Below are 103,829 nucleotides of genomic sequence, written 5' to 3'. Positions count from 1 at the left end.
TCGCCCTTGTTAAAGGAACCTCAAACCATTGGTGTGTTTGTCAAGAGCGATTGCGGGTACCTCCACTACAAAAAAGAGAGAAGAAAAAAACTTCAGGTCACTTTTTCATAGAAGTTTTGACACTACCAAGGAAAACAAGTAACCTATGGTGTCTTACAGGTAGTGTCAGCAACCGCGGATGAATTCGATGAGTTTGAGGTGGAATTTATTTGTTTACTTGCGAGTGCGGCAGGTTGTTCCTTGGAAAATGCCTATCTTTATCAACAATCAAGGCAGGAAATCGCTAATTTGCAATTCATCAACGAAACTTCGCATTGCTTAAATTCTAACTTGCGATTAGTTGATACAATGACATATATGTCAGAAAAAATCATTTCATCCATTGATGCACAAGAAGTTGGATTTTTCTTATTCACAAACAAACATGCTAAGGTAAAAATACTCCCAGGTTCAACTCCTTACTTTTACACACCACAAGCCAAATTTTATATTGATTATTTAAAGGGAAAAATTGAAAGAGAAAAAAATCCTTTATTTATTGGAGATTTCAACCTCCAAACCATAAAAAATACACCAAGATTTCATTCGATTCTTGCAGTGCCAATGATTCATAGCGAAAAATTAAAAGGTTTTTCCATTGTAATGCATCAAAAGCCCTATTTCTTTTCTTTTGATACATTTAAACTCCTTCAGTCTCTTATTCATCATTCATCGCTTGCACTAACCAATTCCATGCTCAGAGAAGAGTTGGAGCATATGATTATTACCGATCATCTAACAAAGCTCTATTCACGTAAATTTTTAGATGAGAGGATTCAGGGGTCAATGAAAGAGTCCGGAGAAGGTACTTTTATCCTGCTCGATATTGACAATTTTAAAGAAATAAATGATACATATGGCCATCAGGTGGGAGATCAAGTTCTAGTACAGGTTGCAAAATTGATAAAAAACAATATTCGTGGAGAAGATATCGGTGCCCGCTGGGGTGGGGAAGAGTTGGCTCTTTATCTTCCGGAAGTTCCATTAGACAAAGGAGCGGCTGTAGCTGAAAGATTAGTAAAAAAAATTGCTGAATCCTCTGAGCCGCATATTACGGTGTCTTGTGGTGTTTCTTATTGGAATAAGGAACAGGTTGATGCCTACAGTTACCTATTTAAAAGGGCAGATGAAGCACTGTATATTGCAAAGGGGACAGGAAAGAACAAGGTTGTCATTCAAAAGCAAAGTATTAGAGTTTGTTAGGAGAGGGCACTCATATGAAGAGTGCCCTAACGATATTTATCAAACTGACATATTATAAATTAACAAAATGCAAACGTTTTCAAACAGGAGGAATCAAAAATGGAGAAAAAGAAATCACGGTTTGAAACGGAAGTTATTCATTCAGGCTACAAGGCGGATGAACATCAAGACAGTTTAGTTCCCCCTTTATATCAAACATCCACCTTCATTTTTGCAAACGCCGAACAAGGGGAAAGAAGGTTTGCTGGTCAGGAAGAGGGATTTATTTATTCACGCTTGGGAAATCCAACCGTGAAAATATTGGAAGACAGGATAGCCGTTCTTGAACAAGGTGAAGCGGGCTTAGCGTTTTCGTCTGGAATGGCAGCCGTCAGTGCCGTGTTAGTGGCCTTAACAAAGACGGGGGATCATATTCTTTGTTCACAAGGAGTATATGGTTGTACCTTTGGTTTGTTAGAGCTATTAAAAGAGAAATATGGTATCGACCACCACTTTTCTTTAATGAACTCGGCGGATTTATTAGAACAAGAACTCCGTCCAAACACCGCATGTATCTATATTGAAACGCCGATAAATCCTACCATGAAGTTGGTAGATTTAGAATTAGTGGCGAGGGTGGCCAATGAAAAAGGGATTCCTGTTGTGGTGGATAACACATTTTGTTCCCCCTATATTCAAACTCCTCTTACACTTGGGTGCGATGTTGTCATTCATAGTGCAACCAAATATATCTGCGGACATGGAGATGTCATTGCGGGGCTTGTCGTTGGAAAGAAGGAGTTTATTAGACAAGTATCAAAGACGACTCAAAAAGACATTGGTGGGATTATCTCCCCTTTTGATGCTTGGCTTTTATTAAGAGGGATGAAAACACTGCCACTGCGCATGGACCGCCACTGTGAAAATGCCAGGAAATTGTTTCGATTTTTGAAAGACCATCCGAAAATCGAAACAGTTTATTTTCCTGGCGATCCAGAGCATCAAGATTTTTCAATTGCAAAAAATCAAATGAAACAACCAGGCGGGCTTATTTCTTTTACAATCAAGGGAACAAAGGAAACAGCACAACAGTTGATGAATCAACTCCAATTAATAAAAATTGCTGTTAGTCTCGGTGATGCTGAGTCATTAATCCAACATCCTGCGACGATGACCCATGCAGTTGTACCAGAGGAAGAACGAAAAAAAATGGGCTTTGATGATACCTTGCTGCGGCTATCTGTTGGCCTAGAAGCATGGGAGGATCTTCAAGAAGACCTCGAACAAGCGCTGGATAAGATATAATAGAAAGAGCATAAAAGTAAATAGGCGGAGAATTTCCGGTTAAATGCATAACGAAGCTCGTTTCGGGGTAAATAAGGGAAGTTTTTCCGCTTATGCAAGGCAAAATCTCTCATTTTCACGTTTTTCGAGTCAATAGGCGGAATTTCTCCGCCTATTTTGGTTATTTTTAATGATAATTTCTAAATAAGCGGAATTTTTCCGGTTATTTATTAGCTCGAGTGCTTAACCTGAAAGAAACCTTGATGAATAAAGAAAAAGACGTATGGCCATTCATACGTCAATTCTTTTGTCTTTTAATAATAAAGCACCCGAAAACGCACCCCTTTAGGAAACTTCCTCTGTGCTCTTTCTATATATGTTCAACCAGAATAGCGACAAACTCTTCTAGTTTTTGTTGATCTAACTCATCAAAGCGATTCTTTTCTGGGGAATCAATATCAAGAACACCAAGTAGCTCTCCATCCTTTATCAACGGAACGACAATTTCTGATTGGGACGCAGCATCACAGGCAATGTGGCCTGGAAACAGATGAACGTCAGCAACTAGAACCGTTTCCTGTTTTAAGGCAGCCGTTCCACAAACCCCTTTACCAACCGGAATTCGGACACACGCAGGAAGACCCTGGAATGGCCCCAGGACAAGCTGTCGGTTTTTATCCATTAAATAAAATCCAACCCAATTAACTCGATCAAGAAATTGATTCAACACGGCACTTGCATTGCTAAGATTGGCGATTTGATTGTCCTCATCATGAATGAGAGCATGCAACTGTTTTATGACAAGATTATAATTTTCTTCGCGGCTCCCTGAATACATTTCGACGTTAAACATGAAATTTCCCCTTTGTTTCAACAATTTAATATAAGTATTTTATCAAATTTACAGGAATATAAGCAGACTTTGTCGATATTTTTATAAAGGAATCTGTCGTGTAACAAAGAATTTTTAAGTAAGGGGATTATCGGGTATTCCAGAAAGGGGCCACTATTATGAAGAAAAATGCTAAAGAAGCAATAGTAAAGGCTGCTATCACATTGTTTACGTCCAATGGTTTCACAGGAACGTCCATAAGGGATATCGCCCGTCTTGCTAACGTAAATACGGCAACCATTGCCTACCATTTTGAAAACAAACCAGGTCTATTAGAATATTGCTTTACGCATTTTTTTGAACAATATATTAGTAAGATGGAAGAAGCCTATGCATCCATTGAAAGGGGAGCAAAGGAATGTTTAAAACGAATTGTCGCGGATTTATTACACTATCAATGTGAAAATAGTAAATTGGCTAGTTTGGTTTACCGAGAAATGTCGATGGACTCACAAATAGTAAGAGAAATCATGTCTACTTATTTACTTAAAGAAAAATACTATTTTCAATTAATCTTTGAGAGAGGTTTTGAATGGAATGAGTTTCGTCCTCATTCGATTCCCTATTTAATTATTCAATTAAAAGGATTACTTATGATGCCATTTATGAACACCCATTACATGAGGGAAGTGTTATATGTTTTTCCTAATGAACCATTTTTTGAACAGAAATATTTAAAAGATATAAATTTATGGATTGATAAAACATTATGTTCGGATGTGCCAAGGAAATTAGGGGCAGTCGTAAAATAGCGGCAATCGCTATTTTTTTTTATTTTACAAAAAAAATGAAATTAATAGTCAAAAAATGTCGTTTACATGGTATCATAATAGCATTGAACAGAACATTATTAGATTCATTTAAAATAGATGTACGATAACTGCATTTGGAAAGAATGTTTTTGGAAATAGGGGGCTTACTTGTGAAATTTTTCATTGGATTTTTTATCCTAATACTGGCCTTAATCGTAGTAGGGTATCTAATTAAGAAAAAGTACTTTAAGGAAATGGATCGATTGGAAGCTTGGAAAATCGATTTAATGAATCGTCCAGTACTGGATGAAATGTCAAAGGTTAAGCTGCTTAATATGACAGGGCAAACGGAAGAGCTTTTCGAACGTTGGCGAAATCAGTGGGACGAGGTTGTTACGGTGCAACTTCCTAAATTAGAAGAAATGCTTTTCGATGCAGAAGAGTACATAGATAAGTATCGTTTTAATAAAGCTAAAGGTGTCCAACTAGCCATCGCAGGGAAGTTACAAGAAACAGAGGATCAGATAAAAAGTATTTTAGAAGAGTTACATGAATTGGTTGGCAGCGAGGAAAAGAACCGTGTTGAAATCGAGGGATTAAAAGATCAGTATCGGGAATCTAAGAAAATGCTGCTTGCCCACCGCCACAGTTTTGGCAATTCAGAAAAGTCTTTAGAAGAACAACTTAATGGCGTGTCACAAAAGTTTCAGGAATTTGATGAAAAAACGGAACAAGGTAATTATCTTGAAGCCCGTGAAGTAGTTTTGTCTATTCAAAGTCAGCTGGGGACGATTAAAAAAGATATGGAATTAATCCCGCAGTTATTAATTGAATGTCAATCGCTTCTTCCGAATCAGCTATCCGATATTCTTGAAGGGTACCGTGAAATGTCTGGCCAAGAATATTACTTAGAACATATCAACGTGGATGAAGAGCTAAAACGCTTAGAGGAAAAGCTGTCTGAGAATTTAGTACTCATCGAAGCGACGAAGATTGATGAGGCAGTGGAAGGTATAGCAGAAATAAAGGAAAGAATCGATATCCTATTCGATCAATTGGAAAAAGAAGTTCATGCTAAGCATTTTGTGTTAAAAAATGAACAAATTGCGAGTGATCTCCTCCTTTCCGCCTATGAGGAAAATAGTCATCTTTCAAATGAACTCCTTCATGTTCAAGAAAGTTACCAGTTGTCCGATAGTGATTTTGAAACACAGCGTCATCTGGAAAAGGAACTTTCTAGTGTCTATAAACATTTTGAAATCCTAATAGAAAAAGTAAAATTAAACGAAATAGCACAAAGTGTCATAAGCGAAGAGTTGGCTCAGATTAAAGAACAGCTGGATATTATCCGTGAGGGACAGCAAGATTTTGCTTTAAAACTCCAGGCCCTTAGGAAAGATGAATTTGAAGCAAGAGAGACACTTAAAGAACTTACTAAAAAAGTGGGGGAGACCGTTCGTCTCGTGACGAAGGGCAATGTGCCAGGCTTACCAGAGGATTATAAGTATTTGTTTGAGGATACAAATGAGAGTATTCAAAATGTGAAATACCAACTTGAAGAAAAACCGCTTAACATTTCCGCATTAAATCAGTATTTAGAAATTGCTGTTTTAACAGTGGATAAACTTACTAATTCAACGATTGAGCTATTAGAAAATGTGATGCTTGCAGAAAAAGCTATTCAATATGGGAATCGATATAAAACTCAGTACCCAGCAGTAGCTAAAGGCTTAAAGGAAGCAGAAATTGCGTTTAGACATTATGATTACCAACAGGCTCTTGAACGAGCGGCAGCAACACTGGACGTTATTGATCCCGATGCTTTGAAAAAAATAAAAGCTTCATTTGTCAGTGAGTAAATAATTAAAACCGATCAGTGCACTCTTTGGCTGAATCGGTTTTTTGTTTTTCCTTTTATTTATCTTTATGATAAGATTTATTTTTGTAAGTGTAATGGTTCGGAAGTTCGGAGGAGAAAAAATGATTTATTTAGATAATAGTGCAACGACTAAACCGTTTAAAGAAGTGTTAGATTCTTTTGTTACAGTATCGAGTGAATATTATGGGAACCCGTCCTCACTACACAATATGGGTGCACAAGCAGAAAAGTTGTTATCCCAGGCACGAGAACAAGTGAGCAAGCTTCTAAAGGTGAAGCCCTCCGAGATTTATTTTACCTCTGGAGGCACTGAAGGAAATAATTTAGCAATTAAAGGGACTGCATTATTGCATAAAAATAAAGGACGCCACTTGATTACATCAAGTGTAGAGCATCCATCCGTACGATCTGCGATGGAACAGCTTGAACAGGAGGGTTTTGAGATTACCTACCTGCCTGTGGACCGGTATGGAAGGATTAGTGTCGCTGACCTTGAAAGCGCGATTAGGAAAGATACTATTTTAATTTCGATTATGCATGTGAATAATGAAGTGGGAACGGTTCAGCCGATAGAAGAAATTGGTGACCTATTAAAAAAATATCCGACGATTTTATTCCATGTGGATGCTGTTCAAAGTATAGGGAAAATTCCTCTTTTACTAAAGGAAGGCAGGGTGGATTTCTGCTCGATATCCGGCCATAAATTTCATGGTTTAAAGGGGACTGGTGCCCTTTATATTCGTGAAGGTACAAGACTCGCTCCATTATTTTCTGGGGGGAATCAGGAACGGAAACTTCGCAGCGGTACGGAAAATGTGGCAGGTGCAGTTGCGATGGCCAAAGCACTTAGGATGACCTTAACGAAAGCGGAAACCGGGTTAGTAAGAATGAAGAAGATTCAAAGCATGCTCAGGAATGGATTAACTGAAATAGAAGATGTTCAAATTCATACGCCACATGAACATGCAGCCCCACATATCATAAATTTTTCACTAAAAGGAATTAAGTCGGAGGTATTTATCCATTCGCTTGAGCAGAAAGGCATCTATGTTTCAACAACAAGTGCGTGTTCCTCAAAGAAAAAATCGCCTAGTAAGACACTTCTAGTAATGGGTGTTCCTGAGACGTTAGCGGAAAGTGCCATCAGAATAAGTCTTTCCTTTGAAAATAGTATAGAAGAAGCAATTACGGCTTTAGAGGGCTTCAAAGAATCTGCAGACCAATTAAGGAAGGTAATGAAATAAATGGAATACGAACGAATACTAATACGCTATGGTGAAATCTCAACAAAAGGCAGAAATCGTAATAAATTTGTTGATAAGTTAAAAAAAAGTGTAAGAATCGCGCTTGCTCCTTTTCCGAACGTGAAAGTGGAAGCAGGCCGTGACCGGATGTATGTCTTATTAAATGGTGAAGCTTGCGAAGAAGTTATTGATAAATTAGAGAATATTTTTGGAATCCAGTCTTTTAGCCCAGCGATTAAGGTAGAAAGAGGTTTGGAGGAATTAAAGCAGAGCTCGCTAGAATTAGTTCGCTCTCTTTATAGGGATGGACAAACCTTCAAGATAACACCTAAAAGGTCGGATAAATCGTTTGAGTTGGATACTGATGGAATCAATCATACCATCGGCGGCTATTTATTGCAGAATATCCCAGGGTTGAAAGTGAATGTGAAAAATCCTGATATTAATTTACGAATTGAAGTCAGAAAAGAAGCCATTTATCTATCATGTCAAACCATCCAAGGTGCTGGCGGGCTTCCCGTTGGGTCAAGCGGTAAAGCAATGCTCATGCTTTCAGGTGGGATTGACAGCCCCGTTGCAGCTTATATGGCAATGAAAAGAGGAGTAGAAGTCGAAGCAGTCCATTTCTTCAGTCCTCCATTTACGAGTGAAAGGGCAAAAGAAAAGGTCATTGATCTTTCAAAAAAACTAGCTGAAATATATGGCTCACTGAAATTGCATATTGTCCCGTTTACAAATATTCAGCAAACGATTCGTGAACAAATACCAGAAAATTACTCGATGACATCCACAAGAAGAATGATGCTGCGAATTACAGATGAAATTCGAAAAAAACACGAAGGATTGGCGATTATTACCGGTGAAAGCCTAGGTCAAGTGGCGAGCCAGACATTAGAAAGTATGTTTGCAATCAATGAAGTAACCAATACGCCTATTTTGCGGCCATTGATTACAATGGACAAAACAGATATTATAAAAATTGCGCAAGAAATTGATACACTTGAAATCTCAAACAGGCCTTTTGAAGATTGCTGTACCATCTTTGTACCTTCCTCACCGAAAACAAAGCCAAAAAGAGAAAAGGTTCAGCATTTTGAAAGTTTTTTTGATTTTGAACCCTTGATCCATGAAGCAGTACAGGGGACAGAGACAATTGTCGTCAAACCGGATCAAAAACAGCAATCAGAATTTAGCGAATTATTTTAAGAAGGTAAAATTCGAACAATTTGTGAACAATTACCAATTGTAAGATAGAATGAAGTTCTTAAGTTCTACACATTCTATACTCACAAGGAGGTGATATCACATGGCAAACAACAACAACTCAAATCAATTATTGGTTCCTGGTGTTGAACAAGCTCTAAGCCAAATGAAATATGAAATTGCTTCTGAATTTGGTGTAAATCTTGGAGCTGACACTACTTCACGCGCTAACGGATCTGTTGGTGGTGAAATCACAAAACGTCTAGTAGCAATGGCTGAATCACAATTAGGCGGCGGATTCTCTCGTTAATAAAAAATTAATACGATGGCTACAGAGAGCGTGGGGGTTTCCCCACGCTCTCTTTTTATAGTCCAGATAGTAAAAAATAATTGTATCTGAATAATAATACAAAATTATCTAATAATTTTGTATAATTAATATTGTGGGATAAAAATAACATATTGTTAGGGGGAGAAGCATGAAGCGGGAAGATTTGATTGCACCGGAAAAGTATAATCTAGTCTCAGAAGTGGAGCATTTTGCGAAGAATCCAAACAGAGTGGCATTAAAGTGGGAGAATGAAGCAGGTGACACCCAGCAAGTTACATATGAACAACTAATGAGGAAAGTGAATCAAGCGGCAAATGTGTTCGCTAGGAATGGCTTAAATAAGGGAGATGTAGTCCTTGTCATCGTACCGCGTCTCATTGAAGCATATGTCGTTTATTTGGCTGCTTTAAAAGCGGGATTGGTCGTTATTCCAAGTTCGGAAATGTTAAAGGAAAAGGATTTGCAATATCGGATAACACACGGTGATGTAAAGGGTGTAATAAGTCATTATCCATACGCGGATCAATTTGAAAATATCAATAAAACCCAGCCATTGCTCAGATTTACGATTGGTGGAACTGAACCGTACTGGATTGACTTGGACACTGAGATGGCAACTGCTTCCGAATCCTTTGAACAAGCAGACACTCTAAGAGAAGATATGGCCTTTTTATCCTATACATCTGGAACAACTGGGAATCCTAAAGGGGTGGTCCATACACATGGCTGGGCTTATGCACATTTAAAAACAGCTGCACCACAGTGGCTTTGTATTGAAGATGGTGACACAGTTTGGGCAACTGCTGGCCCAGGATGGCAAAAATGGATTTGGAGTCCTTTCTTATCCGTTCTTGGCTCCGGTGGTACTGGCTTAGTTTACAGCGGAAAATTTGAACCGAAAAAATATTTGAGTCTCCTCCAAAAATATGATGTAAATGTCCTTTGCTGTACACCGACGGAATATCGACTAATGGCGAAGGTTGATAACTTAGCTGATTACCAATTACCAAATCTTCATAGTGCTGTCTCGGCAGGGGAACCATTAAATCGAGAAGTAATTGACACGTTTAGAAAACATTTTAATATTGATGTCCGTGACGGTTATGGACAAACAGAGAATACTTTGCTTGTAGGCGTTACCAAAGGAATGGAATTGAAATCTGGTTCCATGGGCAAGCCGACGCCTGGAAACAGAGTTGAAATTATAAACGAAGAGGGCATGGTGTGTGCAGTCGGTGAAGTGGGTGATATCGCTGTCCATGTAGAAACGCCAGCCTTATTTAAAAACTATTATAAAGACCCGGAAAGAACAGCAATGCAGTTCCGGGGTGATTATTATGTAACCGGTGATAAAGCAAAGATGGACGAAGAAGGCTATTTTTGGTTTGAAGGACGTGGAGATGATATTATTATCAGCTCTGGCTATACGATTGGACCATTTGAAGTGGAAGATGCACTTGTTAAACATCCATTTGTAAAGGAATGTGCAGTCGTGGCAAGTCCTGATGAGATTCGCGGCTTTATTGTCAAAGCATTTGTTGTCTTAAAAGAAGATGTTGATTCCTCCGACCCTGAATTAACAAAAACATTACAAGAGCATGTAAAAACGCTTACAGCGCCATATAAGTATCCAAGGAAAATTGAATATATCACAGAACTACCAAAAACAACCTCTGGGAAAATTCGCCGGATTGAACTTCGGAAAAAAGAACTTGAGGGAGCGAAACAAGCATAAAGTTTGTTGGAGAGCGAGCAGGCGGAATTTCGTCTGCTTTTTTCTTTAGGCTGTGTTAAAGGTTAACGTTGATTTTAGCACTCTGTTGATTGGAGAGGAAGGCACGAAGACTCCTGCGGGAGTACGGGGCAGGGGAGACCCCGCAGGAGCAAAGCGACGAGGAGGCTCCCCGGCACGCCCGCGGAAAGCGAAGTGCCTGGAACGGAAATCAACAGACAAGTTTAACACAGCCTTTCTTTAAAGTAAAAAATTCCCCTATTTACGAAGTTTCGCGTTATAATAGAAATTATTTCGAAACTAGAAAGAATAGGGGCTCGTACACATATGAATAAGACAGAAACACAAAAAGGAGTAATACATGCCGGATTTTCTTATTTACTTTGGGGATTATTACCAATCTATTGGAAGCTTTTAGACCATGTTAATGCTAAAGAAATTTTAGCCAGTCGTGTTGTTTGGTCGTTTATTTTTATGGTCGTCATTCTTCTCCTAACCAACAAATGGGGACTTTTTCTTCAAACCATTAAAGGGTTTGCGAAAAATAAAAAACAAATGGCTGCATTGACGATTGCCTCCCTGTTAATCAGTGTGAACTGGTTCATTTATATTTGGGCGGTTAACAGCGGTCATATGATTGAAGCAAGCCTTGGATATTACATCAATCCATTAATTAGTATTTTATTAGGGATGATTGTGCTAAAAGAAAAATTGACGGTTTATCAATACGTCTCATTTATCCTAGCAGCCATTGGTGTATTAATCATTTCTATTTCCCATGGGCAGTTTCCGTGGATCGCGATTGTATTAGCTCTTTCCTTTGGATTATATGGATTAGCCAAAAAGTTAATCAATGTGGATTCTGAAGTAGGGTTAACGTTAGAAACTCTAGTGATTACACCGATTGCTGTGATTTATATAGGCTTCTTATTTCTTAATGGGTCTAATGATTTTTTAAAGGAAGGGATACAAACCGACCTTTTATTAATAGGTGCAGGGATAGCAACCGCAGTACCGCTCCTGTTTTTTGCAAAAGGCGCACAAAAGATCCCTTTATCATTATTAGGTTTTCTCCAATATATTGCACCAACATTAACCTTACTTTTAGGCGTATTTGTTTACCATGAACATTTTTCAAAAATACAGCTATTATCCTTTATGTTCATATGGTCCGCATTAACGATTTATTCTTTATCAAAAACAAAGCTATTTTCTGCACAATGGTTCCATTTACGAAAAGAAAAGGGCACTAGCATATAATGAAAAACCTTATCCGCTTTCTTGGATAAGGTTTTTTGTGAGAAATGCCTGTTTTTAAAGGAAAGACCGCTTCACTTTTTGCCAAAAGGAATTGTCTTTTAGTTTAAGAGTTTTTAACTTTTTATCACTTATTTTTATACTGATTTTCTCTACGTGACGGATGCTTAATGCTTCATTATCCATTCCCATTGTTGGATGGTCATTACCTTCAGAGATTACTTTAAGCGTAAGGGTTCTTTCACTGCCAACAATAAAGGAGGAACCTAGCGTTCGATAATTGTTGGTATTAACAGAGGCTACTTCACTCACCTGCATGCAAGGTAGAAGGGGATCAACGATCGAACCATTCACCGCTTTATTATAGCCAGTACTACCCGTTGGTGTTGCGACAATAAGTCCATCGCCGCGGAAGGTTTCTAAGTGAAGCTGGTCAATATAGACATCTACTACTAGTGTCTTAATGATTGAAGAGCGAATACTGAATTCGTTTAAGCAAGGAAACGTCCCTTGTCCATCAACTTCTACTTCAATTAACGGATAACGGCGCACCTTTACATTTTCATTGGTGACAATCGCATCAATCATTTTAGATCTATCATTAATTCGGAAATCACAATACATACTCAGGTTATCTTCGGTTGAAATCCCCGTATAAAGGCAATCCTCCCGGAAGCCAGTTTTCCTAACTGCTTGGAGAAATGTTCCATCATCCCCGACACTAGCAATGATATTTGCGTTTCGGTAATCAGTGACAATTGTAAATCCATATCGATTTGCTATTTCTACAAGCGGAGCCACTTTTGACAGCATGTCCGAATCGCGTTTGTGATAAAAGTAAATATTGCGTCTATTCTCCATATTATGTACCTCCCTAGTTAATGAGATTTTTGTAACATTATCCCCATCACAAAAATTTTCTCTAAGAAATAATGCTAGTCTGAAATTAGTTTAGCATTTTATTGAGACAATATGAAATAGGACTTGATTTTTTGAGATAAACAAAAAGGGGGACTTACGTATTTATGAATGGAAAGCGGTGGGCCGCACTAGGGATTGCAGCAGCGTTATTCTTCATCTCGGTTGTCATTAATTTTTTATCCTCTTTTGCCTTTAAAGGATGGGAATCAAATTTCACCGATTTTATGGCTTCTGCGGAACAGCCTTTTACAGAAGAGGTTGTCAATGAAGGGAATGAATTAAAGAAAATAGTGATTCTTGATGTAAATGGGGTCATCCAGGATACAGGGGAAACAGGTTCAATCCTGCAAAGCTCTAGTTTCAATCATCAGGACTTTATGAAAAAGTTAAACCATATTAAAAAAGATGATACGGTGAAGGGAATAATTATTAAAGTCAATTCCCCCGGTGGCGGAGTGGTTGAAAGTGCAGAAATTCATGATAAATTAACTGAAATCCAAAAAGAAACCAAAAAGCCAGTCTATATTTCAATGGGATCCATGGCTGCATCGGGAGGTTATTATATTTCAACAGCAGCTAAAAAGATTTATGCCAGTCCCGAGACAATGACTGGCAGTCTCGGTGTGATTATGGAAGGGGTCAATTATAAAGGGCTTGCCGATAAATATGGTGTTGATTTCGTTACGATTAAAAGTGGTAAGTATAAGGACATTATGAGTCCAACAAGAAAAATGACCGAGGAAGAACGACAGATTTTACAGTCGATGATAAATAATTCATATCAAGGATTTGTTAAAGTTATTTCAGAGGGACGAAACCTCCCAATCACGCAGGTGAAAAAAATAGCGGATGGTCGTGTCTATGATGGCCGTCAAGCCAAGGAATTGCAGTTAATTGATGGTTTTGGTTACTTAGATGATGTGGTGAAACATATGAAAAAACAAGAGAAACTTAAAGGTGCACAAGTTGTCCGTTATTCAGACTCACTTGGGCTGGGATCCTTATTTACAATGCAGGCAAAAAAATTAATGGGTAAAGATATGGAAATGGCAGGCTTGTTGAAGGTTCTATCGAGACCGAATTCTCCGCGGCTTATGTACCTGTATGCGGAATAGGGGGAGTATCCATGGAAACGAATGAGTATCAAGAATACCCGAACGACAGAAAAGATGAACTTTCCTTTCGATATGCGGGCTTCTGGATGCGCCTATGGGCTTATCTTCTTGATTTGGTGGTAGTGGGAAGTATCGTTAGGATATTGATTAAACCAGTTTTTCGAATCGTGAATTATTCTTTATCGGAATCGTCCATGTTTGCTCCAATCTCAATCATATCGGCGTTAATCTTCTACCTGTATTTCGTACTAATGACCAAGTATCTAAATCAAACGCTAGGAAAAATGGTGTTTGGATTGAAAGTAGTTGATTTAAGAAGTGACCAAATGACATGGGGGACGATTCTCTTTCGTGAATGGATTGGCCGTTTTATTTCATCAACAATTATTGTTGGATATATAATTATTGCTTTTTTACCCAAAAAGCAAGGATTGCATGATCTATTCACTGACACAACGGTCGTACATGTGGAACGGTGATCTTAAACCTATCAACATTTGTTGGTAGGTTTATTTTTTTTTGAAAAAGCAAATACTACCCGCTGAAAGGTTGTGATTGAAAGTGTTCTGGGTGCTCGTAGTTTTATCAATTCTATTGCTCTTTTTCATTCTCATTCTTTTTACTAAATTAACAATACTAATTAATTATTATCATCATAATGACAATGATGATTTAAAGATAAAATTTAAGATTTGGTTTGGATTAATAAAATATACAATTAATGTACCTTTAATAAAAGTGGATGATAATTCTCCTAGCATTGTTGTAAAAAGTAAATCTAAAATGGGGGATTCCTCAACTGAATCAACTAGCGAAGACTCCAAGCAAATCACAGCTGATGAAGTTGAAAATAATTTATCAAATGCAAAAAAATTACTGCATCATGTATTTGGGCTGCATCGGATTGTAAGGAATTTTTTTCAAAAAGTTACAATGAAAGGATTTGAGTGGAATACTTTGATAGGTTTAGGAGATGCAGCACACACAGGGACGATAACGGGTGCCATTTGGGCATTTAAAGGGAGTATCATAGGTCTTATTAGTCATTATTTAAAACTGAAGGAAATGCCAAAAATAACAGTGACTCCACATTTTCAGGCAGCCGTAATTCAAACAAGACTTACATGTATTATTCAGTTTCGTATCGGGCATGCTATTCTAGCAGGATTAAAACTGTTTATATTCTGGAGGGGCGGACTTCCGCACTTTAAAAAGAAAACAAATTTTGCAAATGATAAAACAAAATCCATTTGAAAAAGGAGGAAACAGCCATGTCTGACCATCCAATTCAAGGTTTGATGACAACTGCAATGGAAAGCCTTAAAGAAATGATTGATGTGAATACGATCATTGGTGATCCTGTTGAAACCCCTGATGGTAGTGTTATTCTGACTGTGTCAAAAGTAGGTTTTGGATTTGCCGCAGGTGGTAGTGAATTTAAGCTTGAGGGGTCTCAAAGTCAAGGGCAAGGTCAAAGTCAAAGTCAAAGTTCATCCCATCCATTTGGCGGCGGGAGCGGGGGCGGGGTCTCGATTACCCCAATTGCCTTTTTAATTGTCAACTCTCATGGCGTAAAAATGCTGCATTTGGATGAAAGCACTCATTTGTATGAAAAAATATTAGAGCTGGCACCTCAGGCGATAGATAAAATTCAGCAAATGTTCTCAAAAAAGGACCAAGGCCAACAGCAAAATAGTTTGCAAGGTTTGAAAAACGAGCACAAACCAAAAGAAGAACTTGAATTATAGCAGAAAAGGTTAATCTTCCGGAAGATGAGGAAGGTTAACTTTTTTCATGCAATATGTGAAAATTCAAAAGCTTATTAATTGCAAATCAGATTTTGAAAAGATATATTTACACTGTACATATTTGAAGGGAAGCGGTTTTCTATTATCCGCTAGAACTTGAACATGACAAAGGAGGATGTAAAATGGCAAATGTAACATTTAAAGGGAATCCAATTACACTTTTAGGCAATGAAGTAAAGGTAGGGGACAAAGCACCTAACTTTACTGTATTGGCAAATGATTTGTCAGAAGTTACCTTAGAAAGTACCAAAGGTCAAGTACGTTTAATTACCTCTGTCCCTTCATTGGATACGGGTGTTTGTGATGCGGAAACACGTCGTTTTAATGAAGAAGCAAACAGTTTAGGTAACGTGAAAATATTAACGGTAAGTGTTGACTTACCATTTGCACAAAAACGCTGGTGTGCTGCTAGTGGAATTGAAAATGTGCAAACACTATCTGATCATCGTGATCTCTCATTTGGTGAAGCATTTGGTGTTGCTATCCAAGAATTAAGACTGTTGGCTCGTGCCGTATTTGTTGTTGATTCTAACGATACAGTTACATATGTTGAATATGTAAGTGAAGCAACCAACCACCCGAACTACGAAGCAGCACTTGAAGCAGCTAAAGCAGCTAAATAATATAATGATTTAAAAGGCCTCTGTGTATTGCAGGGCCTTTTTCTATGCTTAAAACTTGTATAATATGTCGATACTCATTAAAATGAATAAGGAAATTAATGAGGGTGGGGATCAAATGAGAGTTTCTCCAGTAGAACAACTGTTTACGTTATTTAATGAAACTGCACTTCTTCTGCAGGAAGAATTAAATTGTACATATTTAGAGGCACTCGCTGAGACAGGAGAGAATTTATTCCAAGGATCAATCCTGCAAGATGAGGTCAGCGAACTAACAGAAAAAAGAATGAAGAAACAATATGAACAGATTCATTTAGAAAAGTTTTCAAACGATGAAATTCGGAAAGCTTTTCAGCTGGCTATTTTAAAAGGGATGAACGATAGTGTTCAACCGAACCATCAAATGACACCTGATTCTGTTGGGATACTTATTGGCTATTTAGTTGAAAGATTTATGAAACAGTCAAACTTCCGCTTGCTTGATCCAGCAGTGGGGACGGGAAATTTGCTAACAACTGTTTTAAATCATCTTCAAAGAAAAATTGATTCTGTCGGCGTTGAGATTGATGACCTTCTTATAAAGCTTGCCTATGTTAATGCAAATTTACAAGCTCATCCTATTCAACTCTTCAATCAAGACAGTCTTGAACCGATGTTTATTGATCCTGTTGATGCAGTAATCGCAGATTTGCCCGTAGGCTTTTATCCAAATGATGTCAGAGCTGCAGATTATCAAGTCAGTGTAAGTGAAGGGCATACTTACTCTCATCATCTATTCATGGAACAAAGTGTCCGTCATACAGTGCCAGGCGGGTATTTATTCTTTCTTATTCCAAATGGATTATTTGAAAGTGACCAAGCACCACAATTACATGAATTTTTTAAAAAGCATGTGATTGTTCAAGGATTACTCCAATTACCAATAAGCATGTTTAAAAATAAAAATACAGCGAAAAGTATCATTATCTTGCAAAAAAAAGGAGAAGGTGTAATTCCTCCTAAGCAAGCATTACTGGTTGAATTACCAAATCTTTCAAGTGCTGTAGAGATGGACAAAATACTATTCAAAATGGATAAATGGTTTCAAGAAAACAAAGGATGAACCGAGATTATTCTCTAGGTTCATCCTTTTTTTAATATTGTAAAATAAGAAATATCAGAATACATTTTCATTTGTAATGTAACCGCTGCCACGAGAAATTTGCCTTGAAATAAACTATACACAATGATTCAATTAAGGATGGAAATAATCAAGAGTGGTTTGAGCAAAATAATGTTGTACTACTCAAAAAAAAATGCCAAACCAGTGTTGTTATATAAAAGGAGCGGTAACAATATGTCAAAAATTATTGCAATTAATGCGGGGAGTTCTTCCTTGAAGTTTCAATTGTTTGAAATGCCAAGTGAAGATGTCATTACAAAAGGATTAATTGAAAGAATCGGTTTAAATGATTCAATTTTTAATATAACGGTTAATGGTGAAAAAATCCAAGAAATAATTGATATTCCTGATCATGAAGTAGCTGTAAAAATGCTACTAGATAAATTAACAACTCTAGGTATTATCAAATCCTTAAATGAAATTGTTGGAATGGGACACCGTGTGGTCCATGGTGGAGAAACATTTAATGATTCTGCGCTCATTACTGACGAAGTAATAAAGAAAATTGATGAATTATCTGAACTTGCGCCATTGCATAACCCAGCCAATCTAACAGGAATTAAGGCATTCATGAGCGTACTTCCTAATGTTCCAGCAGTAGCTGTATTTGATACGGCATTCCACCAAACGATGCCGGACAGCTCTTACCTATACAGCTTACCAATGGAGTACTACGAAAAGTATGGTATTCGTAAGTATGGTTTCCATGGAACTTCTCATAAATATGTTTCTCAACGTGCAGCAGAACTTCTTGGGCGACCTGTTGAACAATTGCGTCTAATTTCTTGTCACTTAGGAAACGGTGCAAGTATTGCAGCAATTGAAGGCGGTATGTCCATTGACACATCTATGGGCTTTACACCACTTGCCGGGGTGACCATGGGTACTCGTTCAGGTAATATTGACCCAGCATTGATCCCATATATTATGGAAAAAACCAATCAAACAGCTGAAGAAGTACTTGATGTCCTTAATAAAAAGAGTGGTATGCTAGCCATGTCCGGTTTCTCAAGTGATTTACGTGATATTGAAATCGAAGCGAAAAAAGGCAATGAGCGTGCGAAACTTGCCTTGGATGTTTTTGCTAATCGAATTCATAAATACATCGGTTCTTATGCTTCACGAATGAACGGTGTCGATGCAATTATTTTCACAGCAGGAATTGGGGAAAATAGTGACACAATTAGGGAAAATGTTTTAAGAGGTCTAGAATTTATGGGTGTTTATTGGGATCCAGCTCTTAACAAAGTTAGAGGCGAAGAAGCATTTATTAACTACCCACACTCACCAGTAAAAGTCTTAATCATCCCAACAAACGAAGAAGTAATGATTGCCCGCGACGTTATACGTCTTGGTAACATTCATTAATTGATAATATTAAAAGGCAAAAGCTAGGGCATAGCTTTTGTCTTTTGTCTTTTTATCAAGGTAATTCTTTATGATATACTTGAAAAAGAAAGCCTTGCACTGGGAGGAATCAAACATGCCATTAACAGACCGTGAAGCAATGGTCTTGAATGAAATACAGGAATGGGAAAGAAATTTATTTGAATTCGAGCCGAATGATTTCCAATTAACCTATGAAAAATTTCTGCAGCAATCATTCTCATTATTGCCTGAAAAGGTTCAAAGCCAATTCTTTTCAGTGATCGATAGCTGGCTGTTTCATTTACATAGCATGATCCAAGGTTCTCAGCTGCAAATGGATGCAAAGGAGAGAATTCTTTCATCGGGGCGAATCTTTTATAAGGATCTAGAAGAAATTGCAGATCTAAAAAAATTAAGCATTGAACAATTACAATATATTGCTGAGCAGCAAATTGCCCGTCATCGTTTTTATTCCTTTGCGCAAGGGGGATTAGCTGGGACTGGTGGTCCACTGCTATTAAGCACAGATATACCAGCGATAGCAGTAATTAATTTAAGGGTTGTCCAATTAATAGCGATGACTTACGGGGTGGAAGTGAATACCCCATTTGAAATGATGACCTCTCTGAAGGTCTTTCACACGGCTACACTACCTCCAAGACTGCAAAGAGCAGGCTGGACCTCGCTGATGGAAGAATTAGAGGCGCAGGAAGACTATTATTTTTATGAAGGAAATGAAGAAATAACTGATATCACCTGGCTTGAACAACCAGTTCAACAACTTATGAAAGCGCTGGTCATTTCGCTGTTCAGAAAAAAAACGATTCAAGGAATACCGCTTGTCAGCATGGCCATTGGTGCTGGTGCAAATTATCAGTTAACTAGAAAAGTAACGGATGTGGCACATAAATATTATCAACTACGTTACCTACGAGAAAAAGAGGAGTTAATGGGATGAGTACTCAAGAACATAAAAAGGCCGCACCTAGAATAGTTAATTGCAAAGTTATAACGGTTAGTGATACGAGAACAAAGGAAACAGATAAAAGTGGAAAGTTAATGATGGAATTACTTGAACATGCAGGACACAAGATTGTTGATTACGTCATTGTAAAAGATGAAGCTGAGCCCATCCAAGATGAAATCGTAAAAGGATGTGCAATGGAAGAAATTGATGTCATTATAACAAATGGCGGAACGGGGATTGCCAAGCGGGACGTAACGATTGAAACGGTAGAAAAATTACTTGATAAAGAGATTGTCGGTTTTGGTGAAATATTCCGGATGTTGAGTTTCCAAGAAGATATTGGTTCGGCAGCTATTCTTTCTAGGGCTATTGCTGGTGTGGTAAAAAATAAAGCAGTATTCTCTACCCCTGGCTCCACAGGTGCCGTGAAGCTCGCCATGAATAAATTAATTCTGCCTGAACTAGGGCATGTAGTTAGAGAGATACAAAAAGACCTCTAAATAGAGAAAACTCCCTTTTTCGATGGAAAGGGAGTTTTCTATTGATGGGCTTTTGTTGAAAGCACTTCGTTTGCTCGGTACCATAGCCATAAATCATTAATATTGGAAGCGAGTTCTGCGATTTCCGTGTTCAGTTGACATGAACGTGGAAAATTACTTTCATTGGAGAGAAGTGTTTGTTTCAAATTAATTTCAGTTTCAAGTTCACTAATCCGGTCAGGGATCGAACCGCGGACTTGTTCCCAGTAAAAGAGAATCTTTTGTTGTGTTTCCTCGTTGTATTGGTCCCATTCCAAAGTTAATTCGGGTACTGGAATACCAAGACGATGATCAAAAGAAAAATATTCTTTCATACGATTGCCTCCAATCCGACTGACTACTTTTTATTTTACTATAGATTTACCACCCATTCACTACAAATCTAAGTTTAATATTTGTAAAGAAAGCACGAAGCTTAAAATCAGCTGCGTGCTTTCGACTCTTAGGCGATATCTTTTTCTGTGCGAACTACGAGTACGTCACAATGTGCATAACGAATAATATGTTCAGAAACGCTGCCGATTATAAACCTCTCAACAACATTTAATCCAGTTGCACCGCAGATAATCAAATCCACTTCGTGTTTTTTAGCTAAATCTTTTGGGATACGTATTTTTGGAGAACCATAATCAATTTCATATTGCACTTTAGTTAAGCCTGCATCCTCGGCTTGCTTGCGGTAATTTTCAAGCATATCTTTTGCAGCCTTTTCCGCTCGATCTCCAACGACCGTGTCATAAGCCTCAATTAATGCAAATGTTCTAGTGTCAATAACGTGGACTAATAATAGGGCGGCATCATTTCTCTTGGCTATTTCAATCCCTTTTTTAAAAGCCCAATCAGCCTCTTTTGAACCATCAATAGCGACTAAAATATTTCTATATTTAAGTCCCATGATTAATCATCTCCTTACTTAAATTATACATTATTTAACAAGGAATAACTGTTGCAACTTTTCGAACAATATAGAGGTAACCTCAATGGAAAGGAGAATTGAATGATGGGTAAAAATGAACAAAACAAAAAGTTTTTGTTTGAGTTTAATGAGCATGGTGCCAATGAAGTTAGCCAGCTAATTTTGGACTCATATAACAGTGGATTTATTGGCGAAGGTACAGCGATTGCTGATAGTGATGATTTTGCAGGAACCGAGAATTAATGTAATGTCGTACGGACTGTCCTTATATGGGATAGTTCTTTTTTTATGGACAAATGTCTTGGAATTTTCGAAATCAAGGGCAAATACCCAAGAATATGCATTTACTTATGCATATTCTTTAGTGTGTCTATTAATAAAAATGAGGAGGAGAAACATGAGCACAGAAATGTATGGAATGCCTAATAACGTAGATGTGAACTATAATATGGTAGATCCTGCGGATGAAAGGATACATGGATTCCACGGAGGATTTGGCCACTTTGGCGGTTTTGGCCGTCCGGGCTTTGGATTTGGTCGCCCTGGCTTTGGATTTGGCCGCCCAGGATTTGGTTTTGGTGGATTTGGCTTTGGGGTCCCATTCTTAACTGGTTTAGCAGCAGGTGCTTTATTAACTCCAGGTTGGGGATACGGATATCCTTACTACCCGCCATACCCATACCCATATTATCCTTGGTATTATTAAAAAAAAGGGCTTTGCCATTTTGGCAAAGCTTTTGCATTAGTTTTTGTCGAAATCTAATGTTCCTTCGTTAATGTTACGAAGTTACATCTTCCTTTGGAAAAAGGTTATAATTAAATTGTCTTGGTTAATTTTACTAATTTGAATTTATTTGGAGGTAAGTACATGCGGATCGGAGTACCTAAAGAAATCAAAAATAATGAAAACCGTGTAGCCATGACACCAGCCGGAGTAATCAACCTGGTTAAATTTGGTCATGAGGTTTTTATTGAAAATGGAGCTGGGCTTGGATCTGGTTTTTTAAATGAGGATTATGAATCAGCAGGTGCAAAACTTGTAGATTCAGCAGAAGAAGCATGGTCCATGGAAATGGTGATGAAGGTGAAAGAACCGCTTCCAAGCGAATATAAATACTTTCGTGAAGGATTAATATTATTTACATATTTACATCTTGCGCCTGAACCAGAATTAACGAAGGCGTTAATTGATCAAAAAGTAATAGGTATCGCCTATGAAACGGTGCAGCTGCCAAATAGAAGCTTACCATTGTTAACGCCGATGAGTGAGGTAGCTGGCAGAATGGCACCACAAATAGGTGCCCAATTCCTTGAAAAAGTTCATGGGGGGATGGGAATTCTTTTATCTGGTGTCCCGGGGGTCCAAAGAGGAACTGTTACCATTATCGGCGGAGGTGTGGCCGGAACGAATGCGGCTAAAATGGCGATTGGATTAGGAGCTAAAGTGACTATTATTGATTTAAATCCAGATCGTCTTCGTCAATTAGATGATATTTTTGGCTCAGAAGTGACGACCCTTATGTCCAATCCTTATAATCTCGCTGAAGCAGTGAAGGATTCGGATTTGGTGATTGGTGCCGTTCTTATTCCTGGAGCAAAAGCCCCGAAACTCGTAACGGAAGCAATGATTCAATCGATGAAACCAGGTAGTGTTGTTGTGGATATTGCGATCGATCAGGGAGGGATTTTTGAAACCACTGACCGGATTACCACGCACGACAATCCAACCTATGTGAAACATGATGTTGTTCATTACGCTGTTGCAAACATGCCGGGGGCGGTCCCAAGAACTTCTACCATTGCCTTGACAAATGTAACGGTCCCTTATGCCGTGCAAATTGCCAACAAAGGATACAAACAAGCTTGTCTCAGCAATGAAGCATTGTTAAAAGGAATCAACACACTGGGCGGCTACGTAACCTATCAGGCAGTCGCAGAAGCACACGGGCTGGAATTCTTAGATACAAAAACATTGCTAGAAAAATAATAATTTTACAAGGGAGGAGGGACAGGATGTTCCTCTTCTACTTTTTATAGGCTGTGTTAAACTAGTCTGTTGATTTCCGTTCCAGGCACTTCGCTTTCCGCGGGCGTGCCGGGGAGCCTCCTCGTCGCTGCGCTCCTGCGGGGTCTCCCCTGCCCCGTACTCCCGCAGGAGTCTTCGTACCTTCCACTCCAATCAACAGGGTGCCAAAATCAACAATAACCTTTACCCCAGCCTTTTTATAAAATAAAAACCAGCTCCTAAAAGGAACTGGTTTAAAATACATACTATGTAGCCGCATTTGCCGTATTAATATAAGAAAGTTTTAAACCACCACTCCTCAAAGTGGGTGTTCTCAGAAACCCTTCCTGCATGTCCTCCAAGTCTTATAGACAGAGGCTTGTCATTCCAGCTCCAATGGTTAAACTCCCTTTTACAGCTTAAAGGTTAAAACTTTATTATGACTACGAACAACGCAGCTTGTATTAGTATAATATATCAATTCTGCTTAAATTTCAATGTAAAAAAATTACAAATGAAATTATTTTATGATCTGCAAGTCTTTAGGGAACTTTGTAAGAACTTTTGCCCCGTCTGCAGTAATATATATGTCATCTTCTATCCGAACACCGGCCACATTTGGTACATAGATACCTGGCTCAATCGTGTAGATCATACCTTCCTCAATAATGAGTGGGTTTGTTTCTGTCAATGATGGATACTCGTGGACGCTAATTCCGAGCCCATGACCGAGTCTATGTGGAAAATATTCTCCATAGCCCGCATCAGAAATAATTCGACGGGCAGTCAGGTCTACTTCTGCAGCTGTTACTCCTGGCTTGCTTACTTCAATTGCAGCCAGCTGAGCTTTTAATACAGTGTCATAGATGTCTTTTTGCTTGTCATCAATGTCCCCGTAAGCAACAGTTCTAGTGATATCCGAACAATACCTATCAACAACCACACCCAAATCAAATAAGACAAGATCTCCTTTTTGAATTTTCGTCTCTCCTGGATTTCCATGTGGAGAAGCGGCATTAGCTCCGGCAAGAACCATAGTTGAAAACGACATTTCGGTAACGCCCTTTTGTTTTAAGGCGTACTCTAAAGCATTTAGTATTTCCAGCTCTGTTTTGCCTTCCTTAATTTCACTAGCTCCGAATTCAACGGCGAAATCAGCAAGAGCACATGCTTCTTCAATAATTTTTAATTCCTTGGCGTCTTTAATCATTCGAAGCATGCGCAATTTTTCTTCAGCAGAAACAAAGGCTGCTTGTGGGAATAATTTTGAGAGGTGTTCATAGCGTTCTACATTCATATGTGCTTTTTCAATAGCTGCTTTTGATACACTCTTTATTCTATTATTAATAGAATTTAAAATCATTTCCCATGGGTTTTCGATATCACTATAACCTAGAATTTCATGGTCCCAGCCTGAACGTTTGGCATCGGGCACTTCCATTGCAGGGCAGACAAGGAATGGCTCTTCCGTTTGAAAGACTGCAAGTGCGAGCAGCCGTTCATGTGGATTGGTGTAATATCCGCTTAAATAAAATACATTCTCTGAAGAGGTTAGAAAACTAACTTCTATATCGTTTTCCCTCATCCATGATTGAAGTTTAGTTAATCGTTGATTCATGTTAACTCCCCCTATGTAATTCATATCCTATTTGAGAGTATCAATTAAAACATGAAAAGTAAACTTTCGATACATTTAGGTCTACCTGCTTAATTTCGATAATCTAGGATTATACTAGAGATTATGGAAGGAATTCCATTCATTGTATGGAAATAAGTAAAGGAAGAAAATGAGGGGAGCGAATGTGATGAAAATATCATATCACGGACATTCAGTAGTTCAAATTCAAACAAATGGAAAAAACATTATAATTGACCCATTTATTAATGGGAATCAATTAACAGACTTGAAAGTGGATGAAACAAGCCCTGATGTCATTATCTTATCACATGGACACAACGACCATGTCGGGGATACGGTCGAGTTAGCAAAGAAAAATAATGCTCTTGTTGTGGCCAACCATGAACTTTCCACTTACCTAAGCTGGCAGGGAGTGAACACCCATGGCATGCATATTGGCGGAGCCCATCAATTTGAGTTCGGCAAAGTTAAATTAACGCAAGCTTTTCACGGTTCAAGCTATACAACGGAAAATAATGAAATCATTTATTGTGGCATGCCTGCTGGGATTTTATTTATGAATGAGGGAAAAACCATTTATCACGCTGGAGATACCGGATTATTTTCAGATATGAAACTAATTGGTGACCGCCATCCGATTGACGTAGCGTTCCTGCCAATAGGTGATAATTTTACCATGGGTCCTGAAGATGCAGCATATGCTGCAAAACTGCTAAGAGCTAAAACAGTTGTACCAATTCACTTTAATACATTCCCGCCAATTAAACAGGATCCTTTCAAGTTTATAGAAAAGCTGGAAGATAAAAACGGAAAAGTACTCCAACCCGGTGAAGCAATTGAATTTTAAATGTTCTAGGTAAATTACATACTTTTTTCGCTCCCCTATGCATAAATATGGAACAAGCAGTCTTTATAGGGGAGGAAATGAAGATGAAAAAGAACAGATATTTACTTTGCCTGTTACTCTGTGGCTTCTTGCTTTATTATGGAGTCCCGCGCATATCCATTTATGCCGATGGTGCCGAAGGGATATTTTCAGTAGCCTGGCTTGTATTTGCGTTAATGGTCATTGCCGGAAATCTAACTGGTTTGCTTTATAGCCCAAAAAGGCAGGGTCAAAAACCTCATGTCGAGCGACGAGTAAAGAGGAAATCCAGATCCTTTCATTGATAATTAACGGCAATGTGAGAATCCGCATTGAATCAAGGCTTTTAACACTCTATAATAAAATTTATACGTAATCCGGATTATTCGTAACTGAATGATTGGAACTTGACTATAAAAAGGGTGAAGGTCTTGGCCACAAAGCATGAACAAATTTTACAATATATAGATGGACTCCCAATTGGGGAAAAAATATCTGTCAGGCAAATTGCTAAGGCGATGACTGTAAGTGAAGGTACTGCCTACCGCGCGATTAAGGAAGCGGAAAATAAAGGATATGTTAGTACCATCGAACGCGTTGGAACGATTAGAATCGAACGGAAGAAGAAAGAAAACATTGAAAAGCTGACTTTTGCAGAAGTAGTAAACATTGTTGATGGACAGGTGTTAGGCGGAAGAACAGGGTTGCACAAAACATTAAGTAAGTTTGTGATTGGTGCGATGAAATTAGAAGCCATGATGCGCTATACGGAAGCTGGAAACCTGTTAATTGTTGGAAATCGAACGCAGGCACATGAACTAGCCTTAAAAGCAGGAGCCGCTGTACTCATTACCGGTGGATTCGATGCGGAAGAACATATTAAGAAACTAGCAGATAAACTCGAAATACCGGTGATCTCAACTAGCTATGATACGTTTACGGTTGCAACAATGATTAACCGGGCGATTTATGACCAATTGATTAAAAAAGAAATAATACTGGTTGAAGATATTCTAACGCCTCTTGTCGATACTTTTTATCTCAAAACCACGGATAAGGTGTCCAGATGGCACGAATTTAATCAACAAACTGCTCACAGTCGCTATCCTGTTGTCGATCAGAATATGAAAATACAAGGGATGGTTACAAGCAAAGATATTTTAGGTCAAGGTATGGATACTACTATCGATAAGATTATGACCAAACACCCAATGTCTGTTAATGGGAAAACAAGTGTGGCCTCAACAGCGCATACAATGGTCTGGGAAGGAATTGAAGTTCTTCCTGTTACGGATGATGCTAACCGGCTAGAGGGGATCATCAGCAGGCAGGACGTATTAAAGGCCTTACAAATGAACCAACGGCAGCCACAGGTGGGAGAAACCATTGATGATATCGTTACCAACCAAATGGCATTAATTCAGGGTAAAGCTAAAGGAGAAGAGGTTTACTCTTGTGAAGTAACACCACAAATGACTAATCAACTGGGAACTATTTCATATGGCGTTTTTACTACGATCGTCTCAGATGCTGCCAATCGAGTGTTACGATCATATAAAAAAGGTGACCTTGTTGTTGAAAATATGACCATTTACTTTATTAAACCAGTTCAGATGGAAAGTACATTAGAAATATATCCAAAAGTCCTTGAAGTAGGGCGCAAATTTGGAAAAGTGGATGTTGAGGTTTTCAATGAAGGCGTATTAGTCGGGAAAGCGATGATGATGTGTCAACTGCTAGATCGAAGTTAGAAAGAAAAGCGGAAGTTACTTGGCACTGGATCTAGATAGTTATCGAAATAAACAAAGCCGCTTCAAAGAGAAGCGGCTTCAGACTTTTTATTTTTGTAATTCAAAATTCTTTGCTTCCTCGATTGCGAAAGGAAGGTAATGTTTGTATTTTTTGAAACCAATCCAGCTGAATATAGCTCCATAAACAATAAAAACTGCGGCAACAATATACATAACCGTTGTTTCGGAAATAAATAACATGTGATTAATTCCGAATAAAGAGACAAAAAGACCTAATGCAATATTTGATTTAGCCGCAAGCCATTTCTTTTCTACTAAACGGTTGCTTCTGATGTATTTTGTTTTATAAAATAGGTAGAAAGCAAAGAGTATAGCAATTAATATAACAAGTACAAACATATTATTTCCTCCAAGCATAGAAAATCTTCTATTATTGTACCTGTAAAAACAAAAAAATACCACCATGGTTTATGAGTTGGTAAAGGAGAAGCGCCCATGATTGAGCAAATATTAGCAGAGATTGAAAAATATGAAACCATAATAATTCACCGTCACGTCCGTCCAGACCCGGATGCATATGGTTCACAAGGCGGCTTGGCAGCTATTTTACAAGAATCCTTTCCGGATAAAAAGATTTATGCTGTTGGTATAGAAGAACCAACTCTTCATTACATGCGCAGGCTGGATGTGATTGAAGATGAAGTTTACAATGGGGCATTAGTAATCGTTTGTGATACTGCAAATGAGGAAAGAATTTGTGACAAACGCTACACACTTGGTGATAAATTAATAAAAATTGATCACCACCCAAATGAAGACCCATATGGTGATTTACTATGGGTGGATACAAGTGCCAGCTCATGCAGTGAAATGATTTATGAATTTTATCTAAAGGGACAAGCCAAAGGGCTAAAAATGAACGATTCAGCAGCTAGACTACTATACGCTGGAATAGTCGGCGATACGGGCAGATTTCTATTCCCGAGTACAACAGAAAAAACGCTGGGCTATGCTGGAGAATTGATCCATTATAATTTTTCTCGTACCGAGTTATTTGACAAGATGTATGAATTAGATCTCAATATCGTTAAATTAAACGGATATATACTTCAAAATTTTGAACTTCAGGAAAACGGTGTTGCATCTGTTAAATTAACAAAAGAACTTCTCAAAGAATACAATGCAAAACCAGCAGAAGCATCACTGCTTGTCGGAATATTAGGGAATGTAAAAGGGATTAAGGCATGGGTATTCTTTATTGAGGAAGACGAACAAATAAGAGTCCGGCTGCGTTCCAAAGGCCCAGTTATTAATGTAGTTGCAAGAAAGTTCAAAGGAGGAGGACATCCACTAGCTTCCGGAGCCTCCATCTATTCGTGGAACGAAGTAGACGATGTATTAAAAGCACTTGGTGAAGTTTGTGAAACCTATTCTTTAAGCAAATAGAAAAAATCGGCCCTCGTAGAAGGGGCCGATTTCTTATTATTCAAATTGAATCTCTAATTGAATGGATAGATTTGTAAAAAAAGCCATTTCTTTAACTTTGAGTTTATACCTTTTATCATTTATTTTTACGGGTTTATTTTCAATAATCTTTTTCAGAAGGTCCTTACTTTTATAGACGGTTTCAATATCTTTTGCTAGCATCATACTAATATCATCTTTCACTGAGTCTTCTGTCTCTAAAACACTTAATGAATCAAGTTTATACTTTTCCCAGTTTGTAATTCGAATATTGATTTTCTGTACCGTCAGCTGTTCGATATTCCGTTTGTTGATTTCTTTATATTCTTCTTGCCAAATTTTTTTCTCCTCGTTTAAGTCCACAATCTCCTGGGCTTGTTTCCGAATTAATTCGGTGTTCTCTTCCTGCCAGACTCCGTAAATATATAAAAAAATGCACCAGCTTATAGCGCCCCCGACGGCCATTCCTGCAAAAAAACGCTGCCAGGCAGGTTTTCGATATAATGGCGGAATTCTCATGATGAGATATGCTCCTGTGTTAACCAATTAATGATAAGGGCTCCAGTCTGGGCACCACCTAAGGCGGAGAGGATTAATAAAAACTGTTTAAAAAGATCCTTTGTATCGGCGTTAAATAAACCTCTTTCAAATGTATAAACCGCGTCGAACGTTCCACCTATAGCGGATACAATGGCCCAGATTCTTAGAGCTGAAGATAAGCGATAAACAGTTGTCAGCGGAGGCTGCCCGGTTAGGAATGAAGCAATTCCCCCTATAAGTGATCCGCCGAGTACGACTCCCAAGGCAATAAAGTAGCTTTCAATAAAAGCAGGAAAAAAACCAATCTCTTTCATCATGTCAACCGCCTCTACACATAGTCAATACCCAATACTCATGTATATGGACAATCATGTGTAAATATGTTTTTTAGAATGAGAACATATTTTCCTTTTTTTGAATTAAGTTTTATAATAGAGGGAGAGATTTTCGAATTAAGGGGGTGACAATATGTCTTTTATTCACCTGCATGTATATAGTGCCTATAGTTTATTATCAAGTACGGCATCAGTCCCGGATTTAATAAAAAATGCACAGTCAAAAGGATTTTCTGCCATTGCTTTAACGGACAGGAACGTCATGTACGGAACCATTGAATTTTATAAATTGTGCCAAAAAAATAATATGAAACCTATTATTGGATTAACAGTGGATGTGGAAAGTGAGTACACCTCTAATGAATCCTTTCCACTAGTCTTACTCGCTGAAAATGATTCTGGTTATAGAAATCTTTTAAAGATATCAAGTACCGTTCAAACGAAAACGGATCATGGAATCCCTTTGAAATGGCTGAAACATTATTCAGATGGTCTCATTGCGCTTACTCCTGGTCTCGAAGGAGAAATTGAGCAGTTGCTCATTAATGGCAACGAGGAAAGGGCTAAAGAACTAATTAGAAAACTAGATTCCATTTTTGGCAAGAATAGCTTTTTCCTAGCAATTCAAAATCACCAACTCGAACAAGAATCAAAAATGAGAAATATGCTTACTAGTTTGTCCAAAGAAATGAATGTCCCGATTGCAGCCACAAATCAGGTCCATTATTTAGAAAAAGAAGATATGTTTGCCCATGAGTGTTTGTTAGCCATAAAAAATGGTGATAAATTGCAAGATGACCACAGAGAAAAGTTAGAAAACGATCAGTTCTATTTAAAAACTGCAAGTGAAATGGTCGATTGTTTTTCAGATTTCCCCGAAGCATTAGAAAACACAATCCGAATTGCTAACAGATGTCAATTTAACATTGAGTTAAATAAAACCTACTTACCTGCATTTCCAACGGAAAAAGGGATTCCTGCTGAGGACTACCTTGAAATGTTGTGCAAACAGGGATTAAGTGACCGTTTTTCCTCGCCTTCACAGGAACATTTTGAACGGTTGTCCTATGAATTAGGGGTCATTAAACGGATGAAGTTTAGCAATTATTTTTTAATTGTTTGGGATTTTATGAAATACGCACGTGAGAATGGGATTTTAACTGGACCTGGGAGGGGTTCAGCAGCGGGTTCATTGGTGGCCTATGTTTTATACATTACAGATGTGGATCCACTAAAGCATAATCTACTTTTTGAGAGGTTTTTAAATCCTGAACGAATTTCTATGCCGGATATAGATATTGATTTTCCAGACCATCGCCGTGATGAAGTGATTAACTATGTTGCTGGAAAATACGGTGAACTGCATGTCGCACAGATCGTTACGTTTGGAACGCTTGCAGCCAAGGCAGTACTTAGAGATATTGGCAAGGTATTCGGGTTAAATTCCAAGGAGCTTGAACATGTATCAAGGATGATCCCGTCACGATTAGGAATTGACCTTAAAGGTGCCTATAAAGAATCAGAAGCCCTAAGAAAGTTTATTAATGAAAGTCCTATGAATAAACGCCTATTTGAAACGGCTTTAAAACTAGAAGGACTGCCGCGTCATACTTCCACACATGCAGCTGGTGTAGTCATAAGTGAGAAGCCGCTCATTGATTTAATCCCCATCCAACGAGGGTCTAACCATGTTTTTCTAACACAATTTTCAATGGAACATCTGGAGGAAATCGGCCTCTTAAAGATGGACTTTCTAGGCTTGCGGAACCTTACATTGATTGATTCAATTGTATCCTCAATCACACGTAAAACAGGTAAGAAAATAAATATAGGTTCGATACCATTAGATGACACATTGACTTTTGCGCTATTAGCCAAAGGTGAAACAACGGGTGTATTTCAGCTGGAGTCAGAAGGAATGCGCAAGGTTTTAACACGTCTTAAGCCTTCCCGATTTGAAGATATTGTTGCAGTCAATGCCTTATACCGCCCAGGACCAATGGAAAATATCCCGCTCTTTATTGATAGGAAACACGGTATTCAAAAAGTTGACTATCCACACCCTGATTTACGGCCAATCCTTGAGAATACATATGGTGTTATTGTCTACCAAGAACAAATTATCCAAATAGCTTCAAAAATGGCTGGATTCTCACTTGGTGAAGCCGATTTATTAAGACGGGCAGTTGGAAAAAAGAAAAAGGATATTCTTGATCAAGAGCGCAGCCATTTTGTTCAAGGAGCCCTAAAAAAAGGATATGAACATACCTTAGCTAATGATATCTATGATTTAATCGTTCGCTTTGCTAACTATGGCTTTAATCGAAGTCATGCCGTTGCCTATAGTATGATCGCCTATCAATTAGCATATTTAAAAGCAAATTATCCGGTTTATTTTATGGCTGGTCTGCTTACCTCGGCAATAGGAAACGACACGAAAATAGCACAATACGTGATGGAGACGAAACAAAAAGAAATCACAGTCCTGCCGCCATCCATCAACTATAGCGGGTACTCCTTTCAAGTGGAACAAGAGGGAATCCGTTTTAGCCTGGCAGCGATAAAAAGTGTGGGGGCTGCTGCCTTAAAAGAAATCTTTCAGGCCAGGAAAAAGAAAAAGTTTGTTGACTTATTTGATTTTTGTATTCGGGTATCTACTAAAGCCATCAATCGAAAGACGCTCGAGTTCCTGGTTCACTCTGGCTGCTTCGACGAATTTGGTGAAGATCGTGCTGTATTGCTTGCTAGTTTAGATGTGGCGATGGAACATGCACAAATATTTAAACCAGCTGACAATAACCAATTTGATTTGTTTGAAGATGAATTCATGCCAAAGCCGAAATACCTGCAAGTGGATCCAATCAGCCAGGAGAATAAGCTGACATTTGAAAAAGAGGCCCTTGGTTTTTATCTTTCTGACCATCCGGTATCTATTTACCAAGAGCAGCTGAAACGAAGTGGTGCACAATCCTTATTTGGAATAACTCATAAGAACCAGCGGGTCGCTTCTGGAGTATATATCACCTCAATGAAATCAATTCGCACCAAAAAAGGTGATTCAATGGCCTTTTTAACGATCAGTGATTCAAGCGGTGAAATGGAAGCCGTCGCCTTTCCTAATGTATACAAGAAATATTCGCACCTATTAGGACATGGGAAGTTTACATTGATCGAGGGGAAAATCGAAGAACGTGATGGGAAACAGCAATTTATCATTCAACACGTTTTTCATATAGAAGAGTGGCTAAAAACAAAAACAAGTAAACAATCAGTATTATATTTGAAAATAATAGAGGAAAAACAAGATGACAAATTACTTTTCAAAATTCACCAGCTCATTAAAGAAAACCAAGGAACTGCATCCGTCATTTTACACTATGAAAAAAGCCGCAAAACAATAAAGTTAGGTGAAGAAAATAATATCAATCCAACCTTTGAATTATTGCAATTATTAAGAGGGATGCTTGGCCCGAAAAATGTCGTCCTGAAGGAATAATTCTTTACAACTATCACAGATATGTTATAGTGATAATGAGACAAGTGTGGTCTGACCACTAATAATAGCGGGCTGCATAAGAGGGAAAGTTTGTAAATGTTTGTAAAAATTTGAGGGGTGGATATCTTGACATTACGTGAAGAAGCATTACATATGCATCGAATTAACAAGGGAAAGTTAGAGTCGAAATCAAAAGTTCAAGTCCGAAATGCACATGATCTTAGCTTAGCTTATTCACCAGGTGTTGCAGAGCCATGTAAAGATATCTATGAGAAACCAGAATTGGTTTACGAATATACCATGAAAGGGAATATGGTTGCCGTTGTTTCCGATGGAACAGCCGTTCTTGGACTGGGGAATATTGGACCAGAAGCAGCCCTGCCTGTAATGGAAGGTAAGTCAGTATTGTTTAAAAGTTTTGCCGGTGTTGATGCATTTCCAATCTGTTTAAACACAACCGATGTAGACAAAATTGTTGAAACGGTGAAATTGCTTGAACCTACTTTTGGCGGCGTTAATTTGGAAGATATTGCTGCTCCCAATTGTTTTGTCATTGAAGAACGATTGAAAAAGGAAGCAAATATCCCGATATTCCATGATGACCAGCATGGTACAGCTATTGTAACAGTAGCAGGGCTTGTTAATGCACTAAAGTTAGTTGGCAAAAAAATGACCGAAATTAAAGTTGTCGCAAACGGTGCCGGCGCTGCTGGGATTGCAATTATTAAATTGTTATATAGTTATGGTGTAAGGGACATAATTATGTGTGATACCAAAGGAGCCATTTATGAAGGGCGTCCACAAGGTATGAATTCGGTGAAAGCAGAAGTTGCAAAGTTTACAAATCGGGATAATCTATCAGGAAGCCTTGAAGATGTAATCAAAGGTGCGGATGTATTTATTGGGGTTTCAGTTGCAGGTGCACTTTCTAAAGAAATGGTCGCGTCCATGAATTCTGATTCTATTATTTTTGCAATGGCCAATCCGGACCCTGAAATTATGCCAGCTGATGCAAAAGCTGTTGGAGCAAAAGTGGTAGGAACTGGTCGTTCAGATTTTCCAAACCAAGTTAACAATGTTCTAGCCTTTCCAGGAATTTTCCGTGGTGCACTCGATGTTCGCGCTACACATATAAATGAAAAAATGAAAGTCGCGGCAGCAGAAGCTATTGCCAACCTGATCAGCCCGGATGAACTTAATGCGGATTATGTTATTCCTGGACCTTTTGATCCAAGAGTAGCACCAGATGTAGCCGCAGCTGTGGCAAAAGCAGCGATGGAAACAGGTGTTGCCCGTATTAAGGTTGATCCAGAAGAAATAAAGGAAAAAACAAAGAGGCTCGCTATTATTGGTAAAAGTGAGTGATCGATAAGTGGTAAATAACACCAAGGTCTACTTAGAAGTTGTTAAGCAACTACGAGAAATGATTACCAATGATGGTTTAGAAACTGGAGATAAGATTCCTTCTGAACGAGAATTGTCTGAGCGCCTGAATTTCGGGCGCTCTTCCATTAGAGAGGCCCTTAGAGCATTAGAATTGCTTGGTCTAATTGAAACAAGACGTGGTGAAGGGACGTTTATTCGGGATTTTAGGGGAAATCATCTCGTTCAGTTGCTTAGTACATTTATTTTGCAAGATGAAAAAGCGAAAAGAGATGTGTTTGAAACAAAGAACTTTATTGAGATGGATTGCCTTCGATTAGCCATTCATAAAATAGATGATCAAAGTATTGAGCACTTAAAAAAATGGGTGAATCAGCAAGGAATTATAGATGATAATGATTTTTTTTATCAAATAGTTGAAATCGCAGATAACCACCTCTTCGCTAGAATTTGGTCCATCTTAAAGGATTATTACGACTCTTTTGGTTCAAGCAAGATGATCTATTCTCGTGAAAACTATTTAAGCTTGCTTGAGGCTTTAGCTGAAAAAAATGAATCAAAATTATTGACTGCTTATAACGGTTTACGGAATTTGTCAGTTTTTAACGACAAATACTAACAGATTTTGAACACATTTTATTTTATAGTGAAGTTTATCCAAGTCCAAAGAAAACTAGGTGTTTTTTAACTATAAGTGGTCTGACCACCCATGAGAAGCTATTAGGTATGAAGTAAAGCAACAATAGAAAAACTTTTAATATGTAATTATTGGAGAAACCTAACATTTGGCGTTACCGTAGCACAAAGGAGGTAGAATTTTGGCGCTTAAAGATCTGTTTTCAAAGAACCAGACAAAAAAGAAGAAATACGCTCAAATACCGACGGAAACTGCAAAAAGTGATGTACCTGAAGGCATAATGACAAAGTGTCCATCATGTAAGAAAATCATGTATACTAAAGAATTATTAAAAAATCTAAAGGTTTGTTTGAATTGTGGACATCATTTTCCAATGAACTCAAGGGAACGTTTAGAAAGCTTTATTGATGAAGGAAGCTTCGTAGAATTTAATGAAAGTATGATTTCTAAAAATCCATTAAATTTTCCTGACTATCTTGAAAAGCTTGAAAAAGATCGGGAAAAAAGCAAGATAAATGAGGCTGTTGTAACTGGAATTGGAACAGTTAACGATCATAAGGTTGTCCTCGCCATCATGGATGCTTCGTTTCGAATGGGAAGTATGGGCTCCGTTGTCGGCGAAAAAATTACACAAGCTATTGAAAAAGCGGATGAGTTAAATCTCCCTTTTATTATTTTTACCGCATCAGGCGGTGCCAGGATGCAGGAGGGTGCACTAAGTTTGATGCAAATGGCAAAAACTAGTGTTGCGTTAAAGAAATTTAGTAATAATGGTGGACTAATCATTTCAATTATGACTCATCCAACAACTGGCGGGGTTTCTGCAAGCTTTGCTTCATTAGGTGATTTCAACCTTTCCGAACCCGGTGCGCTTATTGCTTTTGCGGGACGAAGAGTAATCGAACAATCCATACGTGAAGAATTGCCAGAGGATTTCCAAACATCCGAGTTCCTGCTAAAACATGGGCAACTGGACGCAATCATTCATCGGACGGAATTAGTTGAGAAGATCACCAATATTCTAGAAATCCATCAACCTGGAGGTGAGCTCGGATGGTAGGAGAATTAGAATTTGAACGCCCTGTAATCGAATTAAGGAAGAAAATCTCTGAGTTACAGGAGTTCACCAAAACAGCTGATGTTGATTTAAGTTCAGAAATAGAAAAATTAGAAAAAAGACTTGAAAAACTTGAACAAAGCATATATGAAAATATTAAGCCATGGGACCGGGTACAAATTGCCCGTCTTCCTAACAGGCCGACAACTTTAGATTATATACCTTATTTGTTTGAGAATTTCTTTGAATGTCATGGCGACCGTACCTTTGCTGATGATGAGGCAATTGTAGGCGGGGTTGCTAAATATCGAGGATTACCAGTTACAGTTATTGGTCATCAGCGTGGAAAAGATACAAAAGAAAATATTCGCAGAAACTTTGGAATGCCACATCCAGAAGGATATCGAAAAGCACTTCGATTAATGAATCAAGCGAATAAATTTAATCGGCCGATTATTTGTTTCATTGATACTAAGGGTGCCTATCCTGGGAAGGCCGCAGAAGAACGAGGACAAAGTGAAGCGATTGCCCGCAATTTATTTGAAATGGCTGGATTAAAGGTTCCTGTTATATGTATCGTGATTGGCGAAGGCGGAAGCGGTGGTGCACTTGCACTTGGAGTAGGTAATCGGATATATATGCTCGAGAATTCCACATACTCGGTTATTTCTCCAGAGGGTGCTGCAGCTATTTTGTGGAAAGATGCATCATTAGCTAGAAATGCAGCCGAAACGATGAAAATAACTGCTCCTGATCTAAAGGAACTAGGCGTTATTGATGATATTATTCCAGAGGTTAAGGGTGGAGCTCAAAGGGACGTCATGAAACAAGCAGAGGAAATCGATCATATACTGAAAAAAGCTCTGCAGCAGCTTCTTAAGCTTTCAGAAGAGGACCTTATTTCGGATCGTTACAATCGTTTCAGAACCATTGGTGAATTTGCCACCATTAATGATTACATTGGTGTGAATTAAAAATAATGTGCTCATAATTTATGGGCACATTATTTTTTTGACCATTTCACAAAATGTTCACGAGAATTCCACAAAAAAACCAATGTTTCCGCTTACACATAGGAATGAAACGTTTTCATTTAACTGACTATTCCGACTCTTAAATTTACTAATATCATAAGGTTGTTATAGTTATTTCTTCGTGTTATTTTATAAATATTCGCGGGTTTTATGTAAATAATAAAAGAAGTAATTTATAAAACTCTTTGTTCCTTTTTTTTTTACTACATATGGATTTATACATAATTTCCTAATCAAATAACTGAGGTGAAAGCTATGAAAAAAATAGGAGTTCTTACAAGTGGTGGAGATTCTCCGGGGATGAATCCAGCGATTCGTGCTGTTGTACGGAAAGCCATTTATCATAATTTAGAAGTATATGGTATTTACGGAGGTTATACGGGGTTAATTTCTGGAAATATTAAAAAACTCGAGTTGGGCTCGGTTGGCGATATTATTCAACGCGGAGGAACTATGCTGCAATCAGCCCGCTGTCCAGAATTTAAAACCAAAGAAGGACAACAAAAAGGAATTGAACAGCTTAGAGCACATGGAATTGAAGGATTAGTGGTAATCGGCGGCGATGGTTCATACATGGGTGCGAAGGCTTTAACAGAACATGGCTTTCCGTGTGTGGGGGTTCCTGGTACGATTGATAATGATATTCCTGGAACAGAACTTACAATTGGGTTTGATACAGCATTAAATACCGTGATTGATTCATTAGATAAAATTCGGGATACCGCTACATCTCATGAAAGAACTTTTGTCATTGAAGTAATGGGACGAAACGCAGGTGACCTTGCTCTATGGGCAGGACTAGCGGGTGGTGCAGAAACAATTTTGATTCCTGAAGAAGGTTATGACATGGATGATATTGTCGACAAACTTCGTAAAGGGCATGAACGTGGTAAAAAGCATAGTATTATTGTGGTAGCAGAAGGTGTATGCAGTGGTGTAGAGTTTGGGAAGCAAGTAGAAGAAGCAACCAACTTTGATACCAGAGTTTCTGTCTTAGGGCATATTCAACGTGGTGGATCACCAACAGCTGCTGACAGAGTCCTTGCTAGTAGATTAGGAGCCAGAGCAGTTGAGCTTTTGATTGAAGGAAAAGGCGGTCGTGCGGTAGGGATTGAGAAAAATCAACTAGTGGACTATGACATAATTGAGGCTCTTGGTCGTGAACATACCTTAGACCTTGATTTATATAAACTTTCGATGGAATTATCAATTTAAGAATATTAAATTAAGAAAACTTTAAGTGCTTTTTTAATATAGGAGGAAATCACGGATGTTACGAAAAACAAAAATTGTTTGTACGATCGGTCCAGCAAGTGAAAGTATAGAAAAATTAACTCAATTAATCAATTCGGGAATGAACGTGGCTCGTTTGAATTTTTCTCATGGTGATTTTGAAGAACACGGAGCACGAATTAAAAATATCCGTGAAGCAGCAAAACTAACTGGGAAAACAGTGGCGATCTTGCTTGATACAAAAGGTCCTGAAATTCGGACAAATAATATGGTAAACGGTGCAATTGAGCTTGAGGCTGGAAATAATATAATTGTCTCTATGATAGAAGTTGAAGGGACCGTTGATAAGTTTTCCGTTACATACCCTGGATTAATTGATGATGTCCATGTTGGTTCTAAAATTCTTTTAGATGATGGCTTAATTGGTCTAGAAGTTACGGATGTAGATAAAACAAATAAAGAGATCCATACGAAAATTTTAAATAGTGGTACATTGAAGAATAAAAAGGGCGTGAATGTCCCAGGTGTATCTGTTAACCTGCCGGGTATCACAGAAAAAGACACACAAGATATTCTTTTTGGAATTGAACAAGGAATTGATTTCATTGCTGCATCATTCGTGCGGCGTGCAAAGGACGTATTAGAAATTCGTCAGCTTTTAGAAGCGAATAAAGCAACACATATCCATATTATTCCTAAAATTGAGAATCAAGAAGGTGTTGATAACATCGACGAAATTCTGGAATTCTCAGACGGTTTAATGGTAGCACGTGGTGATTTAGGCGTTGAAATTCCTGCTGAAGAAGTTCCGCTAGTTCAAAAAATGTTAATTAAGAAATGTAATGCACTGGGGAAACCTGTGATAACAGCAACACAAATGCTTGACTCCATGCAAAGAAATCCACGCCCAACTCGCGCTGAGGCAAGTGATGTAGCGAATGCGATTTTCGACGGTACCGATGCAATTATGCTTTCAGGTGAAACAGCAGCAGGACAATATCCAGTTGAAGCTGTCCAAACTATGCACAATATTGCTTCCAGGGCAGAATCCGCATTAGATCACAAAGAAATTCTCTCAAGCCGCAGTAAAGATACAGAGCACAATCTTACCGATGCAATTGGACAATCTGTTGTCCACACTGCCTTAAATCTTGAAGTGAAATCCATTATTACCCCAACGGAAAGTGGACACACGGCTAGAATGATTTCTAAATATCGCCCGAAAGCAGCGATTGTAGCGGTAACTTCTATTGAGCATGTTTGCCGTAGGCTATCCCTTGTTTGGGGTGTTTACCCGCAGTTTGGCAATATTGCGACCACAACAGATGAAATGCTCGATAATGCGGTTGAAGCGAGCTTAAATAGCGGTATAGTGAACCGTGGTGATTTAGTTGTCATTACAGCAGGTGTCCCTGTTGGTGAAGCTGGTACCACGAACCTAATGAAAATTCATGTGGTTGGAGATATCATTACTAAAGCACAAGGCATTGGTCGTAAGTCTGCATTTGGGAAAGTGGTTATCGCACATGATGCTAAAGAGGCTTTGGATAAGGTAAAACAAGGTTCCATTTTGGTAACGCTAGGTACCGATCGTGACATGGTCCCAGCTCTTGAAAAATGCGCTGCCGTGATTACCCAAGAAGGTGGATTAACAAGCCATGCGGCTGTTGTTGGTCTAAACCTAGGCATCCCTGTGGTTGTAGGGGTAGAAAATGCTTTTGGTTTGTTTAAAGAAGGTCAAGAAATAACCGTTGATGCTAAACAAGGTGTTATTTACAACGGTCACGCTAGCGTATTATAATCTGTTTGTAAAAAAAGGAAGGGGAAACCCTTCTTTTTTTATATCTGACAAAAAGATCCCCATTCGTAATATAATGAAACTAAGCCTTTTGGAAAGGGGACAATCTATGCGTTATTTATTTCTATTAATTATAGTAATTCCAGCTCTGGATATTGGTGTACTGCTTTTTTCAGGAAAGACAATTGGTGTATGGCCTACCATTGCCTTAATTATTTTAACTGGAGTTATTGGGGCGTATTTAGCCAAGAGAGAGGGCTTGCAGACGATCCGAAGGGTTCAAGAACAGTTGAGCTATGGACAACTTCCAGGAGATGCTTTATTAGATGGAATATGCATTTTAATTGGTGGAACACTGCTTTTAACACCCGGATTTATGACTGATGTATCCGGTTTCTTCTTCCTTTTTCCACCAACCCGTAAGCCAATAAAAATATTAATCATAAAAATGTGGCAAAGGAAGATTAATAAAGGGAATATAAAAATAATAAAATAAAAGTCAGCTTCCGATTAGGGAGCTGACTTTTTACTTAAAAGCATTTATTTTTCTTTCCCCATGATAAATCCCCATAAATCATGGAAAACATGGGCCCGATAAAGAGTACTAATGATTACTAGAGTGACAGGACCAACAATTAATCCTAATAATCCAATTAATTTAAAACCGACGAATAAGGCAATCAGTGTGGCTAATGGATCGAGGCCAATATTAGATGAAAGGATCTTTGGTTCCATAATCTGCCGCTGGACGAGAACAATGATATAAAGAACGCCTAATCCGATGGCTAGCCCCATATTTCCACCAATCGCCGCATAAATAATCCAAGGAACAAAAACAGCACCTGTTCCCAAATAGGGAATAATATCGACAATGCCAGTGACTAAAGCAATTGTTATTGCATAATCAACACGAAGGATAAGTAAGCCGATTAGAATAATTACTGTTGTAATGGAGATTAATGTTAATTGGGCTTTAATAAATCCAAAAAGCGCCTTTTTTAAATCGATAAAAACCGATCTGCTACTTGCTTTTGCTTTCTCGGGTAGAAGTTTGCCGCCGAATGTCGAAAATCGGTACCAATCTTTGCTAATAAAAAACGTAGCCAATAAAGAAAAGATTAAAACTGTCGCTGCATTCGGAAGCCAAGCAATAATATTGGGAATAATCCCGAATAAATTTTGAATAAAACTCCCAACAGTGGTGCCGATTCTAGTCCCGACATTCTGAATATTACTAATAATGGTATCCTGCTGCCCAGAATCAAGTTTTTTAAAGACGCTAGATAATTGTTCATAAATCGGCAGGATCTGCGCTGTGAAATAATTCTCTATATACTCTATTAACGTATCAAGATGTTTTGGTACCACAGTAGATAAATAATTTGCACCCGAAACAATTTCAGCGATAAGGAGTGTAATAAGTCCTGCAAATAAAGCAAAAATAATAATGAGTGCTATAAAAACTGCCAAGGCACGAGGCATCCTTGCCTTTCCTTCAAAAATGTCAACAAGCGGATTAATCAAAAAGGCAATAATTAAACCTATCAAAAATGGATAAATCAGTTTTGATATATAAAAACAACATAAAAGTCCTAAAACAATTGCTCCAATGACAATGATAAATCGTATTGTCCGGTTTACATACTTTAAATTCAAAGACAAACCTCCTTATAACGGAAATTATCATAATTCCAGTTTAACATTTTACGAAATAATCTGCATATTTTAACTAATAAATATCCTTTTGAAAATATTACAATCACTTTTTGGAAGAACAGTCGTAATGGAATATAACGGAAGTCTGGCATTAACATAAATTTCGCTCATGGATTTACATTATGTTACGATAATTTTGATAAGAAAGGGTGAAGTCATGTTAAACGAGTCAGTCTTATTTTTACTATTATTGCTAGTCATAGGTTTTATCGCGAAAAATAGTTCATTACTAATCGCAATTGCTGTCCTCCTAGTTTTAAAAATTGGAGGATTAGATACTAAAGCATTCTCATTTATACAGTCGAAAGGAATCAATTGGGGGGTAACAATTATAACCATTGCCGTATTAGCACCGATTGCAAGTGGAGAAATCGGTTTTAAAGACTTAACTGGTGCGTTTAAATCCTCCTTTGCATGGATTGCCCTTATCTCTGGTATGATTGTCGCTCTTCTTGCAAAAGGAGGGGTAAAATTATTAGCCGATGACCCCCAGATTACCACAGCATTAGTTCTTGGAACAATCCTATCTGTGTCTATTTTCAAAGGGGTAGCAGTTGGTCCCTTAATTGGCGCTGGAATCGCCTATACCGCAATGAAAATTTATGGTTTTTTTTCGTAGATTTTTTGTAAAATAATATTTTTTTCACTTTTCTAAGCCTTTCCATTCACAAAAATCTGATAATTGTTTATAATAGGCTTGTAAGCGTTTCTTTTTTTACATAAACCACTTATATATGCTGATTGCTTATTAACTAATTTTAGCCTAAAGAAATAGCATTTTAATTGTTTGCTTTTTACCCGAGCAGTCGCTCAGTTAATTTAAAGGATGGACAATGGGATTTTTTCACTTTACTGGTATGGGGAAATTTAGAATGAGAAGGAGAGATTTACTATGACAGTAACACGCGGTCTTGAAGGGGTAGTGGCAACAACTTCCTCCATCAGCTCAATTATTGATGATACGCTTACTTATGTTGGCTATGACATTGACGATTTAGCTGTAAATGCTAGTTTTGAAGAGGTAATCTATTTATTATGGCATCGTAAATTGCCGACAGCAGACCAGTTAACTGAATTGAAAAAACAACTTGCTGAAAATTCAGCATTGCCACAGGAAGTAATTGAACACTTTAAATTGTTTCCAATTCAAGAAGTACATCCAATGGCTGCCCTTCGTACAGCCGTTTCTCTTTTAGGTATTTATGATGATAAAGCAGATTTAATGGATGCTGATTCAAATTATCAAAAAGCTATTCGCCTTCAGGCAAAAATGCCTGCGATTGTTGCAACATTTGCCCGTATAAGAAAAGGGTTAGAGCCAATTGCACCTAAACCAGAATTAAGCTTTGCAGCCAATTTCTTATACATGTTGACTGGGAAAGTACCAGACCCAATCGCTGTTGAAGCGATTGATAAAGCGCTTGTATTACATGCGGACCATGAATTAAACGCATCTACATTTACAGCCCGTGTATGTGTAGCTACATTATCCGATGTTTATTCTGGTGTAACTGCTGCAATTGGTGCTCTTAAGGGACCATTACACGGTGGAGCAAATGAAGCGGTCATGAAAATGTTAAAAGAAATTGGTACGCTCGAAAATGTTGAACCATATGTACGTGGTAAGCTTGAGAAGAAAGAAAAAATCATGGGCTTTGGCCATCGTGTCTATCGAAAAGGAGATCCACGTGCCAAGCACTTAAGAGCCATGTCTAAAAAATTGACTGAATTAACAGGCGAACCACAATGGTATGATATGTCTGAAAAGATTGAAAGTATTGTAACAGGGGAAAAGAATCTGCCGCCTAACGTGGATTTCTATTCTGCTTCTGTTTACCACAGCTTAGGGATTGACCATGATTTAATGACACCAATCTTTGCAGTAAGCAGAGTATCCGGCTGGCTTGCTCATATTCTTGAACAGTATCAAAACAACCGCTTAATCCGCCCGCGTGCAGATTATACAGGTCCTGGAATGCAAAAATATGTTCCAATTGAGCAACGAGGTTAATTATTTACTTTTGTCGCAATAATTGGTCTAATAAGAATGTATGATAAGGTTAGAGACAAACATCTCTAACCTTTCCATAAGTCATAACGTAGCTTTTTTACATAATAGGAGGGAAAATCAACTATGCAAGGCGAAAAAATTACAGTTACTAACGGAGTATTAAACGTACCAAACAATCCAATTATCCCATTTATTGAGGGTGACGGAATCGGACCAGATATTTGGGCAGCTTCTGAGCGAGTTTTAAATGCAGCTGTTGAAAAAGCGTATAAAGGTGAACGCAAACTAATCTGGAAAGAAGTTTTAGCTGGAGAAAAAGCATTCAACCAAACTGGCGAATGGCTGCCATCTGAAACACTTGATGTAATCAATGAATATTTAATTGCCATTAAAGGACCATTAACTACACCTGTTGGCGGCGGAATTCGTTCGTTGAATGTTGCACTGCGTCAAGAGCTAGATTTGTTTGTCTGCTTACGTCCAGTTAGATGGTTTGAGGGTGTTCCTTCACCGGTTAAACGTCCACAAGATACAGACATGGTTATTTTCCGTGAAAACACAGAAGATATTTATGCAGGTATTGAATATGAAAAAGGTACAGAAGCAGTTAAAAAGGTAATTGACTTTTTACAAAATGAAATGGGCGTTAACAAAATTAGATTCCCAGAAACTTCTGGTATCGGTATTAAGCCTGTTTCTGAACAAGGTACTTCTCGTCTAGTCCGTGCGGCAATTAACTATGCCATTAAAGAAGGCCGTACGTCAGTTACACTTGTACACAAAGGGAATATCATGAAATTTACTGAAGGTGCATTTAAAAACTGGGGCTATGAGCTTGCTGAGAAGGAATTCGGTGATAAAGTCTTTACATGGGCACAATATGACCGTATTAAAGCGGAGCAAGGTTCAGAAGCGGCTAATAAAGCTCAAGCTGATGCAGAAGCAGCAGGCAAAATTATCGTAAAAGACGCCATTGCTGATATCTTCTTACAACAAATTCTTACACGTCCACGTGAGTTTGATGTTGTTGCAACAATGAACTTAAATGGAGATTTCATTTCAGATGCACTTGCTGCACAAGTTGGCGGTATTGGTATTGCACCAGGTGCTAACATCAACTATGAAACAGGACATGCGATTTTTGAAGCAACACACGGTACTGCACCTAAATATGCAGGTCTTGATAAGGTGAATCCATCATCTGTTATTTTATCAGGTGTGTTATTGCTTGAGCACCTAGGCTGGAACGAAGCCGCTTCAATGGTTATCAAATCAGTAGAAAAGACAATTGCTTCTAAAGTTGTAACATATGATTTTGCTCGATTAATGGAAGGCGCAACAGAAGTAAAAACTTCTGAATTTGCTAGCGAGCTTATTAAGAACATGGAGTAAAGGGTTGATGCAGATGTGGGCTGTTCTTTAAATAGCCCTTCCTGCATTTTATGGTTCAAGAACAACAATACGTTAAAAGGGGAGAGTTATAATGTCATTAAAACGTAAAAAGGTTTCTGTAATCGGCGGAGGATTTACTGGAGCAACTACGGCATTTTTACTAGCTCAAAAGGAACTTGGAGATGTAGTTTTAGTAGATATCGCTCCAATGGAAAACCCTACAAAAGGTAAGGCACTAGATATGCTTGAAGCAAGTCCAGTACAAGGCTTTGATGCCAATATTACTGGTACTTCAAATTATGAAGATACGCGTGATTCAGATATCGTCGTGATTACTGCGGGTATTGCTCGTAAACCTGGTATGAGCCGAGATGATTTAGTTCAGACAAACCAAAAGGTTATGAGAAGTGTAACTCAAGAAATCGTGAAGTATTCCCCTAACTGTACTATTCTTGTTTTAACTAACCCAGTTGATGCAATGACATACACAGTATTTAAAGAATCAGGATTCCCTAAAAACCGTGTAATTGGTCAATCTGGTGTTCTTGATACTGCTCGTTTCCGTACATTTGTTGCTCAAGAATTAAACCTTTCTGTTAAAGACATTACTGGTTTCGTTTTAGGCGGTCATGGTGATGACATGGTTCCGCTTGTACGTTACTCATATGCGGGCGGTATTCCTTTAGAAACATTAATTCCTAAAGATCGTCTTGAAGCTATTGTAGAACGTACAAGAAAGGGCGGCGGTGAAATTGTTAACCTTCTAGGTAATGGAAGCGCCTACTATGCTCCTGCTGCTTCTTTAGTTGAAATGTGTGAAGCCATTCTAAAAGACCAACGCCGTGTTCTTCCATCCATTGCCTATCTTGAAGGCGAATTTGGTTACGATGGCATCTACCTTGGTGTACCGACTATCCTTGGTGCAAATGGTATTGAAAAAGTCATCGAGCTTGAATTAACTGCTGACGAAAAAGCTGCTTTAGATAAATCAGTTGAATCCGTTCGCAATGTGATGCAAGTATTAGCGTAAAAAAGGATAAAGGAGAAATTCGGGGTTACAATGGTTCCCCGAATTTCTTTGTATACATTTGAAATCGCTTACATGGAGGTGGAGTTTTTTGCTTTTAGGTAAAAAAAGAAGGTTAGGACGTAAAATTGAAGAAATTTCTGTCGGTGAAAAATTAGCTATGACTGAAAAAATAGAAGACAAGGATCTGCTTCTTTATTTAGGATTAACTGATGATGCAAATCCCCTCTATATTCAGCATGATTATGCTTCACAGACTCCATTTGAAAGGCCGATCGTTCCGAGCATTATGCTGACAGGTATGATCACCTCAGCCATTTCAAAATATTTACCCGGCCCTGGAAGCCATATTTTAAGCCAAGAAATCAGTTTTCCTAAACCTGTTTTTCATTATGGAGCTGTTGAGTTATTATTCGAAGTCGTTGAAGTAACAAGGAATGAGCATACCATTGTGATTAGTGTGGCAGGAACTAATGAAAAGAACGAGACCGTCATTCAAGGCAAGGTCAAGGTTTGTCCGCCACACCGATTAGAAGAAATTCATGGCAGGGCTTTAGAGAATTTTTAATAATGTTATTAAGAAGGAATGTGACCTGTTCACATTCCTTTTATTTGTTAAAGTTTTGTAAAGCTAGAAAATACACAAACTTTATTATTATAATGGAGGTAACTAATAAAGTGGGGGTTACTATGAAAAATAGAGTGCTTGTTGTCGATGACGAACAGTCGATTGTTACTTTACTACAATATAACTTGGAGCAAGCGGGGTTTGATGTAATAACAGCAATGGATGGTGAAGAGGGAAAACAATTAGCAGAGACACAATCACCTGATATCATTGTATTAGATTTAATGCTGCCTAAAATGGATGGAATGGAAGTTTGTAAGCAGTTGAGACAAAACAAGATTATGACTCCGATTCTAATGTTAACCGCTAAAGAGGATGAATTCGATAAAATCTTGGGGTTGGAACTTGGTGCAGATGATTACATGGTCAAACCTTTCAGTCCAAGAGAAGTAATCGCTCGTGTCAAAGCCATACTTAGAAGGACTCAAATTCAAACAGATGCTGGACAAGCAGGTGGAGAAGAGACGGGATTGCTGCAAATAGGTAATCTGAAAATCAATTCTGATAAATATGAGGCTTATTTTAACGGCAAGTTGTTGGAGTTAACCTTAAAAGAATTTGAATTGCTTCTTTACCTCTCCCAAAATAAAGGGCGTGTTATGACCCGTGATCAATTACTAAGTGCTGTTTGGAATTATGACTTTGCTGGCGATACTAGAATAGTCGATGTACATATCTCACATTTAAGAGAAAAAGTTGAAGCGGACACAAAAAAGCCGGCCTATATTAAAACAATTCGGGGCTTGGGCTATAAATTGGAGGAGCCTAAGGGAGAATGACCAAATTCCGAAAAGGACTGCTAATATCACTAATCATATTAGTTATTATTGTATTAGTTGGGGTAGGAATTTTGATAGGTCAATTTTTTAAAAGCTATTACCTAGAGTCACTAACTCAACATTTGAAATTTGAAGTTTTATGGGTTCTTTCCATTTGTCTTGGGATTGCCATCATTATTATTCTTTTTCTATGTGTAAGAATTACCTCAAAGTATACCAAACCAATTGAGGCTGCAACCAACGTTGCCATTGAACTGGCTAAAGGAAATTACCGTGCTCGAACTACAGTAAGTAGATTAGATGAAACGGGGATGCTTGGGTCATCAATCAATATGCTGGCCGAAAACCTGCAAGAACTCACTAAAGCGCAAGAAATGCAGCAGGACCGACTAAGTGCACTAATTGAAAATATGGGCGCTGGTCTAGTTCTAATTGATAGTCGAGGGTACATCAACCTAATTAATAAAGGATTTATTGATATTTTTCATGTCAATTCTAGCGATTATTTAAATAAAGTCTATTATGAAGTTATTGAATATGAAGAAATTTGTCAGTTAGTGGCTGAAGTTTTTCGAACGGAAAAAAAGGTCAGCAAACAAATACTTGTTCCACTATTCATTGAACGTAGGTACTTTGTTGTCTATGGTGTTCCGATTCTTGGAACCAACAATGTATGGAAAGGTGTATTGCTGGTATTTCATGATATTACTGAAATTAAAAAACTCGAGCAAATGCGCAAGGACTTTGTGGCCAACGTATCGCACGAATTAAAAACCCCGGTCACTTCTATTAAAGGATTTACTGAAACACTGATGGATGGTGCCATGAATAATAAAGAAACCTTGGAAGCGTTTCTTTCCATTATTCTAAAAGAAAGTGACCGACTCCAAACCCTCATCCAAGAACTATTAGATCTTTCAAAAATAGAACAACAGGGTTTCAGATTAAATATTCAGGAACTAGATTTGAACGAGCTGTTAAAAGAGGTTATTACGATTCTTAGTGGAAAAGCCCAAGCAAAGAATATCCGGGTTAGCCTTCTTTGTAAGCAAGATCAAGTGATGATCCAGGGTGATTTAGACCGTTTAAAACAAGTGTTTATTAACTTGATTGCCAATGCCATGAACTACACTCCGCCTGAAGGGAATGTGGAAATAATCCTACTCGAACACGGTGAAAAGGTACGAGTACATGTAAAAGACACTGGGATTGGAATTAGTAAAGAAGAAATTCCACGTATTTTTGAACGTTTTTACCGTGTTGACCGAGCGAGAAGCCGGAACTCCGGCGGGACTGGACTAGGATTAGCGATCGTTAAGCATTTAATTGAAGCCCATCATGGAAATATAAGTGTTAGAAGTGAATTGGGTGAAGGAAGCGAGTTTATAATTGAATTATATAAATATTTAAGGTGATTTTGGAAGGTGGATATATATAAATGGAAAAAAAGAAACTTGTCCTTATCGATGGTAATAGTATTGCTTACCGGGCATTCTTTGCACTACCCTTGCTTAATAACGATAAAGGAATTCACACGAATGCCGTATATGGTTTTACGATGATGCTGATGAAAATACTTGAAGATGAAAAGCCAAGCCATATCCTTGTCGCATTTGACGCAGGAAAAACGACCTTTCGACATAAAACCTTTAGTGAATATAAAGGCGGCAGACAAAAAACGCCGCCTGAGCTATCGGAACAATTTCCGTTCATTCGTGACCTTCTAGATGCCTATGGAATCTCTAGGTACGAACTTGAAAATTATGAGGCAGATGATATCATTGGTACCTTGTCATTAAGTGCTGAACATGATGGGTATGAAGTAAAGGTGATTTCCGGAGATAAAGATTTAACGCAACTCTCTTCACCAACGACTACAGTAGGAATTACGCGCAAAGGTATTACAGATATTGAGGAATATACCCCTGAACATGTCGCTGAAAAATATGGACTTACACCAGAGCAAATCATTGATATGAAAGGGCTGATGGGGGACCCTTCCGATAATATTCCTGGTGTACCTGGCGTTGGTGAAAAAACAGCGATCAAACTTTTAAAGGAGTTTACTACGCTTGAAAATTTATTAGCCTCTATTGACCAGGTTAATGGTAATAAGCTTAAAGAGAAGTTGGAAGAATTTAAGGATCAAGCCATAATGAGTAAAGAGCTGGCAACGATTGAAAGGCAGGCACCTATCGAAGTAAATTTAGATACGATTGCTTATGAGGGATTTACGCGCGATAAATTAGTAGCTCTCTTTAAAGAATTAGGATTTCATTCGTTATTGGAAAAGCTGGGTGAAGGTCCAGAGATGGCTGATGTGCCAGAACTGGAAGAGATTGAGTTTCAAACTCCAGCAGAAATCACGGAAGAGTTATTTGCAGACGACAATTATTTTTATGTTGAAATGTTGGATGATAATTATCATTTTGCAGAAATTATTGGCTTTTCCCTTGTCAATGAAAACGGGCATTTTTATTTTCCTACAAATCAGGTATTGCAATCAGAGGCTTTCAAAAAATGGGCGGAGGATGAAAGTAAAAAGAAAACGGTTTATGATGCCAAGCGTTCTGAGGTCTCTTTACGAAGGTATGATATTCATTTAAAAGGTGTCGATTTTGATATTCTGATGGCATCTTATATCATAAATCCTTCAGAAAATATTGAAGATCTCGCATCGATTACGAAACGATTTGATGTACATACAATCCAAACAGATGAATCCTTTTATGGGAAAGGGGCGAAGCGAAAAGTCCCTGAAGTAACACAGCTTGCAGAGTATCTTGTCCGTAAAAGTCTTGCCATGTCTGATTTAAGAGGAAAACTTGAAGATGAATTAAAGAAAAATGAACAATATCAGTTGTTTACTGAACTTGAAATGCCATTATCGCTTATATTAGCGGATATGGAATCATGCGGAATCAAAGTGGAACAGGAACGCCTTCAGACAATGGGAAAAGAACTAAATGAAAGACTAATTGAAATTGAAGAGAAGATATGTCAATTAGCTGGAGAGAAATTTAATATCAACTCACCCAAACAGCTTGGCGTTATCTTATTCGAAAAATTAAACCTGCCTACATTAAAGAAAACGAAAACAGGGTATTCCACTTCGGCAGATGTATTGGAAAAATTGGCGGAGGATCATGAAATTATTGAATACATCCTTTTATACAGACAATTAGGTAAGCTGCAATCTACCTATATAGAAGGATTATTAAAGGTGATTAATCCTAAAACGGGAAAAGTCCATACTAGATATCAACAAACCTTAACAGCGACAGGGCGGTTAAGTTCGATTGACCCTAATTTGCAAAATATCCCGATTCGTTTGGAAGAAGGTCGGAAAATTCGTCAAGCCTTTGTTCCATCTGAGGAAGGGTGGATCATTTTTGCTGCGGATTATTCCCAGATTGAACTTCGCGTACTTGCTGATATTGCTGGTGATGATAAGCTGATTCAAGCATTTAAGGAAGATATGGATATTCATACGAAGACTGCCATGGAGGTTTTCCATGTCAATAAGGATGAGGTAACCTCAAATATGAGGCGACAGGCAAAAGCTGTAAACTTTGGAATTGTCTATGGAATTAGTGATTATGGACTATCCCAATCCTTAGGAATAACTAGGAAAGAAGCCGGTCAATTCATTGAACGCTATTTAGATACTTACCCAGGTGTCAAAGAATATATGGATGAAATTATACACTCAGCCAAGCAGAAGGGGTACGTTTCAACCCTAATGCAAAGAAGAAGATATATTCCTGAAATTACTGCGCGTAATTTTAATATCCGAAGCTTTGCAGAAAGAACGGCAATGAACACACCGATCCAAGGCAGTGCTGCTGATATCATAAAAAAAGCAATGATAGATATGGATGAGGCATTAAAGGATATGGGGTTAAAGACACGACTTTTACTTCAGGTACATGATGAATTAATTTTTGAAGCACCTGAGGAAGAATTGGAAACTTTAAAGAAATTAGTCCCAGACGTGATGGAAAATGCCCTTGAATTAAAGGTACCATTGAAAGTGGATTATGCTTACGGGCCAACTTGGTTTGACGCTAAATAATAGGAGGAGGCTACAATGCCAGAACTTCCGGAAGTAGAAACTGTTCGAAAAACATTAAAAAAATTAGTAGTGAATAAAACCATCAAAGATATAACGGTCTATTGGCCGAAAATCATAAAAAATCCACTGGAAGTGGAACAATTTGTCGATGCTTTGATTGGGGAGACCATTCTTGATGTCGGAAGAAGAGGGAAATTTTTAATTATTTATACAGGAAATTTCGCCTTAGTTTCTCATTTGAGAATGGAAGGAAAGTATGGTCTATATCCTAAGGATGAGCCCTATGATAAACATACACATGTTCTCTTTCATTTTACAGATGGGACAGAGTTAAGATATCGGGACGTTCGCAAGTTTGGAACCATGCATCTTTATAAAAAAGGGGATGAGTTTTTAACGGAGCCCTTGATCGGACTTGGCCCTGAACCATTTTCGGAGGAATTCACCATCGAATATTTAGCTGAAAAGCTGGCAAAAACGAATCGGAAAGTTAAAACAGCTTTATTAGACCAAAAAGTCTTTGTTGGACTTGGTAATATCTATGTGGATGAAGCACTTTTTAGGGCCGGAATCCATCCAGAGCGTTTGGCTAACACTCTGGATAACAGCGAAGTTACCCTTCTTCATCGTGAGATTGTAGCAACCTTGAGTGAAGCAGTCAAAAAGGGAGGAAGTACAATCCGTTCGTATGTAAACTCTCAAGGTGAAATAGGAATGTTCCAGCTTGAATTATATGCTTACGGTCGAAACGGTGAAGAGTGTAAACGATGCGGGACACCTTTAGAAAAAACAACTGTTGGTGGGAGAGGAACTCATTACTGCCCTCAATGCCAAAAAATCGAAGCAGAACCGAAAAAGTAAAAGAGTGAAAAGAGAATAACATTAACCATGGATAGGCTCCTGCCATATACTATCGTAATGATTTTGGTGGAAGGAGCCCTATACATCATGGTTCAGTTGTTATCACTTCTCATCCTCGCTTTTGCCCTTAGCCTTGACAGCTTTAGCGTAGGATTTACCTATGGACTAAGGAAAATGGTCATGCCGCTAAGGTCAATAATTATTATTGCAAGTTGCTCTGCTATTTCCTTAATGATCGCCGTGTCAATTGGACATGGACTTGAGAAAGTTTTATCACCAAGAATTACCGCAAGCCTAGGGGGGATTATCCTAATTGGTCTTGGTGCTTGGGTTTTGTATCAATTTTTTCGGCCAGAAAAAGAAAAGGACGTACTCGATCATGAAAAGACCATCGTGAATTTTGAGATCAAGTCCCTTGGATTAGCCATTAATATATTGAAAAAGCCGATGTCGGCTGATTTCGATCAATCTGGTACGATTACTGGGATTGAGGCGTTAATGTTAGGGTTCGCCTTGTCGTTGGATGCCTTTGGAGCTGGGATTGGTGCAGCGATGCTTGGCTTCTCTCCTTATTATTTAGCGTTTACTGTTGCGATTATGAGTTCGTTGTTTGTGCTTTTAGGAATAAAAAGTGGAACTTTTTTTCATAAATTTGAATGGATTCAAAAGTTCACCTTTTTACCAGGGATATTATTAATAATTATAGGGATTTGGAAATTATAAGAATCAGAAAGAGGATTTTGGGATGTCATTAGTTATCGGATTAACAGGTGGAATTGCAAGTGGAAAAAGCACCGTCTCTAACTTTTTCAAAGAAATGAATATCACTGTGGTTGATGCAGATATTGAAGCACGCCTAGCGGTAATGAAAGGTGAAGCAGCTTATTTTAAGATCATTGCTGAGTTTGGCGAAGATATATTATTAGCTGATGGAGAAATTGACCGGCCTAAACTGGGCTCGATTATTTTTCATCAAGTCAAAAAACGGCAATTATTAAATGACATCGTTCACCCAGAAGTCAGAAGAAGAATGAAAGACCAAGTCGAAACAGCAAAAAAGAACGGCGAAGAAGTGGTTGTTCTTGATATACCGTTACTATTTGAAAGCAAACTTACCTATATGGTGGATAAAACATTACTAGTATTTGTTGACAATGAAACGCAATTAAAAAGATTAATGGCGAGAAATAACCTTTCTGTCATGGATGCTGAAGCAAGGATTCATTCGCAAATGCCGTTGTCTGACAAACTCAGGCTGGCGGACGCAGTAATTAATAATAACGGATCGGTCGAGGACACAAAAAAACAGCTTCTTGAAATCTTAGCGAAGTTTGGCATCAATAAAAAATAAGATGAAACAATCGGAGAGAAGGAGCCCCCTTCTCTTTTTTTATATTATTAAGTTATCTAAATTATTAAACATTAAAAAATCCGCACATAATTCATCACAATTCCACCTAAATATGTTATACTAATTACAATAATACAAGTATTAAGTATGTCATTAATACAAAAGGGGTTGCAAATATGAAGACAAAAGTTGCGATTAATGGGTTTGGAAGAATTGGAAGGATGGTTTTTAGAAAAGCGATCCTTGAAAATAAACTTGATGTTGTAGCCATAAACGCTAGTTATCCCGCAGAAACATTAGCACATCTACTTAAATATGATACTAATCATGGACCATTTCAAGGAGATGTTATTCCTTTAGATGAAGAGTTACTTGTAAATGGAAAAAGGATAAAACTATTGAGCAGTCGTAATCCAGAGGAACTTCCATGGAGAGAGCTTGGGATTGAGATTGTTATCGAAGCTACTGGGAAGTTTAATGCCCGTGAAGCGGCTGCATTACATTTAGAAGCAGGAGCAAAGAAAGTGATTTTAACTGCTCCGGGAAAAAATGAGGACGTTACAATTGTCATGGGTGTAAATGAGGAAATGTTAGATGTTAATGTTCATGACATTATCTCCAATGCGTCATGTACAACCAACTGTCTAGCACCAGTTGCAAAGGTATTAGACGATAAGTTTGGAATTGAATGCGGATTAATGACCACGATTCATGCCTATACAAATGATCAAAAAAATATTGATAACCCTCATAAAGATTTACGAAGGGCTCGTGCATGCGGTCAATCAATCATTCCAACGACAACAGGGGCAGCGAAAGCCATTTCTTTAGTTTTACCTCAGTTAAAAGGGAAATTACATGGTATGTCACTTCGTGTACCTACACCAAACGTTTCACTAGTTGATTTAGTAGTGGATCTAAAGCAAGATGTGACGGTCGATGAAGTCAATCATGCCCTTATGGAAGCAGCAAATGGACCATTAAAAGGTATTTTGGATTTCACGATGGAACCGTTAGTATCTGTTGATTTTAATACGAATGAGCATTCTGCCATCATTGACGGTTTATCCACTATGGTGATGGGCACAAGAAAAGTAAAGGTTTTGGCATGGTATGATAATGAATGGGGCTATTCGTCACGTGTGGTAGATCTCACTCTGTTGGTTGCTCAGCAAATAGCAAAGTCCTCAGAGTTAAAGGTTGGGTAAATAAAGCGCAAAAAAAGCTGTCGATTTGACAGCTTTTTTTTGTGTGCTATCTTGTGCCATTTTGGTGAAATAGGCATAAAATAGCTTTGTTGAATTTATTAACAAATGGATGACAAAGCCCGTCCTAATAAAGTTTTTTATATTGATAGGTTGCAAAAAAAATATAAACAAAGTATACTAGTCATCGTGAACTTCTTGAAATTAGGTAGCGATTAATTACTTAAAGGGTTAGGACCTCTCTGGACTAACTTTCCCCCGTGGTAGTTATAAGATACCGTCAATACATGATTTCAAGAAAGAACAAAAAGGTTAGAGGGGGAAAATGAATATGGAAACAATGGGACGTCACGTGATCTCTGAGTTATGGGGATGCGACTTTGAAAAACTAAACGATATGAATTTTATTGAAACGACTTTTGTTGAAGCAGCTCTTAAATCTGGGGCAGAAATCCGTGAAGTAGCATTTCATAAATTTGCTCCACAAGGTGTGAGTGGTGTCGTCATTATTTCCGAATCACATCTAACTATTCACAGCTTCCCTGAACATGGATACGCCAGCATTGATGTCTTCACTTGCGGCGATTTGAATCCTAATGTTGCAGCAGATTATATTGCTGAGGCATTAAATGCCCAAACACGTGAAAATATTGAAATTCCACGCGGCATGGGTCCTGTCCATGTAAAACAGGCAAAAATACTATAATCTATAAACATAATTGGTGAGAGGTGTATCTAAACATACACCTCTTTTTATATTTTGACCAAAAATGTTGTACAATAAAACAAAAGACAATTGGGGAGGAAAAGTATGGCTATGTTAGGTAACTTATTTGTTCGATTTAAGCAGCAAATTGAGACTTCAGACAAAATTGCTGACGATTCTTTAAAAACGCATTATTATAAGGCAAAGTTTAACCAAGTTTTCGATTCAGTTGAAAAGTTATTTCATGAAGATGCCGATTGCCAAGTAACAACCGTTTCTAAGGATCATGGAGAAATTGCTATTGAAATCAATAAACCAATTAAATGCTTTCTGATTGTTACCATTGTCTCTGTAAAACCAATGGAAACCGCAGTAGACTTTAATATTTCATCTGAAAAAATTTCGATTCTCGGCACCTATCCTGCTTTAAAAAAGCGGATTATTTCTTATTACGAGCGAATTAATCAATTACATAACTTCGTAGGAATAAAAAACTCCTAATACTTACTTGTATAAAGATATTCTTTTTTATAAGATGAAAGTAAGCGTTTAGTTCGGAAGCTACAGTGTAGATTTGGAGTTGATTACAATGAAATGCCCTTCTTGTCAAAATTATGGAACACGTGTCCTTGATTCCAGGCCTGTTGATGAAGGCCGGGCCACACGGAGGAGACGCGAATGTGAGGAATGTGGGTATCGTTTTACTACATTTGAGAAGATTGAAGAGATCCCGTTAATTGTAGTCAAAAAAGAAGGTACCAGAGAAGAGTTCAGTCGTGATAAAATCTTAAGAGGCTTGATAAAAGCTTGTGAGAAGCGGCCTGTGGCCTTAAAGGAACTAGAAGATATAACCCACGGTGTTGAAAAAGACCTGCGCAGTCAGGGGGTCTCTGAAATAAAAAGTGAAGCCATAGGTGAAATGGTAATGGACAGGCTAGCGCACGTGGACGAAGTTGCCTATGTCAGATTCGCATCTGTTTATCGACAATTTAAGGATATCAATGTTTTTATTGATGAATTAAAAGAATTAATAAAAAAAGAAAAATCGTAAGAGCTAAATAGGTTTTTGGCTCTTTTTGACTTTATAACAGGGGAAGGTTGTAGTATTATGGCGCAGCATTGGCAGGAAATTCTTCCTATTGACCGTTATATCGTAACTGCTGATGGGCTACTGCATGATTATGACCGGAAAGTGCTGACGTTTTTATATCAGCCTTTGATTGGTTCAACTTGCTTTAGTTTATATATGACTCTCTGGGCAGAGGTAGAGGAAAACCGTTTATGGTCTGAGTCCTCCACACACCATCTGTTGATGAATCTCTTAGAGATGAACTTAAAGGACATTTTCGAAGCAAGGTTAAAGTTAGAAGGCATAGGTTTGTTAAATACCCGTGTCAAAACAGATGAAGGAGGCAGGTCGTTTTTATATGAACTTCGTCCTCCATTAAGTCCCCAACAATTCTTTTTAGATGGGATGCTAAATATTTATCTTTACCGAAAGATCGGAAAAACCCATTTTTCACGGTTGAAACGCTTTTTTAGTGACCAACAAAAGCCGAATGAAGATGAGTATGTTGATGTTACTAAAGCCTTTCAGGATGTGTTTGCTTCAGCTGCACCAGGCAGTATGCAATATATACATGGGATTTCTGAAGAGTTACATGAGGAAGAAAATCAGCAGTTTATTGGCCGTTCGGATTCCAATCCGATTCAAATCGGTTTGGACACGTTTGATTTTGATATGTTGGCAGCCGGGCTGAATGAGTCACTCGTTCCGAAAAAAGCATTAACGCCAAAAGTAAAAGCAGTGATTAGTAATCTTGCATTTCTATATCAAATCTCCCCATTAGAAATGAAGAATTTCATCTTAGGCGCTATTAACGAACATGATGAGATTGACATTGAAGACTTAAGAAAAGGTGCTCGGGATTGGTATCAGTTTGTTAATTATGACCAGTTACCAAGTCTTATTAACCGAACCCAGCCTATTGTCCACCAAACTCAAATCACTGAACCGAAAACTCCGGAAGAGAAATTAATCCGTTCTTACGAAACGACCCCGCCGCTTATCGTTTTTAAAGAATTCTCAGGCGGAGTAGAGCCTTCGAATGCCAATTTGAAGACATTAGAAGAAATTATGATTAAATATAAACTGCCACCGGGTGTTGTCAATGTTTTAATTGAAGTGGCAATGAGAAAGACGGACATGAAATTTACCAAGGGTTTTGTGGAGACTATTGCTAGTCATTGGGCAAGGAAGCAGGTTAAAACGGTGAAGGAAGCAATGGAACTTGCGAAAAATGAAGAACACAAGGCAACCGAGAGTAAAAAAACGGGGAAATCAACTAGTAAAAAGCCGATACGGACAGAGTTAATCCCAGATTGGTTTGATGAGGGCACTAAGGACACAAGTAAAGAGCCTTCGCAGGGAACTAATAATGAGGTCGAAGCAAAGAAACGGGCAATTGAAGAAAAATTAAAAGCGTTCCGCAAATAGGGGGTGCCGTAGTTGGAGAAAATCAATAAAACCTTAAATAGATTGGCTTCAAATGAAAGTTTTCAAAAACGATATGAACAACAGCGAATGCAAGTCCTGCAAAATCCTGATGTTAAAGCATTTCTGTCACAGAATCAAGAGGCTATTGATTCTGTGATGATTGATAAAAGTATGAGTAAACTGTATGAGTACATCAATCAAAGCAAGGATTGCAATAAATGTGAATCCCTTGATGGCTGCATCAATTTTATGAAGGGGTATCACCCTGATTTGGTTTTAGCTCGGAATTCTATCGATGTGGTGTATAAACAATGTCCTCGAAAAATTATGGCTGACGAAAAGAAGAAAAATGAGAAGTTGATCAAGAGTTTATATGTCCCTAGAGATATCCTGGAAGCCTCCTTTGAGGAATTTGAAGCGGACACTGGCCGACTCGATGCCGGCGATCAAGCTGCAACGTTCTTAATGAATTATGAGGCAGGAAATAAGCCAAAAGGTCTTTATCTTTATGGGAAATTCGGTGTGGGGAAATCTTATTTATTAGGTGCAATTGCCAACGAATTGGCGAAGAAACAAATTTCTTCGATGATTGTCTATGTGCCAGAATTGTTGCGAGAGATGAAAGGGTCAATCGCGGATTCCACATTGAATGAAAAAATTGAAGCATTAAAAAAAGAACCCATCCTTATGCTTGATGATATTGGCGCTGAAGCTGTATCAAGTTGGACGAGGGACGAGGTGCTTGGCCCCATTCTACAATTTAGAATGCTTGAGAGTCTTCCTACATTTTTTACATCAAACTTTGACTTTAAAGGGCTTGAGCATCATTTAACCTACAGTCAGAGGGGCGAAGAGGAGAAGATGAAGGCAAGACGAATCATGGAGCGGATTCGTTCCTTGAGTGTGCCTGTGATGGTCGAGGGACCAAACAGAAGGTAATTTAAATCAATGTAAGTAGTATTAGGATTGTCGTAAACAAGTCGGCAGTCCTTTTTCTATCCTTTTTTTCTGTAAATAACAAAAGCATGTACCAGCTAACTTCTATTTTAGCCAAGTCCCCCATATATATTAATACAAAGATTGGCTTAAAGGGGGGATTCGGTTGGCGGAAATCATCTTCCAAAGCAAGTTGGATGCTGAAAAATTTTATGACCACTTGCTGAAGTACTTACCAAATAATCATGACAAAGAAACTATTCTTCTAATTGAAGATCGACATATAGTAAAATTTTTTGGCAGTATGATATCGGTTGAAATTTCTAGAATTGTTAAACATGCATTTTATGAATTCATTACGATCATAAAGAGGGATGATTGGTTTAGGGAAATATTAAAAGGCCATTATTTCTACAATGAATATGAAGAACAGCAGCAAATTATCGAGATTATTGATTCCATCCTCGAAGGTCAACGAGAAGACATGTCTATTTTTTTAAACGATACAAATGAAGAGAAACAGATCAAATCTGCAATCGAGCATATTTTTCAAGATAATATCTCTTTTTCGTTTGACTCGTTCCTTAAATTTCGTTTACGTCCGTATTTACAGTCACTGCAAGGGTATGTTGAGATTGCGATTGATGAATATAAAATGGAGCAGGAATATCAAATATTCGTGCAGATGCTCCGTGAGTTCTTGGTGAATCGTGAACCAAAAATGGAGGTGCTCCATTTATTGTTTGATGAGGAAATCACCTTTTATAATGAGCAGTTTGTCGAAATGAAACGTGCTGAATTAACAAGAATGATTGACCGTAAACTACTAGTAAATCATCCTGTCTATGTCGACTCAGCATCAATTGCCCCATTATTATCACTTGCGCCTACAACTATTTTTTTGTATACAAAGGACCCGGATGAGCCCTTAGTAAGGACTATTAAAAATATTTTTGAAGAAAGAGTAACCATTAAATCATTTGCTGCACTAAGAGATGTGAATAAATGGTCAGAGAATCAGCAATCTTCTGAAAATCAGGCTTGAAAAGAGGAATTGTGTGAAAATTTGTCTTATTAGGTTGATGTCTCTTGATTTTTCAAAAATTAATCATTATAATTGCATACATAGTATAGTCATAGCAAAAGTGATGATAAGGATAACAGTATTTTTTACGGTTTCTAGAGAGGGAGGACATGGCTGAAAGCCTCCTAACACGAAAATAATACTTACCACCTTTAAACTTCAGCAGTGAACGCTTCATGTCTTCATGCGGTTAGTAATTGACTGACGGCTCTCGACCGTTAACAGACCAAAGTCATTTTCAAAGTGTCATTATGTGAAAATGAAAAATTGGGTGGAACCACGTGTTTATCAAAACTCGTCCCTTTTCCAGGGACGGGTTTTTTATTTTTTTGTTGTGTTAAAGAATAATGTTGATTTTGGAACTCTGTTGATTGGAGTGGAAGGCACGAAGACTCCTGCGGGAGTACGGGGCAGGGGAGACCCCGCAGGCGCTAAAAGCGCTGAGGAGGCTCCCCGGCACGCCCGCGGAAAGCGAAGTGCCTGGAACGGAAATCAACAGACTAGTTTAACACAGCCTATTTTTTAAAAGCGGATTTTTGGGCAAAAATTGACCCGAAACGCTTATTTCAAAGGAGGAATTACCATGTCAGACGTTGTTAAGATTTCGTTTCCAGATGGGGCAGTAAAGGAGTTCCCACAAGGAACAACAACGGAAGATATTGCCGCATCCATCAGCCCAGGCCTAAAGAAAAAAGCGATTGCCGGCAAATGGAACGGACAGTTGTTTGATCTTCGCCGTCCAATTAATGAAGACGGTTCAATAGAAATCGTCGTCCCAGATTCCGATGATGCGTTAGAAATTTTACGCCACAGTACTGCGCATTTGATGGCACAGGCTGTTAGAAGACTTTATCCGGGTGTGAATTTAGGTGTTGGACCTGTTATCGAAGGTGGATTTTATTATGATATGGACCTTGAAGAGTCATTAACTCCAGAAGATCTGCCAAAGATTGAAAAAGAAATGGCCCGAATCGTTAATGAAAATATTGAAATTGTCCGCAAAGAAGTAAGCCGTGCGGAGGCTGTTCAGCTTTTTAAAGAAGCAGGTGACCCTTATAAGCTGGAATTAATTGAGGCTATTCCTGATGAGGAAACAGTGACAATTTACGAACAAGGTGATTTCTTTGACCTTTGCCGCGGAGTCCATGTCCCATCAACAGGTAAAATCAAAGAATTTAAGCTGTTAAACATTGCAGGTGCTTATTGGCGCGGTGACAGCAAAAATAAAATGCTGCAACGCGTTTATGGAACAGCCTTTTTCAAGAAAGAAGACTTAGCAGAACACCTTCGCTTACTTGAAGAAGCGAAAGAACGTGACCACCGTAAAATTGGGAAAGAGTTAAACCTTTTCACTAGCAATCAATTGGTAGGACAAGGATTACCGTTATGGCTTCCAAAGGGTGCAACTATCCGTCGGGTGGTTGAACGTTACATTGTTGATAAAGAACAGCGCTTGGGCTATGACCATGTATACACTCCAATTATGGGCAGTGTCGATTTATATAAGACTTCAGGACACTGGGATCATTACCAAGAAGATATGTTCCCAGTAATGGACATGGATAACGAGCAATTAGTTCTTCGTCCAATGAACTGTCCGCATCACATGATGGTGTACAAAAACAGCATCCACAGCTATCGTGAACTTCCAATCAGGATTGCCGAACTTGGAACAATGCATCGTTATGAAATGTCTGGTGCACTTTCAGGACTACAGCGTGTTCGTGGAATGACATTAAATGATGCACATATCTTCGTTCGACCTGACCAAATTAAAGATGAATTCAAACGGGTTGTGAACCTCGTTTTAGCCGTATACAAAGACTTTGATATTAATGACTATTCCTTCCGCCTTTCTTACCGTGACCCGCAAGATACTGAAAAGTATTTTGACGATGACGCAATGTGGGAAAAAGCCCAAGGAATGCTGAAGGAAGCAATGGATGACCTTGGTCTTGATTATTATGAGGCAGAAGGAGAAGCAGCCTTCTACGGTCCTAAGCTTGACGTTCAAGTGAAAACAGCACTAGGAAAAGACGAAACACTATCAACTGTACAATTGGACTTCTTATTACCAGAACGTTTTGATTTAACATATGTGGGTGAGGACGGTAAACCGCATCGTCCTGTTGTAATCCACCGTGGTGTTGTATCAACAATGGAACGATTTGTTGCCTTCTTAATTGAAGAATATAAAGGTGCTTTCCCTACTTGGCTCGCTCCGGTACAGGTGCAGGTCATTCCTGTTTCTCCTGGTGTGCATTATGATTATGCGAAACAAGTTCAAGAACAGCTTCAAAATGAAGGTATTCGTGTTGAATTGGATGGCCGTGACGAAAAAATCGGTTATAAAATCCGTGAAGCACAAATGCAAAAAATACCATATATGCTTGTTGTTGGGGATAAAGAAGTCGAAAATCAGGCAGTTAATGTCCGCAAATATGGCGAGCAAAACTCAGAAACAAAGCCATTCTCAGACTTTTTAACTTCATTAATTGCTGAAGTGAAAAGAGGATAAACAGTAGAAAGAGAGGTTCGCCTCTCTTTTTGTTTGAAAAAAACTATTGAATAATTATTTATTTCTTGCTAAAATAAATTTCGTTGTCAAAGAAAAATAGTTCATTTGACATTGTATCTTTGCTTATGTTATATTTACTAAGGTGAAAAATTGAATACTTGTTTTTGGGAAAAGAAGAAGCACCCGCTTCTCACCTGATTGACGCGAATAGAGCAGTTAGCAGGTTTTACTTGAACTTTTTGGTTTGATTACTTTTGTTCTGTAAAGTGTGGGTGCATTCATCCGCACTTTTTTGTTTGTGCACTTATAGCACTGCTAAAAAGTTTTATACCTGTGGATTCTTGTATAGCGTTTTACGTTAAGGTTTGAAAGGGCTCGTAATGATTTTCTTGACCATGACGTTGTATTCGTGATAAAACCTTGGAGGTGGCTAATTATTAGCAAAGACATGTTATTAAATGAGGGCATTCGCGCTCGCGAAATTCGCCTAATTGATCAAAATGGCGAGCAGTTAGGGATTAAAACCAAAACTGAAGCCTTAGAGATTGCCGGAAGAGTGAACCTAGATTTGGTGCTTGTAGCACCAAATGCAAAGCCTCCAGTCGGCAGAATTATGGACTATGGCAAATTTAAATTCGAGCAGCAAAAGAAAGAAAAAGAAGCTCGTAAGAATCAAAAAATCATCACCACTAAAGAAGTTCGTCTCAGCCCGACAATTGATGAGCATGACTTTAATACAAAGTTACGCAATGCAATTAAGTTCTTAGAAAAAGGCGACAAGGTAAAAGCGTCCATCCGTTTCAAGGGCCGGGCGATTACCCATAAAGAAATTGGTCAACGTGTGTTAGACCGTTTTTCAGAGGCGTGCAAGGAAGTTGCAACGATTGAATCACATCCAAAAATGGATGGTCGTAGCATGTTCCTAGTTTTAGCACCTAAAACCGACAAGTAATAAGGAGGATATCCCAATGCCAAAAATGAAAACTCACCGTGGCGCTGCAAAGCGTTTTAAAAGAACTGGTTCAGGTAAATTAAAACGTGACCATGCTTATACAAGCCACTTATTTGCTAACAAATCTACTAAAGCAAAGCGTAAGCTTCGCAAAGCATCACTTGTTTCTAAAGGTGATTTCAAACGCATTCGTCAAATGTTAACTTACATGAAGTAAAAATTAAGTGATCGATTTATATATTGGAGGGAAATTAAATGCCACGTGTAAAAGGCGGTACAGTTACGCGCAAACGTCGTAAAAAAGTTCTTAAATTAGCAAAAGGTTATTTCGGTTCAAAACATACATTATATAAAGTAGCTAACCAACAAGTTATGAAATCTTTAATGTATGCTTTCCGCGATCGTCGCCAGAAAAAACGCGACTTCCGCAAACTTTGGATTACTCGTATCAATGCAGCAGCACGTATGAACGGTCTTTCTTACAGCCGTTTAATGCATGGCTTAAAGCTTGCTGGTATCGAAGTAAACCGCAAGATGCTTGCTGAATTAGCAGTAAGCGATGCAAACGCATTTGCTGAATTAGCAAATGTTGCAAAACAAAACATTAACAAGTAATTTGAAAAGCGGAAGCGCCTTGAACAGGGGCGACAGGCATAAGACGAGCCGCCGAGAAGGTTGTTTTTTAACCTTCTTGACGGATTGGCTTATGACCCCGAGCCCCTAGGCGCTGTAGCTAGACATATCAAAGGCCATTCTCTTATGAGGATGGCTTTTTCTATAGAGGGGGATACTGGGGATGAAAATATGGTTAGTGGCCTATTTTATCATGAATATTGCGGGGCTCGTGATTATGTGGGAGGATAAGAGACGGGCTAAAAAGCATGAGTTTAGAATAAGCGAGCGGACCTTATGGCTAGTGGCATTATTTGGCGGTGCTGTTGGTACGACTGCAGGCATGCAACTTTATCGACATAAAACGAAGCATACTTCATTTAAGATTGGTTTTCCGGTTCTTGCAGTGATTGAGTTAGTTCTGTTAATCAAGTTTTTACTATAAAAGTCGCATCTTGGGGGCTAAGCAATGCATGCATTATCAATTAAGTTACATAAAAATTTCTTGAAAAGAGGTTCGAAATGGAATATCAATTGAAAGTTAAATTAATAGACGATGAGGCTGTATTACCCCATCGAGCATATGAAGGTGATGCTGGCTTAGATTTATTTTCTATTGAAGAAAAAATAATCAAAGCAGGGGATGCGGGCTTAATAAGAACGGGTATACAAATTGAATTACCTAAAGGAACGGAGGCACAGATTAGGCCAAGAAGTGGTCTAGCCTTAAAACACTCTATAACTGTGCTTAATAGTCCGGGGACTATTGATGAAGGGTACCGAGGGGAAATAAAAATTATTCTTATTAATCATGGGAAAGAAGATTTTACAATTGAAAAACAAATGAGAATTGCCCAAATGGTTATTGCCCCAGTCTTAAAAGTTAACCTTATTGAAACAGAAATATTAGCGGATACGGGTAGATCAGAAGGTGGATTCGGTTCTTCCGGTATATAAAAGTATGATTGGACATTTTCATTAGAAATTGGACTTTGCAGCTTCCAACTTCTTTAAAAAGGTGAGAATGTCCATTTCATATTTTTGGAGAGTAAAAATTAGTATGGTCCCCCTTTTATACGAAATCATTAGACAAATGATCGGATAATTACCATAATACTCAATGCTAAGCCGATTAATGAAAGAATAGAAAAAACAACTAGTTCTTTTATTTCCCTATTTCGTATTAAACGTAAAGCTTCCCAGGAAAAGATTATTACGAAGGTAAAAATCACTAAAAAAATCTTAAACATTTTCCATTCCTTTTTATGAAGTATTTCTTCACTTACTTAAGCCGATTCTTCTTACATAAACTTTTGATTTGATATTTACTTCTACTTGTGAAAACTCATGGTTCCAATTCTTTTTATAAAATGTATTCCATGCTTTTGGATATTCTCTGTAAACGGCTTGGCCAAATCCAAATATGTCTGATTGAAAATCTTTTTGAGCCTTATTTACTACTAATTGAATTCGACCCTTAATCTCCTTTTCAATATTTTTTTGGATCTCTTCAATTACTTTTGGATTAAATAATACTAGCTTTGAAGTATTTTCAATTGCACTCATTTCTGAGGTAACATTAACTGTAATTTTCATTTGTCCATGGTCATGATGAGGAAGGATTTTTGTTTTTGATCTAATAATATCAAGACTAATATTTCCCCCGCCTTTTTCCTTTGGGACTTTAATAGTAATGACTCCTCCTTCAATTTCATTACGAAGCCATAAAATTCCCCGGGTTTCAGTTTCATCCATCCAACCTATTAGCTTGTCTTTTTTAAATACAGCAGCCCCATTAATAGACTGTATTTTTCCTGATTCATTTTCCGTATCTACTTCTACCGAAGTTAATTTATACTGAGGGGCATATGGTTCTAATCCGTCTGTAAGAAGCATGTTTAAAAAATCCCTGACATAAACCTTTAAACCTACACTTAGCTTTGCAAGTTCCTTCGTTTCCTCTGCTGAAACACTTTCTAAATTTGGCATGTTTTTAATAACTTCGGAAGCCGCTCCTTCTGTAAACATAATAAAACTGTTCATTCGAGGTTGATGGAATCTTGTATAAAAGTCAATAATATTAAAAATTCCCTTTCTAGCTAAAGACTCACTGATTAACAAGACCCTGCTTTGAGAAAAGAATACACGTCTCGATAGCTTCATTTGTAACTTTCGGTACGCTTCAGAAACCGTGACACCTTTCTCTGAAATGACAAATGTACTGCGATCTTTTCCTCCTCCACTACTTCCTCCAGTTGGTCCTAGCTTAGTTGGTATGGCCACTTGAAGGGTTAAGCGGATCATATTCTCTTCCACAAGGTCTAAACCAATCGCAGTAACAATGGCAATATCATTCACTTCAATCCGGTTCCAACATCCTGTAAGCAAAAAAACGGTTATGACTCCTAAAAGCAGTTTTCTAATCACCTTCATAATCCCATCCCGTCCTTTTAAACGAACTAGTTTTTACGGTTGCGGGGACTTAATCTCCTTAAATTCCTTTTTCCTGTTTGTTCTGGCCGTTCATTCATCATCCACCAAGGGGCACGAACAAAAACATCTTTAAGGTTGTTAAAATTAAGTGGGGCAACAGGGGCCAAATAAGGAACACCAAAGGAGCGCAGTTGAACAAGGTGTACTAAAATAAAGAAAACTCCTAATAAAATTCCATAAAACCCTAATGTTGCGGATAAAAAAATCATTAAAAACCGAAGGAGCCGAATAGCTCCAGTTAGGGTATAACTAGGAAACATAAACGATGCAATGCCTGTAGTGGATACAACAATAACTAATGGAGCGGAAACAATCCCCGCCTCAACAGCAGCTTGACCGATTACTAATGCTCCAACAATACTAACTGTTGATCCAATGGGCCGCGGCAACCGTAAACCAGCTTCACGCAGTGCTTCAAAGGTTATTTCCATTAATAGGGCTTCGATAACCGCCGGAAAGGGCACTTTTTCCCGTGAAGCTGCAACACTAAACAAAAGATTGGTTGGCAGTAATTCCTGATGGAAGGTAGTCACAGCGATATAAATGGAGGGAAACAATAGTGCAACCAATAAAAATAAATAGCGGATGAATCGAATAAAGGTTGCCATAATAAACTTTCCATAATAGTCTTCAGGGGAACTCATCATTTGAAAAAATGTCACAGGAACCACAAGAGCAAAAGGGCTATTTTCAACGATAATCCCAATTCTGCCTTCAAGAAGGTTACCGACCACTCGATCCGGCCGTTCAGTTTGCAATATTTGCGGAAACACTGAGAAAGGATGATCCTCAATAAGCTCCACAATATAGCCGCTGTCCTCAATCGCATCAATATTAATCTGGTTTAATCTGCTGCGAACTTCTTCTATGATTGAATGTTGGGCAATTCCATCAAGATAAGTAATGACTACTTCAGTTTGGGAAAGGTTCCCAATCTGTATACTTTCGAATTTAAGCTTTGTTGTTTTTAAACGTCTACGAATCATACTTGTATTGGTCCGGATATTTTCAGTAAAGCCTTCTCTTGGTCCTAAAACGACCGCCTCGGATAGGGGTTCTTCAATGGAGCGCTTTTCCCATGCTTGTTCACTAATAAAAAGGAATTGTTTATATCCATTAATCAATAAAACAGTATCACCTAACAAAATATGATTAATCACTTCCTGCAGTGTTTCCCCTTGTTTCACTTGAGCTGAACTTAGTTCTTCTATGATGGTCTCAATTGTCGGTTTAGGGTTATTTAGGAATGCATTATTGTTTTTGAGTAAAGGAGTGATGACGTTTAATTCAATTCTTTCTATACCCACTAATCCATCGAGATAAAAAATCATAGCCGAGTATGTAGAATTTATTTGAAGTTCACGATATTTGAAATCTGAAGCCCCTTCAAAATAATGCTTTACCTGTAAAAAATCTTCCTGAAGAAATCCTGATAATTGATCGTTTCCTTTTTCCTCCAGAGTTTTGTCTCGGTTTTGATTTTGGAAAGTCGAATATAATTTTTTAATCCGTCTTAAAGTTTTCAATGAACGTACCACCCTTATTGATTAAAATGAGACTATAAAAGGCCCAATTTTTTTCGAATCATTGCGGTAAATAGTAATAAAATCGGCACAATGATTTGTAATAGAGTTAAGAAATATGGAACAAAAAACTTAAATCCAAAATCTATATGTTCAACATAATTAGATGAGGATATTAGTGACAAGGGGGTAATAATTAACCCTAGTGATATCAGTACGGAACGAGTTTGTTTTAATTTGAATAATTGAGATATGGCAACGGAAGCACCGAATGTAAATCCTCCCACCTTAAAAAATACACCTGCTACCATCATTAAAATAACAAGGGCATCAAACCGCTCAAGAAAGTCTGCCACAGAAACCATTTGAGTTGCAGCAAGCAGGGTAAAAAGATCTCTGCTGTAAATTTCCGGTCCTAGCGTAGAAAGCATCATAATTGAATTAATTGTTAATAGGATTCCTCCGATTACTAGAGCAGACAATCCTATCTTTCTTATATGTTTTTTATTGCTTAAAAAAGGAAAAAACATCATAATGACAATGGTTTCGCCAAAAGGGAAGTTTATGGCAGTTGGAATTGCTTTTTTCAATAAAGGTTGTACTCCATTACCTAAAACAGGAGTTAGATTTTTTACATCAAATGGTTCAACGCTAAATAAGAGAAGCCAAATTAGGATAAGTGCAAAAATATAGATAGGAAAGATGATTTCCGCCATTCGCCCCAAAGTCTCTACTCCGCCCAGCAAACAATAAATCATTAACACCATAAAGCTTCCTATTACTACTAAGATTGGGGTTTCAGTTAAGATGGTTGTGACAATCAGATCTCCCAATTCTCTGCACGCTCTTGCGGCAGAATAGGTAAAATGCACAATATAAAGCAGGATTACGGGATAGGAAAGAAACCTTCCGATTATCTTTGGCAGCATCTGAACGAGTGTATCCCCTGAATAATAGGCTGATAATTGAGTATAAACAACCATTAATATTAGACTGGATCCCATGCCGATAAGGATATAGATCCATGCATCCTGCTTCGTGTCAGCCCCTAAACCCAGAATCATCGCCGTCCCTAATACATAGCCTGCCATTAAATAAACAAGCTGGATTGCACTAATTTTTTCCTTAATCATTAATTTATCTCCCTTTTGAAGTAAGAAAAGCTTTTGCTATACAAAAAAAACCGTTTCTAACAAAGTATTCCTTTTTTTTTAATATTCTCCATAGATATACATGTTATCCATGAAGCCTAGATTCCATGAACTTCTTAAAGATTCAAAGGATGCCGAGTTATTTCATCCAATCAGGCTAAATTTGTAACTGAACAATATCCTTCTGTATAATAAAATTGTACCTATAAAAAGGGGGGCGAAATAATGACAAAACTAGATGAAACCTTGATGATGTTAAAGGAGTTAACAGATGCCAAAGGAATTCCTGGTAATGAGCGTGAAGTTCGCGAAGTTATGAAAAAATACATAGAACCATTTGCGGATGAACTCACAACCGATGGACTTGGCAGTTTAATTGCCAAAAAGGTAGGGAAAGAAGGCGGCCCGAAAATTATGGTCGCAGGTCATTTGGATGAAGTTGGTTTCATGATTACCCAAATTGATGACAAAGGTTTTCTTCGTTTTCAACCAGTTGGCGGCTGGTGGGGTCAGGTTATGCTCGCCCAGCGTGTAACGATCGTGTCGAGCAAGGGAGATGTAACCGGGATTATCGGTTCTAAGCCTCCGCATATTTTATCACCAGAAGCACGCAAGAAACCTGTTGAAATTAAGGACATGTTTATTGATGTAGGTGCTTCAAGTCGTGAGGAAGTCACGGAGTGGGGCGTTCGTCCAGGCGATATGGTTGTTCCATATTTTGAATTCACTGTTATGAATAATGAAAAAATGTTATTAGCTAAAGCCTGGGATAACCGGATTGGCTGTGCCATTGCTATTGATGTGTTGAAGCAGCTGAAAGGTGTAGACCATCCTAATGTTGTCTATGGTGTTGGTAATGTTCAAGAAGAGGTTGGTTTGCGTGGTGCCAAGACGGCAACGACTAAAATTAAACCTGATATCGGCTTTGCAGTTGATGTCGGTATTGCCGGCGATACACCGGGAGTTTCTGAAAGAGAAGCCATGAGTAAAATGGGTAAGGGACCACAAGTTGTTATCTATGATGCTTCACTTGTAGCCCATAAAGGATTGCGCGATTTAGTAACCGACACAGCTGATGAACTGAACATTCCTTATCAGTTCGAATCAATTCCTGGCGGCGGTACGGATGCAGGGTCAATCCATTTGACACATAATGGGGTTCCAGCGATGGCGATTACGATTGCGACTAGATATATCCATTCTCATGCCGCGATGCTCCATCGTGATGATTATGAAAATGCGGTAAAATTGATTGTGGAAGTCATCAAGCGTTTAGACCGTGAGACGGTTGATAAAATTACGTTTGAATAACTTATTGTGGGGTCCCCGGTAGAACTTTACCGGGGATTTTTTATTTGAGTTTTTGATTCGCTGATTGAAAGGTGATATTCGCCGATTGAATGCCCAAATTCGCTGATTGAGCATGAAAATTCGCCGATTGAATGCCCAAATTCGCTGATTGAGCATGAAAATTCGCCGATTGAATGCCCAAATTCGCTGATTGAAACCAAAAATTCGCCGATTGAGTGTCTAAATTGCTGATATATATCAACATTAAAACATTTATTATCTAGATCTAATTTTCCTGAAAGTTTAAATCTTTACAGAAAAAAGCTGTCAACCTTAACCGATTGACAGCCCCAGAACCAACAAATGACTACTTTAACCCACTTTCAAGAGTAGCGAGCATTTCTTTCTTCTCTTCTTCGGATGAGTTTTTCCAAATGATTTCAAATAATACGCCGAGACCCGGGAGCATTTTTTCTTCTCCGTTTTGAATCGCATCAACAATCGTATCTTCTAATTGGTCTTGTGTATTCCCAGCAACATTGTGAACAATCGCGTTACGTAAATTTAAATTCATGTATATGCACTCCTTTTCAATAAATAATAAAGTCTAAAACTCTGAACCTGGAGAACTGTCTAGCTACAGCGCCTAGGGGCTCGAGACATAAGCCAATCACTTCGGAAGGCAAACGGCGCCTTCTGTCAGTGCTTGTCTTATGCTTGTCGCCCCTGGACAAGGCGCTTTCGCTTTTCTTTTAATATGTTTTCTATTTTTGGTTTTATTATGTATTTTTATTAGGCTATAATATAAAAATCATCGTTATTGTAAAAGGAGAGCGGGTTTTGAAGCATATAGAATCAATCAATAATCCCAAAGTTAAACAGTGGAAAAAACTGTTAACAAAAAAAGAACGGGATAGGTCAGGAACATTTTTAGTGGAAGGCTTCCATTTAGTTGAAGAAGCCCTGAAACAAGGGGAACAAATTTTAGAAATCATTGTTTCTGAAAAAGTGGATTTACCTTCAAGATGGGATGCTGGTTCCACGCCAGTTACACAAGTTACGGAAGAGATATCGAATTCCTTAACCGATACGGAAGCACCACAGGGAATTTATGCAGTCTGCCGAATCGCAGCTCCGGAAGTACGTAATGCAAAAACCTACCTGTTCATTGACGCGGTTCAGGACCCGGGCAATCTAGGCACTATGATTCGTACCGCTGATGCAGCGGGGATTGACGCTGTTGTGGTGGGACGTGGAAGTGTGGATATTTTCAACTCTAAGGTCCTTAGGTCTGCACAAGGAAGTCATTTTCACCTGCCGATAATTAGAGGGGACCTTCATGAATGGATGGACAAACTGCAGGAAAAAAATATTCCTGTTTACGGTACAGCACTTGAAGGGGCCTCTGCATATACTGATATTTCCACAGGTGATTCGTTTGCCTTGATTGTTGGAAATGAAGGAAATGGTGTGGGTAAAGATATTCTTGCAAGTACAACAGCGAACCTTTATATCCCCATTTACGGGAAGAGTGAGTCATTAAATGTGGCCGTGGCGACAGGGATCCTGCTTTATTATTTGAAAAAATAGGCGTAAACTAGTTTGACCTTGCGTAGAGAATTATTATATAATAATGAACAATATGGAATATTAAATGACGATGATGGAGAAAAGTATCTTATTTAAAGCTATTTAGGGAGAAAGTGCCGTGACTGAAAGCACTTTTATGGCAAGGATAAGAGAAGTTCACCTCCTGAGTTGGCATCGGGACCACGATTAAAAGCAATAGCAGTCCAGCTGCTTCGCTTTCCGTGTAAAGATGCACCGGCATAAGCCGTTATCCGAATGAAGCGAACACAATGTGTTTTACATAACGTGTTTACAAGGGTGGTACCGCGAAACTTTAACCTCGTCCCTTTCCAGGGATGGGGTTTTTTTGTTTTTTCTGGTGCCTGACACCAATTACCGATTACTATGAAGGAGGAATTGACATGCAAGAGCGTTTAAAGGAATTGCAGGAAGAGGCTATTCAAAAAATTGAACAGTCTGGAAGCTTAAAAGAATTAAATGACATCCGTGTTGCCTACTTAGGAAAAAAGGGGCCAATTACGGAAGTGTTGCGTGGCATGGGGAAACTTTCAGCTGAAGAGCGTCCAGTGATGGGGGCATTAGCAAACGAAGTTCGTGAAGCGATTGCCGAAAAAATTGAAGCCAAACAAAAGGGGTTAGAAGAAGCAGCTGTCCTAGAAAAGCTAGCTTCTGAAAGTATCGATGTTACTCTCCCTGGCCGCCCAGTGAAGGTTGGAAATCACCATCCGCTGACTAGAATCATCGAAGAAATTGAAGACTTATTTATCGGAATGGGTTACCAGGTAGCTGAAGGTCCAGAAGTTGAACAGGATTATTATAACTTCGAAGCTCTTAATTTACCGAAAGGCCACCCAGCCCGTGATATGCAGGATTCTTTCTATATTACAGAAGACATTCTTCTTCGTACTCATACCTCTCCGGTTCAAGCCCGGACGATGGAAAAGCACCAAGGCAAAGGTCCAATCAAGATTATTTGTCCAGGTAAAGTGTACCGCCGTGATAATGATGATGCGACACACTCCCACCAATTTATGCAAATCGAAGGTCTTGTTGTCGGTGAAAACATCCGAATGAGCGACCTGAAAGGAACATTAGAAGTGTTTGCGAAGAAAATGTTCGGGGAAGATCGTGAAATCCGTCTACGCCCAAGCTTCTTCCCATTCACAGAACCTTCTGTTGAAATGGACATTTCTTGTAAAATTTGCGGCGGCCATGGCTGCAGCGTTTGTAAGCGCACCGGCTGGATCGAAATTCTTGGTGCTGGTATGGTCCATCCGAACGTCCTTGAGATGGCCGGATACGATTCTAAAAAATACACTGGCTTCGCCTTCGGTATGGGACCTGAGCGAATTGCAATGTTAAAGTACGGTGTCGATGATATCAGACATTTCTATACAAATGATGTGCGTTTCTTAAAACAATTTTCAAAACACGAGTAAATGGGAAGGCTTCAATCCGTTGAAGATGAATAAACAAAGGAGGATGACGACATGTTCGTTTCATATAAATGGCTCCAAGATTATATCGATTTAACTGGAGTAACTGCTGCTGAATTAGCAGAAAAAATTACAAAAAGCGGTATTGAGGTTGAGGGAGTCGAAATCCTTAACGATGGTATTAAAGGTGTTGTAGTTGGTCATGTCCTTGAACGTGAGCAGCACCCAAATGCCGATAAATTAAGCAAATGTCTTGTTGATGTAGGCGGTGAACAGCCGGTACAAATCATTTGCGGTGCACCAAATGTAGCACAGGGACAGAAGGTTGCGGTGGCAACAGTAGGTGCAGTATTACCAGGTAATTTTAAAATAAAACGTGCGAAACTTCGCGGTGAAGAATCAAACGGAATGATCTGTTCGCTGACAGAGTTAGGCATGGAAGGAAAGGTAGTTCCGAAAGAGTATTCAGAGGGAATCTTTGTTTTTCCAGCGGATACAGCAGTAGGCGTCGATGCACTAGCCGAGTTAAATCGTGACGATGAGATTCTTGAACTTAGCTTGACTCCAAACCGTGCGGATTGTTTAAGCATGCTAGGTGTTGCCTATGAAGTGGCAGCGATACTTGGCAGAGACGTTAAACTTCCAGAAACAAACCTGCAGGCTTCAACTGAAAAAGCATCTGATTATGTGAAAATTACGGTCGATGCAAAAGAGGATAATCCATTATATGTGGCGCAAATCATTAAAAATGTAAAAATTGGACCCTCTCCGCTCTGGATGCAAACTCGCTTGATGTCAGCGGGAATCCGTCCACACAATAATGTGGTCGATATTACCAACTATATCCTGCTTGAATATGGTCAACCGCTCCATGCATTTGATTATGACCGCTTAGGTTCAAAGGAAATCCTTGTCCGCCGTGCAGCTGATGGCGAAAAATTTATTACGCTTGATGATGCAGAACGGACACTTACTTCCGACCATCTCGTCATTACAAATGGAACGGAACCCGTTGCCCTTGCTGGTGTCATGGGAGGAGCAAATTCAGAGGTAACCTCAGATACAACCACTGTACTGCTTGAATCCGCTTATTTTAATGGGGCAACTGTGCGTAAGGCATCGAAAGACCATGGGTTAAGAAGTGAAGCGAGCGCTCGTTTTGAAAAAGGTGTGGATCCTAATCGTGTTCGTGCCGCTGGAAATCGTGCTGCCTACTTAATGGCAAAATACGCTGGCGGTGAAGTATTAGAAGGTGCAGCAGAGGCGGATACAATGACCGTTGAGCCAGCTGTAGTTTCTATCACTTTAGAAAAAATCAATCGAGTTCTTGGTACAGAACTGGTAATGAACGATGTAAAAGAAATCTTCAATCGCCTTCAATTTGGTGTCAGCATTGAGGAGGATACCGTAACCGTAACGGCGCCTACTCGCCGCGGTGATATTAAAATTGAAGAAGATTTACTAGAAGAGGTCGCTCGTCTTTATGGATACGATAATATTCCAAAAACATTGCCAATTGGTTCAACAACCCCTGGCAGATTGTCTGAGTATCAACAGAAGCGCCGAAAGGTTCGTCAATACCTTGAAGGGGCAGGTTTGTATCAAGCAGTAACATATTCCCTTACTAGCGAGGAAAAAGCAACTCAATTCGCGCTTGAAAAACGAGATACCATCCGTCTTTCGATGCCAATGAGTGAAGAACGAAGCATCCTGCGTTTAAGCATCATGCCACAGCTGTTAGAAGTATTAAAATACAACAGCGCTCGTCAAAATGATACCTTAGGTGTGTATGAAACTGGGGCTGTATTCTTAGCAAATGGCACGGATACTCTTCCTTCCGAAAAGGAACACATTGCAGCAGCTATTACAGGGCTATGGTCTAGTCATTCTTGGCAAGGAGAGAAGAAGGCGGTCGACTTCTTCGTAATCAAAGGAATCCTAGAAGGAATGTTTGCTAAGCTTGGTTTACTAGAACAGGTTCAATTTGTTCAAGCGCAAGTAGACGGCATGCACCCAGGACGTACGGCTGAGGTACTCTTAAATGGGGAGAAAATCGGCTTTATCGGTCAAGTTCACCCAACAGTTCAAAAAGAGCTAGATTTGAAGGATACGTACGTATTCGAGCTATCATTAAAGACAGTACTTGAAGCAGAAACACCAGCATTACAATACCAGGCCATCCCACGCTTCCCGTCAATCACAAGAGACATTGCCCTTGTGGTAAACAGAGAAACGGTGTCAGGCACCCTAAAAGAAATTATCGAAACAGCGGGAGCACCGCTTCTGAAGGAAGCTGAAGTGTTTGACTTGTATGAGGGAGATAAGATGGAGGCAGGCAAGAAGTCGATTGCGTTCTCTCTTAAGTATGTCGATCCGGAACGTACGTTAACGGATGAAGAAGTAACGAAGGTTCATAACCGAGTTCTTGAGGCTTTGGAAGAAAAAGCAGGCGCGGTTTTAAGAGGTTAATAAAAAAAGAAGCTAGCTCGAAGAAAAAATTCGGGCTAGCTTTTTTTTTAGTTATAACGAATTCAATTCATATTATCTCTTTTCATAAATCGTGTCATAGTTTTTCGCCAAAGTGATATCCAAATCAGTTAATCCTCCGGCATTCCATGAGGTTAAGCGAAGTGTGACTAGTTTATAGTCAATTGAAATGAATGGATGATGATTTTTTTCTTCTGAAAGCTGTGCAATAGCATTCACGAACGCCACGCCTTGTAAGAATTCACGAAAGCGATACTTTTTCACAATGAATTTTCCGTCCAATTTCCAGCCTGATAAGCCCGCAACAGCTGCCGTAATCCCCTCTTCATTTAGTCGATTTGCCACCCTTAACTCCTCCAAACACCGTTTTTATATACCTATTCGAAACTAAGACCAAAAAATCATTTCAATTTCGTTTTTTATTAACAAGGGCGATCGCTTTATCGGTATTGGCAAAGTGGAGCTTAACATAAGATGGAAGGATGTCACGCCCTTTGCTCATAATCAGTTTCGCTGCAGCAACATCCACCTGTGCCCCTGCCCCTTTTGGAATTTTGAATCCGGCAGACTCGCTGAGTTTATCAATATATTGGATGAAGGCGTATCGTGCGAGAATACTTGCTGCAGCAACGGCAAGATGAATGCCTTCTGCTTTCGTACTAAAACAAACATTCTCTTTGGCCACTGCTTTTTGCCCTTTAATATGTTGAAAATAGGTACTGCCCTGCACAAATTGGTCGATAAGAATGGCTTCGGGTTTTTCAGGCGAAATTTTGTCTAATACATTTAAGATTGCTTGATTATGAAGAATCGCCTTCATTTTCCCCTGTGACATTCCAGATTGTTGGACCTGATTATATTTTTCGTTTTTTAAGGTCATTAAACTAAACGGAATAATGTCTTTAATAACCTTTGCAATTGCAATGATTTTTTCATCGTTTAAATCTTTCGAATCCCGCACACCTAATTCTTTCAACAAGGGAATATTTTCTTTTTTTACATAAGCTGCCACGACTGTAATGGGTCCGAAAAAATCTCCCGTCCCAACTTCATCTGAACCAATCACCGACATTTGACCAATCCCAACAGGCAGGTCGCCTTTTGCTTGTGATTTCGGTTTAGATGGAGAGGAAGGCTTATTTGAAGCGGCACTTCCCCATTTACTGGCCTCTTTTTCACTATCATTACCTTGGAATAATACTTTGCCAGATTTATAAGCTGTAATCATACAGGCAGACGTTTTTGCGGCAAACACACTGCCGGGAATGTTTTTATCTAATAAACTTTTCCCGTAATAGTTTCTCATTTCCATGATCTTATTCATTTCTAGATTCAATACAACATTACCCATACTATATACACCACATTTCTAAATAAAGATAAAATACGCTTTAACTTTTCCACAGATATCGGTTCATGTTATGATAGAGAGTAGGATTCTCTGAATGGAGGCATGACGTTGTCGAATAATCAAAAAAATAGAACAACCGTAGATATATACGGACAACAATATGTTATTATGGGTTCCGAAAGTCCAAGTCACATCCGGCATGTGGCCTCATTAGTTGACAATAAAATGCGCGAAATCAGTTATAAGAATCCCAATTTAGATGCAACTAAACTCGCCGTTTTAACCGCTGTAAATGCAGTCAATGATTTTCTTCAAATGAAAGACGAATTAAATCGGCTTAAAACAGAACAACTAAAGGAAAAGGACTAAAAAATCATGTTGGATTTAGCCATTATCATTTTTTTAATTATTGGATTCTTTGTAGGCCTGAAAAGAGGCTTTATACTGCAGCTTGTTCATTTATTAGGTTTTATTATTGCATATGTAGCCGCATATTCATACTACGAACAGTTAGCACCGAAGTTAACATTATGGATTCCTTATCCGAACTTCGGTAATATGTCCACCCTAAAAATCCTTGGCGAAAGCAGTAATATGGAAACCGCCTTTTATCGTGCGATCGCCTTTGTCATCATCTTTTTTGCGGTAAAAGTATTATTGCAAATTATTGGTTCCATGCTCGATTTCGTTGCTCATCTGCCTATTTTAAAGCAGTTGAATGTTTGGGCAGGAGGGATTCTAGGTTTCGTTGAAGTGTATTTAGTTATCTTTATTTTATTATATATTTCAGCCCTTGTACCAATCGAATTTATGCAAAATGCTTTGGACCATTCGATCATGTCAAAAGCAATTGTGAATAACACTCCGATCCTTTCACAGCAAATAAAAAGCTTGTGGATAGAATATACAGCTGCTTTAACTTCTCTGTAGCAGAGAAGTTTTTCTATTCATGCCATAAAGTAGGCTAAAATGAAAATGCTAATCAGTAGGTAGGTGACTTAATAATGGAAGCAACTAAAAAAGATTTATTACGCTTATTAGAAACGATTGCCGTTTATATGGAGTTAAAGGGAGAAAACCCTTTTAAGGTTTCTGCTTTTCGAAAAGCGGGCAATGCCTTGGAAACAGATGAACGAGACTTAACAGAAATTGAAGATTTTACAACGATTTCTGGGATCGGTAAAGGGACAGCCGCTGTCATAGATGAATACATAAAAGAGGGTACTTCCTCCGTGTTAACAGAGTTAAAGGCGGAGGTTCCAAGAGGACTAATCCCGTTGCTTCAGCTCCCAGGACTTGGGGGTAAGAAGATTGCCAAACTATACAAAGAGTTAAAGGTCATTGATGTTTCCAGTTTAAAAAAAGCCTGTGAAGCAGGAAAGGTTCAAGCACTCGCTGGTTTTGGTAAAAAAACAGAGGAAAAAATTCTCAGTGCCATTGCCAATGTCGGTACAAGGCCTGAACGGCTTCCGTTAGCATACATGCTGCCCATTGCAGAGCAGATTGAAGCCACACTGGCGGAATTAAAAGATATTGAGAAATTCTCACGTGCAGGAAGCCTGCGCAGAATGAGAGAGACGATCAAAGATCTTGATTTTATCATCGCAACCAATCAGCCTGAACATGTGCGCGAGCAGCTATTACAATTAGCAAACATTAAAGAAGTGATTGGAGCAGGAGAAACGAAGGTCTCCCTCGTTTTTGCCTATGATTATGATATTTCTGTCGATTTTCGCCTCGTGAAACCCGAAGAATTTATCACAACTCTGCATCATTTCACTGGATCAAAAGATCATAATGTCCGGATGAGACAACTTGCGAAAGAACGCGGTGAAAAAATCAGTGAATATGGCGTGGAAATAAGCGAGACAGGGGAAATTCTCACCTTCTCATCTGAAGAAGAATTTTTCAAGCATTTTGACCTTCCCTTTATTCCTCCAGAAATAAGAGAGGACGGGAAAGAAGTCGAGATATTCAGTGCAACGGAGGAATTAATTGAGTTAGCAGATATTAAAGGTGATCTGCACATGCATTCCACCTGGAGCGACGGTGCCCATTCCATTGAACAAATGGCTCAAGTCTGCCGGGCAAGAGGTTATCAATATATGGCCATCACAGACCATTCACAGTATTTAAAAGTGGCTAATGGCCTTACACGCGAAAGACTACTAATGCAAAGAGAAGAAATTAACAGACTAAATCAAAAGTATGATGATTTTCTTATTCTAGCGGGTGTCGAGATGGATATTCTTCCAGATGGCAGCTTGGATTATGATGATGAGTTCCTGGCTGATATGGATTTCGTGATTGCCTCCATTCATTCTGCCTTTTCTCAACCGCGGGAAAAAATCATGGAACGTCTAAAGACAGCGTTAACGAATGCCCATGTGGATTTAATAGCTCATCCAACCGGCCGAAAAATCGGGCGCCGCGAAGGATATGATGTCGACATCGATTTACTGATTCAACTTGCCAAAGAAACCAATACAGCACTAGAACTAAATGCAAATCCCAATAGGCTAGATCTAGCAGCCGAATATCTACGAAAGGCTCAAGATGCGGGAGTAAAAATCCTTATCAACACAGATGCACATAAAATGGACACATTAAAGCATATGGAAATCGGTGTTTCCGCAGCCAAAAAAGGCTGGATTAAAAAATCATCCGTGTTAAATGCCCTGGATAAAAATGACCTGCTAGAATTTTTACATAATCGAGAATAGGAGGTTATCTCCATGCAAGAAAAGGCATTAAAAGTATTAGAATTCACTAAAGTTAAAGAACAGTTGATAGAACATGCGGCTTCTTCCCTTGGGAGAAGAAAAATACAGGACTTAGTCCCATCTACTGATTTTGATGAGGTGGTTAAACTTCAAGCTGAAACAGATGAGGCAGCGACGGTATTCCGGGTAAAAGGGAATGTTCCACTTTCAGGTGTTCATGATATAACTGCACACATCAAACGTTCTGTCATTGGCGGTGTGTTAAGCCCGCATGAACTTATTCAAATAGCTAGTACTATCCATGCAAGCAGACAAATGAAACGATTTATCGAAGAGTTTGCTGATGAACGAACAGAAATTCCGATTTTGTCTGAACAAGCGGAGAGAATTATTCCGCTCACAAACCTTGAGCATTCAATTAAACAAGCCATCGATGACAATGGTGAGGTATTAGACAGTGCAAGCGATCTTTTACGGTCATTAAGGCATCAACTTAGATCCAATGAATCGCGAGTTCGTGAAAAATTAGAGAGTATGATTCGCTCTTCTAATGCCAGCAAAATGCTTTCCGACGCTATTGTCACGATTCGAAATGACAGATTTGTCATTCCTGTTAAACAAGAGTATCGCGGCCATTATGGCGGGATTATTCATGACCAAAGTGCATCGGGACAAACCCTTTTTATAGAACCGCAAGTGATTGTCCAATTAAACAATCAACTGCAGGATATTCGTGTGAAGGAACAACTCGAAATCGATAGGATTCTTACCGAGTTATCCGCCGCAGCGGCTGAGCGCGAAAGTGAACTTAAAGTCATCGTCAAAGTCCTTGCTAATTTAGACTTTATTTTTGCAAAGGCAAGGTTTGGAAAGCAAATAAAAGCAACCATGCCGATCATGAATAATGAAGGAAGGATTGCATTATATAAGGCAAGACATCCACTTATTCCCATCGATGAAGTCGTCGCCAACGACATCATGCTTGGAAAAGAGTTCACAACGATTGTTATCACGGGTCCGAATACTGGCGGAAAAACGGTCACCTTAAAAACACTTGGGTTGTGTACATTAATGGCCCAGGCGGGTTTGCAGATTCCAGCGTATGACGGTTCGGAGTTAGCTGTTTTTGATGCAGTTTATGCTGATATAGGCGATGAACAATCCATTGAACAGAGCTTAAGTACCTTTTCATCCCATATGGTTAATATCGTGGATATCTTAAACCGCGTCGATTTTAATAGTCTTGTACTATTTGATGAACTAGGGGCAGGCACCGATCCGCAGGAAGGTGCGGCCTTGGCGATTTCCATTTTAGATGAGGTTCACAAACGGGGCGCGAGAGTCATTGCGACGACACATTATCCTGAGTTAAAAGCATACGGTTATAACCGTGAGGGTGTTTTGAATGCAAGTGTCGAGTTTGATGTGGAAACATTAAGCCCTACCTATAAATTGTTATTAGGAGTTCCTGGGCGGAGTAACGCGTTTGAAATCTCCAAACGTCTCGGCTTAAATGAACGGGTCATCGAGGCGGCCCGCTCACATGTTAGTGAAGATACGAACCAAATTGATAAGATGATTTCATCGCTTGAGGATAGTAAACGACTGGCAGAAAAAGAGCAAGAAGAAGCTCGCGATTATTTAAAGTCTGCTGAGAAACTCCATCAAGACTTGCAGAAACAACTGATGGAATTTTACGAGAAAAAAGACTCTATGCTTGAGAAGGCAGCTGAGAAGGCTGGAGAAATCGTTGATGAGGCAAAGAGTGAGGCAGAACTGGTCATCCGAGATCTTCGCAAAATGCGCACGGAAAAGCATGCCGATATTAAAGAGCACGAATTAATTGAAGCAAAACGGCGCTTAGAAAATGCCGCACCAGAAATACCAAAATCCGCTGCTAAACTCACAACTAAAAAAACAAAGAAACATACGTATATGCCTGGCGATGAGGTAAAGGTACTTACCTTTGATCAGAAGGGCACCCTGGTTGAAAGAGTTTCTTCAAATGAATGGCAGGTTCAAATCGGTATTCTCAAAATGAAAGTAAAAGAAAAAGATATGGAATATATGAGTACCCCGAAACAGGTTGAAACCAAGCCAATGGCGATTGTCAAAGGTCGGGATTCATATGTTAAACTGGAATTAGACCTCCGCGGAGAGAGGTATGAAGATGCTCTTCTTAAGGTGGAAAAATATATTGATGATGCGCTGCTTTCCAGTTATCCACGTGTATCGATCATCCACGGTAAAGGAACGGGTGCACTGCGACAGGGTGTTCAGGAATACTTAAGAAACCATCGCTCTGTCAAAAAAATTCGCTTTGGAGAAGCTGGGGAAGGCGGATCAGGCGTAACCATCGTAGAGTTTAAATAATGTCCGGGGAGTTTTGGCAATGGACCAGTTTTGGGAGAACGAATATATTCAAATAGCTGCTAATTATAGTGTCGTCATTTTATTTTTGGTCGTCTTTTTAGCTATTTTTGAAATGGTGACCAAATATAAAAATTGGGAAGAAATCAAAAAAGGAAATGTGGCTGTGGCAATGGCAACGGGGGGGAAAATATTTGGGGTGGCCAATATTTTTCGCTGTACAATCGAGCAGAACAATTCGTTGCTTTCCATGATTGGCTGGGGGATTTATGGATTTCTGTTATTAGTAGTTGGTTATTTTATCTTTGAATTTTTAACGCCAAAATTTAAAATTGACGAAGAAATTCAAAATGATAATCGGGCAGTTGGGTTGATTTCGATGGTGATCTCGATTGGTTTATCGATTGTCATTGGTTCAGGTATTACGTAAGGGGAGAATAATAAGTGGAGACATTAGCTAAGATACTTCTTGGATTATGCGGCTTGTTTTTGCTAATCGGTTTAATCTATATGTTATTTTTTGCGTAAGTCCAAATCACCGCTGAGGATTATTCAGCGGTGATTTTTTAACTATATCGTCAATTGTTTAATGTGAAGTACTGTAATATAATAGAATAGAAGTTTGAATTTTTAAAATTATCCACATAGAAAAGGGGGATATTATGTATGAAGAAAAGCCTTGGCTAGCACTGTATCCGAAAGAAATACCCGCCACACTTGAGTACTCTAGAGAGCCTGTACAGCAATACTTAGTGAATTCTGCAGAGCAATACCCTGAAAAAATAGCGATTCATTTTATGGGAAAAGACATCACTTATAAACAACTTTATGAAGATGCCATGAATTTTGCTGGTTATTTGCAAGAAAACCTGGGCATTTCAAAAGGTGATCGGGTCGCGATTATGCTGCCGAACACACCACAGGCCGTGATTAGTTATTTTGGGATACTCATGGCAGGCGGAATTGTTGTACAAACGAACCCATTATATACGGAACGTGAACTTGAATATCAGATGAAAGATTCAGGAGCAAAGGCAATCATTACACTCGACATCCTCTACCCACGTGTATCTAAAGTAATGCCGCATACAAATTTACAGCATATAATTGTAACCGCTATCAAGAACTACTTACCATTCCCTAAAAATCTAATTTATCCCTTCATCCAGAAAAAACAATATGGCGTTGTTGTGAATGTCAAACACGGAGGAAGCACACATCTGCTTTCGGAAATAGTAAAAATAAAGTCTTTAAAAGTGAGGGATGTTGAATCTAATCCTGAGGAAGATGTTGCTCTCCTTCAATATACAGGTGGAACGACAGGATTTCCGAAAGGTGTTATGCTCACTCATAAGAACTTAATTGCTAATACAAAGATGTGCCAGGCCTGGCTTTACAAAACCAAGCCAGGAGAAGAGTCAGTACTCGCAATTATCCCGTTTTTCCACGTGTACGGCATGACAACGGTGCTCATTTTATCGGTGATGCAGGCCAATAAAATGATTCTTTTACCTAAATTTGATGTGGAGACAACATTGAAGACCATACACCAACAGCGCCCAACAGTGTTCCCAGGTGCACCAACCATTTACATTGGCCTCTTAAATTATCCTGATTTGAAAAAATATGATTTATCATCCATTCACTCTTGTATCAGTGGCTCAGCGGCCCTTCCCGTTGAAGTACAAGAGAAGTTTGAGGACGTATCTGGAGGAAAGCTTGTAGAAGGCTATGGGTTAACGGAAGCATCTCCAGTCACACATGCGAACTTTTTATGGGATGCCCCTCGAATGAAAGGCAGTATTGGTGTGCCCTGGCCAGACACAGAAGTAAAGGTTGTTGCAACCGACACAGGTGAACCGGTGCCGATCAAGGAAATGGGAGAAATCGTGATAAAAGGGCCGCAAATCATGAAAGGGTACTGGAATCGTCCAGAGGATACCAAGGAAGTTCTTCATGATGGATGGTTATATACAGGTGATCTTGGCTATATGGATGAACAAGGCTATTTTTATGTCGTTGATCGCAAAAAGGATATGATTATCGCCGGTGGGTATAATATCTATCCAAGAGAAATAGAGGAAGTATTATATGAACATCCGGATGTAGTTGAAGCGGTTGTAGCAGGAATACCTGATCAATACCGTGGAGAAACGGTTAAGGCATACATTGTTTTAAAAGAAGGTTCAACCGTTACGGCAGAAGAAATGAACCAATTTTCACGAAAATATCTTGCAGCATACAAGGCACCAAGATACTATGAATTTAGACAAGAATTGCCCAAAACAGCTGTAGGGAAAATTCTAAGAAGGATGCTAATTGAAGAAGAGAAACAAAAAATAGAAGAAAACCAAAAACACGCATAATTGCTCCTCTTTTTTTTGACAGATTAAGCCTGTCCCTAACCCATTATATGAAAAAAGTAATGAGATATCTTGACATATCCAGAGATAATAACTATTATTAAAATATGAATGATCATTCATTCATATTTTTCTTTTTAATAATTCTATTAACTGAACAGAACTTTTTTTTTCAAAGGAGGGATAGAGTTGAAAAAAAGTAAGCCCAAATACATGCAAATTATTGATGCAGCGGTGATTGTGATCGCCGAAAATGGCTACCATCAAGCCCAAGTTTCAAAAATTGCAAAGCAGGCTGGAGTGGCTGATGGCACCATTTATCTATATTTTAAAAACAAGGAAGACATCCTTATCTCTCTCTTTGAAGAAAAAATGGGAAGTTTCATTGAAAAAATAGATACAATGATAGCAGGAAAAGGGACGGCGGCAGAGAAGTTATTAATGATGATAGAAGCTCATTTTAGTATGCTTTCTGAAGACCATCATATGGCAATCGTGACACAGTTAGAGTTACGGCAATCGAATAAGGAACTGCGGCACCGAATTAATAATGTTCTAAAAGGTTACCTGCAGGTAATTGATAAGATTGTTATTGAAGGTAAAGAAACCGGTGAGTTTCCCATCGACCTCGATATCCGTCTGGCCCGGCAAATGATTTTCGGTACAATCGATGAAACCGTGACATCATGGGTGATGAACGAGGAAAAGTACGATCTAGTTGCACTGGCTACTCCAGTCCATCGCCTCTTGATTAATGGCTGTGGAAGCCGATAAATATTAAAATAGGGGGAAATCCAATGGAATATTTAAAATGGTCTTTTCAAGACAGTATTGCGACAATTACAATTGATCGTCCTCCAGCAAACGCCCTTTCTTCAGGACTACTAAGGGAATTGTCAACTGTGCTTGATGAGATTGAACCTAATCGCAAGATCAGAGTTATTGTCATTCATGGGGAAGGGCGCTTTTTCTCTGCTGGTGCAGATATTAAAGAATTTACTACTGTCACTTCTTTAGAAGGATTTTCAAATCTTGGAAAGTATGGGCAAGACTTATTTGACCGAATGGAAAAATTCCCGAAACCCATTATCGCCGCTATCCATGGTGCAGCACTTGGCGGGGGGCTTGAACTAGCAATGGCATGCCATATCCGCTATGTTAGTGAGCAGGCAAAACTTGGTCTGCCTGAATTGCAGCTTGGCTTAGTACCAGGATTTGCTGGTTCGCAGCGTCTGCCTAAATATGTGGGCGTGGCAAGAGCTGCGGAAATGCTGTTTACTTCTGAGCCAATCACAGGTATAGAAGCAGTCCAATTTGGTTTAGCAAATCGTGCTTTTCCCGACACAGAAGTAGTCCCGCAGGCACTTAAACTAGCAGCGAAAATTGCGAAAAAAAGCCCAGGGTCCATCAGTGCGGCAATTGAACTGCTAAATTATGCAAAAACAGACGAGTTCTACGAAGGTTCCAAAAGAGAATCTGAGTTATTTGGTCAAGTGTTTGTTTCTAACGATGGGAAAGAAGGCATCCAAGCCTTTATTGAAAAAAGAGAACCAAATTTTAAGGGTGAATAAACTTATCTTTGCAGGTATAATTGTAAAGGAAGCCCTTTTTTTTATAAAAAATTTTCTCAATCTTTCAAACTGAGCGAATGCTCGAAATTTTATTAGGAGGGAAATCATGAATATTTATGTATTAATGAAAAGAACCTTTGATACCGAGGAAAAAATTTCGATTGCTGCTGGAAAAATTAATGAGGATGGCGCTGAATTTATCATCAATCCTTATGATGAATATGCTATTGAAGAAGCAATCCAGGTTCGCGATGCTAAAGGTGGAGAAGTAACCGTTATTTCTGTTGGAACAGAAGAAGCAGAAAAGCAATTACGTACTGCACTGGCAATGGGTGCAGATAAAGCAGTCCTTATCAATACCGAGGATGATGTAGAAGGCGGAGATCAATTTACGACAGCAAAAATCCTTGCTGAATATTTAAAGGATAAAGATGCTGATTTAATTATTGGCGGAAATGTAGCGATTGACGGTGGAACAGGCCAAGTGGGCCCACGTGTTGCGGAATTGTTAAACATCCCTTATGTAACAACTATTACTAAATTAGAAATTGACGGAACAAATGTAACCGTTACCAGAGACGTTGAAGGTGATTCTGAAATCATCGAAACTAGCCTTCCACTATTAGTTACAGCCCAACAAGGTCTAAACGAACCGCGCTACCCATCCTTACCTGGGATTATGAAAGCAAAGAAGAAGCCGCTTGAAGAATTAGAGTTAGATGACCTAGATCTTGAAGAAGACGATGTGGAAGCAAAAACAAAAACGATTGAAATTTATTTGCCGCCTAAGAAGGAAGCAGGCCGCGTTCTAGCTGGCGATTTGAATGATCAAGTAAAAGAACTTGTTCAGCTTCTTCATACCGAAGCAAAAGTAGTCTAACGGGTTTAATACAAATTTTGTTCTCAGGAGGTATATGGAATGTCAAGAAAAGTGGTAGTTTTAGGAGAAGTTCGTGACGGTTCATTACGTAATGTGTCATTCGAAGCAATTGCAGCAGCAAAAACAGTTGCTGAAGGCGGAGAAGTAGTTGGTGTTTTAGTGGGCGATTCTGTAAGTGCTCTATCGACTGAGTTAATCCAATTTGGTGCGGACCGTGTGGTTGTGGTTGAAGATGAGAAATTAAAACTTTATACATCAGATGGTTACGCTCAAGCTCTTTTAGCGGTGCTTGACCAAGAAAAACCAGAAGGGCTGATTTTGGGACATACCTCATTAGGTAAAGACCTTTCCCCAAGAATTGCCGGAAAATTAGCATCAGGTTTAATCTCAGACGCCACTGCTATTGAAGTAGCGGGTGGAAATGTCGTGTTCACAAGACCGATTTATTCCGGTAAAGCATTTGAAAAGAAAATTGTGACAGAGGGCTTGATTTTCGCAACGGTACGACCAAATAATATCGCCCCACTTGAGAAAGACGAAGGCAGAAGCGGAGATGTATCAGCCCTTTCTGTAGAAATCAAGGATCTTCGTGCAATCATTAAAGAGGTCGTTAGAAAAGCGAGTGAGGGTGTTGATTTAAGCGAGGCGAAAGTAGTTATTTCAGGAGGCCGCGGTGTAAAAAGTGCGGATGGGTTCCAACCGCTTAAAGAGTTAGCCACAGTCCTTGGCGGTGCAGTAGGTGCTTCTCGTGGTGCTTGTGATGCTGATTATTGTGATTACTCGCTGCAAATTGGCCAAACGGGCAAGGTTGTTACACCAGATCTTTATATTGCTTGCGGCATTTCCGGAGCTATTCAGCATTTAGCCGGGATGTCTAACTCAAAAGTAATCGTTGCTATTAACAAGGACCCAGAAGCAAACATTTTTAAAGTAGCTGATTACGGAATTGTCGGTGACTTGTTTGAAGTAGTTCCATTACTAACTGAGGAGTTTAAAAAGCTCAAAGTACACTCATAATAATAAGGGCGAGCGGAATGCTTCCGCTCGTTTTGTATTTTGTTTATTTTGGGGATAATAATTGATGAAGCAATTTATTAGCTTGATTTTTTAAACGATGTTATACTTTCGGTAGTAACTCAGTAATCATTAGGAGGGCAATATAAATGGCAATTTCACATTTAACTGATCAAAACTTTTCGGCTGAAACTGGTTCAGGCCTTGTTCTTGTAGATTTTTGGGCACCATGGTGCGGACCTTGTAAAATGATCGCTCCCGTTCTTGAAGAACTTGATTTAGAAATGGGCGATAAGGTAAAAATCACTAAACTTGATGTGGATGATAACCCGCAAACTGCAGCAAACTTTGGTGTAATGAGCATCCCAACTTTATTAGTGATGAAAAATGGAGAAGTCGTTGATAAAGTTGTCGGCTTCCAACCAAAAGATGCACTAGCAGGTGTTTTAGAAAAACATGTGTAAATAAAATGAAAATGCCTTAGCTTGGAAATAACCCAGCTAAGGTTTTTTTATTTTTCCAAGAGACTACTACTTTTAATTATGCGCCGTTTCCTTTAATATTTTAACAGTAGATTATATATAAGACGGGAGAGAGTGGCCGGAATGAATGAAACAATTAAGCAAAAACTGACGCTGCTGCCGGATCAACCTGGCTGCTACTTAATGAAAGACCGTCAGGGAACGATTATTTATGTGGGAAAAGCTAAGGTACTAAAGAATCGTGTCCGTTCCTATTTTACGGGATCGCACGATGGGAAGACACTAAGACTTGTCAATGAAATTGAGGACTTTGAATATATCGTAACCTCTTCGAATATTGAAGCACTTTTGCTGGAATTGAATCTTATTAAAAAGTACGATCCAAAATACAATATCATGCTGAAGGATGATAAAACCTATCCGTTTATCAAGTTAACAGCGGAAAAGCATCCCAAACTTATTATCACAAGAAAAGTAAAAAAGGATAAAGGCAAATACTTTGGTCCGTATCCCAATGTGACAGCTGCAAATGAAACCAAAAAGCTTCTTGACCGAATCTACCCGCTCCGCAAATGCTCAACCCTGCCGGACCGAGTCTGTTTATACTATCATTTAGGACAGTGCCTGGCACCATGTGTGAATGAAGTTCAGGAAGAGCAGTATAAACAGATGACGGATGAAATCACCCGCTTTTTAAATGGCGGGTATAAGGAAATAAAAAAAGAGCTGAAGGAGAAAATGGCTGCTGCCTCCGAAGAATTGGACTTTGAACGTGCAAAAGAATACCGTGACAAAATCATCCATATTGAAACGATTATGGAAAAACAAAAAATTACGATGACCGATTTTACTGATCGTGATGTTTTTGGCTATGCCGTCGATAAAGGCTGGATGTGTGTGCAAGTCTTTTTTGTCCGCCAAGGCAAACTAATTGAGCGGGACGTTTCTATGTTCCCCGTCTATAATGAGCCAGAGGAAGAAATCTTAACGTTCCTCGGTCAGTTTTATTCGAAAGCCAATCATTTTAAGCCGAAAGAAATTCTCATTCAAGATGATGTCGAGTTGAGTTTAGCAGAACAACTGTTGGAAGTTAAAGTGCTTCAGCCGCAACGAGGACAGAAAAAGGATCTTGTGCAATTAGCGATTAAAAATGCAAAAATTGCTTTGAATGAAAAATTTTCACTAATTGAAAAGGATGAAAATCGAACCATTAAGGCAGTGGAGAACCTGGGAGAATTACTGGGAATCTACACGCCACACAGGATTGAGGCTTTTGATAATTCTAACATCCAAGGGACAGACCCTGTATCAGCAATGGTAGTGTTCATTGATGGCAAGGCGAACCATCGTGAATACCGTAAATACAAAATCAAAACGGTTCAAGGGCCGGATGATTATGAATCGATGCGAGAAGTAACGAGAAGAAGGTACTCACGCGCGCTAAAAGAGGAACTCCCTCTTCCTGATTTAATCATCATTGATGGTGGTAAAGGGCATGTTGAAGCCGTACGAGACGTATTGGAAAATGAATTAGGCTTAGATATTCCGCTCTCGGGGCTTGTAAAAGACGAAAAACACCGGACATCCCAATTGCTGTATGGCAATCCTTTAGGAATTGTTCCGCTCGGGCGAAACAGCCAGGAGTTTTATTTACTGCAAAGGATTCAAGATGAAGTCCATCGTTTTGCGATCACCTTCCATCGCCAACTGCGCGGAAAAACTGCGTTTCAATCCTTGCTTGATGATATTCCGGGAATTGGGGAGAAACGGAAAAAGTTATTGTTAAAACAGTTCGGCTCGGTGAAAAAAATGAAAGAAGCAAGTAAAGAGGAATTCATTAATATTGGAATTCCTATGAATGTGGCCGAAGAATTAATCAAAAAACTTCAATCCTAGAGATTGTCAGAAAAAAAGGAACATGCTATAATAAGTGAAAATTTAATTTACTATCACTTTTACGTATTAAAGTGAAGGTAGAGGTGCGAGCTTCAAGAGTAGTGGTTCTGAGAAGGATGAGCTTCTGAGAAGAATCATGAAAGGGGATGTTCGCCGAAGTAAAGAAGGTCTCATAACTTTCTTTTCTGGTCCCGTATTGAATAAATGCTGGATTGTCAAGACTAATGTCTTGGAGAGCTATCTTACATTGTAGGTGCGAGAATTTTTTTCGTGTTTTAAGCAATGAGATGCCCTTCTCATTGCTTTTTTGTTTTTATTTGGGGAAAAATATGAATTACATCTGGAGAAGGGGAAAACAAACATGGGGATTATTGTACAAAAGTTCGGAGGCACCTCCGTCGCTAATGTAGAAAGAATTTTAAATGTCGCATCATGTGTAAAAGGTGAGGTTGACCGCGGAAATAATGTGGTTGTTGTTGTTTCTGCAATGGGAAAATCTACGGATACACTCGTCGGTTTAGCAAAGGAGATTTCAGCGCAGCCAAATAAACGGGAAATGGACATGCTGTTATCGACCGGGGAACAAGTAACGATTTCGTTACTGTCTATGGCTCTCAACCAGCAAGGTCTTGATGCTGTGTCCTTTACTGGGTGGCAGGCTGGTATTATGACCGAACCAGTCCATGGAAATGCCCGGATTTCTAATATTAAAACAGCAGCGATTGAATCACAGCTTGAATCCGGCAAGGTGGTTATTGTTGCGGGATTCCAAGGAATCACCGAAGAGGGTGAAATTACTACACTTGGCCGTGGCGGTTCCGATACCACAGCCGTTGCACTCGCAGCAGCCTTAAAGGCAGATAAATGCGACATATATACGGATGTAACGGGAGTTTTCACAACGGATCCAAGATATGTGAAGAGTGCTCGCAAGCTATTATCGGTATCGTACGATGAAATGCTGGAGTTAGCTAATTTAGGTGCAGGAGTACTTCATCCGCGAGCAGTGGAATTTGCTAAAAACTATCAAGTACGTCTCGAAGTTCGTTCGAGCATGGAGAAAATAGAAGGAACAGTTATTGAGGGGGAAGCAGCAATGGAACAAAACTTAGTTGTCCGCGGAGTTGCATTTGAGGACGAAATTACAAAAGTAACAGTATTAGGGTTGGCTAATTCATTAACAAGCCTATCAACCATTTTTACCACACTTGCTGAAAATCATCTGAATGTGGATATTATTATCCAAAGCACAACTGAGGGTGGATCTGCGAATTTGTCCTTCTCTATTCATACAAATGATCTATTAGAAACATTAAAGGTCCTAGAAGACAATAAAGCTGTTTTGAATTATGAGCAAATTGATGCTGAAAACAAATTAGCGAAGGTGTCGATTGTCGGATCAGGGATGATTTCCAATCCCGGTGTAGCAGCAAAGATGTTTGAGGTACTCGCTGCAAACAACATCCAAATCAAAATGGTCAGCACATCAGAAATAAAAGTGTCGGCCGTTGTAGAAGAAAAAAATATGTTAAAAGCAGTAGAAGCTTTACACGAAGCATTCGGACTTGCAGTTCAATAAAAAAGAATGGTGTCAGGCACTATTCGGTGCCTGACACCATTTTCAATTAGTTTTTTTCCCATTTCACTGTGAAAACAACTTTATTGGATTTTTTTATTGGATGTTCGAAGGTTTCGGCGTTGGCTTCTTTTTGCAATTCAATTTGTTGGGCAAGGAATCCTGCTTCAAGTTGGAAAAAATGTTCAGCCTTTGACTTAACTCGTGAAATAATGAGCGGACTAATTAATTCAAATTGGAACTCAGTTTTATTTTCTTTCACAAGTTTTAACTGGCCCCATGAGGCCTTGGCGAAGAAATCAATAATCTGTTCTAAATCCATTAATGGATATTTTCGTGCAAGTCGTTTTCCAGCCCAATATAAAATTTCAGGTGTGTCTTTCCCTAAAATCTCAGGCAAGAGAACTTCTCTGATTAGTTCATATCCGAAGATGGAAATAGTTCTAGGTTCATCAATATCGATCGTTTCATTCATAACTGTACTATTATTCACAAGCTTCCCCTCTTTCTATCATTCTATTATATACATTTTTGGTTAATTTTTAGTACAGTTTTTCTAGTTATAATGAATCAAATTTAGCTTATTTTTTTGTTATTTTGCAATATCTTACCTTGTTTTCCATGATAATTATCATTCCCGATAAAGAAATAATAACAACCGTTTTTTCTTGGTAATTAATTGAAGGAATTCAAGAAATGTTGAGAAATGACCCATTTTTTTAGCGAGTATATATTAATTATTATAATATCAATATATTTAAAAAATTTTAGTTTTATCCGAGTAATGTGTATCCGTTTTCTTGACGCTCTTAGATGATGGGAGTAAAATGAACTTGTCACATTATTGTCACAGTGATGCGAAGTTTCGACAAAAGTGGATTTAATTTGATAGAAACTGAACATCATTTTTTTTAAACATTATAGGGGGGTAAATTTATGGCGGGTAATCGAGAGTTTGTTTATCGGAGATTGCATTCGTTGCTAGGTGTTATTCCAATCGGGATCTTTGTCATGCAGCATCTAATTGTGAATCACTATGCAACAGAAGGGGTAGAATCCTTCAACAAAGCAGCGAACTTTATGGGGAATCTTCCATTTCGCTATGTTTTAGAAACTGTAATTATTTATTTACCGATTTTATTCCATGCAATCTACGGGCTGTATATCGCTTTTACAGCTAAAAACAATGCAAGTCAATATGGTTTTTTTAGAAACTGGATGTTTATGCTACAACGTGTGTCTGGTGTAATTACACTAATTTTCATCACATGGCATGTGTGGGAAACTCGTATCGCTGCTGCTTTTGGAAATGAAGTTAACTTCCAAATGATGCAAGATATCCTATCATCCCCATTCATGTTTGGATTTTATGTTGTTGGTATCATTTCAGCAATTTTCCACTTTGCAAATGGCTTGTGGTCATTCTTGGTAAGCTGGGGCATTACAGTATCGCCTCGTTCTCAAGTGATTACTACATACGTGACAATCGTTATTTTCTTGGCTCTATCTTATGTTGGTGTAACGACATTACTAGCTTTTGTATAAAAAATGAACGATTGCTCGGAAAAATATTGGATTTTGGATTAAGGGAGTGAGTCACGAATGAGTAAAGGTAAGGTTATTGTAGTCGGCGGTGGTTTAGCTGGCTTAATGGCAACGATTAAGGTTGCTGAAACAGGAACACCAGTAGAATTATTTTCTTTAGTGCCTGTTAAACGCTCTCACTCTGTTTGTGCCCAGGGTGGTATTAATGGAGCAGTAAATACAAAAGGTGAAGGGGATTCCACATGGATTCACTTTGATGACACAGTATATGGCGGAGATTTCTTAGCTAACCAGCCGCCAGTAAAAGCAATGTGTGACGCAGCACCTGGAATTATTCACTTAATGGATCGTATGGGAGTTATGTTTAACCGTACTCCTGAAGGATTACTTGATTTCCGACGCTTTGGTGGAACACAGCATCACCGTACTGCATTTGCTGGAGCAACCACTGGTCAACAGCTGCTTTATGCATTGGATGAACAAGTTCGCCGCGAGGAAGTAGCAGGCCTTGTAACGAAATATGAAGGCTGGGAATTCCTTGGTGCAGTTGTTGATGACGATGGTGTGTGCCGCGGGATTGTTGCTCAAAACTTAAAAACAATGGAAATTAAATCTTTCTCTGGCGATGCCGTTATTATGGCTACTGGAGGCCCTGGTATTATTTTTGGAAAATCAACTAACTCTGTTATTAATACAGGTTCTGCTGCATCAATCGTTTACCAGCAGGGCGCTTATTATGCGAATGGAGAAATGATTCAAATCCACCCGACTGCCATTCCTGGTGATGATAAACTTCGCTTAATGAGTGAATCAGCACGTGGTGAAGGCGGACGTGTTTGGACATATAAAGATGGAAAGCCTTGGTACTTCTTAGAGGAAAAATATCCTGCCTATGGAAACCTTGTACCACGTGATATTGCAACACGTGAGATTTTCGATGTATGTGTAAATCAAAAACTTGGAATCAATGGCGAGAACATGGTATACCTTGATCTTTCTCATAAAGATCCACATGAATTAGATGTTAAACTCGGCGGTATTATCGAGATTTATGAAAAGTTTATGGGTGATGACCCTCGTAAAGTTCCAATGAAAATCTTCCCGGCTGTTCACTATTCAATGGGTGGCCTTTGGGTTGATTACGATCAAATGACAAGCATTCCAGGGCTATTTGCAGCTGGTGAATGTGATTACTCACAACATGGTGCGAACCGCTTAGGTGCCAATTCCTTGCTTTCTGCCATTTACGGTGGAATGGTCGTTGGTCCAAATGCAGTGAAATATATCAAAGGTCTTGAAAAGAGTTCTGATGCTGTATCTTCTACCGTTTTTGACCGTCATGTCAAAGAACAAGAAGAAAAATGGAATGCTGTTATGTCCTTAAATGGAAATGAAAATGCATATATCCTCCATAAAGAGCTTGGCGAATGGATGACGGATAATGTAACCGTTGTTCGTCACAATGACAGACTATTAAAAACTGACGAGAAAATTCAAGAACTATTAGAACGTTACCAAAAAATTAACATTAATGATACATCTAAATGGAGCAACCAAGGGGCAGCCTTTACTCGTCAATTACAAAACATGCTTCAATTGGCTCGTGTTATTACGATTGGTGCATACAACCGGAATGAGAGCCGCGGTGCTCATTATAAGCCTGACTTCCCTACTCGTAATGATGAGGAATTCTTAAAAACAACAATGGCGAAATTTGTTGACAGTTCTTCCGCACCGGCCTTCCATTATGAAGATGTTGATGTCTCATTAATCAAGCCACGCGAACGCAATTACGCAAAAAGTTAAGGGGGAGTAGGAATAATGTCTGATACTAAAATGGTGAAATTTATTATTTCACGTCAAGATAGCGAAAATACTGCTCCTTATGAGGAGGAATTTGAGGTTCCCTATCGTCCGAATATGAATGTCATTTCGGCGTTAATGGAAATCCGTAAAAACCCTGTCAATGCAAAAGGACAAGCATCTACCCCAATTACTTGGGATATGAACTGTTTAGAGGAAGTCTGCGGTGCTTGTTCGATGGTCATCAACGGCAAACCGCGTCAATCTTGTTCAGCACTGATCGATCAATTGGAGCAGCCAATTCGATTAGCGCCTATGAAGACATTCCCGGTAGTGCGTGACCTTCAAGTTGACAGAAGCAGAATGTTTGACGCCTTAAAGAAAGTAAAAGCATGGATCCCAATCGATGGTACCTATGATTTAGGACCAGGACCTCGTATGCCTGAGACAAAGCGTCAATGGGCGTATGAACTTTCTAAATGTATGACATGTGGTGTTTGCCTTGAGGCATGTCCAAATGTAAACAGTAAATCAAACTTCATTGGTGCACAGCCGCTTTCACAGGTTCGTCTTTTCAACGCACATCCAACGGGTGCTATGAATAAGGCAGAACGACTTGAAGCGATTATGGGCGATGGCGGACTTGCAAACTGTGGTAATTCACAAAACTGTGTGCAATCTTGTCCAAAAGGTATTCCATTGACAACCTCTATTGCTGCATTGAACCGTGATACAACTATTCAAGCGTTTAGAAGCTTCTTTGGAAGTGACCACGCGTAATTAAGCAAAACCTTCTTTTCTTATGTGGAAAAGAAGGTTTTTTGTCGTTTATTTACGCCGCAAACAAAAGTTCATAGGTATGAGGTGCTTTTTTTGATAAAAATCATTCTCCTGTCAGTAAATATAGTCACTACATTTGTATCGTTCACATAAGATATGTTGACTAAATATATACCCACCCCGTGTTCATAACTGGCGAAGGCAAGGAGGGTTACAGTACTTGAAGGAGAATGTTTATAATCATAAACCGTTACTCACCAAACGTGAAAGAGAAGTATTCGAGTTATTAGTACAAGACAAAACAACGAAAGAAATCGCTGGTGAATTATTTATAAGCGAAAAAACGGTTCGGAATCACATTTCAAATGCCATGCAAAAGCTTGGTGTCAAGGGGCGTTCACAAGCAGTTGTAGAGCTCCTTCGAATGGGAGAACTAGAACTTTAACATTGACCGGCATCCTTCTTGGAGGCCGGTTTAATTTTGAATAAATTAAACATAAAAAAGGTAAGCATATTCGAATCGAAATGCTTACCTTTTTTTAGCCGAAAGGAATGTAAAACCTTCCTATCAGGCATGAGTGAAATTACGCCTCTGTCTTCAATGCGGATTAATGGTACTTAAACATACTTCTCTGCTTAATTAAAAGCAGGTATTCTTACCATCCTTTGAAACCAAGAGGATAGATTACTTAATACGAATACCGCTCTAAAACCTAGTATAAGTAAGGTTGAGAATAAGCCGTAAATTATATTCAAAGTAACCCCTCCACACTGAAATTTAGTGTTAATAAGTAACACTAGGATTATTGTTAATCTGGAGACTAATTTTATTCGGTGAACTGTATTTTACCATGAACTTTTCCTTGAATTTACGACTTCGACTTGGTGTAACTATATTCTACTTCATCTTTTTCTTCATTATAGTCGACATGTAAATCATGTTGATTGAAAAACCACAAATCCCTTTCTTCAATATAAAATAACAAACCTTCTGCCTCAAATTTCACAATGATATCAAAAGGATCATTATCCACAGTGAAACCAAGTGAAAACCCTTCTTGGACGGGACTGTTTCCATATACCTTCGGATAAAACTTTACTTTATCCCCTTTTTTTAATTCGACTTCTTCCTTAAACCAGTTTAGTGCTGCCGTGCTAATTAAAATTTCCATTCTTTTCTCACCTTTGGCTTTCTATTCATTTTCCCACTTTATTATACTCCAAAGTGTGGCAAACTAATATTTTTCTAATAGTTTCAACTTGAATTTTTAGCAAAAAAGGTAGAAAATAAGAAGAAGCATAAAGTCTGACAACGAGAAACATTACTTTTAAATAGATGAATGTTTTGGAGTAGAGAAGCTTTTATAGGAGTGTATGAGATGAAACTCGAGAATTCACAAACGGCAAATGGGGACATTGTTGCAAATATTGAGAAGGATTTACGTTACATTTCTGGCATCATTAAGCAAAAGGGACGAGAAATGTTAAGCAATTATACGATTACACCTCCACAATTTATCGCCCTGCAATGGCTCTTTGAAGATGGTGATATGACAATTGGGGAACTTTCTACAAAAATGTACTTGGCATGCAGTACAACGACAGATCTTGTTGACCGGATGGAAAAAAATCTTCTCGTAGAACGGGTGAAAAATCCAAACGACCGTCGTGTGGTGAGAATACATTTGCTTGATGAAGGTAAAAGAATTATTGATGAAGTAATTAAAAAGCGTCAAGTTTACTTAGAAGAAGTGTTAGTGGATTTCACCCCGGACGAAATTCATGTTCTTCAAAAAAGCTTAACGAAATTGCATCAGGAAATGCGTTAAAAGAGGCGATACGTTTTGAAACAAGCTATTGGTGTGATGGATTCTGGCGTCGGCGGATTAACCGTTGCCAAAGAGGTGATGCGTCAGCTCCCAAATGAGAAAATCATTTATTTGGGAGATACGGCACGATGCCCATATGGTCCGAGAACAACAAAGGAAGTTAAGAGGTTCACATGGGAGATGACCTCTTTTTTATTAGAGAAGAAAGTTAAAATGCTCGTCATTGCGTGTAATACCGCTACAGCTGCGGCATTAGACGAGATTCGCAAGGAATTGCCGATTCCAGTCTTAGGGGTAATTAACCCTGGAGCACGTGCGGCCATTAAGAAGACCAAGAATTATCGGGTCGGGATTATTGGCACTGAGGGTACTGTAAAAAGCGGGGCATACGAAAGAGCATTAAAATCATTAAATAGTCGGCTTTTTGTTAAAGCGCATGCCTGTCCTAAATTTGTTCCGCTTGTTGAAAGTAACGAGTTTGGAGGTCCGATTGCGGAAAAAATTGTCGACGAAGCCCTCAAACCGATGCTCAATGAAAAATTGGATACACTAATTTTAGGCTGTACCCATTATCCGCTGTTAGAGCCCGTGATAAAACAGGTCATGGGTGAGTCTGTCAGCGTTATTAGTTCGGGTGACGAGACAGCACATGAAATAAGTGCAATTCTTCAGTACAATGGGTTATTAGATACATGCGAGGACGATCCAGTACATGAATTTTACACCACTGGTTCAAGAAGAATATTCTCAAAAATCGCCTCACAATGGCTGGGATATCCAATTATCGACGTCAAAAAAATTAAACTATAAAACAAAGGTGTCAGGCACCACTCGTGGACAAATGTCCACGAGCGGTGCCTGACACCTTTTAATTTTGTTCTATTTTTTTCCGTAAGTCGGTCTAATTTATTATAAGGCTCGTATACATAGTAGTACAAACTGTCTTAGGGGGAATAGTTATGTCTAAAAATAAAGCAAAGATCCTTGTGTCGACTGTGCTTACATCATCAGTTCTACTCTCAGGTTGTGGTTTATTTGGGATAGAAACAGAAAAGAAAATCGATCCGCCGAAGAGTGTGACGATCAAGGATGATACAACAAGTAAGAAAACGACAACTAAAGAGACAAGTAAAGAAGCGCAGGCAAACACCGTCAAAACTGAACTATATCTAGTAGATAAAGACGGCTATGTCGTTCCGCAAACATTGGATCTGCCGAAAACCAGTTCGGTTGCTAAACAGGCACTTGAATATTTAGTGACGAATGGACCAGTAACTGATAAACTCCCAAATGATTTCCGGGCTGTTCTCCCAGAGGATACGGAGCTTTCTGTAAATATTGATAAAGAGGGCGTTGCAACGGTTAACTTTTCAAAAGAGTTTAAAAATTATCAAGCGGAAGATGAGATGAAAATACTCCAATCTGTCACTTGGACACTGACACAGTTTGATAATGTGAAAACTGTCAAGCTAAAAATGAATGGTCACGATTTAACTGAAATGCCTGTGAACGGAACACCCATTAGCGAAAATCTCTCCAGAGCAACCGGTATCAACCTGGATACTTCGAATGTGACGGATATTACTAATACCAAACCTATTACGGTTTACTATATTGGCGGTGAAGAAGGCTCTTATTATTATGTACCAGTCACACGCCGGGTCAGCAATAGCGAAAAAGATAACTATGTAGCAGTTGTTAATGAATTAATCAAAGGTCCAAGTGAAAAATCACCTCTAGTTTCTGAGTTTATGTCAGATGTTGAGCTCCTTGAGGCTCCGAAATATGAAGATGGAAAAGTCACTTTGAACTTTAATGAAAATATTTTTGGAAGCTTTAAGGAAAAAGAAGTTTCACAGCATTTATTAGATGCATTAGTGCTTTCCCTTACTGAACAAGAGGGCGTAGAAAAAGTAGCTATTCAAGTTAAGGGTAAGGCAGATCTTAAAAATGATAGCGGGAAGAAATTAACTGAACCTGTAACTCGACCAGAAAAAGTCAATACAGGTAGTTTTTAAAAAAAAATATTTGTTATACTATATAGGGACAATGAAAGAGGTTGGCTTAGATGCCGCCTCTTCTTTATTTGGTATTTAATGAATATGAATGTACCAATTCAAAAATAAAAGGAGGTAGTAATGGTGCGCGTTGATGGTAGAGAACCGTTACAACTAAGACCCATACATATTGAACCTAATTATTTAATGCACCCAGAGGGATCTGTCTTAATCTCTGTAGGGAATACGAAAGTGATCTGTGCAGCGAGCATCGAGGACAGAGTGCCTCACTTTATGAGAGGGGAAGGCAAAGGCTGGATAACGGCGGAGTATTCCATGCTGCCACGAGCAACAGAAACAAGGAACATTCGCGAATCTTCCAAAGGAAAGGTTTCCGGTCGAACGATGGAAATTCAGCGGCTAATCGGCCGCGCACTTAGAGCAATAGTCGATTTAAGTGCACTAGGTGAGAAAACAGTTTGGATTGATTGTGATGTCATCCAGGCAGATGGCGGAACCCGAACAGCCTCAATCACGGGGGCTTTTGTCGCAATGGCACTCGCATTAAATGCATTTTCTGAGAAAAAGTCCTTTGCAAAATTCCCGATTACTGATTATTTAGCAGCTACAAGTGTTGGTATCCTGCAAAATAATCAAACGGTCCTTGATTTAAACTATGCTGAGGATTCTAAGGCCCAGGTGGATATGAATGTAGTTATGACGGGCAATGGAGAATTTGTTGAACTGCAGGGGACAGGAGAGGAAGCGACATTCTCCTACGAACAGCTCCAAGGCCTGCTAAGTGCAGCCCAAGAAGGACTAATGGAACTATTTGAACATCAAAAATCAGTACTGGGTGAAGAAATTAGCAAAAAGATTGAAAGTAGAAGGCAGAAATAAGTGATCTATGTTTCAGGGAGATAAGAAGGAGGCATTACTCTCGGATACGGTGGAGTTACTCTCGGATAAGAGTGAAATACTCTCGGATAGGGTGGAGTTACTCTCGGATAAGAATGAAATACTCCCGTTTATCTATAATAATCTGATAAAACTTAATTTTTATTGGCTGTGTTAAAGGTTAATGTTGATTTTGGAATTCTGTTGATTGGAGTGGAAGGTACGAAGATTCCTGCGGGAGTACGGGGCAGGGGAGACCCCGCAGGAGTGCAGCGACGAGAAGGCTCCCTGGACCCGCACGCGGAAAACGAAGTGCCTTGAGCGGTAATCAACAGACTAGTTTAACACAGCCTATTTATTAAAAAAATAAGAGGCGATTGAAATGAAAGAAGTTATTATTGCAACTAAAAATCCAGGAAAAGCGAGGGAATTTGAACATATCTTTTCGTCAAGAGGGATTACAGTTCGCACCTTGCTAGATTATCCTGATATTCCTGAAGTGGAGGAAACTGGCACAACCTTTGAAGAAAATGCGACTTTGAAGGCGGTTGCGGTCTCCAAAGCACTTGGACAAATGGTCATTGGCGACGATTCAGGCTTAATCGTGGACGCCCTAGAAGGGAGACCAGGGATTTATTCAGCACGATATGCGGGCGAACCGAAAAATGACCAGAACAATACCGATAAAGTATTGTCTGAATTAGAAGGTATTCCCGAGGAGAAGCGGACGGCAAGGTTCTACTGTGCCTTGGCAGTCGCAGTTCCAGGGCAAGAAACAGAAACGGTGTCAGGCACCTGTGAAGGACGAATTCTTGAAGAGAGAAGAGGTACAAATGGGTTTGGCTATGATCCGGTTTTTTATGTGCCTGAGAAGGGTTTATCGATGGCCGAGCTATCATCGGAAGAAAAAAATAAGATCAGCCATCGTGCGAATGCCTTGAAAAAGCTAGATGTGGTCTTGGATGAAATTTTAGAAAGAGCGGAGCAGTAATGAGTAAGGTTTTAATTGTTAGTGATAGCCATGGATTAACCAAGGAACTCAGTTTAATAAGAGAAAGACATTTAGATGAGGTCGATTTAATGATTCACTGCGGTGATTCGGAATTATCTCCAGATGACGCAGCAATTTCCGGCTATCTAACGGTAATGGGAAATTGTGATTTTGGTGGAGGATACCCACTTGAGACAACTTCTGAAGTGGCGGGGCGCAAGTTTTTTATTACCCACGGCCACCGGTATTCCGTTAAGACCTCTTTGATGAATTTAAAATATAAAGCACAGGAAGTAAATGCGAATATCGCCTGTTTCGGACACTCACATGTCCTTGGTGCGGAAGTGATTGATGGGATCTTATTTTTAAATCCAGGCAGCATCCGTCTGCCGAGGGAACGTTTTGAAAAGACTTATATCATTCTGGATTTGGAGAATGAAAAGGTTAAAATGTCGGTGTTTGAAGTAAGTGGCCAGGAGGTTACAGAACTAGCCCGTGAGTTTGTCCTGTCATAATTAAGTGGGAGAATTCCTCTCCCTTTTTCTTTTTTTTAAAAAATAGTAGAAAGAGTGTTGACTTTTTGATCTTATGATAATATAATAAATCTTGTCTTAAATAACTAATATGTCCCAGTAGCTCAGCTGGATAGAGCAACGCCCTTCTAAGGCGTGGGTCGGGAGTTCGAATCTCTCCTGGGACGCCATCTAATTTTACTATCAACACTACATAATAAATTTAAACTCACCATTTGACGGTGAGTTTTTTTTGTCCTTTATTTATGCTAAACTAATTCCCATGACAATCCTAAGGACGGTTTTTTTATGAAAAAAAGGGAACGTGTGAAACGAAAAGATAATATAGTCTTTTTTCCCGGCCTTGAAAAAAGATTAACCGACAAAGGTCTCGAAAACCTTGAGAAGAAAAAATTTAAAGAAGCGATCAATCTATTGGAAGAAGCAAGAGAATATGACCCTGATAATGACGAAATTTTGA

The 103,829-nt window shown here is 38.8% G+C and carries 106 protein-coding genes, 1 tRNA gene, 1 other RNA gene, 1 riboswitch and 2 other annotated features (1 of these 111 cut by a window edge); of the genes, 89 read left to right on the top strand and 19 right to left on the bottom strand.

The window, feature by feature from the left end:
- Positions 1-162 precede the first annotated feature (162 nt).
- A complete protein-coding gene (locus ACE198_RS08055; protein WP_375375175.1) occupies positions 163-1,242 on the top strand; it encodes a sensor domain-containing diguanylate cyclase in 1,080 nt (359 codons plus the stop codon).
- Between the two features lie 99 nt (positions 1,243-1,341).
- Entirely contained in the window at positions 1,342-2,526 is a 1,185-nt protein-coding gene (gene megL / locus ACE198_RS08050) for a methionine gamma-lyase (RefSeq protein WP_375375174.1), read from the top strand.
- A gap of 349 nt (positions 2,527-2,875) precedes the next feature.
- On the opposite strand, the gene ACE198_RS08045 is transcribed toward megL, so the two are convergent.
- Positions 2,876-3,358 carry a GAF domain-containing protein gene (locus tag ACE198_RS08045; protein WP_375375173.1) on the bottom strand — a complete coding sequence of 161 codons (483 nt, stop codon included), beginning with the start codon at positions 3,356-3,358 and terminating at the stop codon, positions 2,876-2,878.
- A gap of 158 nt (positions 3,359-3,516) precedes the next feature.
- Here ACE198_RS08045 and refZ point away from each other — a divergent pair, with 158 nt between their 5' ends.
- From refZ to rarD, 8 genes are all read left to right on the top strand, one after another.
- The gene (refZ, locus tag ACE198_RS08040) at positions 3,517-4,149 is read left to right on the top strand and encodes a forespore capture DNA-binding protein RefZ (protein ID WP_375375172.1); all 633 of its coding nucleotides are present in this window, start codon (positions 3,517-3,519) and stop codon (positions 4,147-4,149) included.
- Positions 4,150-4,319: 170 nt separating this feature from the next.
- Positions 4,320-6,008 (top strand): septation ring formation regulator EzrA, encoded by a 1,689-nt coding sequence (ezrA, locus tag ACE198_RS08035; protein WP_375375171.1) that lies wholly within the window; start codon positions 4,320-4,322, stop codon positions 6,006-6,008.
- Between the two features lie 121 nt (positions 6,009-6,129).
- On the top strand, positions 6,130-7,272 hold the full coding sequence (locus tag ACE198_RS08030; protein WP_375375170.1) for a cysteine desulfurase family protein: 1,143 nt from the start codon (positions 6,130-6,132) through the stop codon (positions 7,270-7,272).
- Positions 7,273-8,478, top strand: coding sequence for a tRNA uracil 4-sulfurtransferase ThiI (gene thiI, locus ACE198_RS08025; protein ID WP_375375169.1), 1,206 nt, complete (start codon positions 7,273-7,275; stop codon positions 8,476-8,478).
- Between the two features lie 100 nt (positions 8,479-8,578).
- Positions 8,579-8,785 (top strand): alpha/beta-type small acid-soluble spore protein, encoded by a 207-nt coding sequence (locus ACE198_RS08020; RefSeq protein WP_088089259.1) that lies wholly within the window; start codon positions 8,579-8,581, stop codon positions 8,783-8,785.
- Positions 8,786-8,954: 169 nt separating this feature from the next.
- Positions 8,955-10,541, top strand: a complete 1,587-nt coding sequence (mbcS, locus tag ACE198_RS08015) for an acyl-CoA synthetase MbcS (protein ID WP_375375168.1) — start codon at positions 8,955-8,957, stop codon at positions 10,539-10,541.
- A gap of 52 nt (positions 10,542-10,593) precedes the next feature.
- Positions 10,594-10,782: a hypothetical protein gene (locus ACE198_RS08010; protein WP_375375167.1), complete on the top strand. Its 189-nt coding sequence runs from the start codon at positions 10,594-10,596 to the stop codon at positions 10,780-10,782.
- 83 nt (positions 10,783-10,865) lie between these two features.
- A complete protein-coding gene (rarD, locus tag ACE198_RS08005; RefSeq protein WP_098574480.1) occupies positions 10,866-11,798 on the top strand; it encodes an EamA family transporter RarD in 933 nt (310 codons plus the stop codon).
- A gap of 54 nt (positions 11,799-11,852) precedes the next feature.
- Here the strand turns inward: rarD and ACE198_RS08000 are convergent, their stop codons facing one another.
- On the bottom strand, positions 11,853-12,656 hold the full coding sequence (locus tag ACE198_RS08000; protein ID WP_098574477.1) for an NAD kinase: 804 nt from the start codon (positions 12,654-12,656) through the stop codon (positions 11,853-11,855).
- Positions 12,657-12,820: 164 nt separating this feature from the next.
- On the opposite strand from ACE198_RS08000, the gene sppA reads away from it, so the two are divergent.
- The 9 genes from sppA (at position 12,821) to ACE198_RS07955 (ending at position 20,256) form a co-directional block, all read left to right on the top strand.
- Positions 12,821-13,831 carry a signal peptide peptidase SppA gene (sppA, locus tag ACE198_RS07995; RefSeq protein ID WP_375375166.1) on the top strand — a complete coding sequence of 337 codons (1,011 nt, stop codon included), beginning with the start codon at positions 12,821-12,823 and terminating at the stop codon, positions 13,829-13,831.
- A gap of 11 nt (positions 13,832-13,842) precedes the next feature.
- Positions 13,843-14,310 (top strand): RDD family protein, encoded by a 468-nt coding sequence (locus tag ACE198_RS07990; protein WP_098574472.1) that lies wholly within the window; start codon positions 13,843-13,845, stop codon positions 14,308-14,310.
- 91 nt (positions 14,311-14,401) lie between these two features.
- Entirely contained in the window at positions 14,402-15,085 is a 684-nt protein-coding gene (locus ACE198_RS07985) for a DUF2953 domain-containing protein (RefSeq protein WP_375375165.1), read from the top strand.
- Between the two features lie 17 nt (positions 15,086-15,102).
- Positions 15,103-15,579 carry a GerW family sporulation protein gene (gene ytfJ, locus ACE198_RS07980; RefSeq protein WP_251460223.1) on the top strand — a complete coding sequence of 159 codons (477 nt, stop codon included), beginning with the start codon at positions 15,103-15,105 and terminating at the stop codon, positions 15,577-15,579.
- A gap of 182 nt (positions 15,580-15,761) precedes the next feature.
- Entirely contained in the window at positions 15,762-16,262 is a 501-nt protein-coding gene (gene tpx, locus ACE198_RS07975) for a thiol peroxidase (RefSeq protein WP_098574463.1), read from the top strand.
- A gap of 115 nt (positions 16,263-16,377) precedes the next feature.
- Entirely contained in the window at positions 16,378-17,361 is a 984-nt protein-coding gene (locus ACE198_RS07970) for a class I SAM-dependent methyltransferase (RefSeq protein ID WP_375375164.1), read from the top strand.
- 234 nt (positions 17,362-17,595) lie between these two features.
- Complete coding sequence (locus ACE198_RS07965; protein ID WP_098574458.1) at positions 17,596-18,789, top strand: acetate kinase; 1,194 nt, start codon at positions 17,596-17,598, stop codon at positions 18,787-18,789.
- Between the two features lie 115 nt (positions 18,790-18,904).
- Positions 18,905-19,747 (top strand): EcsC family protein, encoded by an 843-nt coding sequence (locus ACE198_RS07960; protein ID WP_375375163.1) that lies wholly within the window; start codon positions 18,905-18,907, stop codon positions 19,745-19,747.
- Positions 19,744-20,256 (top strand): MogA/MoaB family molybdenum cofactor biosynthesis protein, encoded by a 513-nt coding sequence (locus ACE198_RS07955; protein ID WP_375375162.1) that lies wholly within the window; start codon positions 19,744-19,746, stop codon positions 20,254-20,256. Before ACE198_RS07960 ends, ACE198_RS07955 begins: the two co-directional genes overlap by 4 nt.
- 38 nt (positions 20,257-20,294) lie before the next feature.
- Here ACE198_RS07955 and ACE198_RS07950 read toward each other — a convergent pair whose 3' ends face one another.
- Positions 20,295-20,609: a hypothetical protein gene (locus tag ACE198_RS07950; protein WP_375375161.1), complete on the bottom strand. Its 315-nt coding sequence runs from the start codon at positions 20,607-20,609 to the stop codon at positions 20,295-20,297.
- A gap of 128 nt (positions 20,610-20,737) precedes the next feature.
- A complete protein-coding gene (locus ACE198_RS07945; protein WP_375375160.1) occupies positions 20,738-21,190 on the bottom strand; it encodes a universal stress protein in 453 nt (150 codons plus the stop codon).
- A gap of 105 nt (positions 21,191-21,295) precedes the next feature.
- Here ACE198_RS07945 and ACE198_RS07940 point away from each other — a divergent pair, with 105 nt between their 5' ends.
- The 3 genes from ACE198_RS07940 to ald all read left to right on the top strand — a co-directional run bounded on the left by ACE198_RS07940 (position 21,296) and on the right by ald (position 23,198).
- Complete coding sequence (locus ACE198_RS07940) at positions 21,296-21,454, top strand: hypothetical protein (RefSeq protein ID WP_375375159.1); 159 nt, start codon at positions 21,296-21,298, stop codon at positions 21,452-21,454.
- 205 nt (positions 21,455-21,659) lie between these two features.
- A complete protein-coding gene (locus tag ACE198_RS07935; protein WP_375375178.1) occupies positions 21,660-21,917 on the top strand; it encodes a spore coat protein in 258 nt (85 codons plus the stop codon).
- 162 nt (positions 21,918-22,079) lie between these two features.
- On the top strand, positions 22,080-23,198 hold the full coding sequence (gene ald, locus ACE198_RS07930; protein ID WP_375375158.1) for an alanine dehydrogenase: 1,119 nt from the start codon (positions 22,080-22,082) through the stop codon (positions 23,196-23,198).
- A 61-nt stretch (positions 23,199-23,259) separates the two neighbouring features.
- Here ald and ACE198_RS07925 read toward each other — a convergent pair whose 3' ends face one another.
- The 3 genes from ACE198_RS07925 to ACE198_RS07915 form a co-directional block, all read right to left on the bottom strand.
- On the bottom strand, positions 23,260-23,481 hold the full coding sequence (locus ACE198_RS07925) for a hypothetical protein (RefSeq protein ID WP_375375157.1): 222 nt from the start codon (positions 23,479-23,481) through the stop codon (positions 23,260-23,262).
- A gap of 2 nt (positions 23,482-23,483) precedes the next feature.
- Positions 23,484-23,680, bottom strand: a non-coding RNA gene (gene ssrS / locus ACE198_RS07920) — 6S RNA.
- A 56-nt stretch (positions 23,681-23,736) separates the two neighbouring features.
- Positions 23,737-24,834 carry a M24 family metallopeptidase gene (locus ACE198_RS07915; protein WP_375375156.1) on the bottom strand — a complete coding sequence of 366 codons (1,098 nt, stop codon included), beginning with the start codon at positions 24,832-24,834 and terminating at the stop codon, positions 23,737-23,739.
- A 187-nt stretch (positions 24,835-25,021) separates the two neighbouring features.
- Between ACE198_RS07915 and ACE198_RS07910 the strand changes: the two genes are divergently transcribed.
- The 3 genes from ACE198_RS07910 to ACE198_RS07900 all read left to right on the top strand — a co-directional run bounded on the left by ACE198_RS07910 (position 25,022) and on the right by ACE198_RS07900 (position 27,471).
- Complete coding sequence (locus ACE198_RS07910; protein WP_375375155.1) at positions 25,022-25,702, top strand: metal-dependent hydrolase; 681 nt, start codon at positions 25,022-25,024, stop codon at positions 25,700-25,702.
- An 83-nt stretch (positions 25,703-25,785) separates the two neighbouring features.
- The gene (locus ACE198_RS07905) at positions 25,786-26,025 is read left to right on the top strand and encodes a hypothetical protein (RefSeq protein ID WP_375375154.1); all 240 of its coding nucleotides are present in this window, start codon (positions 25,786-25,788) and stop codon (positions 26,023-26,025) included.
- A gap of 126 nt (positions 26,026-26,151) precedes the next feature.
- Positions 26,152-27,471 carry a DRTGG domain-containing protein gene (locus ACE198_RS07900; RefSeq protein ID WP_375375153.1) on the top strand — a complete coding sequence of 440 codons (1,320 nt, stop codon included), beginning with the start codon at positions 26,152-26,154 and terminating at the stop codon, positions 27,469-27,471.
- Positions 27,472-27,558: 87 nt separating this feature from the next.
- Here the strand turns inward: ACE198_RS07900 and ACE198_RS07895 are convergent, their stop codons facing one another.
- A complete protein-coding gene (locus ACE198_RS07895; RefSeq protein ID WP_375375152.1) occupies positions 27,559-27,870 on the bottom strand; it encodes a YtpI family protein in 312 nt (103 codons plus the stop codon).
- A 96-nt stretch (positions 27,871-27,966) separates the two neighbouring features.
- On the opposite strand from ACE198_RS07895, the gene ACE198_RS07890 reads away from it, so the two are divergent.
- A complete protein-coding gene (locus tag ACE198_RS07890) occupies positions 27,967-28,917 on the top strand; it encodes a DHH family phosphoesterase (protein ID WP_375375151.1) in 951 nt (316 codons plus the stop codon).
- 36 nt (positions 28,918-28,953) lie between these two features.
- Here the strand turns inward: ACE198_RS07890 and ytrI are convergent, their stop codons facing one another.
- Together ytrI and ytrH are read right to left on the bottom strand one after the other, a co-directional pair.
- Entirely contained in the window at positions 28,954-29,454 is a 501-nt protein-coding gene (gene ytrI / locus ACE198_RS07885) for a sporulation membrane protein YtrI (protein ID WP_144547912.1), read from the bottom strand.
- Positions 29,451-29,792 carry a sporulation membrane protein YtrH gene (ytrH, locus tag ACE198_RS07880; protein ID WP_180230121.1) on the bottom strand — a complete coding sequence of 114 codons (342 nt, stop codon included), beginning with the start codon at positions 29,790-29,792 and terminating at the stop codon, positions 29,451-29,453. The genes ytrI and ytrH overlap by 4 nt, the downstream gene beginning before the upstream one ends.
- Before the next feature lie 151 nt (positions 29,793-29,943).
- On the opposite strand from ytrH, the gene dnaE reads away from it, so the two are divergent.
- The 8 genes from dnaE (at position 29,944) to ACE198_RS07840 (ending at position 40,944) form a co-directional block, all read left to right on the top strand.
- The gene (dnaE, locus tag ACE198_RS07875; RefSeq protein WP_375375150.1) at positions 29,944-33,306 is read left to right on the top strand and encodes a DNA polymerase III subunit alpha; all 3,363 of its coding nucleotides are present in this window, start codon (positions 29,944-29,946) and stop codon (positions 33,304-33,306) included.
- A 126-nt stretch (positions 33,307-33,432) separates the two neighbouring features.
- Positions 33,433-34,671 (top strand): NADP-dependent malic enzyme, encoded by a 1,239-nt coding sequence (ystJ, locus tag ACE198_RS07870; protein WP_098574412.1) that lies wholly within the window; start codon positions 33,433-33,435, stop codon positions 34,669-34,671.
- A gap of 7 nt (positions 34,672-34,678) precedes the next feature.
- Positions 34,679-35,308 carry a FadR/GntR family transcriptional regulator gene (locus ACE198_RS07865; RefSeq protein WP_375375149.1) on the top strand — a complete coding sequence of 210 codons (630 nt, stop codon included), beginning with the start codon at positions 34,679-34,681 and terminating at the stop codon, positions 35,306-35,308.
- 199 nt (positions 35,309-35,507) lie between these two features.
- Positions 35,508-36,386: an acetyl-CoA carboxylase, carboxyltransferase subunit beta gene (gene accD / locus ACE198_RS07860; RefSeq protein ID WP_375375148.1), complete on the top strand. Its 879-nt coding sequence runs from the start codon at positions 35,508-35,510 to the stop codon at positions 36,384-36,386.
- Positions 36,380-37,357: an acetyl-CoA carboxylase carboxyl transferase subunit alpha gene (gene accA, locus ACE198_RS07855; RefSeq protein WP_375375147.1), complete on the top strand. Its 978-nt coding sequence runs from the start codon at positions 36,380-36,382 to the stop codon at positions 37,355-37,357. Before accD ends, accA begins: the two co-directional genes overlap by 7 nt.
- 315 nt (positions 37,358-37,672) lie before the next feature.
- Positions 37,673-38,632: a 6-phosphofructokinase gene (pfkA, locus tag ACE198_RS07850; RefSeq protein ID WP_375375146.1), complete on the top strand. Its 960-nt coding sequence runs from the start codon at positions 37,673-37,675 to the stop codon at positions 38,630-38,632.
- Between the two features lie 55 nt (positions 38,633-38,687).
- Positions 38,688-40,451 carry a pyruvate kinase gene (gene pyk, locus ACE198_RS07845; protein ID WP_375375145.1) on the top strand — a complete coding sequence of 588 codons (1,764 nt, stop codon included), beginning with the start codon at positions 38,688-38,690 and terminating at the stop codon, positions 40,449-40,451.
- A 106-nt stretch (positions 40,452-40,557) separates the two neighbouring features.
- Positions 40,558-40,944: an FxsA family protein gene (locus tag ACE198_RS07840; RefSeq protein WP_375375144.1), complete on the top strand. Its 387-nt coding sequence runs from the start codon at positions 40,558-40,560 to the stop codon at positions 40,942-40,944.
- 44 nt (positions 40,945-40,988) lie between these two features.
- On the opposite strand, the gene ytvI is transcribed toward ACE198_RS07840, so the two are convergent.
- Complete coding sequence (ytvI, locus tag ACE198_RS07835; RefSeq protein WP_098574390.1) at positions 40,989-42,104, bottom strand: sporulation integral membrane protein YtvI; 1,116 nt, start codon at positions 42,102-42,104, stop codon at positions 40,989-40,991.
- A gap of 217 nt (positions 42,105-42,321) precedes the next feature.
- Between ytvI and ACE198_RS07830 the strand changes: the two genes are divergently transcribed.
- The 25 genes from ACE198_RS07830 (at position 42,322) to dut (ending at position 65,755) form a co-directional block, all read left to right on the top strand.
- Positions 42,322-42,783 carry a DUF441 domain-containing protein gene (locus ACE198_RS07830; RefSeq protein ID WP_098574387.1) on the top strand — a complete coding sequence of 154 codons (462 nt, stop codon included), beginning with the start codon at positions 42,322-42,324 and terminating at the stop codon, positions 42,781-42,783.
- Between the two features lie 273 nt (positions 42,784-43,056).
- Positions 43,057-44,175, top strand: coding sequence for a citrate synthase (gene citZ, locus ACE198_RS07825; RefSeq protein ID WP_251460250.1), 1,119 nt, complete (start codon positions 43,057-43,059; stop codon positions 44,173-44,175).
- Positions 44,176-44,298: 123 nt separating this feature from the next.
- Positions 44,299-45,567 (top strand): NADP-dependent isocitrate dehydrogenase, encoded by a 1,269-nt coding sequence (gene icd / locus ACE198_RS07820; RefSeq protein ID WP_098574381.1) that lies wholly within the window; start codon positions 44,299-44,301, stop codon positions 45,565-45,567.
- 91 nt (positions 45,568-45,658) lie between these two features.
- Complete coding sequence (mdh, locus tag ACE198_RS07815; protein ID WP_098574379.1) at positions 45,659-46,597, top strand: malate dehydrogenase; 939 nt, start codon at positions 45,659-45,661, stop codon at positions 46,595-46,597.
- A gap of 88 nt (positions 46,598-46,685) precedes the next feature.
- A complete protein-coding gene (locus tag ACE198_RS07810; protein WP_251460254.1) occupies positions 46,686-47,162 on the top strand; it encodes a MaoC/PaaZ C-terminal domain-containing protein in 477 nt (158 codons plus the stop codon).
- A 122-nt stretch (positions 47,163-47,284) separates the two neighbouring features.
- Positions 47,285-48,001, top strand: coding sequence for a response regulator transcription factor (locus ACE198_RS07805; protein WP_251460256.1), 717 nt, complete (start codon positions 47,285-47,287; stop codon positions 47,999-48,001).
- The gene (pnpS, locus tag ACE198_RS07800) at positions 47,998-49,416 is read left to right on the top strand and encodes a two-component system histidine kinase PnpS (protein WP_251460258.1); all 1,419 of its coding nucleotides are present in this window, start codon (positions 47,998-48,000) and stop codon (positions 49,414-49,416) included. The genes ACE198_RS07805 and pnpS overlap by 4 nt, the downstream gene beginning before the upstream one ends.
- A gap of 23 nt (positions 49,417-49,439) precedes the next feature.
- Positions 49,440-52,076: a DNA polymerase I gene (gene polA, locus ACE198_RS07795; RefSeq protein WP_251460260.1), complete on the top strand. Its 2,637-nt coding sequence runs from the start codon at positions 49,440-49,442 to the stop codon at positions 52,074-52,076.
- A gap of 15 nt (positions 52,077-52,091) precedes the next feature.
- Positions 52,092-52,937: a DNA-formamidopyrimidine glycosylase gene (mutM, locus tag ACE198_RS07790; protein ID WP_098574368.1), complete on the top strand. Its 846-nt coding sequence runs from the start codon at positions 52,092-52,094 to the stop codon at positions 52,935-52,937.
- An 87-nt stretch (positions 52,938-53,024) separates the two neighbouring features.
- Complete coding sequence (ytaF, locus tag ACE198_RS07785) at positions 53,025-53,660, top strand: sporulation membrane protein YtaF (RefSeq protein ID WP_098574366.1); 636 nt, start codon at positions 53,025-53,027, stop codon at positions 53,658-53,660.
- 22 nt (positions 53,661-53,682) lie between these two features.
- Positions 53,683-54,288: a dephospho-CoA kinase gene (coaE, locus tag ACE198_RS07780; protein WP_251460262.1), complete on the top strand. Its 606-nt coding sequence runs from the start codon at positions 53,683-53,685 to the stop codon at positions 54,286-54,288.
- A gap of 176 nt (positions 54,289-54,464) precedes the next feature.
- Positions 54,465-55,496: a glyceraldehyde-3-phosphate dehydrogenase gene (locus ACE198_RS07775; protein WP_098574362.1), complete on the top strand. Its 1,032-nt coding sequence runs from the start codon at positions 54,465-54,467 to the stop codon at positions 55,494-55,496.
- A 328-nt stretch (positions 55,497-55,824) separates the two neighbouring features.
- Complete coding sequence (gene speD, locus ACE198_RS07770; protein WP_251460263.1) at positions 55,825-56,199, top strand: adenosylmethionine decarboxylase; 375 nt, start codon at positions 55,825-55,827, stop codon at positions 56,197-56,199.
- A gap of 105 nt (positions 56,200-56,304) precedes the next feature.
- Positions 56,305-56,700 (top strand): hypothetical protein, encoded by a 396-nt coding sequence (locus ACE198_RS07765; protein WP_098574356.1) that lies wholly within the window; start codon positions 56,305-56,307, stop codon positions 56,698-56,700.
- Positions 56,701-56,788: 88 nt separating this feature from the next.
- Positions 56,789-57,250: a transcriptional regulator NrdR gene (gene nrdR, locus ACE198_RS07760; RefSeq protein WP_098574354.1), complete on the top strand. Its 462-nt coding sequence runs from the start codon at positions 56,789-56,791 to the stop codon at positions 57,248-57,250.
- 57 nt (positions 57,251-57,307) lie between these two features.
- On the top strand, positions 57,308-58,696 hold the full coding sequence (locus tag ACE198_RS07755; RefSeq protein WP_251460265.1) for a replication initiation and membrane attachment family protein: 1,389 nt from the start codon (positions 57,308-57,310) through the stop codon (positions 58,694-58,696).
- Between the two features lie 12 nt (positions 58,697-58,708).
- Entirely contained in the window at positions 58,709-59,635 is a 927-nt protein-coding gene (dnaI, locus tag ACE198_RS07750) for a primosomal protein DnaI (RefSeq protein WP_098574350.1), read from the top strand.
- A gap of 163 nt (positions 59,636-59,798) precedes the next feature.
- A complete protein-coding gene (gene ytxC / locus ACE198_RS07745; protein WP_375375143.1) occupies positions 59,799-60,677 on the top strand; it encodes a putative sporulation protein YtxC in 879 nt (292 codons plus the stop codon).
- 292 nt (positions 60,678-60,969) lie between these two features.
- Positions 60,970-61,242: a hypothetical protein gene (locus tag ACE198_RS07740; RefSeq protein WP_375375142.1), complete on the top strand. Its 273-nt coding sequence runs from the start codon at positions 60,970-60,972 to the stop codon at positions 61,240-61,242.
- A 57-nt stretch (positions 61,243-61,299) separates the two neighbouring features.
- The gene (thrS, locus tag ACE198_RS07735) at positions 61,300-63,234 is read left to right on the top strand and encodes a threonine--tRNA ligase (protein ID WP_251460270.1); all 1,935 of its coding nucleotides are present in this window, start codon (positions 61,300-61,302) and stop codon (positions 63,232-63,234) included.
- A 165-nt stretch (positions 63,235-63,399) separates the two neighbouring features.
- Positions 63,400-63,534 (top strand) — a sequence feature (ribosomal protein L20 leader region).
- Positions 63,535-63,682: 148 nt separating this feature from the next.
- The gene (gene infC / locus ACE198_RS07730) at positions 63,683-64,186 is read left to right on the top strand and encodes a translation initiation factor IF-3 (protein WP_142333006.1); all 504 of its coding nucleotides are present in this window, start codon (positions 63,683-63,685) and stop codon (positions 64,184-64,186) included.
- A gap of 16 nt (positions 64,187-64,202) precedes the next feature.
- Positions 64,203-64,403: a 50S ribosomal protein L35 gene (gene rpmI, locus ACE198_RS07725; RefSeq protein ID WP_251460272.1), complete on the top strand. Its 201-nt coding sequence runs from the start codon at positions 64,203-64,205 to the stop codon at positions 64,401-64,403.
- A 38-nt stretch (positions 64,404-64,441) separates the two neighbouring features.
- Positions 64,442-64,801 carry a 50S ribosomal protein L20 gene (gene rplT / locus ACE198_RS07720; protein WP_026563363.1) on the top strand — a complete coding sequence of 120 codons (360 nt, stop codon included), beginning with the start codon at positions 64,442-64,444 and terminating at the stop codon, positions 64,799-64,801.
- A 181-nt stretch (positions 64,802-64,982) separates the two neighbouring features.
- A complete protein-coding gene (locus tag ACE198_RS07715; protein WP_375375141.1) occupies positions 64,983-65,243 on the top strand; it encodes a DUF1294 domain-containing protein in 261 nt (86 codons plus the stop codon).
- A gap of 77 nt (positions 65,244-65,320) precedes the next feature.
- Positions 65,321-65,755, top strand: a complete 435-nt coding sequence (gene dut, locus ACE198_RS07710) for a dUTP diphosphatase (protein ID WP_098574339.1) — start codon at positions 65,321-65,323, stop codon at positions 65,753-65,755.
- Between the two features lie 321 nt (positions 65,756-66,076).
- On the opposite strand, the gene ACE198_RS07705 is transcribed toward dut, so the two are convergent.
- From ACE198_RS07705 to ACE198_RS07695, 3 genes are read right to left on the bottom strand one after another with little or no spacing between them, the layout of a single operon-like run.
- Positions 66,077-67,231, bottom strand: a complete 1,155-nt coding sequence (locus ACE198_RS07705) for a Ger(x)C family spore germination protein (RefSeq protein WP_375375140.1) — start codon at positions 67,229-67,231, stop codon at positions 66,077-66,079.
- A 26-nt stretch (positions 67,232-67,257) separates the two neighbouring features.
- Positions 67,258-68,817 carry a spore germination protein gene (locus ACE198_RS07700; protein WP_375375139.1) on the bottom strand — a complete coding sequence of 520 codons (1,560 nt, stop codon included), beginning with the start codon at positions 68,815-68,817 and terminating at the stop codon, positions 67,258-67,260.
- A gap of 32 nt (positions 68,818-68,849) precedes the next feature.
- Positions 68,850-69,947, bottom strand: a complete 1,098-nt coding sequence (locus ACE198_RS07695; RefSeq protein ID WP_375375138.1) for a GerAB/ArcD/ProY family transporter — start codon at positions 69,945-69,947, stop codon at positions 68,850-68,852.
- A gap of 243 nt (positions 69,948-70,190) precedes the next feature.
- On the opposite strand from ACE198_RS07695, the gene ACE198_RS07690 reads away from it, so the two are divergent.
- Entirely contained in the window at positions 70,191-71,276 is a 1,086-nt protein-coding gene (locus ACE198_RS07690; protein ID WP_251460282.1) for a M42 family metallopeptidase, read from the top strand.
- 346 nt (positions 71,277-71,622) lie between these two features.
- Here the strand turns inward: ACE198_RS07690 and sspI are convergent, their stop codons facing one another.
- The gene (gene sspI, locus ACE198_RS07685; protein ID WP_098574329.1) at positions 71,623-71,829 is read right to left on the bottom strand and encodes a small acid-soluble spore protein SspI; all 207 of its coding nucleotides are present in this window, start codon (positions 71,827-71,829) and stop codon (positions 71,623-71,625) included.
- Positions 71,830-72,095: 266 nt separating this feature from the next.
- Here sspI and ACE198_RS07680 point away from each other — a divergent pair, with 266 nt between their 5' ends.
- The 3 genes from ACE198_RS07680 to pheT all read left to right on the top strand — a co-directional run bounded on the left by ACE198_RS07680 (position 72,096) and on the right by pheT (position 76,750).
- Positions 72,096-72,845 carry a TrmH family RNA methyltransferase gene (locus ACE198_RS07680; RefSeq protein WP_375375137.1) on the top strand — a complete coding sequence of 250 codons (750 nt, stop codon included), beginning with the start codon at positions 72,096-72,098 and terminating at the stop codon, positions 72,843-72,845.
- A 61-nt stretch (positions 72,846-72,906) separates the two neighbouring features.
- Positions 72,907-73,175: a binding site (T-box leader), on the top strand.
- 71 nt (positions 73,176-73,246) lie between these two features.
- Entirely contained in the window at positions 73,247-74,284 is a 1,038-nt protein-coding gene (gene pheS, locus ACE198_RS07675) for a phenylalanine--tRNA ligase subunit alpha (RefSeq protein WP_098574324.1), read from the top strand.
- Between the two features lie 51 nt (positions 74,285-74,335).
- Entirely contained in the window at positions 74,336-76,750 is a 2,415-nt protein-coding gene (gene pheT / locus ACE198_RS07670) for a phenylalanine--tRNA ligase subunit beta (protein WP_375375136.1), read from the top strand.
- A gap of 72 nt (positions 76,751-76,822) precedes the next feature.
- Here pheT and ACE198_RS07665 read toward each other — a convergent pair whose 3' ends face one another.
- Positions 76,823-77,113, bottom strand: coding sequence for a 4a-hydroxytetrahydrobiopterin dehydratase (locus tag ACE198_RS07665; protein ID WP_375375135.1), 291 nt, complete (start codon positions 77,111-77,113; stop codon positions 76,823-76,825).
- A gap of 61 nt (positions 77,114-77,174) precedes the next feature.
- Positions 77,175-78,119 (bottom strand): ribonuclease HIII, encoded by a 945-nt coding sequence (gene rnhC, locus ACE198_RS07660; protein WP_251460290.1) that lies wholly within the window; start codon positions 78,117-78,119, stop codon positions 77,175-77,177.
- 108 nt (positions 78,120-78,227) lie between these two features.
- On the opposite strand from rnhC, the gene zapA reads away from it, so the two are divergent.
- From zapA to ACE198_RS07595, 13 genes are all read left to right on the top strand, one after another.
- Complete coding sequence (gene zapA, locus ACE198_RS07655; protein WP_098574316.1) at positions 78,228-78,488, top strand: cell division protein ZapA; 261 nt, start codon at positions 78,228-78,230, stop codon at positions 78,486-78,488.
- Positions 78,489-78,494: 6 nt separating this feature from the next.
- Positions 78,495-79,049: a CvpA family protein gene (locus ACE198_RS07650; RefSeq protein ID WP_098574314.1), complete on the top strand. Its 555-nt coding sequence runs from the start codon at positions 78,495-78,497 to the stop codon at positions 79,047-79,049.
- 74 nt (positions 79,050-79,123) lie between these two features.
- Positions 79,124-80,842, top strand: coding sequence for a DNA polymerase/3'-5' exonuclease PolX (gene polX, locus ACE198_RS07645; RefSeq protein WP_375375134.1), 1,719 nt, complete (start codon positions 79,124-79,126; stop codon positions 80,840-80,842).
- A gap of 12 nt (positions 80,843-80,854) precedes the next feature.
- A complete protein-coding gene (locus ACE198_RS07640; protein WP_251460294.1) occupies positions 80,855-83,215 on the top strand; it encodes an endonuclease MutS2 in 2,361 nt (786 codons plus the stop codon).
- Between the two features lie 19 nt (positions 83,216-83,234).
- Entirely contained in the window at positions 83,235-83,642 is a 408-nt protein-coding gene (locus tag ACE198_RS07635) for a DUF350 domain-containing protein (protein ID WP_098574308.1), read from the top strand.
- A gap of 232 nt (positions 83,643-83,874) precedes the next feature.
- Positions 83,875-85,578, top strand: a complete 1,704-nt coding sequence (locus ACE198_RS07630; RefSeq protein WP_375375133.1) for a long-chain-fatty-acid--CoA ligase — start codon at positions 83,875-83,877, stop codon at positions 85,576-85,578.
- A gap of 186 nt (positions 85,579-85,764) precedes the next feature.
- Complete coding sequence (locus tag ACE198_RS07625) at positions 85,765-86,349, top strand: fatty acid metabolism transcriptional regulator FadR (protein ID WP_098574304.1); 585 nt, start codon at positions 85,765-85,767, stop codon at positions 86,347-86,349.
- Between the two features lie 23 nt (positions 86,350-86,372).
- Positions 86,373-87,146 (top strand): enoyl-CoA hydratase, encoded by a 774-nt coding sequence (locus tag ACE198_RS07620; protein ID WP_375375132.1) that lies wholly within the window; start codon positions 86,373-86,375, stop codon positions 87,144-87,146.
- Positions 87,147-87,252: 106 nt separating this feature from the next.
- On the top strand, positions 87,253-88,026 hold the full coding sequence (locus ACE198_RS07615; protein WP_375375131.1) for an electron transfer flavoprotein subunit beta/FixA family protein: 774 nt from the start codon (positions 87,253-87,255) through the stop codon (positions 88,024-88,026).
- A 39-nt stretch (positions 88,027-88,065) separates the two neighbouring features.
- Entirely contained in the window at positions 88,066-89,043 is a 978-nt protein-coding gene (locus ACE198_RS07610) for an electron transfer flavoprotein subunit alpha/FixB family protein (protein WP_098574298.1), read from the top strand.
- A 146-nt stretch (positions 89,044-89,189) separates the two neighbouring features.
- The gene (trxA, locus tag ACE198_RS07605; RefSeq protein WP_098574296.1) at positions 89,190-89,504 is read left to right on the top strand and encodes a thioredoxin; all 315 of its coding nucleotides are present in this window, start codon (positions 89,190-89,192) and stop codon (positions 89,502-89,504) included.
- Positions 89,505-89,645: 141 nt separating this feature from the next.
- Positions 89,646-91,418, top strand: a complete 1,773-nt coding sequence (uvrC, locus tag ACE198_RS07600; RefSeq protein ID WP_098574294.1) for an excinuclease ABC subunit UvrC — start codon at positions 89,646-89,648, stop codon at positions 91,416-91,418.
- 70 nt (positions 91,419-91,488) lie between these two features.
- Positions 91,489-91,666: riboswitch (Lysine riboswitch) on the top strand.
- Between the two features lie 113 nt (positions 91,667-91,779).
- On the top strand, positions 91,780-92,997 hold the full coding sequence (locus ACE198_RS07595; RefSeq protein ID WP_375375130.1) for an aspartate kinase: 1,218 nt from the start codon (positions 91,780-91,782) through the stop codon (positions 92,995-92,997).
- Between the two features lie 46 nt (positions 92,998-93,043).
- Here the strand turns inward: ACE198_RS07595 and ACE198_RS07590 are convergent, their stop codons facing one another.
- The gene (locus tag ACE198_RS07590) at positions 93,044-93,487 is read right to left on the bottom strand and encodes a YslB family protein (protein WP_375375129.1); all 444 of its coding nucleotides are present in this window, start codon (positions 93,485-93,487) and stop codon (positions 93,044-93,046) included.
- A gap of 443 nt (positions 93,488-93,930) precedes the next feature.
- On the opposite strand from ACE198_RS07590, the gene ACE198_RS07585 reads away from it, so the two are divergent.
- The 4 genes from ACE198_RS07585 to gerE all read left to right on the top strand — a co-directional run bounded on the left by ACE198_RS07585 (position 93,931) and on the right by gerE (position 97,567).
- On the top strand, positions 93,931-94,539 hold the full coding sequence (locus ACE198_RS07585; RefSeq protein ID WP_098574290.1) for a succinate dehydrogenase cytochrome b558 subunit: 609 nt from the start codon (positions 93,931-93,933) through the stop codon (positions 94,537-94,539).
- Positions 94,540-94,596: 57 nt separating this feature from the next.
- Positions 94,597-96,345, top strand: coding sequence for a succinate dehydrogenase flavoprotein subunit (sdhA, locus tag ACE198_RS07580; RefSeq protein WP_098574288.1), 1,749 nt, complete (start codon positions 94,597-94,599; stop codon positions 96,343-96,345).
- A 15-nt stretch (positions 96,346-96,360) separates the two neighbouring features.
- On the top strand, positions 96,361-97,122 hold the full coding sequence (gene sdhB, locus ACE198_RS07575; RefSeq protein WP_026563390.1) for a succinate dehydrogenase iron-sulfur subunit: 762 nt from the start codon (positions 96,361-96,363) through the stop codon (positions 97,120-97,122).
- A gap of 220 nt (positions 97,123-97,342) precedes the next feature.
- Positions 97,343-97,567, top strand: a complete 225-nt coding sequence (gene gerE, locus ACE198_RS07570; protein ID WP_026563391.1) for a spore germination transcription factor GerE — start codon at positions 97,343-97,345, stop codon at positions 97,565-97,567.
- Between the two features lie 424 nt (positions 97,568-97,991).
- Here the strand turns inward: gerE and ACE198_RS07565 are convergent, their stop codons facing one another.
- The gene (locus ACE198_RS07565; protein ID WP_098574286.1) at positions 97,992-98,294 is read right to left on the bottom strand and encodes a HesB/YadR/YfhF family protein; all 303 of its coding nucleotides are present in this window, start codon (positions 98,292-98,294) and stop codon (positions 97,992-97,994) included.
- A 207-nt stretch (positions 98,295-98,501) separates the two neighbouring features.
- On the opposite strand from ACE198_RS07565, the gene ACE198_RS07560 reads away from it, so the two are divergent.
- From ACE198_RS07560 to ACE198_RS07520, 9 genes are all read left to right on the top strand, one after another.
- The gene (locus tag ACE198_RS07560; protein ID WP_375375128.1) at positions 98,502-98,951 is read left to right on the top strand and encodes a MarR family winged helix-turn-helix transcriptional regulator; all 450 of its coding nucleotides are present in this window, start codon (positions 98,502-98,504) and stop codon (positions 98,949-98,951) included.
- Positions 98,952-98,966: 15 nt separating this feature from the next.
- Positions 98,967-99,761 carry a glutamate racemase gene (gene racE, locus ACE198_RS07555; protein ID WP_375375127.1) on the top strand — a complete coding sequence of 265 codons (795 nt, stop codon included), beginning with the start codon at positions 98,967-98,969 and terminating at the stop codon, positions 99,759-99,761.
- A gap of 149 nt (positions 99,762-99,910) precedes the next feature.
- The gene (locus ACE198_RS07550) at positions 99,911-100,969 is read left to right on the top strand and encodes a GerMN domain-containing protein (protein WP_098574280.1); all 1,059 of its coding nucleotides are present in this window, start codon (positions 99,911-99,913) and stop codon (positions 100,967-100,969) included.
- A gap of 123 nt (positions 100,970-101,092) precedes the next feature.
- Positions 101,093-101,848, top strand: coding sequence for a ribonuclease PH (gene rph, locus ACE198_RS07545; protein WP_375375177.1), 756 nt, complete (start codon positions 101,093-101,095; stop codon positions 101,846-101,848).
- Positions 101,849-102,010: 162 nt separating this feature from the next.
- Positions 102,011-102,166 carry a multidrug transporter gene (locus ACE198_RS07540; RefSeq protein ID WP_375375126.1) on the top strand — a complete coding sequence of 52 codons (156 nt, stop codon included), beginning with the start codon at positions 102,011-102,013 and terminating at the stop codon, positions 102,164-102,166.
- A 61-nt stretch (positions 102,167-102,227) separates the two neighbouring features.
- Positions 102,228-102,836 carry an XTP/dITP diphosphatase gene (locus ACE198_RS07535; RefSeq protein ID WP_375375125.1) on the top strand — a complete coding sequence of 203 codons (609 nt, stop codon included), beginning with the start codon at positions 102,228-102,230 and terminating at the stop codon, positions 102,834-102,836.
- A complete protein-coding gene (locus ACE198_RS07530; RefSeq protein ID WP_375375124.1) occupies positions 102,836-103,351 on the top strand; it encodes a metallophosphoesterase family protein in 516 nt (171 codons plus the stop codon). The genes ACE198_RS07535 and ACE198_RS07530 overlap by 1 nt, the downstream gene beginning before the upstream one ends.
- A 111-nt stretch (positions 103,352-103,462) precedes the next feature.
- Positions 103,463-103,539 (top strand) — tRNA-Arg (locus tag ACE198_RS07525).
- 118 nt (positions 103,540-103,657) lie between these two features.
- Positions 103,658-103,829, top strand: partial view of a tetratricopeptide repeat protein gene (locus tag ACE198_RS07520; protein WP_375375123.1) — the 5' end (the start) only. The gene runs 854 nt beyond the window's last position; 172 of the gene's 1,026 nt are visible here — the first part of the coding sequence; it begins with the start codon at positions 103,658-103,660; its stop codon lies beyond the right edge, outside the window.

The sequence above is a fragment of the Neobacillus sp. KR4-4 genome, assembly GCF_042136325.1.
Taxonomy (GTDB): domain Bacteria; phylum Bacillota; class Bacilli; order Bacillales; family Cytobacillaceae; genus Neobacillus.
The sequence above is the reverse complement of the archived record's forward strand: the minus strand, read 5'-3'. Positions and strand labels throughout refer to the sequence as shown.

Bases quoted from the DNA above. Each gene is read 5' to 3' on its own strand.
- ACE198_RS07925 (WP_375375157.1), bottom strand. From the start codon at position 23,481: ATGTATTTTAAACCAGTTCCTTTTAGGAGCTGGTTTTTATTTTATAAA.
- dnaE (WP_375375150.1), top strand. From the start codon at position 29,944: ATGTCTTTTATTCACCTGCATGTATATAGTGCCTATAGTTTATTATCA.
- ACE198_RS07910 (WP_375375155.1), top strand. From the start codon at position 25,022: ATGAAAATATCATATCACGGACATTCAGTAGTTCAAATTCAAACAAAT.
- ACE198_RS07550 (WP_098574280.1), top strand. From the start codon at position 99,911: ATGTCTAAAAATAAAGCAAAGATCCTTGTGTCGACTGTGCTTACATCA.
- ald (WP_375375158.1), top strand. From the start codon at position 22,080: ATGCGGATCGGAGTACCTAAAGAAATCAAAAATAATGAAAACCGTGTA.
- ACE198_RS07970 (WP_375375164.1), top strand. From the start codon at position 16,378: ATGAGAGTTTCTCCAGTAGAACAACTGTTTACGTTATTTAATGAAACT.
- polX (WP_375375134.1), top strand. From the start codon at position 79,124: ATGGAAGCAACTAAAAAAGATTTATTACGCTTATTAGAAACGATTGCC.
- mutM (WP_098574368.1), top strand. From the start codon at position 52,092: ATGCCAGAACTTCCGGAAGTAGAAACTGTTCGAAAAACATTAAAAAAA.
- tpx (WP_098574463.1), top strand. From the start codon at position 15,762: ATGGCAAATGTAACATTTAAAGGGAATCCAATTACACTTTTAGGCAAT.
- ACE198_RS07935 (WP_375375178.1), top strand. From the start codon at position 21,660: ATGGTAGATCCTGCGGATGAAAGGATACATGGATTCCACGGAGGATTT.
- ACE198_RS07560 (WP_375375128.1), top strand. From the start codon at position 98,502: ATGAAACTCGAGAATTCACAAACGGCAAATGGGGACATTGTTGCAAAT.
- megL (WP_375375174.1), top strand. From the start codon at position 1,342: ATGGAGAAAAAGAAATCACGGTTTGAAACGGAAGTTATTCATTCAGGC.
- uvrC (WP_098574294.1), top strand. From the start codon at position 89,646: ATGAATGAAACAATTAAGCAAAAACTGACGCTGCTGCCGGATCAACCT.
- rarD (WP_098574480.1), top strand. From the start codon at position 10,866: ATGAATAAGACAGAAACACAAAAAGGAGTAATACATGCCGGATTTTCT.
- rplT (WP_026563363.1), top strand. From the start codon at position 64,442: ATGCCACGTGTAAAAGGCGGTACAGTTACGCGCAAACGTCGTAAAAAA.
- nrdR (WP_098574354.1), top strand. From the start codon at position 56,789: ATGAAATGCCCTTCTTGTCAAAATTATGGAACACGTGTCCTTGATTCC.
- infC (WP_142333006.1), top strand. From the start codon at position 63,683: ATGTTATTAAATGAGGGCATTCGCGCTCGCGAAATTCGCCTAATTGAT.
- ACE198_RS07890 (WP_375375151.1), top strand. From the start codon at position 27,967: ATGATTGAGCAAATATTAGCAGAGATTGAAAAATATGAAACCATAATA.
- ACE198_RS07840 (WP_375375144.1), top strand. From the start codon at position 40,558: ATGCGTTATTTATTTCTATTAATTATAGTAATTCCAGCTCTGGATATT.
- mdh (WP_098574379.1), top strand. From the start codon at position 45,659: ATGTCATTAAAACGTAAAAAGGTTTCTGTAATCGGCGGAGGATTTACT.
- ACE198_RS07940 (WP_375375159.1), top strand. From the start codon at position 21,296: ATGGGTAAAAATGAACAAAACAAAAAGTTTTTGTTTGAGTTTAATGAG.
- ACE198_RS07905 (WP_375375154.1), top strand. From the start codon at position 25,786: ATGAAAAAGAACAGATATTTACTTTGCCTGTTACTCTGTGGCTTCTTG.
- ACE198_RS08030 (WP_375375170.1), top strand. From the start codon at position 6,130: ATGATTTATTTAGATAATAGTGCAACGACTAAACCGTTTAAAGAAGTG.
- ACE198_RS07960 (WP_375375163.1), top strand. From the start codon at position 18,905: ATGCCATTAACAGACCGTGAAGCAATGGTCTTGAATGAAATACAGGAA.
- citZ (WP_251460250.1), top strand. From the start codon at position 43,057: ATGACAGTAACACGCGGTCTTGAAGGGGTAGTGGCAACAACTTCCTCC.
- ytrH (WP_180230121.1), bottom strand. From the start codon at position 29,792: ATGATGAAAGAGATTGGTTTTTTTCCTGCTTTTATTGAAAGCTACTTT.
- accA (WP_375375147.1), top strand. From the start codon at position 36,380: ATGGTAGGAGAATTAGAATTTGAACGCCCTGTAATCGAATTAAGGAAG.
- ACE198_RS07630 (WP_375375133.1), top strand. From the start codon at position 83,875: ATGTATGAAGAAAAGCCTTGGCTAGCACTGTATCCGAAAGAAATACCC.
- mbcS (WP_375375168.1), top strand. From the start codon at position 8,955: ATGAAGCGGGAAGATTTGATTGCACCGGAAAAGTATAATCTAGTCTCA.
- trxA (WP_098574296.1), top strand. From the start codon at position 89,190: ATGGCAATTTCACATTTAACTGATCAAAACTTTTCGGCTGAAACTGGT.
- pheS (WP_098574324.1), top strand. From the start codon at position 73,247: ATGCAAGAGCGTTTAAAGGAATTGCAGGAAGAGGCTATTCAAAAAATT.
- ACE198_RS07945 (WP_375375160.1), bottom strand. From the start codon at position 21,190: ATGGGACTTAAATATAGAAATATTTTAGTCGCTATTGATGGTTCAAAA.
- ACE198_RS07695 (WP_375375138.1), bottom strand. From the start codon at position 69,947: ATGATTAAGGAAAAAATTAGTGCAATCCAGCTTGTTTATTTAATGGCA.
- ACE198_RS07535 (WP_375375125.1), top strand. From the start codon at position 102,228: ATGAAAGAAGTTATTATTGCAACTAAAAATCCAGGAAAAGCGAGGGAA.
- ACE198_RS07585 (WP_098574290.1), top strand. From the start codon at position 93,931: ATGGCGGGTAATCGAGAGTTTGTTTATCGGAGATTGCATTCGTTGCTA.
- sdhA (WP_098574288.1), top strand. From the start codon at position 94,597: ATGAGTAAAGGTAAGGTTATTGTAGTCGGCGGTGGTTTAGCTGGCTTA.
- ytfJ (WP_251460223.1), top strand. From the start codon at position 15,103: ATGTCTGACCATCCAATTCAAGGTTTGATGACAACTGCAATGGAAAGC.
- speD (WP_251460263.1), top strand. From the start codon at position 55,825: ATGGAAACAATGGGACGTCACGTGATCTCTGAGTTATGGGGATGCGAC.
- ACE198_RS08045 (WP_375375173.1), bottom strand. From the start codon at position 3,358: ATGTTTAACGTCGAAATGTATTCAGGGAGCCGCGAAGAAAATTATAAT.
- ACE198_RS07640 (WP_251460294.1), top strand. From the start codon at position 80,855: ATGCAAGAAAAGGCATTAAAAGTATTAGAATTCACTAAAGTTAAAGAA.
- pfkA (WP_375375146.1), top strand. From the start codon at position 37,673: ATGAAAAAAATAGGAGTTCTTACAAGTGGTGGAGATTCTCCGGGGATG.
- icd (WP_098574381.1), top strand. From the start codon at position 44,299: ATGCAAGGCGAAAAAATTACAGTTACTAACGGAGTATTAAACGTACCA.
- ACE198_RS07755 (WP_251460265.1), top strand. From the start codon at position 57,308: ATGGCGCAGCATTGGCAGGAAATTCTTCCTATTGACCGTTATATCGTA.
- ACE198_RS07615 (WP_375375131.1), top strand. From the start codon at position 87,253: ATGAATATTTATGTATTAATGAAAAGAACCTTTGATACCGAGGAAAAA.
- coaE (WP_251460262.1), top strand. From the start codon at position 53,683: ATGTCATTAGTTATCGGATTAACAGGTGGAATTGCAAGTGGAAAAAGC.
- ACE198_RS07990 (WP_098574472.1), top strand. From the start codon at position 13,843: ATGGAAACGAATGAGTATCAAGAATACCCGAACGACAGAAAAGATGAA.
- refZ (WP_375375172.1), top strand. From the start codon at position 3,517: ATGAAGAAAAATGCTAAAGAAGCAATAGTAAAGGCTGCTATCACATTG.
- rpmI (WP_251460272.1), top strand. From the start codon at position 64,203: ATGCCAAAAATGAAAACTCACCGTGGCGCTGCAAAGCGTTTTAAAAGA.
- ACE198_RS07830 (WP_098574387.1), top strand. From the start codon at position 42,322: ATGTTAAACGAGTCAGTCTTATTTTTACTATTATTGCTAGTCATAGGT.
- ACE198_RS07705 (WP_375375140.1), bottom strand. From the start codon at position 67,231: ATGAAGGTGATTAGAAAACTGCTTTTAGGAGTCATAACCGTTTTTTTG.
- pheT (WP_375375136.1), top strand. From the start codon at position 74,336: ATGTTCGTTTCATATAAATGGCTCCAAGATTATATCGATTTAACTGGA.
- polA (WP_251460260.1), top strand. From the start codon at position 49,440: ATGGAAAAAAAGAAACTTGTCCTTATCGATGGTAATAGTATTGCTTAC.
- rnhC (WP_251460290.1), bottom strand. From the start codon at position 78,119: ATGGGTAATGTTGTATTGAATCTAGAAATGAATAAGATCATGGAAATG.
- ACE198_RS07690 (WP_251460282.1), top strand. From the start codon at position 70,191: ATGACAAAACTAGATGAAACCTTGATGATGTTAAAGGAGTTAACAGAT.
- ACE198_RS07805 (WP_251460256.1), top strand. From the start codon at position 47,285: ATGAAAAATAGAGTGCTTGTTGTCGATGACGAACAGTCGATTGTTACT.
- ACE198_RS08000 (WP_098574477.1), bottom strand. From the start codon at position 12,656: ATGGAGAATAGACGCAATATTTACTTTTATCACAAACGCGATTCGGAC.
- ACE198_RS07530 (WP_375375124.1), top strand. From the start codon at position 102,836: ATGAGTAAGGTTTTAATTGTTAGTGATAGCCATGGATTAACCAAGGAA.
- ACE198_RS07565 (WP_098574286.1), bottom strand. From the start codon at position 98,294: ATGGAAATTTTAATTAGCACGGCAGCACTAAACTGGTTTAAGGAAGAA.
- thrS (WP_251460270.1), top strand. From the start codon at position 61,300: ATGTCAGACGTTGTTAAGATTTCGTTTCCAGATGGGGCAGTAAAGGAG.
- ACE198_RS07620 (WP_375375132.1), top strand. From the start codon at position 86,373: ATGGAATATTTAAAATGGTCTTTTCAAGACAGTATTGCGACAATTACA.
- ytaF (WP_098574366.1), top strand. From the start codon at position 53,025: ATGGTTCAGTTGTTATCACTTCTCATCCTCGCTTTTGCCCTTAGCCTT.
- ACE198_RS07715 (WP_375375141.1), top strand. From the start codon at position 64,983: ATGAAAATATGGTTAGTGGCCTATTTTATCATGAATATTGCGGGGCTC.
- ACE198_RS07895 (WP_375375152.1), bottom strand. From the start codon at position 27,870: ATGTTTGTACTTGTTATATTAATTGCTATACTCTTTGCTTTCTACCTA.
- pyk (WP_375375145.1), top strand. From the start codon at position 38,688: ATGTTACGAAAAACAAAAATTGTTTGTACGATCGGTCCAGCAAGTGAA.
- ACE198_RS07650 (WP_098574314.1), top strand. From the start codon at position 78,495: ATGTTGGATTTAGCCATTATCATTTTTTTAATTATTGGATTCTTTGTA.
- ACE198_RS07595 (WP_375375130.1), top strand. From the start codon at position 91,780: ATGGGGATTATTGTACAAAAGTTCGGAGGCACCTCCGTCGCTAATGTA.
- ACE198_RS07635 (WP_098574308.1), top strand. From the start codon at position 83,235: ATGGACCAGTTTTGGGAGAACGAATATATTCAAATAGCTGCTAATTAT.
- ACE198_RS08020 (WP_088089259.1), top strand. From the start codon at position 8,579: ATGGCAAACAACAACAACTCAAATCAATTATTGGTTCCTGGTGTTGAA.
- ACE198_RS07965 (WP_098574458.1), top strand. From the start codon at position 17,596: ATGTCAAAAATTATTGCAATTAATGCGGGGAGTTCTTCCTTGAAGTTT.
- ACE198_RS07610 (WP_098574298.1), top strand. From the start codon at position 88,066: ATGTCAAGAAAAGTGGTAGTTTTAGGAGAAGTTCGTGACGGTTCATTA.
- ACE198_RS07950 (WP_375375161.1), bottom strand. From the start codon at position 20,609: ATGAAAGAATATTTTTCTTTTGATCATCGTCTTGGTATTCCAGTACCC.
- pnpS (WP_251460258.1), top strand. From the start codon at position 47,998: ATGACCAAATTCCGAAAAGGACTGCTAATATCACTAATCATATTAGTT.
- ACE198_RS07775 (WP_098574362.1), top strand. From the start codon at position 54,465: ATGAAGACAAAAGTTGCGATTAATGGGTTTGGAAGAATTGGAAGGATG.
- sspI (WP_098574329.1), bottom strand. From the start codon at position 71,829: ATGAATTTAAATTTACGTAACGCGATTGTTCACAATGTTGCTGGGAAT.
- ACE198_RS07915 (WP_375375156.1), bottom strand. From the start codon at position 24,834: ATGAATCAACGATTAACTAAACTTCAATCATGGATGAGGGAAAACGAT.
- ytrI (WP_144547912.1), bottom strand. From the start codon at position 29,454: ATGAGAATTCCGCCATTATATCGAAAACCTGCCTGGCAGCGTTTTTTT.
- ACE198_RS07955 (WP_375375162.1), top strand. From the start codon at position 19,744: ATGAGTACTCAAGAACATAAAAAGGCCGCACCTAGAATAGTTAATTGC.
- sppA (WP_375375166.1), top strand. From the start codon at position 12,821: ATGAATGGAAAGCGGTGGGCCGCACTAGGGATTGCAGCAGCGTTATTC.
- thiI (WP_375375169.1), top strand. From the start codon at position 7,273: ATGGAATACGAACGAATACTAATACGCTATGGTGAAATCTCAACAAAA.
- dut (WP_098574339.1), top strand. From the start codon at position 65,321: ATGGAATATCAATTGAAAGTTAAATTAATAGACGATGAGGCTGTATTA.
- sdhB (WP_026563390.1), top strand. From the start codon at position 96,361: ATGTCTGATACTAAAATGGTGAAATTTATTATTTCACGTCAAGATAGC.
- ACE198_RS07765 (WP_098574356.1), top strand. From the start codon at position 56,305: ATGGCTATGTTAGGTAACTTATTTGTTCGATTTAAGCAGCAAATTGAG.